General features: G+C 57.5%; 78 protein-coding genes, 7 tRNA genes, 1 rRNA gene, 1 other RNA gene and 1 pseudogene. 63 read left to right on the forward strand and 25 right to left on the reverse strand.

The window, feature by feature from the left end; genetic code table 11:
• Window positions 1-3: 3 nt before the first annotated feature.
• From rrf to ACA373_RS20940, 3 genes are all read left to right on the forward strand, one after another.
• Window positions 4-119 (forward strand): 5S ribosomal RNA (gene rrf / locus ACA373_RS20930).
• 100 nt (window positions 120-219) lie between these two features.
• Window positions 220-296 (forward strand) — tRNA-Asp (locus ACA373_RS20935).
• Window positions 297-303: 7 nt separating this feature from the next.
• Window positions 304-379: transfer RNA gene (locus tag ACA373_RS20940), tRNA-Trp, on the forward strand.
• A 366-nt stretch (window positions 380-745) separates the two neighbouring features.
• Here the strand turns inward: ACA373_RS20940 and hdfR are convergent.
• Entirely contained in the window at window positions 746-1,570 is an 825-nt protein-coding gene (gene hdfR, locus ACA373_RS20945) for an HTH-type transcriptional regulator HdfR (RefSeq protein WP_253457158.1), read from the reverse strand.
• A 121-nt stretch (window positions 1,571-1,691) separates the two neighbouring features.
• On the opposite strand from hdfR, the gene ACA373_RS20950 reads away from it, so the two are divergent.
• A complete protein-coding gene (locus tag ACA373_RS20950; protein WP_125290748.1) occupies window positions 1,692-2,030 on the forward strand; it encodes a DUF413 domain-containing protein in 339 nt (112 codons plus the stop codon).
• Between the two features lie 61 nt (window positions 2,031-2,091).
• On the opposite strand, the gene ACA373_RS20955 is transcribed toward ACA373_RS20950, so the two are convergent.
• Window positions 2,092-3,609 (reverse strand): YifB family Mg chelatase-like AAA ATPase, encoded by a 1,518-nt coding sequence (locus ACA373_RS20955; RefSeq protein ID WP_253457161.1) that lies wholly within the window; start codon window positions 3,607-3,609, stop codon window positions 2,092-2,094.
• A gap of 325 nt (window positions 3,610-3,934) precedes the next feature.
• Between ACA373_RS20955 and ACA373_RS20960 the strand changes: the two genes are divergently transcribed.
• The 6 genes from ACA373_RS20960 to ilvA all read left to right on the forward strand — a co-directional run bounded on the left by ACA373_RS20960 (window position 3,935) and on the right by ilvA (window position 10,488).
• A complete protein-coding gene (locus ACA373_RS20960) occupies window positions 3,935-4,033 on the forward strand; it encodes an IlvGEDA operon leader peptide (protein WP_125290746.1) in 99 nt (32 codons plus the stop codon).
• 149 nt (window positions 4,034-4,182) lie between these two features.
• The gene (gene ilvG / locus ACA373_RS20965; RefSeq protein ID WP_301731006.1) at window positions 4,183-5,829 is read left to right on the forward strand and encodes an acetolactate synthase 2 catalytic subunit; all 1,647 of its coding nucleotides are present in this window, start codon (window positions 4,183-4,185) and stop codon (window positions 5,827-5,829) included.
• Entirely contained in the window at window positions 5,826-6,083 is a 258-nt protein-coding gene (gene ilvM / locus ACA373_RS20970; RefSeq protein WP_125290744.1) for an acetolactate synthase 2 small subunit, read from the forward strand. Before ilvG ends, ilvM begins: the two co-directional genes overlap by 4 nt.
• Window positions 6,084-6,102: 19 nt before the next feature.
• Window positions 6,103-7,035: a branched-chain amino acid transaminase gene (locus tag ACA373_RS20975; RefSeq protein ID WP_253457167.1), complete on the forward strand. Its 933-nt coding sequence runs from the start codon at window positions 6,103-6,105 to the stop codon at window positions 7,033-7,035.
• A gap of 54 nt (window positions 7,036-7,089) precedes the next feature.
• The gene (gene ilvD / locus ACA373_RS20980; RefSeq protein WP_253457170.1) at window positions 7,090-8,940 is read left to right on the forward strand and encodes a dihydroxy-acid dehydratase; all 1,851 of its coding nucleotides are present in this window, start codon (window positions 7,090-7,092) and stop codon (window positions 8,938-8,940) included.
• 3 nt (window positions 8,941-8,943) lie between these two features.
• On the forward strand, window positions 8,944-10,488 hold the full coding sequence (ilvA, locus tag ACA373_RS20985) for a threonine ammonia-lyase, biosynthetic (RefSeq protein WP_253457172.1): 1,545 nt from the start codon (window positions 8,944-8,946) through the stop codon (window positions 10,486-10,488).
• Here the strand turns inward: ilvA and ilvY are convergent.
• Complete coding sequence (gene ilvY, locus ACA373_RS20990; protein WP_369896698.1) at window positions 10,485-11,366, reverse strand: HTH-type transcriptional activator IlvY; 882 nt, start codon at window positions 11,364-11,366, stop codon at window positions 10,485-10,487. The two genes, ilvA and ilvY, sit on opposite strands and share 4 nt — an antisense overlap.
• Window positions 11,367-11,521: 155 nt before the next feature.
• On the opposite strand from ilvY, the gene ilvC reads away from it, so the two are divergent.
• A complete protein-coding gene (gene ilvC, locus ACA373_RS20995; RefSeq protein ID WP_253457175.1) occupies window positions 11,522-13,000 on the forward strand; it encodes a ketol-acid reductoisomerase in 1,479 nt (492 codons plus the stop codon).
• 91 nt (window positions 13,001-13,091) lie between these two features.
• Here ilvC and ACA373_RS21000 read toward each other — a convergent pair whose 3' ends face one another.
• Together ACA373_RS21000 and ppiC are read right to left on the reverse strand one after the other, a co-directional pair.
• Window positions 13,092-14,252: a M20 aminoacylase family protein gene (locus tag ACA373_RS21000; RefSeq protein ID WP_370735038.1), complete on the reverse strand. Its 1,161-nt coding sequence runs from the start codon at window positions 14,250-14,252 to the stop codon at window positions 13,092-13,094.
• A gap of 212 nt (window positions 14,253-14,464) precedes the next feature.
• Window positions 14,465-14,746 carry a peptidylprolyl isomerase PpiC gene (ppiC, locus tag ACA373_RS21005; protein ID WP_125290737.1) on the reverse strand — a complete coding sequence of 94 codons (282 nt, stop codon included), beginning with the start codon at window positions 14,744-14,746 and terminating at the stop codon, window positions 14,465-14,467.
• Between the two features lie 87 nt (window positions 14,747-14,833).
• On the opposite strand from ppiC, the gene rep reads away from it, so the two are divergent.
• Window positions 14,834-16,858 carry a DNA helicase Rep gene (gene rep / locus ACA373_RS21010; protein ID WP_253457181.1) on the forward strand — a complete coding sequence of 675 codons (2,025 nt, stop codon included), beginning with the start codon at window positions 14,834-14,836 and terminating at the stop codon, window positions 16,856-16,858.
• 46 nt (window positions 16,859-16,904) lie between these two features.
• On the opposite strand, the gene gppA is transcribed toward rep, so the two are convergent.
• Both gppA and rhlB read right to left on the reverse strand, forming a co-directional pair.
• Window positions 16,905-18,389 carry a guanosine-5'-triphosphate,3'-diphosphate diphosphatase gene (gene gppA / locus ACA373_RS21015; RefSeq protein WP_301731010.1) on the reverse strand — a complete coding sequence of 495 codons (1,485 nt, stop codon included), beginning with the start codon at window positions 18,387-18,389 and terminating at the stop codon, window positions 16,905-16,907.
• A 4-nt stretch (window positions 18,390-18,393) separates the two neighbouring features.
• Window positions 18,394-19,683, reverse strand: coding sequence for an ATP-dependent RNA helicase RhlB (gene rhlB, locus ACA373_RS21020; RefSeq protein ID WP_253457186.1), 1,290 nt, complete (start codon window positions 19,681-19,683; stop codon window positions 18,394-18,396).
• A 117-nt stretch (window positions 19,684-19,800) separates the two neighbouring features.
• Between rhlB and trxA the strand changes: the two genes are divergently transcribed.
• From trxA to ACA373_RS21110, 18 genes are all read left to right on the forward strand, one after another.
• Window positions 19,801-20,133: a thioredoxin TrxA gene (gene trxA / locus ACA373_RS21025; RefSeq protein WP_125290733.1), complete on the forward strand. Its 333-nt coding sequence runs from the start codon at window positions 19,801-19,803 to the stop codon at window positions 20,131-20,133.
• Window positions 20,134-20,543: 410 nt separating this feature from the next.
• Window positions 20,544-21,803: a transcription termination factor Rho gene (gene rho, locus ACA373_RS21030; protein WP_125290732.1), complete on the forward strand. Its 1,260-nt coding sequence runs from the start codon at window positions 20,544-20,546 to the stop codon at window positions 21,801-21,803.
• 312 nt (window positions 21,804-22,115) lie between these two features.
• Window positions 22,116-23,195, forward strand: coding sequence for a UDP-N-acetylglucosamine--undecaprenyl-phosphate N-acetylglucosaminephosphotransferase (gene wecA, locus ACA373_RS21035; protein WP_253457189.1), 1,080 nt, complete (start codon window positions 22,116-22,118; stop codon window positions 23,193-23,195).
• Window positions 23,196-23,236: 41 nt separating this feature from the next.
• Window positions 23,237-24,265, forward strand: a complete 1,029-nt coding sequence (gene wzzE / locus ACA373_RS21040) for an ECA polysaccharide chain length modulation protein (RefSeq protein ID WP_253457192.1) — start codon at window positions 23,237-23,239, stop codon at window positions 24,263-24,265.
• A 45-nt stretch (window positions 24,266-24,310) separates the two neighbouring features.
• Window positions 24,311-25,441 carry a non-hydrolyzing UDP-N-acetylglucosamine 2-epimerase gene (gene wecB, locus ACA373_RS21045; RefSeq protein ID WP_253457195.1) on the forward strand — a complete coding sequence of 377 codons (1,131 nt, stop codon included), beginning with the start codon at window positions 24,311-24,313 and terminating at the stop codon, window positions 25,439-25,441.
• Window positions 25,438-26,700 carry a UDP-N-acetyl-D-mannosamine dehydrogenase gene (gene wecC, locus ACA373_RS21050; RefSeq protein WP_253461189.1) on the forward strand — a complete coding sequence of 421 codons (1,263 nt, stop codon included), beginning with the start codon at window positions 25,438-25,440 and terminating at the stop codon, window positions 26,698-26,700. Before wecB ends, wecC begins: the two co-directional genes overlap by 4 nt.
• Window positions 26,697-27,401 (forward strand): dTDP-4-amino-4,6-dideoxy-D-galactose acyltransferase, encoded by a 705-nt coding sequence (gene rffC, locus ACA373_RS21055; RefSeq protein ID WP_301731012.1) that lies wholly within the window; start codon window positions 26,697-26,699, stop codon window positions 27,399-27,401. The genes wecC and rffC overlap by 4 nt, the downstream gene beginning before the upstream one ends.
• A 4-nt stretch (window positions 27,402-27,405) precedes the next feature.
• Window positions 27,406-28,533 carry a dTDP-4-amino-4,6-dideoxygalactose transaminase gene (gene rffA / locus ACA373_RS21060; RefSeq protein ID WP_301731013.1) on the forward strand — a complete coding sequence of 376 codons (1,128 nt, stop codon included), beginning with the start codon at window positions 27,406-27,408 and terminating at the stop codon, window positions 28,531-28,533.
• Window position 28,534: 1 nt separating this feature from the next.
• A complete protein-coding gene (wzxE, locus tag ACA373_RS21065) occupies window positions 28,535-29,785 on the forward strand; it encodes a lipid III flippase WzxE (protein ID WP_370735039.1) in 1,251 nt (416 codons plus the stop codon).
• A complete protein-coding gene (locus ACA373_RS21070; protein ID WP_370735040.1) occupies window positions 29,782-30,846 on the forward strand; it encodes a TDP-N-acetylfucosamine:lipid II N-acetylfucosaminyltransferase in 1,065 nt (354 codons plus the stop codon). Before wzxE ends, ACA373_RS21070 begins: the two co-directional genes overlap by 4 nt.
• The gene (gene wzyE / locus ACA373_RS21075; protein WP_253457209.1) at window positions 30,843-32,201 is read left to right on the forward strand and encodes an ECA oligosaccharide polymerase; all 1,359 of its coding nucleotides are present in this window, start codon (window positions 30,843-30,845) and stop codon (window positions 32,199-32,201) included. The genes ACA373_RS21070 and wzyE overlap by 4 nt, the downstream gene beginning before the upstream one ends.
• A 15-nt stretch (window positions 32,202-32,216) precedes the next feature.
• The gene (wecG, locus tag ACA373_RS21080) at window positions 32,217-32,957 is read left to right on the forward strand and encodes a lipopolysaccharide N-acetylmannosaminouronosyltransferase (protein ID WP_253457211.1); all 741 of its coding nucleotides are present in this window, start codon (window positions 32,217-32,219) and stop codon (window positions 32,955-32,957) included.
• A gap of 168 nt (window positions 32,958-33,125) precedes the next feature.
• Window positions 33,126-33,202 (forward strand) — tRNA-Arg (locus ACA373_RS21085).
• A gap of 74 nt (window positions 33,203-33,276) precedes the next feature.
• Window positions 33,277-33,352, forward strand: a tRNA-His gene (locus ACA373_RS21090).
• 10 nt (window positions 33,353-33,362) lie between these two features.
• Window positions 33,363-33,449, forward strand: a tRNA-Leu gene (locus ACA373_RS21095).
• Window positions 33,450-33,475: 26 nt separating this feature from the next.
• Window positions 33,476-33,552: transfer RNA gene (locus tag ACA373_RS21100), tRNA-Pro, on the forward strand.
• Window positions 33,553-33,620: 68 nt separating this feature from the next.
• A tRNA-Pro gene (locus ACA373_RS21105) sits at window positions 33,621-33,697 on the forward strand.
• 35 nt (window positions 33,698-33,732) lie between these two features.
• Window positions 33,733-33,846, forward strand: a non-coding RNA gene (locus tag ACA373_RS21110) — RtT sRNA.
• Between the two features lie 919 nt (window positions 33,847-34,765).
• Here ACA373_RS21110 and hemY read toward each other — a convergent pair.
• The 4 genes from hemY to hemC are packed head-to-tail and all read right to left on the reverse strand — an operon-like array spanning window position 34,766 to window position 38,788.
• Complete coding sequence (gene hemY, locus ACA373_RS21115; protein WP_253457214.1) at window positions 34,766-35,956, reverse strand: protoheme IX biogenesis protein HemY; 1,191 nt, start codon at window positions 35,954-35,956, stop codon at window positions 34,766-34,768.
• Between the two features lie 2 nt (window positions 35,957-35,958).
• Window positions 35,959-37,086, reverse strand: coding sequence for a uroporphyrinogen-III C-methyltransferase (hemX, locus tag ACA373_RS21120; protein WP_369896711.1), 1,128 nt, complete (start codon window positions 37,084-37,086; stop codon window positions 35,959-35,961).
• A gap of 23 nt (window positions 37,087-37,109) precedes the next feature.
• On the reverse strand, window positions 37,110-37,850 hold the full coding sequence (hemD, locus tag ACA373_RS21125; protein WP_253457220.1) for a uroporphyrinogen-III synthase: 741 nt from the start codon (window positions 37,848-37,850) through the stop codon (window positions 37,110-37,112).
• On the reverse strand, window positions 37,847-38,788 hold the full coding sequence (gene hemC, locus ACA373_RS21130; protein WP_125290718.1) for a hydroxymethylbilane synthase: 942 nt from the start codon (window positions 38,786-38,788) through the stop codon (window positions 37,847-37,849). Before hemC ends, hemD begins: the two co-directional genes overlap by 4 nt.
• A gap of 287 nt (window positions 38,789-39,075) precedes the next feature.
• Here hemC and ACA373_RS21135 point away from each other — a divergent pair, with 287 nt between their 5' ends.
• The 3 genes from ACA373_RS21135 (at window position 39,076) to ACA373_RS21145 (ending at window position 44,358) form a co-directional block, all read left to right on the forward strand.
• On the forward strand, window positions 39,076-41,625 hold the full coding sequence (locus ACA373_RS21135) for a class I adenylate cyclase (RefSeq protein ID WP_253457223.1): 2,550 nt from the start codon (window positions 39,076-39,078) through the stop codon (window positions 41,623-41,625).
• Window positions 41,626-41,793: 168 nt separating this feature from the next.
• A complete protein-coding gene (locus ACA373_RS21140) occupies window positions 41,794-43,056 on the forward strand; it encodes an MFS transporter (RefSeq protein WP_253457226.1) in 1,263 nt (420 codons plus the stop codon).
• 3 nt (window positions 43,057-43,059) lie between these two features.
• Window positions 43,060-44,358 (forward strand): BNR repeat-containing protein, encoded by a 1,299-nt coding sequence (locus ACA373_RS21145; protein ID WP_370735041.1) that lies wholly within the window; start codon window positions 43,060-43,062, stop codon window positions 44,356-44,358.
• A gap of 11 nt (window positions 44,359-44,369) precedes the next feature.
• Here ACA373_RS21145 and ACA373_RS21150 read toward each other — a convergent pair whose 3' ends face one another.
• Window positions 44,370-45,182 (reverse strand): helix-turn-helix domain-containing protein, encoded by an 813-nt coding sequence (locus tag ACA373_RS21150; protein WP_253457230.1) that lies wholly within the window; start codon window positions 45,180-45,182, stop codon window positions 44,370-44,372.
• Between the two features lie 264 nt (window positions 45,183-45,446).
• Between ACA373_RS21150 and ACA373_RS21155 the strand changes: the two genes are divergently transcribed.
• From ACA373_RS21155 to corA, 9 genes are all read left to right on the forward strand, one after another.
• Window positions 45,447-45,767 (forward strand): cupin domain-containing protein, encoded by a 321-nt coding sequence (locus tag ACA373_RS21155; RefSeq protein ID WP_369896716.1) that lies wholly within the window; start codon window positions 45,447-45,449, stop codon window positions 45,765-45,767.
• A 156-nt stretch (window positions 45,768-45,923) separates the two neighbouring features.
• Window positions 45,924-46,133 (forward strand): lipoprotein, encoded by a 210-nt coding sequence (locus tag ACA373_RS21160; protein ID WP_253461191.1) that lies wholly within the window; start codon window positions 45,924-45,926, stop codon window positions 46,131-46,133.
• 27 nt (window positions 46,134-46,160) lie between these two features.
• On the forward strand, window positions 46,161-46,985 hold the full coding sequence (dapF, locus tag ACA373_RS21165) for a diaminopimelate epimerase (RefSeq protein WP_253457236.1): 825 nt from the start codon (window positions 46,161-46,163) through the stop codon (window positions 46,983-46,985).
• Window positions 46,982-47,683, forward strand: coding sequence for a DUF484 domain-containing protein (locus ACA373_RS21170; RefSeq protein ID WP_253457239.1), 702 nt, complete (start codon window positions 46,982-46,984; stop codon window positions 47,681-47,683). The genes dapF and ACA373_RS21170 overlap by 4 nt, the downstream gene beginning before the upstream one ends.
• A complete protein-coding gene (gene xerC / locus ACA373_RS21175; protein WP_253457242.1) occupies window positions 47,680-48,585 on the forward strand; it encodes a tyrosine recombinase XerC in 906 nt (301 codons plus the stop codon). The genes ACA373_RS21170 and xerC overlap by 4 nt, the downstream gene beginning before the upstream one ends.
• The gene (yigB, locus tag ACA373_RS21180) at window positions 48,585-49,301 is read left to right on the forward strand and encodes a 5-amino-6-(5-phospho-D-ribitylamino)uracil phosphatase YigB (protein ID WP_301731021.1); all 717 of its coding nucleotides are present in this window, start codon (window positions 48,585-48,587) and stop codon (window positions 49,299-49,301) included. Before xerC ends, yigB begins: the two co-directional genes overlap by 1 nt.
• A 54-nt stretch (window positions 49,302-49,355) precedes the next feature.
• Window positions 49,356-51,518, forward strand: coding sequence for a DNA helicase II (gene uvrD, locus ACA373_RS21185; protein WP_253457248.1), 2,163 nt, complete (start codon window positions 49,356-49,358; stop codon window positions 51,516-51,518).
• A gap of 194 nt (window positions 51,519-51,712) precedes the next feature.
• Window positions 51,713-51,769, forward strand: coding sequence for a YsgD/CorL family protein (ysgD, locus tag ACA373_RS21190; RefSeq protein WP_367317867.1), 57 nt, complete (start codon window positions 51,713-51,715; stop codon window positions 51,767-51,769).
• Window positions 51,770-51,888: 119 nt separating this feature from the next.
• Entirely contained in the window at window positions 51,889-52,842 is a 954-nt protein-coding gene (gene corA, locus ACA373_RS21195; RefSeq protein ID WP_253457251.1) for a magnesium/cobalt transporter CorA, read from the forward strand.
• Between the two features lie 37 nt (window positions 52,843-52,879).
• Here corA and mdtI read toward each other — a convergent pair whose 3' ends face one another.
• The 4 genes from mdtI to ACA373_RS21215 form a co-directional block, all read right to left on the reverse strand.
• Window positions 52,880-53,209 (reverse strand): multidrug/spermidine efflux SMR transporter subunit MdtI, encoded by a 330-nt coding sequence (gene mdtI, locus ACA373_RS21200; RefSeq protein ID WP_301731022.1) that lies wholly within the window; start codon window positions 53,207-53,209, stop codon window positions 52,880-52,882.
• Window positions 53,196-53,546 (reverse strand): multidrug/spermidine efflux SMR transporter subunit MdtJ, encoded by a 351-nt coding sequence (mdtJ, locus tag ACA373_RS21205; RefSeq protein WP_370735042.1) that lies wholly within the window; start codon window positions 53,544-53,546, stop codon window positions 53,196-53,198. The genes mdtI and mdtJ overlap by 14 nt, the downstream gene beginning before the upstream one ends.
• 372 nt (window positions 53,547-53,918) lie before the next feature.
• A complete protein-coding gene (gene rarD / locus ACA373_RS21210) occupies window positions 53,919-54,818 on the reverse strand; it encodes an EamA family transporter RarD (protein WP_253457257.1) in 900 nt (299 codons plus the stop codon).
• Window positions 54,819-54,846: 28 nt separating this feature from the next.
• Window positions 54,847-55,320: a thioesterase family protein gene (locus ACA373_RS21215; RefSeq protein ID WP_125290702.1), complete on the reverse strand. Its 474-nt coding sequence runs from the start codon at window positions 55,318-55,320 to the stop codon at window positions 54,847-54,849.
• Window positions 55,321-55,481: 161 nt separating this feature from the next.
• Here ACA373_RS21215 and pldA point away from each other — a divergent pair, with 161 nt between their 5' ends.
• Window positions 55,482-56,360 (forward strand): phospholipase A, encoded by an 879-nt coding sequence (pldA, locus tag ACA373_RS21220; protein WP_253457259.1) that lies wholly within the window; start codon window positions 55,482-55,484, stop codon window positions 56,358-56,360.
• Between the two features lie 50 nt (window positions 56,361-56,410).
• The gene (gene recQ, locus ACA373_RS21225; protein ID WP_253457261.1) at window positions 56,411-58,237 is read left to right on the forward strand and encodes an ATP-dependent DNA helicase RecQ; all 1,827 of its coding nucleotides are present in this window, start codon (window positions 56,411-56,413) and stop codon (window positions 58,235-58,237) included.
• A 77-nt stretch (window positions 58,238-58,314) separates the two neighbouring features.
• Here the strand turns inward: recQ and rhtB are convergent, their stop codons facing one another.
• A complete protein-coding gene (rhtB, locus tag ACA373_RS21230) occupies window positions 58,315-58,938 on the reverse strand; it encodes a homoserine/homoserine lactone efflux protein (RefSeq protein ID WP_125290699.1) in 624 nt (207 codons plus the stop codon).
• 103 nt (window positions 58,939-59,041) lie between these two features.
• On the opposite strand from rhtB, the gene pldB reads away from it, so the two are divergent.
• Window positions 59,042-60,022: a lysophospholipase L2 gene (gene pldB, locus ACA373_RS21235; protein WP_369896721.1), complete on the forward strand. Its 981-nt coding sequence runs from the start codon at window positions 59,042-59,044 to the stop codon at window positions 60,020-60,022.
• Window positions 60,023-60,071: 49 nt separating this feature from the next.
• Complete coding sequence (yigL, locus tag ACA373_RS21240) at window positions 60,072-60,872, forward strand: sugar/pyridoxal phosphate phosphatase YigL (RefSeq protein WP_253457265.1); 801 nt, start codon at window positions 60,072-60,074, stop codon at window positions 60,870-60,872.
• A gap of 40 nt (window positions 60,873-60,912) precedes the next feature.
• On the opposite strand, the gene glpQ is transcribed toward yigL, so the two are convergent.
• A complete protein-coding gene (glpQ, locus tag ACA373_RS21245) occupies window positions 60,913-61,941 on the reverse strand; it encodes a glycerophosphodiester phosphodiesterase (protein ID WP_370735045.1) in 1,029 nt (342 codons plus the stop codon).
• A gap of 14 nt (window positions 61,942-61,955) precedes the next feature.
• A complete protein-coding gene (gene glpT / locus ACA373_RS21250) occupies window positions 61,956-63,299 on the reverse strand; it encodes a glycerol-3-phosphate transporter (protein ID WP_301731028.1) in 1,344 nt (447 codons plus the stop codon).
• Window positions 63,300-63,628: 329 nt separating this feature from the next.
• Between glpT and ACA373_RS21255 the strand changes: the two genes are divergently transcribed.
• Complete coding sequence (locus ACA373_RS21255; protein WP_125290694.1) at window positions 63,629-64,480, forward strand: carboxylate/amino acid/amine transporter; 852 nt, start codon at window positions 63,629-63,631, stop codon at window positions 64,478-64,480.
• 441 nt (window positions 64,481-64,921) lie between these two features.
• Here ACA373_RS21255 and ACA373_RS21260 read toward each other — a convergent pair whose 3' ends face one another.
• Window positions 64,922-65,401 (reverse strand): DUF1456 family protein, encoded by a 480-nt coding sequence (locus tag ACA373_RS21260; RefSeq protein ID WP_301253051.1) that lies wholly within the window; start codon window positions 65,399-65,401, stop codon window positions 64,922-64,924.
• Between the two features lie 158 nt (window positions 65,402-65,559).
• Window positions 65,560-66,501, reverse strand: coding sequence for an HTH-type transcriptional regulator MetR (metR, locus tag ACA373_RS21265; RefSeq protein ID WP_253457277.1), 942 nt, complete (start codon window positions 66,499-66,501; stop codon window positions 65,560-65,562).
• Window positions 66,502-66,636: 135 nt separating this feature from the next.
• Here metR and metE point away from each other — a divergent pair, with 135 nt between their 5' ends.
• Complete coding sequence (gene metE, locus ACA373_RS21270) at window positions 66,637-68,907, forward strand: 5-methyltetrahydropteroyltriglutamate--homocysteine S-methyltransferase (protein ID WP_370735043.1); 2,271 nt, start codon at window positions 66,637-66,639, stop codon at window positions 68,905-68,907.
• A 382-nt stretch (window positions 68,908-69,289) separates the two neighbouring features.
• Here metE and ACA373_RS21275 read toward each other — a convergent pair whose 3' ends face one another.
• A complete protein-coding gene (locus tag ACA373_RS21275) occupies window positions 69,290-70,117 on the reverse strand; it encodes a dienelactone hydrolase family protein (protein ID WP_253457283.1) in 828 nt (275 codons plus the stop codon).
• A 268-nt stretch (window positions 70,118-70,385) separates the two neighbouring features.
• Between ACA373_RS21275 and udp the strand changes: the two genes are divergently transcribed.
• The 9 genes and pseudogenes from udp (at window position 70,386) to tatD (ending at window position 78,877) form a co-directional block, all read left to right on the forward strand.
• Window positions 70,386-71,147 (forward strand): uridine phosphorylase, encoded by a 762-nt coding sequence (udp, locus tag ACA373_RS21280; RefSeq protein ID WP_253457286.1) that lies wholly within the window; start codon window positions 70,386-70,388, stop codon window positions 71,145-71,147.
• Window positions 71,148-71,399: 252 nt separating this feature from the next.
• Window positions 71,400-72,932: a DNA recombination protein RmuC gene (gene rmuC, locus ACA373_RS21285; RefSeq protein ID WP_301253054.1), complete on the forward strand. Its 1,533-nt coding sequence runs from the start codon at window positions 71,400-71,402 to the stop codon at window positions 72,930-72,932.
• Between the two features lie 74 nt (window positions 72,933-73,006).
• On the forward strand, window positions 73,007-73,762 hold the full coding sequence (ubiE, locus tag ACA373_RS21290) for a bifunctional demethylmenaquinone methyltransferase/2-methoxy-6-polyprenyl-1,4-benzoquinol methylase UbiE (RefSeq protein ID WP_125290686.1): 756 nt from the start codon (window positions 73,007-73,009) through the stop codon (window positions 73,760-73,762).
• A 12-nt stretch (window positions 73,763-73,774) separates the two neighbouring features.
• On the forward strand, window positions 73,775-74,380 hold the full coding sequence (locus tag ACA373_RS21295; protein ID WP_125290685.1) for an SCP2 domain-containing protein: 606 nt from the start codon (window positions 73,775-73,777) through the stop codon (window positions 74,378-74,380).
• Complete coding sequence (gene ubiB / locus ACA373_RS21300; RefSeq protein ID WP_253457296.1) at window positions 74,377-76,014, forward strand: ubiquinone biosynthesis regulatory protein kinase UbiB; 1,638 nt, start codon at window positions 74,377-74,379, stop codon at window positions 76,012-76,014. Before ACA373_RS21295 ends, ubiB begins: the two co-directional genes overlap by 4 nt.
• A 99-nt stretch (window positions 76,015-76,113) precedes the next feature.
• Window positions 76,114-76,359, forward strand: a complete 246-nt coding sequence (tatA, locus tag ACA373_RS21305; RefSeq protein WP_125290683.1) for a Sec-independent protein translocase subunit TatA — start codon at window positions 76,114-76,116, stop codon at window positions 76,357-76,359.
• A gap of 3 nt (window positions 76,360-76,362) precedes the next feature.
• Window positions 76,363-76,872, forward strand: a pseudogene (gene tatB / locus ACA373_RS21310) (Sec-independent protein translocase protein TatB); the annotation flags it as partial.
• Window positions 76,873-77,273: 401 nt separating this feature from the next.
• Complete coding sequence (tatC, locus tag ACA373_RS21315; protein WP_253457299.1) at window positions 77,274-78,023, forward strand: Sec-independent protein translocase subunit TatC; 750 nt, start codon at window positions 77,274-77,276, stop codon at window positions 78,021-78,023.
• Window positions 78,024-78,088: 65 nt separating this feature from the next.
• Entirely contained in the window at window positions 78,089-78,877 is a 789-nt protein-coding gene (tatD, locus tag ACA373_RS21320; protein WP_253457301.1) for a 3'-5' ssDNA/RNA exonuclease TatD, read from the forward strand.
• Between the two features lie 2 nt (window positions 78,878-78,879).
• On the opposite strand, the gene rfaH is transcribed toward tatD, so the two are convergent.
• Window positions 78,880-79,368, reverse strand: a complete 489-nt coding sequence (gene rfaH, locus ACA373_RS21325) for a transcription/translation regulatory transformer protein RfaH (protein WP_253457303.1) — start codon at window positions 79,366-79,368, stop codon at window positions 78,880-78,882.
• A 290-nt stretch (window positions 79,369-79,658) separates the two neighbouring features.
• On the opposite strand from rfaH, the gene ubiD reads away from it, so the two are divergent.
• Window positions 79,659-81,161, forward strand: a complete 1,503-nt coding sequence (gene ubiD / locus ACA373_RS21330) for a 4-hydroxy-3-polyprenylbenzoate decarboxylase (RefSeq protein WP_253457306.1) — start codon at window positions 79,659-79,661, stop codon at window positions 81,159-81,161.
• A 21-nt stretch (window positions 81,162-81,182) separates the two neighbouring features.
• On the forward strand, window positions 81,183-81,884 hold the full coding sequence (fre, locus tag ACA373_RS21335) for an NAD(P)H-flavin reductase (RefSeq protein ID WP_253457309.1): 702 nt from the start codon (window positions 81,183-81,185) through the stop codon (window positions 81,882-81,884).
• A 45-nt stretch (window positions 81,885-81,929) separates the two neighbouring features.
• Here the strand turns inward: fre and fadA are convergent, their stop codons facing one another.
• Together fadA and fadB are read right to left on the reverse strand one after the other, a co-directional pair.
• A complete protein-coding gene (fadA, locus tag ACA373_RS21340) occupies window positions 81,930-83,093 on the reverse strand; it encodes an acetyl-CoA C-acyltransferase FadA (protein WP_301253060.1) in 1,164 nt (387 codons plus the stop codon).
• 10 nt (window positions 83,094-83,103) lie between these two features.
• Window positions 83,104-85,287, reverse strand: coding sequence for a fatty acid oxidation complex subunit alpha FadB (fadB, locus tag ACA373_RS21345; protein ID WP_370735044.1), 2,184 nt, complete (start codon window positions 85,285-85,287; stop codon window positions 83,104-83,106).
• Between the two features lie 179 nt (window positions 85,288-85,466).
• On the opposite strand from fadB, the gene pepQ reads away from it, so the two are divergent.
• The 4 genes from pepQ to hemG are packed head-to-tail and all read left to right on the forward strand — an operon-like array spanning window position 85,467 to window position 89,439.
• Entirely contained in the window at window positions 85,467-86,798 is a 1,332-nt protein-coding gene (gene pepQ / locus ACA373_RS21350; protein WP_370735046.1) for a Xaa-Pro dipeptidase, read from the forward strand.
• Window positions 86,798-87,409 carry an IMPACT family protein gene (locus ACA373_RS21355; RefSeq protein ID WP_253457317.1) on the forward strand — a complete coding sequence of 204 codons (612 nt, stop codon included), beginning with the start codon at window positions 86,798-86,800 and terminating at the stop codon, window positions 87,407-87,409. Before pepQ ends, ACA373_RS21355 begins: the two co-directional genes overlap by 1 nt.
• Window positions 87,410-87,435: 26 nt before the next feature.
• Window positions 87,436-88,887, forward strand: coding sequence for a Trk system potassium transporter TrkH (gene trkH, locus ACA373_RS21360; protein WP_125290673.1), 1,452 nt, complete (start codon window positions 87,436-87,438; stop codon window positions 88,885-88,887).
• 15 nt (window positions 88,888-88,902) lie between these two features.
• Window positions 88,903-89,439 carry a menaquinone-dependent protoporphyrinogen IX dehydrogenase gene (gene hemG / locus ACA373_RS21365; RefSeq protein WP_253457320.1) on the forward strand — a complete coding sequence of 179 codons (537 nt, stop codon included), beginning with the start codon at window positions 88,903-88,905 and terminating at the stop codon, window positions 89,437-89,439.
• Window positions 89,440-89,638 lie beyond the last annotated feature (199 nt).

An 89,638-nucleotide genomic window follows, 5' to 3' on the forward strand; every position in this document is an offset into this window, starting at 1 on the left:
TTGCCTGGCGGCTTTAGCGCGGTGGTCCCACCTGACCCCATGCCGAACTCAGAAGTGAAACGCCGTAGCGCCGATGGTAGTGTGGGGCCTCCCCATGCGAGAGTAGGGAACTGCCAGGCATCAAATTAGACCATTTATGGTCATGACTTTTCCCGTGACGCGGAAAAGGCGAAATACCTGATATCAGAGGCAACATTCTGAGTTCAGTACAGAATCGGTGGAGCGGTAGTTCAGTTGGTTAGAATACCTGCCTGTCACGCAGGGGGTCGCGGGTTCGAGCCCCGTCCGTTCCGCCACCCTTTTAGGGGCGTAGTTCAATTGGTAGAGCACCGGTCTCCAAAACCGGGTGTTGGGAGTTCGAGTCTCTCCGCCCCTGCCATTTAAAAATAATCCTTTGCTCCGGCAAAGGATTTTTTTTGTCTGAAAAACGGCTATTCTGTTCTGCTTGTTCTGCTTGTTCTGCTTGTTCTGCCTGTTCTGCCTGTTCTGCCTGTTCTGCCTGTTCTGCCTGTTCTGCCTGTTCTGCCTGTTCTGCCTGTCCTGCCTGTCCTGCCTGTCCTGCTTGTCCTGCTTGTCTGTACTGTTTCTCACCGGATTCTAACCTTTATCCCTGCATATCAAACGACCTTACCTCTTGATATTAAAGTCAGGAAATGGCCAGCAGCTGACCATTCTGTCCTGAAGGCCCTGAAACAAGGGCATATGACCGGAAACTTAAATCAGGGCGTATGACCGGAAACTTAAACTAAGGCGTATTAACCGGAAACTTGAGCAACTGTCTGATGTGTGACTGCTGATCGCTGTTTTGCAGCCAGACGGCGTAAAGCGGGCGTACAGCGACGGGCGTATCCGGGATAACGGATAAATCGGGATACTCGCTGTGCCAGATATCCGGTAAGAAAGCACAGGCACCGGTGGTATGCAGTAGCTGACGTGTCAGATGGGCTGACGTTGTTGTCAGCACGGGGACATCGTCCGCGCCCGCCAGATAGCTTTCATGCTGATGAAAATCAGCGCCCCATTCCAGCTTGATGTAATCATACTTTTCACGCTTCTCCGATTGCCGCGATCGATAAAGCGTTAGCGAAATATGACCGATCTGCTGGCTGGTCAGTTCGTCCATTTTAGGCGCTTCCGTAGTGATTAGCAGATCCAACTGGCGCTCATGCAGCTGTTTAACCAGCAAATGACGCTGAGCCACTCTTGCCTCCAGGTGCAAATCTTCCCGATTTTCATACAGCGTTTGTAGCCAGGGCGTCAGATAAGCTTCCCAAAGAGAAGCGCTGGCACCGATAGAAAGTTCATGATGCTGCTGGGTATGCGCGACCTCTTTTTTGGCCATCATCCAGGTGCTCATCAGGCTTTCGGCATAAGGAAGCAGCCTTTCGCCCGCTGACGTCAGACGGATATTGTTACGGTGACGCGTAAAAAGGTTAACGCCCAGCTGATTTTCCAGCTGCCTGATGCGAAAACTTACGGCAGATTGCGTGAGATAGAGCGCTTCAGCGGCACGCCCAAAGTGGCGGGTTCTGCTCACTTCAAGAAAGGTCTTTAATAATTCCGTATCCACATCCGTCTCCTGAAAATCATTTGTCGTCATGATTTAAATGTTTTGTTTTACACTCTGTCAAGCGTATCTAATACTCCGCGCCATAAATAGCACGGCCATAAAAGAGTTAGGAGCGTGTAAAATGGCGGAAAGCTTCGCAACAACGAATCGTTTTTTCGATAACAAACATTACCCACGCGGTTTCTCGCGCCACGGTGATTTCACTATCAAAGAAGCTCAACTTCTTGAGCGTTATGGTTACGCTTTTAACGAGCTGGATTTGGCAAAGCGTGAACCCGCAACGGAAGAAGAGCGTCTGTTTATTGAGGTATGCCGTGGTGTACGCGAACCTCAGTCCGAAGCAGAACGGGTATGGTCAAAGTATATGACGCGTATCAAACGTCCAAAGCGTTTTCATACGCTTTCCGGCGGCAAGCCGCAGATGGAAGGCGTGGAAGACTATTCGGACAGCGATGATTAATGATAAAGGGGCTTCGGCCCCTTTATTGTCAGCGATAAACGCTTTTTTGCAAGATAAAAACCTATTCCAGACTGTTAAGCAGATGAACCAGCAATCTGTCCATTGCCCGATAGCTTAATGCTTCAAGTAAATGCTCCCGTTTAATACTCTCTTTTTCCGCCAAATCAGCAATGGTTCGGGCTACTTTCAAAATGCGCTGCCAGGCGCGAACGGAAAGTCCCAGCTGATTAAGCACCTCTTCCAGCCAGCTCGCATCCTCTTTGCTTATTTCACAAAATCGCCGTATATCGCCTGGCGTTAACTTCCCGTTAATCGCTCTGGCCCGCGTTAGCTGAACGTTTCTGGCGGCCAGAACCCGCTGACGCACCGTTGCGCTGGATTCGCTGACGGAAGCCTGGCTTAATGTGCCGGGCGGCAGGAGGGGGACTTCCAGCGAGAGGTCGAAACGATCGAGGAACGGACCGGAAAGACGGCTGAGATAGCGCAGCGTCTGTTGAGGGGTGCTGCGGTTGTGCTTTACGCCATGCTGACCGGTAGGGCTGGGATTCATGGCAGCCACCAGCTGAAATCGCGCCGGATAGATGACCTTTGCTTTAGCGCGCGACAGGGAAATACTTCCCGACTCGACAGGCTCTCGCAGGGCATCCAGCGTCCTGCGTTCAAACTCCGGCAGTTCATCAAGAAACAGTACGCCGTTATGCGCCAGGGAGATCTCACCGGGTTTAGGCAAGGTGCCGCCGCCAACCAGCGCATAGCGCGAAGAGGTATGATGCGGCGCCCGGAAAGGTCGCTGACGCCATGGGTGGTCAGCCAGCGACGAACCCGCCACGCTGGCGATAGCGGCGCTCTCCAGCGCTTCCCGATCGCTCAGCGGCGGCAGCAAACCTGCAAGACGGGTCGCCAGCATCGTCTTGCCCGTGCCGGGCGGGCCAATCAGCAGCAGGTTATGACCACCGGCAGCGGCGATCTCCAGCGCTCTTTTAGCCTGCTGCTGGCCGATGACCTCGCTTAAATCCTCGGCGGGCATAATGATGTCGGTGGGAGCATAGCTGGCCTGCTGGAGATCCGCCTGTCCATTTAAATAAGCGCATACGTCAAGCAGGCTATTCGCAAGACGGCTATGCGCATGTTTTACAAGGCTGGCCTCATGACCGTTGTCCGTGGAGAGGATCAGCGTCCGCTTCGCCTCTGCCGCCGCCATGGCAGCAGGAATAGCAGCCTGTACGCCTCGCAGAGCACCCGTCAATGCTAATTCTCCCAGTAACTCATACTGCCCCAGTTTTTCTCCGCAAATTTGCTCTGAGGCCGCCAAAATCGCTATGGCGATAGGGAGATCGTATCGGCCGCCTTCTTTGGGCAGATCGGCTGGCGCAAGATTCACGGTAATGCGTCGCGCGGGAAAGGTGAAGCCGCAGTTTATCAGCGCGCTCCGGACACGTTCACGCGCTTCCTTAACCGTGGTTTCCGGCAGGCCGACCAGCGTCAGAGCAGGCAGGCCATTACTTAAATGCACTTCAACGGTTACCAGAGGCGCTTCCACGCCGATAGCCGCACGCGTATAGGTAACAGATAGCGACATAAAAACTCCTTATGGTCGTATTCTGTCCTGCTTCCTGACGGGTGACGAGAGCCGATATTCCGCTTATCGAAGCGGCTCGCAAAAAATATCGCTTCCCGGAGCCTTTATAAAAATTCGACGCGACCCATAAAAACAGGGCAAAGCCATTGCGTCTGGTACGTAATGAATAATTTTCAGGATTTAGCTTATTCCTTGATTAACGGTTGGTTTTTTATTAATCGCGGCGGCCATCATAAAATAAAGTGATGAAAAAAGTTGAATGCATCGCACTAACTGTGATAACTCTGTAGGCATTACTTCGAACAAGTGAATTTATCGAATCTAAATGAAAGCCCTTCTACGAGTCCTAAGCCTTGTCATTATCAACGTCGTCGTGATTATTATCACGCCGTGCGGGGCTACGCTCGGAGGAAGAAAGGCTTAAAAATCAAGCCTGAATTCAGAAGAACCCCCGCACCGAAAGGTCCGGGGGTTTTTTTTTGGCAGGGCTGACAGGCTATCAACGACAGAGGAACAGAAGATGAACAGTAGAATAAAATGCTGTTGTTCCCAGCGAGAGGCGGGGAAATAACTATGAATGGTGCTCAGTGGGTGGTTCAGGCGTTGCGTGGGCAGGGAGTCGAGACTGTTTTCGGCTATCCGGGTGGTGCGATTATGCCCGTCTATGATGCGCTCTATGATGGCGGCGTCGAACATCTACTGTGCCGACATGAGCAGGGTGCTGCCATGGCCGCCATCGGTTATGCCCGTTCTACCGGAAAAGTCGGCGTTTGCATCGCCACGTCCGGCCCCGGCGCGACCAACCTTATCACCGGGCTGGCTGATGCAATGATGGATTCCGTGCCGGTGGTGGCGATTACCGGCCAGGTTGCCGGCGGCCTGATCGGCACCGACGCTTTTCAGGAAATTGACGTGCTCGGCCTGTCGTTGGCCTGTACCAAACACAGCTTCCTGGTCGGCTCGCTGGAAGAGCTGCCGGAAATCATGGCCGAAGCTTTCGCCATCGCCCGCTCCGGTCGCCCCGGCCCTGTGCTGATCGATATCCCTAAAGATATCCAGTTAGCCAGCGGCGAGCTGACAGCCCATCTGGCGGCGGTTGAAGACGAAGCGGCGCATCCTCATCAGGCGTTGGCGCAGGCGCGCGCCATGCTGGCTCAGGCTAAGAAACCGGTTTTGTACGTGGGCGGCGGTGTTGGCATGGCCGGTGCCGTAGAGGCCCTGCGTGCGTTCGCTCACGAAACGGGCATTCCTACCGTCGCCACGCTGAAAGGTCTGGGCGCGCCGGATCCTCAGGATGCCTGTTATCTGGGGATGTTGGGTATGCACGGCACCAAGGCCGCCAACTTTGCCGTCCAGCAATGTGACCTGCTGATTGCCGTCGGCGCCCGTTTTGACGATCGCGTAACCGGCAAGCTGGATACGTTTGCTCCTCATGCCAGCGTTATCCATATGGATATCGATCCCGCCGAGCTGAACAAATTGCGCCAGGCGCATGTGGGATTGCGAGGCGACCTCAATAAGCTGCTGCCGGACTTATATCATCCGACGGAAATCAGCGCATGGCGCGAGCACGTGCAGGCGCTGAAGGCCGATCACGGCTGGCGTTACGATCATCCGGGCCAGGCTATCTATGCGCCGCTGTTTCTGAAACAGCTCTCCGATCGTAAACCGGCAAGCGCGATTGTTACCACCGATGTCGGCCAGCACCAGATGTGGACAGCGCAGCATATGAGCTTTAACCAGCCGGAAGATTTTATTACTTCCAGCGGTCTCGGCACGATGGGCTTCGGACTGCCGGCCGCCGTGGGCGCGCAGGTCGCCCGACCGGAAGATACCGTGATCTGCGTGTCGGGCGACGGCTCTTTTATGATGAATGTACAGGAGCTGGGCACCATCAAGCGCAAGCAGCTGCCGGTAAAAATCGTTTTGCTGGATAACCAGCGTCTGGGCATGGTGCGCCAGTGGCAGCAGCTGTTTTTCTCGGAGCGCTACAGCGAAACCAATCTCTCCGACAACCCCGATTTCCTGATGCTGGCCCGCGCTTTCGACATTCCCGGCCAGCGCATTACCCGTAAAGACCAGGTGGCTGCCGCGGTAGACGCTTTGCTGAACAGCGAAGGGCCTTACATGCTGCATGTCGCCATTGATGAACTTGAAAACGTCTGGCCGCTGGTGCCGCCGGGTGCCAGCAACGAAAATATGATGGAGAAAACCTCATGATGCAGCATCAGTTATCCATAGAGGCGCGCCTGCGCCCTGAAATCCTGGAACGCATCCTGCGCGTTGTTCGCCATCGCGGCTTTCAGGTTTGCGCAATGAATATGTCTTCCGGCGAAAATAGCGACAGCATAAATATTGCCATGACCGTTGCCAGCCAGCGCCCGGTCGATTTACTGTCAACACAGTTAAGCAAGTTGATGGATGTTGCCACCGTTCACATCCAACACCAGACAACACAACAAATCCGCGCCTGAGCGCGAAAAGGAAAGAAGAATGACGAAGAAAGCTGACTTTATCTGGTTCAATGGCGAGATGGTGAAGTGGGAAGAGGCGAAAGTTAGCGTCATGTCCCACGCGCTGCACTACGGCACCTCCGTATTTGAAGGCGTCCGCTGCTATGACTCGCACAAAGGCCCGGTAGTCTTCCGCCATCGTGAACATATGCAGCGTCTGCACGACTCTGCAAAGATCTATCGCTTTCCGGTCAGCCAGAGCGTTGATGAGCTCATGGAAGCCTGCCGCGAAGTGCTGCGCGTCAACAAGCTGACCAGCGCTTATATTCGCCCGCTGGTTTTCGTCGGCGACGTGGGCCTGGGCGTGAACCCGCCGGACGGCTACAGCACCGATGTGATCATTGCCGCCTTCCCGTGGGGCGCTTACCTGGGCCCGGAAGCGCTGGAGCAGGGTATTGATGCGATGGTTTCCTCCTGGAACCGCGTGGCGCCAAACACGCTGCCAACCGCAGCGAAAGCGGGCGGCAACTACCTTTCCTCTCTGCTGGTGGGCAGTGAAGCGCGCCGTCACGGCTATCAGGAAGGCATCGCGCTGGATACCCAGGGCTATATCTCTGAAGGCGCCGGCGAGAACCTGTTTGAAGTGAAAGACGGCATCCTGTTTACGCCGCCGTTTACCTCCTCCGCGCTGCCGGGCATTACGCGCGACGCCATCATCAAACTGGCGAAAGAGATGGGCATTGAGGTACGCGAGCAGGTGCTTTCCCGCGAATCGCTCTATCTGGCCGACGAAATCTTTATGTCCGGTACGGCGGCGGAAATCACCCCGGTACGCAGCGTGGACGGCATTCAGGTTGGCGAAGGCAAACGCGGCCCGATCACGACCCGCATCCAGTCCGCTTTCTTTGGGCTGTTTACCGGCGAAACCGAAGACAAGTGGGGCTGGCTGGATCCGGTCAACCCACAACAATGACATTTTACGGGCGTCGTTTGACGCCCGTGTATCATCTGATTCTGGAGTATGAGCATGCCTAAGTACCGTTCCGCCACCACCACTCATGGCCGTAATATGGCCGGTGCCCGCGCGCTGTGGCGCGCCACGGGTATGACCGACGACGATTTTGGCAAGCCTATCATTGCCGTGGTCAACTCCTTTACGCAGTTCGTACCGGGGCACGTACATTTACGCGACCTGGGCAAACTGGTTGCCGAACAGATTGAAGCTTCCGGCGGCGTCGCCAAAGAGTTCAACACTATCGCTGTCGATGATGGCATCGCGATGGGGCACGGCGGTATGCTTTACTCTCTGCCTTCGCGCGAGCTGATCGCCGACTCGGTCGAATACATGGTCAACGCCCACTGCGCGGACGCCATGGTCTGTATCTCTAACTGCGACAAAATCACGCCGGGAATGCTGATGGCTTCCCTGCGCCTGAATATTCCGGTGATCTTTGTTTCCGGCGGCCCGATGGAAGCCGGGAAAACCAAACTTTCCGATAAGATCATCAAGCTGGATCTGGTTGATGCGATGATCCAGGGCGCTAACCCGAACGTCAGCGACGAAGACAGCGATAAAATCGAACGGTCAGCCTGTCCGACCTGCGGTTCCTGCTCCGGCATGTTTACCGCTAACTCAATGAACTGTCTGACGGAGGCGCTGGGCCTGTCGCAGCCGGGCAACGGCTCGCTGCTGGCAACCCATGCCGATCGTAAGGCGCTGTTCCTGAAGGCAGGCGAACGCATCGTTGGCCTGGCGAAACGCTACTACGAGCAGGATGACGAAAGCGTGCTGCCGCGTAATATCGCCAGTAAGGCCGCCTTTGAAAACGCGATGACGCTGGATATCGCGATGGGCGGCTCGACCAATACCGTTCTGCATCTGCTGGCCGCCGCGCAGGAAGGCGAAATCGATTTTAATATCTCCGATATCGATCGGCTTTCCCGCAAGGTGCCGCATCTCTGTAAGGTTGCGCCAAGCACCCCGAAATACCATATGGAAGACGTACACCGCGCTGGTGGCGTCATCGGCATTCTGGGCGAGCTGGATCGGGCGGGCCTGATGGATAACAGCGTGCGCAACGTGCTGGGCCTGAGCCTGCAGGAAACGCTGCAACAGTACGACATCATGCTGACCAAAGACGAGGCGGTGAAAAAAATGTTCCGCGCCGGCCCGGCCGGGATCCGCACCACCCAGGCGTTCTCACAGGATACGCGCTGGGAAACGCTGGACGATGACCGTCAGGAAGGCTGCATCCGCTCCCGTGAACATGCCTTCAGCCAGGACGGCGGCCTTGCCGTGCTGTATGGCAATCTGGCAGAAGATGGCTGTATCGTGAAAACCGCTGGCGTAGAAAAAGAGAGCCACACCTTCCGCGGCCCGGCCAAAGTCTACGAAAGTCAGGACGATGCGGTAGCGGCCATCCTCGGCGGCAAAGTCGTGGCGGGCGACGTGGTGGTGATCCGCTACGAAGGGCCGAAAGGCGGGCCGGGAATGCAGGAAATGCTTTATCCGACCACCTACCTGAAATCGATGGGGCTGGGCAAAAGCTGCGCGCTGATCACCGATGGCCGTTTCTCTGGCGGCACCTCAGGGCTTTCTATCGGTCACGCTTCGCCGGAAGCAGCCAGCGGCGGCACCATCGCGCTGGTGAAAGACGGCGACATGATTGATATCGATATTCCGAATCGCGGCATCAAACTGGATGTGCCGGACAACGAACTGCACGCGCGTCGTGAAGAGGAAGAGGCGCGCGGTGACGCGGCCTATACGCCTCATAACCGCGAACGTCAGGTTTCCTTTGCTCTGCGCGCCTACGCTTTACTGGCGACCAGTGCGGACAAAGGCGCAGTACGCGACAAAAGCAAGCTGGGAGGCTAAAACATGGCTGAGTCTCAACCGTTATCCGCCGAGCCTTGCGGCGCGGAGTATCTGCGAGCGGTACTCCGTGCGCCGGTTTACGAAGTTGCGCAGGTCACGCCCCTACAAAAGATGGAGAAAATCTCCTCTCGTCTTGGTAATACGGTACTGGTTAAACGCGAAGATCGTCAGCCGGTGCACAGCTTCAAAGTGCGCGGCGCCTACGCGATGATCGCTTCGCTTAACGAGGAGCAAAAGGCCAGCGGCGTGGTGACCGCTTCGGCGGGCAATCATGCCCAGGGCGTAGCGCTGTCGGCGACCCGGTTGGGGATTAAATCTCTGATCGTCATGCCGGTAGCGACGGCTGATATCAAAGTAGAGGCCGTGCGGGCGTTTGGCGGTGAGGCTTACCTGTTTGGCGCCAATTTTGACGAAGCGAAAGCGAAGGCGCTGGAGCTGGCGGCACAGAAGGGCTACACCTTTGTGCCGCCGTTCGACCATCCGATGGTGATTGCCGGACAGGGCACGCTGGCGATGGAGCTGCTGCAACAGGATGCGCATCTCGACCGTATTTTTGTGCCCGTTGGCGGCGGCGGCCTGGCGGCTGGGGTGGCGGTGCTGATCAAACAGTTGATGCCGCAGATCAAGGTCATTGCGGTGGAAGCGGAAGACTCCGCCTGTCTGAAAGCGGCGCTGGAAGCGGGCGAGCCGGTCGATCTGCCGCGCGTCGGGCTGTTTGCCGAAGGCGTGGCGGTGAAGCGGATCGGCAGCGAAACCTTCCGGCTGTGCCAGGAATATCTTGACGACATTATCACCGTGGACAGCGATGCTATCTGCGCGGCGATGAAGGATCTGTTTGAAGACGTGCGTGCCGTCGCGGAGCCTTCCGGCGCGCTGGCGCTGGCGGGCATGAAAAAATATATCCAGCAGCATCAGATCAAAGGCGAGCGGCTGGCGCATGTTCTTTCCGGCGCCAACGTCAATTTTCACGGCCTGCGCTACGTTTCCGAACGCTGCGAGCTGGGGGAACAGCGTGAGGCGCTGCTGGCGGTTACGATCCCCGAGCAAAAGGGCAGTTTTTTGAAGTTCTGCCAGCTGCTGGGCGGACGCGCCGTTACCGAGTTTAACTACCGCTTCGCGGACCCGGACAACGCCTGCATTTTTGTCGGCGTGCGGCTGACGCGCGGTCTGGAAGAGCGACATGAAATCCTGCAGCTGCTGAACGAAGGCGGTTATAAGGTGGTGGATCTCTCCGACGATGAAATGGCGAAGCTGCACGTGCGCTATATGGTCGGCGGTCGCCCGTCAAAGCCGCTTAAAGAACGGCTTTACAGCTTTGAGTTCCCGGAAGCGCCCGGCGCGCTGCTGCGCTTTTTGCAGACCCTGGGCACCCACTGGAATATTTCGCTGTTTCACTATCGCAGCCACGGTACGGACTATGGACGCGTGCTGGCGGGATTCGAGCTGGGCGAGAACGAACCGCAGTTTGAAGAACATCTGGCGGCTCTGGGCTATGATTGTCATGACGAAACCCATAACCCGGCCTTCAGCTTCTTCCTGGCGGGCTAAAGCAGGCTCCAGAACGCATCAATCAGCGGCTCGTTGAGCCGCTTTTTCTGTACGCAGACGCCCAGCTCCAGCGGCGCGACAATATCAATATTTTCCAGTTCCAGAATACGGTTACGGATCGGCTCCGGGCTGTTCTCCAGCACCACGTCCGGGATCAGCGCCACGCCGCAGCCCAGCGCCACCATCGAGACGATAGCCTCATGCCCCGCCACGGTGGCGTAAATCAACGGACTGGCGATGCGGCGGCGACGGAACCAGAGATCGATACGCTGTCGGGTTGGCCCCTGGTCGGGCAGGATAAACGGGATCTGCGGCCAGTCCGGTTCCGGCTGGCTGGCCTGGCTACGAACCGGACAAGGCAGCGCGGGCGCGATCAGCACCAGCGGGATCGGGCCTAAGGTCGTAAAGCCAATGCTGGCGGGCAGCGTTTCCGGCCGTCCGGCGATGGCGATATCGGCTTCGGCGCTCTGCACCTTATCCACTGCGTCGGCAGGATCGCCGGTGGTCAGTTTGATCTCCACCAGCGGGTGTTCAGCGCGAAAGCGATCGAGGATCGGCGGCAGATGGCTATAGGCCGCCGTTACCGAGCAAAACAGACGCAGCTCGCCGCTCAGCGACGGGCCGTGCTGGCCAATGGCGTGACGCAGCTGCTGATATTGCAACAGCGTTTGCTGGGCAAACTGGCGCAGCTGTTCTCCGGCGTCGGTCAGCGTAACGGTGCGGTTGTCGCGCAGAAACAGCGTCTGGCCCAGGTCTTCCTCCAGCCGCTGGATCTGGCGGGAAAGCGTAGAAGGGCTAACGTGCATCGCCCGCGCGCTGCGGCCAAAATGACGGCTTTCGGCCAGATGCAGGAAGAGTTTCAGATCGCGTAAATCCATGCGCTTGCGGCCTCATTTTAGCGTTGCAGTATTTGCAATATGACGTTGTTAATATATCAATTTAAGCAATACATTTCCTGTCATATGATGGGGATTAAGAGGGTGATACGGCATCACCGATAAAATAAAAGACGAACACAACCTCAGGAGTTCCCATGGCTAACTATTTCAACACGTTGAACCTGCGCAATCAGCTGGCGCAATTAGGTAAATGCCGCTTTATGGCGCGCGATGAATTTGCGGACGAAGCAAGCTACCTGAAAGGCAAAAAGGTCGTGATTGTTGGCTGTGGTGCTCAGGGTCTGAACCAGGGCCTGAATATGCGTGATTCCGGGCTGGATATCGCCTATGCGCTGCGCGCGGAAGCCATCGCGGAGAAACGCGCTTCCTGGCGTAAAGCGACGGAAAACGGTTTTAAAGTCGGCACCTATGAAGAGCTGATCCCACAGGCGGATCTGGTGGTAAACCTGACGCCGGACAAACAGCATACCTCGGTAGTGCGTGCCGTACAGCCGCTGATGAAAGACGGCGCGGCGCTGGGCTACTCGCACGGTTTTAATATCGTAGAAGTCGGCGAGCAGATCCGTAAAGACATTACCGTCGTGATGGTTGCGCCAAAATGTCCGGGTACGGAAGTGCGTGAAGAGTATAAGCGTGGCTTCGGCGTGCCTACGCTCATCGCCGTTCACCCGGAAAACGATCCAAAAGGCGAAGGCATGGCGATTGCCAAAGCCTGGGCAGCCGCAACCGGCGGCCATCGCGCGGGCGTGCTGGAATCGTCCTTCGTGGCGGAAGTGAAGTCCGACCTGATGGGCGAGCAGACCATCCTGTGCGGCATGTTACAGGCTGGTTCGCTGCTGTGCTTCGACAAGCTGGTGGCGGAAGGCACCGATCCGGCCTACGCGGAAAAATTAATCCAGTTCGGCTGGGAAACCGTGACCGAAGCGCTGAAGCAGGGCGGCATCACGCTGATGATGGATCGCCTCTCTAACCCGGCTAAACTGCGCGCTTTCGAGCTGTCTGAACAGCTGAAAACCATCATGGCGCCGCTGTTCCAGAAGCACATGGACGACATCATCTCCGGCGAATTCTCTTCCGGCATGATGGCCGACTGGGCCAACGACGACAAAAAACTGCTGGGCTGGCGTGAAGAGACCGGTAAAACCGCTTTTGAAACCGCGCCGCAGTTTGAAGGTAAAATCGCCGAGCAGGATTATTTTGACGAAGGCGTGGTGATGATTGCGATGGTGAAAGCGGGCGTTGAGCTGGCGTTTGAAACCATGGTCGCTTCCGGCATTATCGAAGAGTCTGCCTACTACGAATCGCTGCACGAGCTGCCGCTGATCGCCAACACTATCGCTCGTAAGCGTCTGTACGAGATGAACGTGGTGATCTCCGACACTGCCGAATACGGTAACTATCTGTTCTCTTACGCGGCTGTTCCGTTGCTGAAAGAGTTTATGAGCACGTTACAAACGGGCGATCTGGGCAAGGCGACGGCAACCACGACTACGGTGGATAACGCGCAGCTGCGTGACGTTAACGAAGCTATCCGCAACCATCCTATCGAATCCGTTGGCCGCAAGCTGCGTGGCTATATGACCGATATGAAACGTATCGCGGTAGCGGGCTAACCGCGCTGCTGATAACCAAAGGCGTGGTAATTTGCCGCGCCTTTGGCGTTTTTACCGCCTTATCTTATCCTCCCGCCGGTGGCTGCTGCCGTTATTGCAGATAGCGCTGCGTCAGCAAACACCAGAATGCGGCGGCAGTCACGATAATGTCGTCATTAAAATCGTAGCCGGGGTTATGCACCATCGGGCCATCGCCAGCGCCCACCATCAGGTAAGCGCCGTGGGGATGGGCCTCCAGCAGAAAAGCAAAATCTTCGCTGCCCATTAGCGGCGGCATATCGGTACAAATCAGCGACTCGTCGACCAGCTCACGCGCCACGCCGATAGCAAAATCGGTTTCCTGTTCGCTGTTAATCAATACCGGGCTGCCGCTGACGTGCACCACCTCCGCGCTGGCGTTAAAACTTTCCGCCTGCAAACGGGCAATATCCTGAATACGTTGCAGCAATAGCTGGCGCACCTGAGGATCGAGCGCTCTGACGCTCAGCTTCAGCACCGCCTTTTCATTGATGATATTGAACGCTTCGCCGGACTGGATACTGCCGATAGTGACCACCGCCTGGGCGAAAGGCGACACGTTCCGGGAAACTATTGTCTGGAGGGCTATAGCGATATGGCAGGCGACCAGAGTGGCATCCACGCCTTTTTCCGGCATAGCGGCATGGGCGCCTGCGCCAGAAACGATAATATCCAGCCTGTCGGAAGAGGCCATCACGGCATGTTTTTTAAAGTAGAAGGATCCGCAGGGCAGACCAGGCATATTATGCAGGCCAAACAGCGCATCGCAGGGGAATTTTTCCAGCAGGCCGTCGCGAAGCATCGCTTTTCCCCCGCCGGACAACTCCTCCGCAGGCTGAAAAATCAGCCGGAGTGTACCGTTAAAGTTTCGGTGACGGGCCAGATATTCCGCCGCGCAGAGCAGAATAGCGGTATGGCCGTCATGACCGCAGCCGTGAAACTTTCCGGCGGTTTTGCTGCACCAGCTTTTGCCGCTGATTTCCTGCATCGGCAGGGCATCCATATCGGCGCGCAGCCCCAGCGTTTTTGTGCCGCTGCCTGCTTTTAACGTGGCGACCACGCCGGTTTTTGCCATTCCCTGATGCACGCTGTAGCCAAACTCCCGCAGCTTTGCCGCCACCCGCTCGCTGGTGCGCAGCTCTTCGAAACCCGTTTCCGGGTGCTGGTGCAAATCGCGACGGAACTGCGTCCAGAAAGCTTCCCTTGTCTTTAAAGCCTGCAATAACGAATGCATATCTCTCTCCATGAGTTAATTATCCGGCTTATCCTGCCATGACTGGCGCAACGGAGTCTGTGAGTCCGGCCTGGTTTATCGTGAGCTGGCCGCTATTAGTGCCGCGAGAGTAAGCAAGCGCGGGAAAGAAGGGGAACGCGGAAAGAAGAGGAAGCAAAAACAGCTTCCGCAAGCACGACGGCCAGCGGAAGCTGTTGCACAGGCAGGGCCGCTTAGTTGCGGTACAGCACCTTGATGATGTGATAGCCGAACTGCGTGTGCAGCGGGCCGTAAGGCGTGATAAGCGGGCAGGAGAACACTACTTTATCGAAAGCCGGCACCATCGCGCCCTGTTTGAACTCGCCTAAGTGGCCGCCTTTTTTGCCTGACGGACAGATAGAGTGCTTTTTCGCCAGTTTTTCAAAATCTGCGCCCTGTTCCAGCTGTGCCAGAAGGTCCTGAGCCAGTTTCTCTTCCTTTACAAGGATATGGAGTGCTGCTGCGGTTTTTGCCATGATCGTACCTTGAGTCGTATGGATGCTGCTGGCTATACTACCACGCTGTGATTTCTTTCCCTCTGTCATTTCATCGAGTAAACCCCTATGCGTCTTAATCCTGGTCAGCAACACGCCGTCGAATTCGTCACCGGGCCCTGTCTGGTGCTGGCCGGCGCCGGCTCGGGCAAAACGCGCGTGATCACCAACAAAATTGCCCATCTGATCCGCGAATGCGGCTATCAGGCTCGCCATATTGCGGCGGTGACCTTTACCAATAAAGCCTCGCGCGAGATGAAAGAACGCGTGGCGCAAACGCTGGGCCGCAAAGAGGCGCGTGGCCTGATGATTTCCACTTTCCATACGCTGGGTCTGGAAATTATCAAACGCGAATACGCCGCATTGGGCATGAAGTCCAACTTCTCGCTGTTTGACGATCAGGATCAGCTGGCGCTGCTGAAAGAGCTGACCGAAGAGTGGCTGGAAAACGATAAAAATCTGCTGCAACAGCTGATCTCTACGATCTCGAACTGGAAAAACGATCTGCTGGATCCTGCGCGCGCGGCGGCGGCGGCGCAATCCGAGCGCGACAAAATTTTCGCTCACTGTTACAGCCTTTACGATCGGCATCTGAAAGCCTGCAACGTGCTGGATTTTGATGACCTGATCCTGCTGCCGACGCTGTTGTTCCAGCGCAATCTGGAAGTGCGCGAGCGCTGGCAGCAGCGTATCCGCTACCTGCTGGTGGATGAGTATCAGGATACCAACACCAGCCAGTACGAGCTGGTGAAGCTGTTGGTCGGTGCGCGCGCGCGTTTCACGGTGGTAGGCGACGACGATCAATCAATCTACTCCTGGCGAGGCGCAAGACCGCAGAACCTGGTGCTGCTGAAAGAGGATTTTCCGGCGTTACAGGTTATCAAGCTGGAGCAGAACTACCGTTCTTCCGAACGTATCCTGAAAGCGGCCAATATTTTGATCGCCAATAACCCGCACGTGTTTGAAAAACGCCTGTTCTCAGAGCTGGGCTACGGCGCGGAGCTGAAAGTGGTGACGGCCAATCACGAGGATCACGAGGCGGAGCGCGTGACGGGCGAGCTGATAGCGCACCATTTTATCAACAGGACGCAGTACAAAGATTACGCCATTCTCTATCGCGGCAATCATCAGTCGCGCGTCTTTGAAAAAATGCTGATGCAGAACCGCATTCCTTATCGCATCTCCGGCGGCACCTCGTTCTTTTCGCGGCCGGAAATCAAAGATCTGCTCGCCTATCTGCGCGTGTTGACCAATCCTGACGACGACAGCGCCTTTATGCGCATCGTTAATACGCCACGGCGTGAAATTGGCCCCACCACGCTGCGCAAGCTGGGCGAATGGGCGATGCAGCGTAATAAAAGCCTGTTCACCGCCAGTTTTGATATGGGGCTGGGCCAGACGCTGGCCGGGCGCGGGCTGGAATCGCTACAGCGCTTCACTTTCTGGCTGCAGGAAGTCGCGCAGCTGGCGGAGCGGGAGCCGGTGGCCGCCGTGCGGGATTTGATCCGCGGCATTGATTATGAAAGCTGGCTGTTTGAAACCTCCGCCAGTCCAAAAGCCGCCGAAATGCGCATGAAAAACGTCAATACGCTGTTCCAGTGGATGACCGAAATGCTGGAAGGCAGCGATATCGACGAGCCGATGACGCTGACGCAGGTGGTGACCCGCTTTACGTTACGCGACATGATGGAGCGCGGCGAAAGCGAAGAAGAGGCGGACCAGGTACAGCTGATGACGCTGCACGCTTCCAAAGGGCTGGAGTTTCCCTATGTTTATCTGGTCGGCATGGAGGAAGGGCTGTTGCCCCATCAGAGCAGCATTGATGAAAACAATGTGGAAGAGGAGCGTCGGCTGGCCTACGTCGGCATCACGCGTGCGCAAAAAGAGCTGACCTTTACGCTGTGTCGCGAGCGCCGTCAGTATGGCGAAGTGATCCGTCCGGAGCCAAGCCGCTTTCTGCTGGAGCTGCCGCAGGACGATCTCAACTGGGAAACGGAACGCAAGGTGGTCAGCCCGGAACAGCGGATGCAGACCGGGCAAAGCCGCGTAGCGGGACTGCGGGCGATGCTGGATAAGGCAAAAAACACCGGATAGGCTTTTGGCGGGTGAAGCAAGGGGACGCAAGCTGTCCCCTTATTCTTTAACTGACGGTCAGCGGCCAGTGCACATAGCTCTGCCAGCGGCTTTCCTGCTCCAGCAGTTCTGCCCGCAGCGGATGCGCTTCCAGCCAGCCGTTCGGCAACGTCAGCTGTAGCGCGTCGTCATCGGCATGGAGCCGCACGGCAGGCAGCGTATCGTCACGGCGACGGCTGGCGAAAATAATCGCCAGCCGCAGCAGCCGGCACATTCTTTCCGCCATGCGCGGCGGTACGGCGTTTTGCTGGCTGAGCAGCGCCAGGTCGATTCCGTTGACCTGGTTTTGCAGCAGCGTGGCCAGCAGCTTTTTCTGCGCCGGAGTAAAGCCCGGCAGATCGAGATGGCGAACCAGATAGGCAGCGTGCTGCGGCGCCTGTTTAAAATCGACGCTGAGGCCGATTTCATGGATCAGGCAGGCGCTGTTGAGCAGCTCCCGACAGCGTTCATCCAGCTTCCAGCTGTGGCTGACCTGACGGCCAAAGCTCTCCGCCAGGGCGCGCACGCGTTCCGCCTGTTCGGCATCAATCACGAAACGACGCTGAATGTTATGCAGGGTACGGCTACGGATATCCCGATCGACCGGCAGCCCGAGCATTCCGTATACCAGCCCTTCGCGCAGCGCGCCACCGGCCAGCGTCATGCTGCTGATGTTCAGCTCGGTAAAGATGGCGATCAGAATAGAGAGGCCGCTGGGAAAAACCAGCGCGCGCTCCAGCGTCAGTCCTTCGATTTCCAGCTCTTCCAGCTTGCCGCACTGAATGGCGCGCTGTTTCAGCTGCTGGAGCTTGGCAAGCGTAATGCGTTCGTCCATGCCCTGCGCCATCATGATTTCCTGTAGCGCCTGCACGGTGCCGGAGGCGCCGACGCAAATTTCCCAGCCCTGCTCGCGCAGTTTTGAGACAACCGGTCGGATCATGTCGCTTGCTGCCTGTTCCGCCGCGGCAAAATTATCTTTACCGAGGTGGCGGTCGCCGAAATAACGCTCCAGCCAGGTGACGCAGCCCATCGACAGGCTGAACAGAGCGCCGGGCTGTGCACCGCTGCCGGTAACCAGCTCGGTGCTGCCGCCGCCAATATCGACCACCAGCCGCTTATCGGAGCCGCCGGTGGTGTGCGCCACGCCCTGATAGATCAGACAGGCTTCTTCCTCGCCGCTGATCACATTGATGGCGCAGCCCAGAATGTTCTGCGCCCTGGAAAGAAAAGCCTCTGCGTTGGCGGCCAGCCGCAGCGTCGCCGTAGCGACCACGCGGATTTGGTCCGTGGGAATATCCTGTAGCTGTTCCGAAAACAGCGCCAGGCACTGCCAGCCGCGCGCCATTGCCTCGTCAGAGAGGCGGCTGTCGCTGTCCAGACCGGCCGCCAGGCGGACTTTGCGTTTGATACGCGCAACGGTCTGGATACTGCCCGCCACCTCGCGCACCACCAGCATATGAAAGCTGTTAGATCCTAAATCTATTGCAGCATAAAGCGATGAGGCGCTGGGCATGGCGTTAACCTGAACGTTTGCGGTTATTATTGCGCGGCGGGCCGCTGCGGCGCGGGCCGCTACTGCGACGCGGGCCGGTACCGGAACGGCTGCGTGTCAGGCGCTTCGGCGGCGGCAGATCGGTCATCAGCGCATCGCTGTTGTAGCGGCTTACGGTGATGCTGTGGCCGATATATTCTTCAATCGCCGGCAGGTTCAGCGCATATTCTTCACAGGCCAGGCTGATTGAGTGCCCGTTGGCACCCGCGCGGCCGGTACGGCCGATGCGATGCACATAGTCTTCGCGATCGTCAGGCAAATCGTAGTTAAAGACGTGCGTCACCGCAGGAATATGCAGGCCGCGCGCCGCCACGTCAGTGGCCACCAGGATATCCACGTCGCCTTTGGTAAAGTCGTCCAGGATACGCAGGCGTTTTTTCTGCGCCACGTCGCCGGTCAGCAGGCCAACGCGATGGCCGTCCGCGGCCAGGTGACCCCAGATATCTTCACAACGGTGTTTGGTGTTGGCAAAGATAATGGCGCGATCCGGCCACTCTTCTTCCAGCAGGGTTTGCAGAAGACGCATTTTTTCTTCATTAGAAGGATAAAAAAGTTCTTCCTTAATGCGATGCCCGGTTTTCTGCTCCGGCTCGACTTCCACATATTCGGCATTGTTCATGTTTTCGAACGCCAGCTCGCGCACGCGGAAGGAAAGGGTAGCGGAGAAGAGCATATTCAGACGCTGGTTCGCCGCAGGCATCCGACGGAACAGCCAGCGGATATCTTTGATAAAGCCCAGATCGAACATCCGGTCGGCTTCATCCAGCACCACGACCTGGATCGCGCCCAGATTCACGTGGTTCTGTTTAGCGTAATCGATCAGCCTGCCGGTGGTGCCGATCAGAATATCGACGCCGCTCTCCAGCACTTTCAGCTGCTTATCGTAGCCGTCGCCGCCGTAGGCCAGCCCCAGCTTCAGGCCGGTCACCTGCGCCAGCGGTTCCGCATCGGCGTGGATTTGCACGGCCAGTTCGCGGGTTGGCGCCAGGATCAGCGCGCGCGGCTGATTGACCTGACGGCCTTCCGGCGCGGGGTGAGAAAGAAGATGATGGAACGTTGACGTTAAAAACGCCATCGTTTTCCCGGTACCGGTTTGCGCCTGTCCCGCTACATCACGCCCGTTAAGGGTGAAAGGCAATGCCAGCGCCTGAATAGGCGTGCAGTTATGAAAGCCTTTATTTTCAAGGGCTTCAATGACCTGAGGGTGCAGGGCGAAGTCGGAAAACTTCTGTTCGGTTAAGTGTGTTTTGCTCATAGTGTGGTAGAATATCAGCTTACTATTGCTTTACGAAAGCGTATCCGGTGAAATAAAGTCAACCTAAGTTGGCAGATTTTACGCCAGGCAGCCAGGCATAATCTTTTGGAGTAAGACATGAGCAGCGATAAAATTGTCCACCTGACCGATGACAGCTTTGAAACCGACGTCCTGAAAGCAGAAGGCTTGACGCTGGTCGACTTCTGGGCAGAATGGTGCGGTCCGTGCAAAATGATCGCCCCGATCCTTGACGAAGTCGCCGAAGAATACGACGGCAAACTGACTATCGCCAAACTGAATATCGACGAAAACCCAGGCACCGCGCCAAAATACGGGATCCGCGGTATTCCTACTTTGCTGCTGTTTAAAGACGGCGAAGTCGCGGCAACGAAAGTGGGCGCACTTTCTAAAGGACAGCTGAAAGAGTTCCTGAACGCGAACCTGGGCTAACCAGCTCTGCTGCTGCGGTGGGCCATATGCGCTCACCGCAGGCGCGAGTCTGCTTCCCGCTTCGGTTTTCTTTTTGCCTCGTTCATATTTTTAGCTCATCGCTAGACGTTTGCCATAGAGCGTGCTAACTTACTTTTACTGCATTACGCACTTACCTGTAGTTTGAATCTAATATTTACTCCTTGTTGAACACTGTTTTCCTCTGAATGTAACAAATGTTCAGCAATCTGACGGTTAGTATCCAGAATTTCCGGCACCTTGTCCTTACCGTCTCCCCGTATCGGATCCGCGTATTCCTGCACGCGATGATCGGGAGTCTGACAAGACAGCCATTAACAGGCATGGATTTTTCGCCATACCATTGACGACAAACATTTCGAGATTTACCCCGAGTTTAAGAACCCACCATTATGAATCTTACCGAATTAAAAAATACGCCGGTTTCTGACCTGATAACACTCGGCGAAAATATGGGGCTGGAAAACCTGGCGCGCATGCGCAAACAGGACATTATCTTCGCCATCCTTAAACAACACGCGAAAAGCGGCGAAGATATCTTCGGCGACGGCGTACTGGAGATATTGCAGGATGGATTTGGTTTCCTCCGCTCTGGAGACAGCTCCTACCTCGCCGGCCCTGACGACATCTACGTATCCCCCAGCCAAATTCGCCGCTTTAACCTCCGCACTGGTGACACCATCTCCGGCAAGATCCGTCCGCCGAAAGAAGGCGAGCGCTATTTTGCCCTGCTGAAGGTTAATGAAGTTAACTTTGACAAGCCGGAAAATGCCCGTAACAAAATCCTGTTTGAAAACTTAACGCCGCTGCACGCTAATTCGCGTCTGCGCATGGAGCGCGGCAACGGGTCTACCGAAGACTTAACCGCACGCGTACTGGATTTGGCTTCGCCAATTGGTCGTGGCCAGCGTGGTCTGATCGTGGCGCCGCCAAAAGCGGGTAAAACCATGCTGCTGCAGAACATCGCGCAGAGCATCGCCTATAACCATCCTGACTGCGTGCTGATGGTGCTGCTGATTGACGAACGTCCGGAAGAAGTAACCGAGATGCAGCGTCTGGTGAAGGGCGAAGTGATCGCCTCTACCTTCGATGAGCCAGCTTCCCGCCACGTGCAGGTCGCTGAAATGGTTATCGAGAAGGCCAAGCGTCTGGTCGAGCATAAAAAGGACGTTATCATCCTGCTCGACTCCATCACGCGTCTGGCTCGCGCCTACAACACCGTGGTGCCGGCTTCCGGTAAAGTGCTGACCGGTGGTGTGGATGCCAACGCCCTGCACCGTCCAAAACGCTTCTTCGGCGCCGCGCGTAACGTGGAAGAGGGCGGCAGCCTGACCATCATCGCTACCGCGCTGGTCGATACCGGTTCGAAGATGGATGAAGTCATCTACGAAGAATTTAAGGGTACGGGCAACATGGAACTGCATCTGGCGCGTAAAATCGCCGAGAAGCGCGTGTTCCCTGCTATCGACTACAATCGTTCCGGTACGCGTAAAGAAGAGCTGCTTACCAGCTCTGAAGAGCTGCAGAAGATGTGGATCCTGCGCAAAATCATCCATCCAATGGGTGAGATCGATGCGATGGAATTCCTCATCAACAAGCTGGCGATGACCAAAACCAACGACGAATTCTTTGACATGATGAAGCGTTCGTAAGTCGGCTGGTCTGCTGGAAAAAAAGAGGGTTGAGCGATCAACCCTCTCTTTTTTTGGCCTGTTTTTGTGCGAATTCACCGCAGAAGCCGGAAAAAGAAGAAAACTCGGGGAACGCCGCGCTCAGACGTGGCGTTTTTCGTTTATGGGCTATACGATGTTGCCACTGGAGAATTAAATTAAAGGTGCGGCGGGCAGGAAATCGGGCGGTGAGGCTGGATTTTTCCCGTGGCACAATGGACATCAGAATCAGACAGCGGTTTGTGGCACAGAAATTGCTATAACACTGGGATTCTTAGCAGAGAGCTGGTTAATGTGAATTTACTCAATATGAGTACTGAGCTTGCTTTAATATTTTTGTTTTCGCTGGTGTTTCTCTTTTTCGCCCGTAAAGCAGCCAAGAAAGTGGGTCTTGTGGACAAGCCCAACTATCGCAAACGTCACCAGGGCGTTATTCCTCTGGTTGGCGGCATCTCTGTTTTCGCCGGCATCTGTTTTAGCTTCGCGGTGACCGATTACTACATTCCCCATAGTCTGCTTTACCTGAGCTGCGCTGGCGTGCTGGTGCTGGTCGGAGCGCTTGATGACCGCTTTGATATCAGCGTAAAGATACGCGCCTGCGTTCAGGCAGGCATCGCCGTGGTGATGATGACCATGGCCAAACTCTATCTGCTCAGCCTGGGCTTTATTTTTGGCCCCTGGGAGCTGATCGTCGGGCCTTTCGGCTACGTGCTGACGCTGTTTGCGGTCTGGGCGGCCATCAACGCTTTTAATATGGTGGACGGTATCGACGGTCTGCTGGGCGGCCTGTCCTGCGTCACCTTCCTGGCGATGGGCATTATTCTGTTCGTGGACGGGCAGCAAAGCCTGGCGATGTGGTGTTTTGCGATGATCGCCGCCATTATCCCCTATATCCTGCTTAATCTTGGCGTTTTCGGCCGTCGCTACAAGGTTTTTATGGGCGATGCGGGCAGCACGCTGATTGGCTTTACCATTATCTGGATCCTGCTGGAGGCGACCCAGGGACAAAGCCATCCCGTCACGCCCGTCACGGCGCTGTGGCTGATCGCCATTCCGCTGATGGATATGATCGCCATTATGTATCGCCGCCTCAGCAAGGGCATGAGCCCGTTTTCCGCCGATCGCCAGCACATTCACCATTTGATTATGCGCGCCGGGTTTACCTCGCGGCAGGCCTGCTTTCTGATCACGCTGGCGGCCGCGCTGCTGGCCGGCGTCGGCGTGCTGGGAGAATCGCTGAGCTTTGTGCCGGAGTGGCTGATGCTGGTGCTGTTTTTACTGGCTTTTATGCTCTACGGCTACTGTATTAAACGCGCCTGGCGCGTGGCGCGAATGCTGAAAAGAGTCAAAAGAAGGCTGCGCAAAGCCCGCTAGACCGTTTCGGACCTCTTTACCCTGGACAAGGAATATCATGTATGACGCATCCTGACGTTGCAGAGAACGAGCTGGATATTCGCGGGCTGTGCTGCGCGCTATGGCGAGGAAAGCGGTGGATTATCGGCAGCGCGCTGCTTTTTGCCCTGCTGGCCTGGCTCTGCTCGCTGCTGATCACGCCAAAATGGAGCACCACGGCGGTCACCGATCGTCCCACCGTCAATATGTTGGGCAATTACTACTCGCAGCAGCTGTTTCTGAACAATCTGGACAGCCGCAGCAGCAGCACGCCCATCGTTGCGCCCGCCATTGCGGACGAAGCCTATCAGGAGTTCGTGATGCAGCTGGCGTCTTATGACACCCGCCGCGAGTTCTGGCTGCAAAGCGACTACTACAAACAGCGGCAGAGCGGGCAGGCTCGCGACGATGCCGCGCTGCTCGACGAGCTGATCGCCAATATTCAGTATCAGCCCGGCGATGCGGCAAAAAGCCTGAATGACAGCGTCAAGCTGATCGCGGAAACCGCGCCGGCGGCCAACACGCTGCTGCGCCAGTATGTTGCTTTTGCCGGCCAGCGCGCCGCGCAGCATCTTAACGCCGAGCTGGCAGGCGGCTGGGCCGCCCGCGCTCAGCAGCTGAAGGCGCAGGTGCAGCGGCAGGAAGCGGTAGCGAAAGCCATCTATGACCGCCAGATCAACAGCGTGCAGCAGGCGCTGAAAATCGCGCAGCAGCAGGGCTTCGAGCAGGCGAAAACCAGCACGCCTTCAGAACAGCTGCCCGATTCCGAGCTGTTTCTGCTGGGCCGCTCGCTGTTGCAGGCCCGCCTGGAAAACCTGCAGGCCAGCGGGCCGACCTACGATCTGGACTATGATCAAAACAGAGCCATGCTGAGCACGCTGAATGCCGGGCCGAAGCCGGATAACGCTTTCCAGACCTGGCGCTATCTGCGCACGCCGGAAGAGCCGGTGAAGCGCGACAGCCCACGTCGCCTGTTTATGATGATCATGTGGGGTGCCGTAGGCGCGCTGGTTGGCGCGGGTACCGCTTTGCTACGCCGACGTCGCGGTTAAGCGCCGATTTATAGTTACCTGACAGACGAAGGAAAGAGAACAACAGTGAAAGTATTAACTGTTTTTGGCACGCGCCCGGAAGCGATAAAAATGGCTCCGCTGGTTCATGCACTTGCCCAGGATGGCGAGATAGACGCGCGTCTGTGCGTTACCGCGCAGCATCGTGAGATGCTGGATCAGGTGCTGCAGCTGTTTGCTATCGTCCCCGATTACGATTTGAATATTATGCGGCCAGGCCAGGGGCTGACGGAGATCACCAGCCGTATTCTGGAAGGGCTGAAAGGCGTGTTTACGGAGTTCAGGCCGGATGTCGTGCTGGTGCACGGCGATACCACCACGACGTTCGCAGCCAGCCTGGCGGCTTTTTATCACCGCATTCCGGTGGGGCATGTGGAGGCCGGACTGCGTACGGGCGATCTGTATTCGCCGTGGCCGGAAGAGGCCAACCGCACGCTGACCGGGCATCTGGCGACCTGGCACTTCCCGCCGACGGAAACGGCGCGGCAAAATCTGCTGCGCGAAAATCTGCCCGCCGCGCGCATGTTTGTTACCGGCAACACGGTGATCGACGCGCTGTTTTGGGTACGCGATCGCGTGTTAAGCGACGAGCAGCTGCGTAACGGCCTGGCGACTCGCTATCCCTTCCTTGAGGCTGATAAGAAGCTGATCCTGGTAACGGGACACCGTCGGGAAAGCTTCGGCGACGGCTTTGAGCGCATTTGCAGCGCGCTGGCCGATATCGCCCGCCGCCATCCCGAGGCGCAGATCGTTTATCCGGTGCACCTGAATCCTAACGTCAGCGAGCCGGTCAATCGTATTCTCAGCGATATCGACAACGTAGTGCTGATCGAGCCGCAGGAATACCTGCCGTTTGTCTGGCTGATGGATCGTGCCTGGCTGATCCTGACCGATTCCGGCGGCATCCAGGAAGAAGCGCCTTCGCTGGGCAAGCCGGTGCTGGTGATGCGTGATACCACCGAACGCCCGGAAGCGGTAGACGCAGGCACCGTCAGGCTGGTAGGCACTGACACACAAAAAATCGTTCGCGAGGTTACGCGCCTGCTGACGGACGAAGAGGCTTACCAATCCATGAGCCGCGCCCATAATCCCTATGGCGACGGCCTGGCCTGCGAACGTATTGTGCAGGCCCTTAAAAACAATCGGATTTCTTTATAATGTTCAATACCATTTCTGTTATCGGGCTGGGCTATATTGGCCTGCCTACCGCTGCGGCTTTCGCCTCCCGCCAGAAAAAAGTGATCGGCGTGGATATCAACACGCGGGCGGTCGAGACGATTAATCGCGGCGATATTCATATCGTGGAGCCGGACCTGGACGTGGTGGTGAAAACGGCCGTGGAGCAGGGCTATCTGCGGGCGACCACCCGGCCAGAGCCGGCGGACGCCTTTCTGATTGCGGTGCCGACGCCGTTCAAAGACGGACACCAGCCGGATCTCGCCTGGGTCAAAGCGGCGGCCGAGTCCATCGCGCCGGTGCTGAAAAAAGGCGATCTGGTTATCCTGGAATCGACCTCGCCCGTGGGCGCGACGGAGCAGATGGCCGAGTGGCTGGCGATGGCGCGCAGCGATCTGGCTTTTCCTCAGCACGCGGGCGAAAAAGCCGACGTGCAGATCGCCTATTGCCCGGAGCGCGTACTGCCCGGCCAGGTGATGGTCGAGCTGATTAAAAACGACCGCGTGATCGGCGGCATGACGTCGCTTTGCTCGCAGAGAGCGTGCGATCTCTACAAAATATTCCTTGAGGGCGAGTGTGTGGTCACTAACTCGCGCACCGCTGAGATGTGCAAGCTGACGGAAAACAGCTTCCGCGACGTCAATATCGCCTTCGCCAACGAGCTGTCGCTGATCTGTGCCGATCAGGGCATCAGCGTCTGGGAGCTGATCGCGCTGGCCAACCGCCATCCCCGCGTCAATATTTTACAGCCCGGCCCTGGCGTCGGCGGCCACTGCATCGCCGTGGATCCGTGGTTTATCGTGGCGCAGAATCCGGTACAGGCTCGCCTGATCCGCACCGCGCGCGAAGTTAACGACAGCAAGCCGCACTGGGTGCTGGAGCAGGTGAAGAAAAAGCTGGCCGAGTGCCTGGTCGCCAGCGACAAACGCCCCAGCGAGCTGACCATCGCCTGCTTTGGCCTGGCCTTTAAGCCCAATATCGACGACCTGCGGGAAAGTCCGGCAATGGAAGTGGCGCAGATGATCGCCGACTGGCATCAGGGCGTCACTCAGCTGGTGGAGCCGAATATTCACGAGCTGCCGAAGGGGATGCCGGAGAGAAGCGTGCTGGTTACGCAGGAAGAGGCGTTACGCCAGGCGGACGTGCTGGTTATGCTGGTGGATCATCAGCAGTTCAAAACCATCGACGTCGAAGGCCTGCGCTCGCGCTGGCTGGTGGATACCAAAGGCCTCTGGCGATGAACGCCACCGCTTTGCCGGGACGCGTCGAACCGCTGACGTGGGAAAACGCGTTCTTCGATATCAATAGCGCCCTGCTGACCGTCGATCTGCACGAGGCGCCGATCGATGAAGCGTCGCTTCGGCAATATGACCTCGTCCAGGCGAAAATCCTGTCGCAGCAGACGGCGGAGCTGGATGCGTTAAGCGCGCTGGGGTTTCGCTTTGTGGAAGGCGAAGCGGATTTCGTGCTGGGTATCGGCGTGGGCGGCAGGCCGGAAGGCATTCGCATTGCCCGTAAGGAACATATTCCGGCGCTGCGCGAGGTAGCCAGCAGCGCTTTTGCCTTCAGCCGCTTTCGCGCGCCCTGGTATAAAGCGGAAGACAGCGGGCGATTCTATGCGCAGTGGGTGGAAAACGCCGTACTGGGGACTTTCGACCATCAGTGCCTGATTGCCGTCAACGACCAGGGCGAACTACAGGGTTTCGTCTCACTGCGCGAGCTGGCCGACGGCAGCGGCAGGATCGGCCTGCTGGCGACGCTGCCTGAGGCGCAGGGACTGGGCGTCGGTCAGCGCATGATCGAGGCCGCCATTGACTGGTGTCGCGCGCGACGCCTGACGCGTCTGCATGTTGCCACTCAGCTTGGCAATCTGCCGGCACTCCGACTTTATCATCGCTGCGGCGGCGTAATTGAACGCACCGCCTGGTGGCTCTACAGGTAATTTTATGATCCCGTTTAATGCCCCACCGGTGGTGGGAACCGAACTTGAGTATATGCAGTCCGCGATGGGCAGCGGCAAGCTGTGCGGCGACGGCGGCTTTACCCGTCGCTGCCAGCAGTGGATGGAAAACCGGTTCGGCAGTCGTAAAGTGCTGCTGACGCCGTCCTGCACCGCCTCGCTGGAGATGGCCGCCATCCTGATCGACATTCAGCCCGGCGATGAAGTGATTATGCCGAGCTACACCTTCGTCTCTACCGCCAACGCCTTTGTGCTGCGCGGCGCGACTATCGTGTTTGTCGATATCCGTCCCGATACGCTCAACATCGACGAAAAGCTGATCGAAGCGGCCATCACCGAGAAAACTCGCGCGATCGTTCCTGTGCATTACGCGGGCGTCGCCTGTGAGATGGATACGATCATGGCGCTGGCGGAAAAGCATAAACTCTACGTGATTGAAGACGCGGCGCAGGGCGTAATGGCTACCTACAAAGGCAAAGCGCTGGGCACGATTGGCCATATCGGCTGCTTCAGCTTTCACGAAACCAAGAACTATACAGCGGGCGGCGAGGGCGGCGCGACGCTGATCAACGATTCGGCGCTGGTGGAAAGAGCAGAAATCATCCGTGAAAAAGGCACCAACCGCAGCCAGTTCTTTCGCGGCCAGGTGGATAAATACACCTGGCGGGATATCGGCTCCAGCTACCTGATGGCCGATTTGCAGGCCGCTTATCTCTGGGCGCAGCTGGAAGAGGCCAAACGCATCAACGAGCAGCGCCTGCGCCTGTGGCAGAACTACTACGACGCGCTGCTGCCCGTCGCCGCCAGCGGACGAATTACGTTGCCGACCCTTGCGGCAGATTGCCAGCACAACGCGCATATGTTCTATATCAAGCTGCGCGATAACGACGACCGCAACGCGCTGATTAACTGGTTAAAAGAAGCGGAAATCCTGGCCGTATTCCACTATATCCCGCTGCATTCGTCACCGGCCGGGCAGCGTTTTGGCCGTTTTCACGGGACGGACCGCTACACCACGGCGGAAAGCGAACGCCTGCTGCGGCTGCCGCTGTTTTACAACCTTTCCGACAATAACCAGAAAACGGTTATCAACTCGCTGCTGAGCTGGTTCTGATATGTCGCTGGCTAAAGCTTCGGTGTGGACGGCAGCGTCCACGCTGGTAAAAATCGCTGCCGGTCTGCTGGTGGTCAAGATGCTGGCCGTGTCCTTTGGCCCGGCGGGCGTGGGGCAGGCGGGCAACTTTCGCCAGCTAATCACCGTGCTGGGCGTGCTGGCTGGCGCAGGCATCTTCAACGGCGTCACCAAATACGTGGCGGAATATCAGCAGCAGCCTGCCCGGCTGCGCGCCGTAACCGGCACGGCGTCGGCAATGGTGCTGGGCTTCTCTACGCTGCTGGCGGTGGTTTTCCTGCTGTTTGCCGAACCGGTCAGCGTCGGCCTGTTTGGTCACGGCGGCTATGCGAACGTGGTGCGGATGCTGGCTTTTGTGCAGGTCGGCATCGCCTGGGCCAACCTGGCGCTGGCGGTGATCAAAGGCTTTCGCGATGCGATGGGCAACGCGCTGTCGCTGATCGCAGGCAGCCTGATCGGCGTGGCGGCGTGGTTTGTCTGCTACTGGCTGGGCGGCTACAGCGGCGCGCTGATCGGCATGGCGCTGGTTCCGGCGCTGGTAGTGGTGCCGGCGGCGCTGCTGCTGGCAAAGCGCGACCATCTGCCGCTGCATTTCCTTAAGCCGCAGTGGCACGGCGACATCGCGCGTAATCTGGGTAAATTCACGCTGATGGCGCTGATGACCGCCGTAACGCTGCCGGTCGCCTGGGTGATGATGCGTAATCTGCTGGCGGCGCACGACGGCTGGGAGCAGGTCGGTCTGTGGCAGGGCGTAACCAGCATCTCGGACGCTTATCTGCAATTTATCACCGCCTCTTTCAGCGTCTATCTGCTGCCGACGCTGGCAAAGCTGACCGATAAAAAAGCGATCTCGCGCGAGATCCGGCGGTCGCTGAGCTTTGTGCTGCCTGCGGTGATGGCGGTCAGCCTTACCGTCTGGCTGCTGCGCGACGTGGCGATCTGGCTGCTGTTTTCCAGCAAGTTCACCGGGATGCGCGACCTCTTTATCTGGCAGCTGACCGGCGACGTTTTTAAGGTAGGCGCTTATGTGTTCGGCTATCTGGTGATTGCCAAAGCCTCGCTGCGTTTTTACCTGCTGACGGAAGTCAGCCAGTTTCTGCTGCTGACGCTGTTTGCCTGGTGGCTGATCCCACTGCACGGCGCTGTCGGCGCGGCGCAGGCCTATATGGCAACCTACATCGTCTATTTTGCGCTTTGCGCTGGCGTATTTTTTCTTTATCAAAGACAAGTATGACAACACTGATCCACGTTCTTGGCTCGCCGATTGAGCACCACAACCAGACCGTTCTGCGGTTTTTTAATGACGTCATGACCCAGGCCGCGCCGTGCAATGAACAGCGCCAGTTTTGGGTCGTGGGCGAACCTGCGACGGCGTTTTCCTCACTGGCTATTCGCTGGTTTAAGGATAAAAAAAGCATTGCTGAGGCAGTAACTGCCCGCGCACAGGCCGATCGACAGACGCGCTTTTTCTTTCATGGCCAGTTCAATCCGACGCTGTGGCTGGCGCTGCTGCTACGCAAAATCCGGCCTGACCAGGCGTACTGGCATATCTGGGGCGCCGATCTCTACGAGCAGGCTGGCGGCCTGAAGTTCCGTCTGTTTTACGCCATGCGTTGCCTGGCGCAAAAGCGCATCGGTCATGTCTTCGCCACGCGCGGCGATATCGCCTTTTTCCAGCAGCGTCAGCCTGCCGTGCCCGCTTCGCTGCTCTATTTCCCGACGCGCATGGCGCAGATCGCGCTGCCTGACGCGCCAGAAAACAGCGAGCTGACCATTCTGGTCGGCAACTCCGGCGATGCCAGCAACCGTCACCTTCAGGCGTTGCAGGAAATCCATCAGCAGTTCGGCGAGCGGGTGAACGTCATTGTGCCCATGGGCTACCCGGCAAATAACGACGCTTATATCCAGCGCGTGCGGGAAGCCGGCGCGGCGCTGTTTGGCGCCAGGCTGAACGTGCTGACCGAAAAGCTTGATTTTACGGCTTACCTGGCGCTACTTGCCCGTTGCGATTTGGGCTACTTTATCTTCGAGCGCCAGCAGGGCATTGGCACGCTGTGTCTGCTGATCCAGGCCAACATTCCGTTTGTTATCAACCGTAAAAATCCTTTCTGGCAGGATCTGACCGGGCAGCAGGTGCCGGTGCTTTTTGCCGGTGATAAACTAACACCGGAGCTGATCGCCGAAACAAAGCGGCAGATGGCCGGCATGGATAAAGCCGCCATCGCCTTTTTCGACCCGGCCTTTGTGGCGGGCTGGCAGCAGGCGCTGGCGCTGGCGGAAGGAGCAACGGCATGATGTTTTCACAGTTTGCAGGCCTGCTGTCGGTCTGGCTGCTGTCGCTGGGGCTGATTTTGACGCTGACCTGGCGAGAGTTTCGGCGCGTGCGGTTTAACTTCAACGTCTTCTTCTCGCTGCTTTTTCTGCTGACCTTTTACTTTGGCTTCCCGCTGACCTGCGTGCTGGTGTTTGGCTTCAATGTGCAGGTGGTGCCTGCGGAGTATTTGCTGCAGGCGATGCTTGCCGCAACCTGCTTCTACGCTATCTATTATGTCAGCTATAAAACCCGGCTCAGGCAGGCGACGGAAAGGCCCGCTCGCCAGGTGTTCACCATCAACCGCGTTGAGGCGCACCTGACGTGGAGCATCCTGGCGCTGATTGCGCTGGGCACGGTGCTGGTGTTCTTTCTGCATAACGGTTTTCTGCTGTTTAAGCTGCACAGCTACAGCCAGATTTTCTCGGCAGAAGTGTCGGGCGTGGCGCTGAAGCGCTTCTTCTACTTCTTTATCCCGGCGATGCTGGTGGTCTACTTCCTGCGTCCCGGCCTGAAAAGCTGGCTGCTGTTCCTGGTGGCTACCGTCGCTTTTGGGCTGCTGACCTATGCGATTGTCGGCGGCACGCGCGCCAACATCATCATCGCCTTTGCGCTGTTTCTTTTTATCGGCATCATCCAGGGCTGGATCACGCTGTGGATGCTGGCCGCCGCTGGCGTTGCGGGCATCGTTGGCATGTTCTGGCTGGCGCTGCGCCGTTATAACCTCGACGTCAGCGGCAGCGAGGCGTTTTACACCTTCCTTTACCTGACGCGCGATACCTTTTCGCCCTGGGAAAATTTGGGTCTTCTGCTGCAAAATTACGACAAAATCGAATTCCAGGGGCTGGCGCCCATCGTCCGGGATTTCTACGTCTTTATTCCGGGCTGGCTGTGGCCGGACAGGCCTTCGGTGGTACTGAACAGCGCCAACTACTTTACCTGGGAAGTGCTGAACAACCATTCCGGGCTGGCGATCTCGCCGACGCTGTTAGGCTCGCTGGTGGTAATGGGCGGCGTCTGGTTTATTCCGCTGGGCGCGGTGGCGGTAGGCATGATTATCAAATGGTTCGACTGGCTGTATGCCAAAGGACGTCATGAGGATAATCGCTACAAGGCCGCCATTCTGCAAAGCTTCTGCTTCGGCGCGGTTTTTAATATGATCGTGCTCGCCAGAGAAGGGCTGGACGCCTTCGCCTCCCGCGTGGTGTTCTTCTGCCTGATTTTTGCGGCGGCGGTGGTGGCAGCCAAGCTGCTCTACTGGTTGTTCGACAGCGCGGGCGTAATCCGTGCGCGGCCGGTGCGCCATCCGGGCGCAAAAACAAAACCTGTTAGCCAGTAACTTTAAGGACCTGTCATGGACTCCGCTTTTACGCCGCCGCACTACCCGATCCGCGGCATTACGCTGTTGGGCTTTCGCGATATGGCCGAATTCCTTGATTATCTCTGGCTGGGGGAACGCCTGAAAAGCGGCACGCTGGTGGCTATCAATGCGGAAAAGGTGCTGACGGCGGAAAGCCGCCCGGAAATTCATCGTCTGATCGACGAGGCGGAATATAAGTACGCCGACGGCATCAGTATCGTCCGCTCCATCCGCAAAAAGTATCCGCAGGCTAAGGTTGCGCGTATTGCCGGAGCCGATCTGTGGGAAGGACTGATGGAGCGTGCCGGCCGCGAAGGCACGCCGGTTTTCCTGGTCGGCGGCAAGCCGGGCATTTTGTCCCAGACCGAAGAGAAGCTGAAGCGCCAGTGGAACGTCAATATCGTTGGCTCGCAGGACGGCTATTTCGCGCCTGCCGATCGGGAAGCGCTGTTTGCCCGCATCGCCGCCAGCGGCGCAAAGATTGTCACCGTGGCGATGGGATCGCCGCGTCAGGAGATCCTGATGCGCGACTGCAAGGCTCTCTACCCTGATGCGCTCTATATGGGCGTAGGCGGCACCTACGATGTTTTCACGGGCAACGTGAAGCGCGCGCCGAAAATATGGCAGAGAACGGGCTTTGAGTGGCTTTATCGGCTGATCGTGCAGCCTTCGCGGATTGGAAGGCAGCTCAGCCTGCTAAAATACCTGCGTTATCACCTGCGCGGCGATCTTTAATTAACGGCTTTTAAACGGCCTCATCGGTTAAAAGACAAGCATTAACGCGCTAAAACGCCTGTAGTTTAGACAGAACGCACAAAGCGTAAGCAAACGGAATTTTTTGTGCAAAAAGCACTGGACAGGATCGGCTCGAATCCGTAGTATGCCCATCCGCAACGGCGCTACGCGCCCGTAGCTCAGCTGGATAGAGCGCTGCCCTCCGGAGGCAGAGGTCTCAGGTTCGAATCCTGTCGGGCGCGCCATTAAGTTTGTGCGCAAGAGCTGCGGTGGTAGTATTACCGCGTTAGGTAGTAAAGCAGTACGAGTAACAGGTGTGGTGGCTATAGCTCAGTTGGTAGAGCCCTGGATTGTGATTCCAGTTGTCGTGGGTTCGAGTCCCATTAGCCACCCCAGATTTTGTATGCGAAGGTGGCGGAATTGGTAGACGCGCTAGCTTCAGGTGTTAGTGTTCTTACGGACGTGAGGGTTCAAGTCCCTCTCTTCGCACCACAAAATCTTTAGCAGTACGCAGTTTTCGGCGAGTAGCGCAGCTTGGTAGCGCAACTGGTTTGGGACCAGTGGGTCGGAGGTTCGAATCCTCTCTCGCCGACCATATTCCTGAAACCTTGCCGAGGCAGGGTTTTCGCTTAAAGCGATTTAAGCCGCAGTAAAAGCAGTATTCGGCGAGTAGCGCAGCTTGGTAGCGCAACTGGTTTGGGACCAGTGGGTCGGAGGTTCGAATCCTCTCTCGCCGACCACTTTAAGAAAAAGCCAGCTCTCGAGCTGGCTTTTTTGTCTCTGTAGCTTCCAGAGGATGAGAAGCTCCGAAGGAGGTTTGCGCCGAGCGCAGCGAGACAACGTTGCTACAGCAACGGCCCGCAGGGGAATAATCCTCTCTCGCCGACCACTTTAAGAAAAGGCCAGCTCTCGAGCTGGCCTTTTTGTCTCTGTAGTTTCCAGAGGATGAGAACCTCCGAAGGAGGTTTGAGGTTGCTGACAAACCCATCCTCTGTCATCAAGTCGCGTTCGGGCTGGCGAAAAGCAGCAGAGGCAGATCGGAACACGGACACGCCGTGGATCCGTCCATGGAGGCTCGTTTCGCGCGTCCATGCGCGAAAACGGTCCGTTTATCCGCTCAGCCTCTGCTGCTGCGAAGCTGCCGTTTCGCTGCAAAAAAATCCTGTTCACACGAACTCTCTACAACTTTGTCAGCGGTCTGGAACCTCCGAAGGAGGTTTGCGCCGAGCGCAGCGAGACAACGTTGCTTCCCGCCTTCATAACGTCCCGGCTTTCGTGCGTTTTACAGTAAACAGCGCTTCCGGCGAGGGCTTCTCTGCTTTGTCTCTGAAAGACGACATTCATCTCATTGTTATGCAAAAGGTTTACCCGCCTGTACATAAGCTGTCGCTGACTGACGACGCTGTAAACGGCCTCTGTTGCTTTTTAGCGACGGCCCCTGAAAAGTAATATAAGAATATTTTCAGGATAACAGGCTGAATTTAATAGAAATAAGCATTGTTCACAGGCGTAGCTGAAGACCTGGCACGGTATATGCTACAATCCCCCTGTAGAATGCTCATTCCACCTCTTATGTTCGCGTAAGCTTCATAAACCCGGGAATGATGCAGAGCCATTAGGGTACCTGTTGTCCATCTGCCGCTATCGCCGTCAGGCCTTAACGGAGGTTCAGGGCAAAACGTTGAGTCAGGTACCAGCCGGTCTTTCGGCCTGTTTATTTACACCCGCCAAATCGGCGGGTGTTTTTTTATCTGGCGACGGGCAAAAAAAAGCCGGGCAGGGCGCCCGGCTCGTTAATCCAGATTGCATCAGGGATTATTTTTCAGCGTCAGCAGCAAACCGTCGCGACGCATTTGCGCGGCTTCTTCCGGCTTGTGCTGGCGATCCAGCGTGTCGGCCAGCCAGGCGTAGTCAAACGCGTCAGGACGCTGCTTCAGCGCCTCACGGAAAGCTTCGCTCGCCTGCTCCCACTCGCCGTGCTTCATCAACAGCTGACCCAGCGTACTGTGCAGCAGCGGCGTAGCGCCGTGCTGCTTGATCTGCTGGCGGAGCGCTTTTTCAAGCTGTTCAGGATTGCCGGTTTTCAGGCGCGGCATCAGCAGCACCAGTCGCTCATCGTAACCGCGCTTCAGGCCGTCCAGCACGATGGTCTGCGCGCTGTCATGATCGTCACAAACGATCAGATGATCCGCCATCGCCACCTGCAATGCCGTTTCCTGACGCGTTTTACGACTCTGGTCATGCCACCAGCGCTTCAGGCCTTCGCTGCCCTGATCGGCCATCGCCTGATTCATCAGGCCCAGCCAGGCCTGCTGCTGTAGCGCCAGACGGTGCGTTTCATCGGCAACGTGCGCTTTTTCCATAGCGGGCAGGATATCCAGCAAGGCGCTCCATGCGCCGGTGCGAACGTAGGCCTGCTCGGCCAGACGCAGCACTTCCGGATGGCGAGGCGCGACCTCCAGCAGGCGATCAACGCCGTTACGCGCAGCATGATCTTCATTACGCGCCAGCTGTAAACGCACGCGCGTAATTTCCACCGGCAGCTGATCGTTGCCGGCCAGCTCGGTAGCGCGTTCCAGATGCTGATTAGCGCGCGCCTCATCGTTACGCTGCTGAGCGGCTTCCGCCGCCAGCAAATAGTTAACCATCGGCTGTTCAGCGTGATCCGCATTGCGCGACAGCAGCTTTTCAACCTGACGATGATCGCCTTCCGCCAGTTTGATCAGCGCGGCGTTAGTCTGCTTACGCGCCCGGCTGCGCTTGCGTCCCTTAAACCAGCCGCGGGTTTTGGCGCCGGTGCGGAATAAACGGCGCAGGATCCACTCGACGAACAGGATCACCAGCAGCGAAAGGATCAGCACGATCGCCAGCCCTGTGACGCTGGTTTCAATATTCCAGTTGTCGGTCTGGATCAGCACGTAACCCTGATGGCCCGCCAGCATCGGGCCAAGCACGACGCCGACCATCAGCAAGACAAAAATAATCAGTACTTTAAGCATGCTCATTCTCCCTGCTGCTGTTGGACACCCGGCTGGGCCAGCAGGTTGCGCACGCGCGTTTGCATCAGCTTATCCAGCATCGGCTGGCTTTGCAGCGTATCCGGCACGTCCATCGACACGCTCTGCTGGCTCAGCTCGTCCAGCTGGCTCAGGAAGGCTTTGGTGGCCGCATCGTTAGTGTCGAACCAGGCGCGTACCCAGGCAGAGACCGTATCAATAGACTGCTTATAAACCTGATCCTGATGACGCGGTACGGCCTGAGCGGCAATCAGCAGGCGCGAACGGATGTTTTCCCGCAGGTAAATATCCTGATTAGGGGCCAGCAGCGGCTCAGCGGTGGTGTCGCGGCGGCGGATGGTGATGAAATCATCCATAAAGTTATGCCAGCTTTTCACCAGGTTCTGTCGCCACTCGCGCAGCGAAGAGGAAAGCTCACCGCTGTCGGCGTCCATCGGCGCGTCGTCGCTGTCGTTATCGGCCAGGCGCAGATTATCCACGCCGTTGGAGAGCTGGTTCAGCTTGAGGATAATGCCGTCGTAGTCGACCTGACTGACGGCGGAGAGCGAACTGATATCCTGGGTTAACGCGCGACGCGCGTCGATCAGGCTGGGATCGTTCATATCGGCCAGGCTGGCATCGGCGCTTTTCAGCAGCGCGGCGGCCGTGGTCACATCCTGATCGCTCCACAGTTTGCGCCCGGCCAGCTTGACCAGGTAATCCGCCTGCGCCAGCAGCCAGGTGTGCGCGTCATTGCCGGAGATAGTCGCCACTTTCTCTTTCAGCTCTTCCAGCTGCTTGCTCGTGGCCGCCTGCTGAGCGCGTGCGGTATCCAGCGCGCTGCTCTGCGTGGCCAGCTGACGCACCAGATTCTGTTTTTCGCCAGCGGCGTCCTGCTGCAAACTGGCAAGCTGGTCAGCCAGCGCCTTGTTGGTCGCGGCCTGCTGCTGAGCCTGAGTGCGGGCGTGGAAATAGAGGCCTGCGCCCGTAGCCAGCGCAATCGCAATCGCCAGCACGGCCAGCGCCGTAGCGGCATTGCGCGGCTTACGGTCGGGCTGTTGCTTTGGCGTTAAGGTCGCTTCCTCCGGGGTGGTTGCTTCAACCATGGCAGAGGACTCTTTTTGTTCCGTCATTGTGGCACATCCCATATTTAAGTTTATTGTAACGCGCGCAGTAAGGCGTCGTTATCGGCACCCTCGGCCACCCTGATATCGCGCCAGCCCAGTTCTGCGGCACGGGTAGCCAGGCGTTCACTGACGACAATCAGCCGACAGTGCAGAAGCCATTCCTCGCGATCGATCTCCGGGAACAGCGAATAAAGCTGCTGTAGCATTTCGCCGCTGGTAACCACCAGCGTATCCACCTGCCGGTCACGCCAGCGGCGGCCTTCAATGGCGCCCTGATAAATTTTCGCACAGCGTTGATAGCATTCAACAAACTGTACATCAGCGCCGCGCTGTTGCAAGGTTTCCGCCAGTAATTCCCGCCCGCCGTTGCCGCGCAGGATCAGCGCGCGTTTGCCGGCTACCTGCTGTAAGGCAGGAAGCTGGATTAAGATCTCACTGGTTTCGCGCTCGTGCGGCCAGACGACATCGTGTCCGCTGACGGTATGCAAGGCGAGCGCGGTAGTGCGGCCTATAGCATAGTAGTGCAGTGAAGCGGGCCACGACACGCCGGCTCGCACTAAGGCGGGATGAGCGTAATGGATCGCATGCTGCGACAGAAGAAAAACCAGATCGCCGCTTTGCAACGACGTCAGCTGGTTCGGGAGATCGTCCAGACCGGTGCCCGGCGTAAATTCAATCAGCGGCATCGCCCAGGCAACCCGGCCAGCGGTACGTAAACGGCTGACCAACTCTTCGGCCGCCGGTGTCGGACGGGTTACCAGGATGCTCATCTGGGCGGATTTCCTTTATACACTTCCGCCAGAATTTCGCGCGCGCCATTATTCAGCAGCTCTTCCGCCAGCGAGATGCCCATCTTTTCGGCGTCTTCGCGCGGGCCACGGCGCTCGCCACGGATCATAGCGCGCCCGTCCGGCGAGCCGACCAGGCCGCGCAGCCACAGCTCGTCGCCTTCCAGCTCGGCAAAGCTGCCGATCGGCACCTGACAGCCGCCTTCCAGCCGGGTATTCATCGCCCGCTCGGCCTTGACGCGCACCGCGGTGTCTTCATCATTCAGCGCGGCGAGCAGCGTAATGGTCTGCGCGTCGTCAAGACGGCATTCGATCCCGACCGCGCCCTGGCCGACCGCAGGCAGCGACTCTTCCGCAGGCATGGCATGGCGAATACGATCGCCCATGCCCAGACGCTTCAGTCCGGCGACAGCAAGGATAATGGCGTCGTATTCGCCCGCATCCAGCTTGCTTAAGCGGGTGCCGACGTTCCCGCGCAGCGAGCGGATAACCAGATCCGGACGGCGCGCGCTCAGCTGACACTGGCGGCGCAGGCTGCTGGTGCCGACCACCGCGCCCTGAGGCAGCGCGTCCACGGAATCAAAGCGATGGGAAACAAAGGCGTCCAGCGGATCTTCGCGCTCGCAAATCGTGACCAGCCCCAGGCCCTGGGGAAACTCGACCGGCACATCCTTCATGGAGTGAACGGCGATATCCGCACGGCCGTCCAGCAGCGCCTGTTCCAGCTCTTTCACGAACAGGCCCTTGCCGCCGACCTTGGCCAGCGGCGTATCTAAAATGATGTCGCCTTTGGTGACCATGGGCACCAGCTCAACGCTCAGCCCCGGATGACAGGCCATCAGGCGCTGCTGAACATAGTGCGCCTGCCACAGCGCAAGTGGACTCTGGCGGGTAGCTATTCTTAAAATTTTGTCTGACATGCTGGTTACCGTTTTTATCGTTCACTGATTATCCTATCATTGATACGGGAAGGCTGACAGTTTCCGCCGCCTGAAACGGCAGGCGCGGGCGGTATGCGGGCTTTTTCGGTCGGGGTGATGGTAAAACGTGCTAAACTGTTTGGTAGCGCAACTTTCTTTACGGTCAACCGACCAGGTGTTAGATTGATCACGTTTCCAGCAATTATTCGCACGACTATTTTTAAAGCAAGCGGCGGATGTCGGGAACGGGGTTTTTTGCAGGCACTGGGATAATCAGGCGAGACGTCTTGTACCTCTACATTGAGACACTGAAACAGAGACTGGATGCCATCAACCAGCTACGCGTCGATCGCGCGCTGGCGGCCATGGGACCTGCTTTTCAACAGGTTTACAGTCTGCTGCCGACCTTATTACATTATCATCATCCGTTGATGCCGGGTTACCTTGCAGGTAACGTTCCACATGGCATCAGCTTCTACACGCCTGATGAAAGCCAAAAAAATTATCTTTATGATTTAGAAGGCAAATCTGGATCCCTCGCCGCGCTGACGCCGCAGGGCGAGATGCCGATCACCGGCGTTTACTCCATGGGCAGCACTTCTTCCGTCGGCCAGAACGCCACTTCCGACCTGGATATCTGGGTCTGCCATCAATCCTGGCTGGATAACGAAGAGCGTCTGGCGCTGCAAAAGAAATGTACGCTGCTGCAAAAATGGTGCGCCGGTATGGGCGTCGATGCCAGCTTCTTTCTGATCGATGAAAACCGCTTCCGTCATAACGAAAGCGGCAGCCTGGGCGGCGAAGACTGCGGTTCCACGCAGCATATCCTGCTGCTGGACGAATTCTATCGCACTGCGGTACGCATGGCCGGCAAACGCATTCTGTGGAATATGGTGCCGGGCGAAGAAGAAGAGCATTACGACGACTACGTGATGTCGCTGTATCAAAAAGGCGTGCTGACCCCGAACGAGTGGCTTGATTTGGGCGGTCTGAGCACGCTTTCCGCCGAGGAGTATTTCGGCGCGAGCCTGTGGCAGCTCTATAAAAGCATCGACTCGCCCTATAAGGCGGTGCTGAAGACGCTGCTGCTGGAAGCCTACTCCTGGGAGTATCCGGGCACCCGGCTGCTGGCGATGGATATCAAACAGCGCCTGCACGATGGCGAAATCGTCTCTTATGGTCTGGATCCCTACTGCATGATGCTGGAACGCGTCACGCACTATCTCACCAGCATTGACGATCATGCGCGTCTGGATTTGGTACGCCGCTGCTTCTATCTGAAGGTGCGCGAAAAACTTTCCGTCGACAGCGATCCGGGCTGGCGGCGCGAAATTCTCAGCCAGCTGGTCAGTGAATGGGGCTGGGACAAAGAGCGGCTCACAATGCTGGACAGCCGCGCCGAGTGGAAAATCGGCCGCGTGCGTGAAGCGCACAACGAGCTGCTGGACGCGATGATGCAGAGCTACCGCAACCTGATCCGCTTTGCCCGCCGCAATAATCTGAGCGTCAGCGCCAGTCCGCAGGATATCGGCGTGCTGACGCGCAAACTCTACGCCGCTTTCGAGGCGCTGCCGGGCAAGGTGACGCTGGTCAATCCACAGATTTCGCCCGATCTTTCCGAGCCGCATCTGACCTTTATTCACGTGCCGCACGGCCGCGCCAACCGCGCCGGCTGGTATCTTTATAATCAGTCGCCGGATATGCAGTCCATCATCAGCCATCAGCCGCTGGAATATAACCGCTACCTGAACAAGCTGGTGGCGTGGGCGTGGTTCAACGGCCTGCTGACCAGCAAAACGCGACTGCATATTAAAGGCAATGAGATTTGCGATCTGGCCAGGTTACAGGAGCTGGTGACGGACGTGTCGCACCATTTCCCGCTGCGGCTGCCCGCGCCGACGGCAAAGGCGCTTTACAGCCCGTGCGAGATCCGCCATCTGGCAATCATCGTTAACCTGGAACACGATCCTACGGCGGCCTTCCGCAATCAGGTGGTGCATTTTGACTTCCGCAAGCTGGACGTGTTCAGCTTTGGGCAGCAGCAGCAGTGCCTGATCGGCAGCATCGATCTGCTTTACCGCAACTCGTGGAATGAAGTCCGTACGCTGCATTTCAACGGCGAGCAGGCGATGATCGAGGCGCTGAAAACCATCCTGGGTAAAATGCATCAGGATGCGGCGCCGCCGGATAACGTCGAGGTCTTTTGTTACAGCCAGCATCTGCGCGGCCTGATCCGCACTCGCGTGCAGCAGCTGGTGTCGGAGTGTATCGAGCTGCGCCTCTCCAGCACGCGCCAGGAACCCGGTCGGTTTAAAGCCGTGCGCGTGGCCGGACAAACCTGGGGACTGTTCTTTGAGCGGCTGAGCGTCTCGGTGCAAAAGCTGGAAAACGCCGTGGAGTTTTATGGCGCCATCTCCAACAACAAGCTGCACGGCCTGTCGATCAAGGTGGAAACCGATCAGACGCGGCTGCCGTCGGTAGTCAACGGCTACGCCAGCGAAGGCATCATCCAGTTTTTCTTTGAGGATACGAAAGACGATCGCGGCTTTAATATCTACATCCTGGATGAGACCAATCGGGTGGAGATCTATCATCACTGCGAGGGCAGCAAAGAGGAGCTGGTACGCGACGTCAGCCGCTTCTACTCCTCCTCGCACGATCGCTTTACCTACGGCTCCAGCTTTATCAACTTTAACCTGCCGCAGTTCTATCAGATTGTGCAGGTGGACGATCGTTTTCAGGTTATCCCTTTCCGCAGCCAGACGCTGACGCAGCTGTGCGCGACCGATTCAGACAACGATCCCAGCGACTACACGCCGCGTTATCAGATGCATTGATACTGCCCGCCATCTGCGGGCAAATGCCATTTCTTCCGCCGTTCTGGCGCTGAAGTACAAATCGCCATGATGCTATTCACAGAGTAAATCATCCCGCGCTCTTGCCCGATATCATCCATTTTATACTCGCGCCGTATTCTCATTTAAAGGCATTACCGCGAGGGATATATGGAAAAAGGACAGGCATTACTCACCAGGGAAGGAAATAAGTTCGGCCTTTTTATTTCTCTGCTTCTGCTCTTGCTCGGCTGCATTCTGTTTTTCTTCTCTTTTGATCGGCAAATCGTTTCCATTCTTAAAACCACGCTGATGCATGAAATGGGCGTGGGCAATAAAGAGTATTCGCTGCTGATTACCGCTTTTATGCTGCCCTATATCGTGATGTATTTTTTCTCGGGCGCGCTGGTGGATAAATTCGGCAGCCGCTGCGTGCTGACCTTTTTAATGCTGCTAATGTCGATAGCCACGCTGATCACCGGCCTGGCGCATTCGCTGACCGGGATGCTGATTGGCCGCTTTATTCTTGGCATAGCGGAGTCCGGCGTCGTGCCCGCCTTGACGCTGGCGATATTTACCTGGTTTAGAGCGGAGCAGCGCGCTTTCGCTTTTCAGCTGACCAATATTATTCAGTCGCTGGGCCTGATCGTTGCGCCGCCTTTTATTGCCTGGGTCACGCTGGCGGGCGGCTGGCGCTGGGCGTTCTTTATTCCGGCCGCGGCGGGCATCGTGGTCGGCCTGCTGTGGTTTCTGGCCAGCCGTCGCCAGCCGACGTCGGCGGAGCCGCTGCCGGAAAAAGAGGACGACCGCGTCTCCACGCTGCAACGCTATAAATTGGTGCTGGCTTCCGCGCCCGTCTGGACGCTGATTATCGCGCGGCTGCTGACCGATCCTTTCTGGTTCTTTTATCAATACTGGCAGATCGGCTTTATGCAGGAAAAGCTGGGGCTGAGCCTGGCACGCGTCGGCGAGCTGATGTGGTTTCCGCCGCTGGCGGCGGTGTTTGGCGTGCTGCTGGTGTGCCGGATCTCCGATCGGCTGGTGGCGCGCGGCGTCGAGCCAACCCGGGCGCGGCTGAATCTGATCTGGACGGTAACCTGTCTGGCGCCGCTGATTTTTTTACTGCCCACGGTACAAAACATCTGGCTGGCGGTAGGCATTATGACCGTGATTAATTTTATGTGCACCGCCTGGCTGAGCATGGTGACCATCATGATGGGCGGGCTGGTGCCGCGCGCGGCCATCGCTACCGCTATCGGTATCATGAGCGCGCTCGGCGGCATCAGCGCCATTCTCTTCAACGGCTTTGTCGGCACCATTATTGATGCCTTTGGCTATGCCGTACCGATCTATATCGGCGCGATGCTTCATCCCGCCGGTGCCATCGTGCTGGCCGTTTATTTCCTGCGCCGTAAAAATAATCAAGGAGAATGAAAGATGAGTACAGAGGTTCATGTCTCTGCCGTGGGTGAGGCCTGCGCAGATTTTAACGTGCTCTATTGCCTGCTGCATCATGAGGGGACGCTATTTGCCGCCTGGTACGACGCCGCGCATCGCATCACCGTGGGATGCCGTCGTGCAGGCGTAGCGACATGGGAAACTTTTCAGCCGGAAGGCTTCTGGCTGGCGTCACGCAACCGTGACGCCAACGTCACCGATTACGATTCACATAACTACCTGACGATGGCCGTAGACAGCGAAGGCTACCTGCACCTTTCCGGCAATATGCATGTCGATCCGCTGATCTATTTTCGCTCCGAACGCCCGCTGGATATTTATTCGCTGCGCGTGGTCAGAGCGATGACCGGCGCACGTGAAGCGCGCACGACTTATCCGCTGTTTTTTAAAGACGCGCAGGGACGTTTACTGTTCCGCTATCGCGACGGCTGTAGCGGCAACGGCGACGATATCTATAACGTATATAATACGGCGCGGCGGCAGTGGTCGCGCCTGTTGGACACGCCGCTGCTGGACGGCGAAGGCTTACGCAACGGCTACGCGCGGCCGCCGGTAGCCGGGCCGGATGGCTGGTGGCATCTGGTCTGGATGTGGCGCGAAACCCCGCACTGTGAAACCAACAACAATTTATCCTATGCGCGAAGCCGCGACCTGCAACGCTGGGAAACCTCTGCCGGACAGCACCTGACGCTGCCCATCTCGCGGGAACGAGGCGAAATTGTTGACAGCGCCGGGGTTGGCGAAGGGCTGATTAATATGGTGCAGGAAATCGGTTTTGACAGTCAGGGAAGGCCGCTGCTGATTTATCACCGCTACGACCAGAACGGCTGCTCGCAGGCTTATCTCGCCAGGCCGGACGGCACGGGAAACTGGCAGAGAAGCCAGCTCAGCCAGTGGCGTTTTCGCTGGGACTTCAACGGGCCTGGTTCTATTCCGCCGGATCTGGTTTTGCAGCCGCCGCGCGTGACCGCCGAAGGCCAGCTGGAAGTGGCGTGGCGTTCGCTATGGAGCGGCGCAGGGCGCTGGCGGATTGATGAAGCATCCTTAACCGTGACGGCAACGCTCCCCGCCCGCGTAACGCTGCCGGAAACGCTGTTGCGGCCGCGCCAGCAGCTGCATCCGCAGGCCGAGGTGCAGCTGCTGGCGGCGCAAAACAGCGACTATAGCCCGCAGCATCGCTACTGGCTGCGCTGGGAGGCGCTGCCGATCTGCCGCGACGAACCTTATCCGGCGACGGTGGCGCCGGGCAGGCTGGAACTGGTCGAAGCGCAGGGCTAACTGCTTTGGGCTTAACGGCACTGGCCGGGCGACAGGCCAAACTGCTTGCGAAACAGACGGGAAAAATAGCTGACCTCGTTAAAGCCGACCCGCTTTCCCGCTTCGGAGATGGTCATATCACTGTATTGCAGGTGATATCTTGCCTGGAGCAGCCTGGTGGTGGTCAGATATTGCTGCGGCGAGACGCCCGTATAGTCGACAAACCCCCGTTGCAGCGTGCGGCGGGAAATCGCAAACGTCTGGCAGAGGCGCTCCATATCCAGCGGCTCGGCCAGATGACTATTCAGCCAGATAATAATCTGGCTGATGCGATCGTCGCTGGAGGCGAAATCCTGGGTTTTATAGCGCCACTGGTTCAGCGTATGCAGCGTTTCCAGAAAAATAGCTTCCTTATGGCTTTCGCCAAGCAGCTTGTTTTCGTACTTTGTGGCCGAATGCGCCATTAATCTGGCCATGATCTGCTTTATTACCCGTATATTTATCTGCCAGACGCGGCTTTCACCCGGCTGAATCAATAAGTGCTCAATATTTTTTAGCACGTTAAAACGATCGGGCGCCAGATAAAGTAAATTCACCTGCCTGATATTTTTCATCTCTTCGAAAAGGTGATAATCGTGACGGTTGAGATAACACAATGTGCCTGCGGTTAATAAGTAGGGTTTTTCATTAATAACGTGGATGCCGCTGCCTTTTTCCACCAGAAACAGTTCGCAATACTCATGCCGGTGCTCCTGACACAGGCTCTTTTCCGGCCGCCAGAAATGAAAAATAACTTTTTCATCGGGATGGCGGAAATGCGTCTCGCGTGGAAGCGTAATCGTCATGGCTTTATATCCTTATCGCGGGCGTCGTTTGCAAATAAATAGTCATCTTCAGCCAGGCTGCCCGCCCTGTAATTGCCGCCCATCACAAAATGGTAAAAAATTAACCCGCCTCGCGGCGGGAATAACTATCACGCCATCCCAACTCATCCGTTTGCGCTTTTGTACAAATCGGCATGATAGCCGTCACAGTTGGTTTTGCGTTGCCTGGAAAATTGCCGCTGCCGGAGCAGAATAGCGGCCAAATTTATTGTAAGGAGAACACGCATGTTTTTCTTTTATAAAGATTCACGGCAGGAAAGAGCGGGTGAAGGCGTCGCCCGTCGCGTGCTGGCGCACGGCGGCAAGCTGATGTGCGTGCAGGTCAGTTTTGAGCAGGGCGCGATTGGCCCGATGCACAGCCATCCTCATGAACAGCTAACCTGGGTGCGTTCCGGCGTCTTTCTGTTCACTATCGGTAAGGAACAGCGCGAGGTGAGAGCGGGCGACAGCTTATATAAGCAGCCGAATATACCGCATGGATGCGTCTGCCTGGAAAGCGGCGTGCTGATCGATCTCTTTACGCCACAGCGCGAAGACTTTTTGTAGCCCATCGCCGCCGCTGCTTTTTGCCCGGCACGGCAAACAGGATGCCGTGCCTTTTACCGCTTTCCTTTCTGCAACCTTCGCCTTTTTCCTGTTGCTTTTAGCACTTCACCTGCGATGATAGTCTACCAACAGGCAGCAATGATGAGCAGAACAAGCATGAAGAAGATGATTTGCCGGATGGCGCTGGCGCTGGCCGTGGTCAGCCTGGCGGGATGCGGACTGAAAGGCCCTCTCTATTTTCCAAAGCAGGAGCAGCCGCCAAAAAACGCTGGCGCGACGACACCGCCAAAAACCGCCAGCGGTACGGCGTCCGGCGCGCAGCAGCAGTCAACGACTACCGATGCGGAACAGCAATCGGCTCAGTAACTCATGACGCACTCGCTGGAGCCAAACATGCAGTTCTCCAAAATGCACGGTCTGGGCAATGACTTTATGGTGGTCGATGCCGTGACGCAAAACGTCTATTTTTCTCCTGAACTGATCCGGCGACTGGCGGATCGGCATCTGGGGATCGGCTTCGATCAGCTGCTGATCGTGGAACCGCCTTACGATCCCGACCTGGATTTTCACTACCGCATTTTCAACGCCGACGGCAGTGAAGTGGCACAGTGCGGCAACGGCGCGCGCTGCTTCGCCCGCTTTGTGCGTCTGAAAGGGCTGACCAATAAAAGCGAGATCCGCGTCAGCACGCAGACCGGGCGCATGGTGCTGAGCGTCACGCCGGATGAGCTGGTGTGCGTCAACATGGGCGAGCCCAATTTTGAGCCGCAGCAGGTGCCTTTTCGCGCGAACAAGGCGGAAAGCCTCTATCTGATGCGCGCGGCGGAGCAAACGGTGATGTGCGGCGTGGTATCGATGGGCAACCCGCATTGCGTATTACAGGTCGACAGCGTAAAAACGGCGCGAGTGGAAAGCTTAGGGCCGGTGCTGGAAAGCCACGAGCGTTTTCCCGAACGCGTTAACGTCGGCTTTATGGAAGTGGTCAGCCGCGAGCATATCCGCCTGCGCGTCTACGAGCGCGGCGCGGGCGAAACGCAGGCGTGCGGCAGCGGCGCCTGTGCGGCGGTAGCGGTCGGCATTCAGCAAACCCTGCTGGCGGAAAAGGTTCGCGTCGATCTGCCCGGCGGCAGCCTGCATATCGCCTGGAAAGGGCCGGGACATCCGCTCTATATGACCGGCCCGGCCACTCACGTTTACGACGGATTTATTCATCTATGAAACATGTCAGCGAGGCCGCCAGCGATATCCTGTTGGACGATCGCGCGGTGAGCGATTACCTGCTGCAAAACCCGGATTTCTTTATCCGCAACGCTCGCCAGGTCGAGCAAATGATTGTGCCGCATCCGGTACGCGGCACGGTTTCGCTGGTGGAGTGGCAGCTCAGCCGCCAGCGTCACCAGATTGCGCAGCTGGAAGAGGAAATAACGCTGCTGATGGAGCAGGCCAGCGCCAATCATCGGCTGTTCGAACAGCTGCTGACCTTGCAAACGCGGCTGGCGGCGGCCGACAGCCTGCACGAGATGCTGAACCGCCTGCATCGCTGGGCGCGCGAGCTGGGGCTGGCGGGCGCCAACGTGCGGCTGTTCAGCGAAAAGTGGCGGATTGGCGCACCGTCCGACTTTACGCAGCTGGCGCTGTCGCGGCAGGCGTTCGAGCCGGTACGTATTCAGCGGCTGGGCAAGCAGCAGCACTATCTGGGCAGCCTTAACGGCCCGGAACTGCTGCTGCTGCTGCCGCAGGCCAAAGCGGTCGGCTCGGTGGCGATGTCGCTGCTGGGCGAGCGCGGCGAGCTGGGCGTGCTGATCTTCAGCAGCCGCGACAGCCAGCACTATCAGTCCGGCATGGGCACGGTGCTGTTGCAGCACCTCTCGCATATGCTGCCGGAACTGCTGCAGCGCTGGGTGGAAAGGGCATGAACGCGTCTCCTCTACAGCCAGCCGTAGAGGGCTTCCTGCGCTACCTGAAAGTCGAGCGCCAGCTCAGCCCGCTCACGCAGATTAGCTACGAGCGGCAGCTGAGCGCCTGTATTATCCTGCTGGATGAGATGAAGCTTGCCGCCTGGGAGAAGCTGGACGCCGCCCAGGTACGCGCGCTGGCCGCACGCAGCCGCCGTGGCGGCCTTAAGCCCGCGAGCCTGGCGCTACGCCTTTCCGCGCTGCGCAGCTTTCTGGACTGGCAAATCAGCCAGGGCAAGCTGAAAGCCAACCCGGCCAAGGGCGTCGCCACGCCGCGCGCTTCCCGGCATCTGCCGAAAAATATCGATGTGGACGAGGTTAACCGCCTGCTGGATATCGATCTGAACGATCCGCTGGCGGTGCGCGATCGTGCCATGCTGGAAGTCATGTACGGCGCCGGGCTGCGCCTTTCTGAACTGGTCGGCATCGATATTTCCCATCTCGATCTGGCTTCCGGCGAAGTATGGGTTTCCGGCAAGGGCAGCAAAGAGCGCCGTCTGCCGATTGGCCGCATGGCGGTGGAATGGACGGAGCGCTGGCTGGCGCTGCGCGAGCTGTTCGCGCCATCCGATAACGCGCTGTTTCTGTCAAAACAGGGCAAGCGCATTTCCACCCGCAATGTGCAAAAGCGTTTTGCGGAGTGGGGCGTGAAGCAGGGGCTGTCCAGCCATATTCATCCGCACAAGCTGCGTCACTCCTTTGCGACGCATATGCTGGAGTCGAGCGGCGATTTGCGCGCGGTACAGGAGCTGCTGGGCCACGCCAATCTCACCACGACCCAAATCTATACCCACCTTGATTTTCAACATCTGGCCTCGGTTTACGATGCCGCGCATCCCCGTGCCAAACGAGGAAAAACCTGATGCATTTTTACCGTTCGCTGCGGCCGATCGCGGCCATGACCTTCGATCTGGACGATACGCTGTACGACAATCGGCCGGTAATCAGCCGCACCGCTAAAGAAACCCACGCGTTTTTGCAGGCCTATCATCCGGCGCTGAACGAGTTCAGTCCCTTACAGTATCAGCAGCTGCGTGACAGCCTGCTTGAGCAGGAGCCGGACATTTATCACGACGTCAGCGAATGGCGTCGCCGCGCGGTGGAGCTGGCAATGCTGAATAGCGGCCTTAGCGCGTCGGAAGCGGAAAAAGGCTCGCGCGCGGTGATGGCGCATTTCGCCCACTGGCGCAGCCAGATCGAGGTGCCGGCCGAAACGCACAGCACGCTGGCCGCACTGGCGGCGAAAATCCCGCTGGTGGCGATCACCAACGGCAACGCCGAGCCGCACCTGTTCGGGCTGGATAAATACTTTAAATTTATTCTGCGAGCCGGGCCGCACGGCCGCGCCAAGCCTTATCACGATATGTATCACCTGGCGGCAGAAAAGCTTAACCTGCCTTTACACAGCATTCTGCACGTGGGCGACGATCTCACGACGGACGTGGCTGGCGCGGTGCGCTGCGGGATGCAGGCGTGCTGGATCAACCTGCATCATCACAACCTGATGCAGGCCAGCGACAGCCGCCTGCTGCCCACGCTGGAAATTTCGCAGTTGGCATCCCTGACCGCGTTGTTATAATACGCTGGTTAAATATCCAGTGGAGCAACAGCTTCCCCTAACCTGACGGTGCTTATGGACGTTTCTGACCTTCTCGACGGCTTGAATGACAAACAACGCGAGGCCGTAGCCGCGCCGCGCAGCAATTTGCTGGTGCTTGCGGGGGCGGGCAGCGGCAAGACTCGCGTGCTGGTTCACCGCATCGCCTGGCTGCTGGGGGTTGAAAACTGTTCGCCTTACTCCATCATGGCCGTGACCTTTACCAACAAGGCCGCCGCCGAGATGCGCCACCGCATTGAGCAGCTGATCGGCACCAGCCAGGGCGGCATGTGGATCGGCACCTTCCACGGCCTGGCGCACCGCCTGCTGCGCGCGCACCACCTGGACGCCAACCTGCCGCAGGATTTTCAAATCCTCGACAGCGAAGATCAGATGCGCTTATTAAAACGCCTGATCAAAGCGATGAATCTGGATGAGAAGCAGTGGCCCGCCCGCCAGGCCATGTGGTACATCAACGGCAAAAAAGATGAAGGGCTGCGGCCAAAGCATATTGAGAGCTACGGCAATCCCGTTGAGCAGACGTGGCTGCGCATCTATCAGGCCTACCAGGAAGCCTGCGACCGCGCCGGGCTGGTGGATTTCGCCGAGCTGCTGCTGCGCGCGCACGAGTTGTGGCTGAATAAACCGCATATCCTTAACCACTACCGCGAGCGCTTCACCAATATCCTGGTGGACGAATTTCAGGATACCAACAATATCCAGTATGCCTGGATCCGGATGCTGGCGGGCGACAGCGGAAAAGTGATCATCGTAGGCGACGACGATCAGTCGATCTACGGCTGGCGCGGCGCGCAGGTTGAGAACATCCAGCGCTTCCTTAACGATTTTCACGGCGCGCAGACCATCCGTCTGGAGCAGAACTACCGCTCCACCAACAATATTCTGAAGGCGGCCAACGCCCTGATCGCCAACAATAACGGTCGTCTGGGGAAAGAGCTGTGGACGGACGGCAGCGACGGCGAGCCGATCTCTATCTACTGCGCGTTCAACGAGCTGGACGAAGCCCGCTTCGTGGTGAACCGCATCAAGGTGTGGATGGAAAACGGCGGCGCGCTGAACGACTGCGCCATTCTCTATCGCAGCAACGCCCAGTCGCGCGTGCTGGAAGAAGCACTGCTGCAAACCAGTATGCCTTACCGCATCTACGGCGGAATGCGCTTCTTCGAGCGTCAGGAAATCAAAGACTCGCTGGCCTATCTGCGGCTGATCGCCAACCGTAACGACGACGCCGCTTTCGAGCGCGTGGTCAATACGCCGACTCGCGGCATTGGCGACCGCACGCTGGACGTGGTGCGGCAAACGGCGCGTGAGCGCCAGCTGACGCTGTGGCAGACCGCCCGCGTTCTGCTTCAGGAGAAAGCGCTGGCCGGTCGTGCCGCCTCGGCGCTGCAACGCTTTACCGAACTGGTGGACTCGCTGGCGCAGGAAACCAGCGAAATGCCGCTGCACGTGCAGACCGACCGGGTGATCAAAGATTCCGGCCTGTGGCTGATGTACGAGCAGGAAAAAGGCGAAAAGGGCCAGGCGCGTATCGAAAACCTTGAGGAACTGGTCAACGCCACGCGGCAGTACAGCTATCAGGATGAAGACGAAGACCTGATGCCGCTACAGGCTTTTCTTTCCCACGCGGCGCTGGAAGCGGGCGAAGGTCAGGCGGATAAATGGCAGGATGCGGTGCAGCTGATGACCATGCACGCGGCCAAAGGCCTGGAGTTCCGTCAGGTCTTTATCGTGGGGATGGAAGAAGGCATGTTCCCAAGCCAGATGTCGCTGGAAGAGGGCGGCAGGCTGGAGGAAGAGCGTCGCCTGGCCTATGTGGGCGTCACGCGCGCCATGCAGAAGCTGACGCTGACCTATGCGGAAACGCGTCGGCTGTATGGCAAAGAGGTGTATCACCGGCCATCGCGTTTTGTCGGCGAGCTGCCGGAAGAGTGCGTGGAGGAAGTGCGCCTGCGCGCCAGCGTCAGCCGTCCGGTCAACCATCAGCGAATGGGCACGCCAGTTACGCAAAACGACAGCGGCTTTGCGCTCGGCCAGCGCGTGCGCCACGCTAAATTCGGCGAGGGGACCATCGTCAATCTGGAAGGCAGCGGCGATCACAGCCGGTTACAGGTTGCTTTCCAGGGCCAGGGCATCAAATGGCTGGTGGCCGCCTACGCGAAGTTAGAAACGGTTTGATCCCGCTGCGGCGCGCCTAACCCCGCGCCGCCTTTACGTTTTTCCCCTTCACTGCTTCAACGTCGCCCGCGCGCTTTCTCAGGCAGTCGGCGGGGATGCCCGTGCCTGCCGCTTCGTTTCTCCCGGCTGGCTGTTGACGCCATTTTCAGCACAGCGTAACATGCGCGCACTATCACCCTCAGAGGACATTCGCCTTGGACACACCCAGTAGATACTGGCTCATTGACCTGGAAAACAGGTACAACTCCTAAGGCTATCCTCCTCTGCCGATAGCCTTCGTGGTTGTTGGCGACCCGCATCCCGCTTCGCTCTGAGTCAGATTCCCCGTGTTCAGGCGCGTCCCACGCTATGACGAATTGGGAGTACAGCTATGCTGAGCGCATTTAAACTTGATCAAAGCCGCCTTGCCCGCCTGGAGCTGGAAGAAACCACGGACGAACTGTCCAGTTCGGTCTGGGTCGATCTGATCGAACCAGAAGAAAATGAGCGCGATCGCGTGCAGAACGAGCTGGGCCAAAGCCTGGCGACCCGTCCCGAGCTGGAAGATATCGAGGCCTCCGCACGCTTTTTTGAAGATGAAGACGGTCTGCATATTCACTCCTTTTTCTTCTACGAAGATGCAGAAGATCACGCGGGCAACTCCACCGTAGCCTTTACCATCCGCGACGGTCGCCTCTATACGCTGCGCGAGCGCGAACTGCCCGCGTTCCGTCTTTATCGTATGCGCGCGCGTAACCAGGTTCTGACCGATGGCAACGCGTATGAGCTGCTGCTGGATCTGTTTGAAACCAAAATCGAACAGCTGGCGGACGAAATCGAAAACATTTACAGCGATCTGGAAAAGCTCAGCCGCGTGATTATGGAAGGCCAGCAGGGCGATGAGTTCGATGCCGCGCTCTCCACGCTGGCCGAGCTGGAAGATATTGGCTGGAAGGTGCGCCTGTGCCTGATGGATACCCAGCGCGCGTTAAACTTCCTGGTGCGCAAGGCGCGTCTGCCGGGCAATCAGCTGGAGCAGGCGCGCGAGATCCTGCGCGATATCGAATCGCTGCTGCCGCATAACGAATCGCTGTTCCAGAAGGTCAACTTCCTGATGCAGGCGGCGATGGGCTTTATCAATATCGAGCAGAACCGCATTATCAAAATCTTCTCGGTGGTCTCGGTCGTGTTTCTGCCGCCAACGCTGGTGGCTTCCAGCTACGGCATGAACTTTGAGTTTATGCCGGAGCTGAAGTGGAGCTTCGGCTATCCGGGCGCTATCTGCCTGATGATCCTGGCAGGCCTGGCGCCTTACGCCTATTTCAAGCGTAAAAACTGGCTGTAGCAGACGATAAGAGAGCGTTCGAGGACGCTCTCCACTCTCAGGCAAGCTTGATCAACACCATGCCGACCAGCAGTACGAGCAGGCCGAACCAGCCGCGACGGTTCAGACGCTGACCGAACAGTATCCAGCCCGCCGTCGCCGTGGCGACGATGCCGAAGCCTCCCCACAGCGCATAGGCTACCGACAGATCGATACCTTTAACCGCCTGCGCCAGCGCGCTAAAGGCCGCCAGCACGGCAACAATCGACGACAGGCCATACAGCGGGCGGCGAAAGCCGTTCGAATATTTAAGAAAAATATTGGCTAAGATTTCCAGCACCACGGCGAGCGCCAGCCAGGCAATATGCGTCCCGTTAAGCGGCAGCATGGCTGGTCTCCTTGCGGCTTATCGTCCCCGACTTCACCAGGGCAATACCGGTCACCAGCGTCGCCAGTCCGGCCACTTTCATCAGGGGCAGCGCCTCGTCAAACAGCATGACGCTGAACAGCGTAATACACAGCACGCCGACGCCTTCCCAAATAGCATAGGCCACGCCCAGCGCAATTTTTTTAACGGCGAAACACAAAGTAATATAAGAAAGGGCGATCATTGCCAGCATAAAAAAATAACCGGCAGCGTGGCCGTTAAGGCTGGCCCATTTCATGGCCAGCGTGCCAACAATTTCAAAAACGATGGCAAGCGCCAATAATAACCAATAAAACATTTTCTCTCTCCGGAAACAGAAATAATTAGCGCAATCGATGCGCGGCAGAAAATCCGTAGAGAGTGCGCTACAGCGCGAAACGCCAGTGCTGGTCAGCGACGGGACGGCAGGCAAGCCGGAGGGGGGAAAATGCAGGAAGTATCAGGGAAATGAACAAACTGTCCATAGATTTACAACTCATCCACGCTATTGCTTCTCATCCTGGTGGAGTGAATATTGTCCTCAGTAGTTAAACACGCGTCTATTCTGGCATTATCCTGACGTACTGTGCCAAAAGATTTGCACTGATTTACGATGGGTACGTCAGGTTATAAATTTTTTACTTAAGTGTTACTTTCCCCGGCCAGGCAAACCGGGGAAAGCAATTAACGGTCAGACCTCGGCGGGCCGCCTGCGTTTTAACGTTATAAGCGCATCGAAAATAAATAAGGCCAGCGCCGCCCAGATAAAGCTGAACGTCACCACTTTATCCGGCGTCATTTTCTCACCGTAAAAGATCACCGCCAGCAGGAACATCAGCGTTGGGCCAAGATACTGGAAAAACCCAACGGTAGAGAGGCGCAGGCGCGTGCAGGCGGCGGTAAACAGCATCAGCGGCACGGTGGTTATCACGCCAGCAGCGATCAGCAGCAGGTTTAACGACGAGGGATTCTGCGTCAGATGGCTGGTGCTGCTGTCCGCAATGCCGAAAAGATAAATAGCGGCGAAGGGCAACAGCCAGCTGGTTTCAATCATCATACCGGTCTGCGCGTCGACGGCGATTTTTTTGCGCATCAGGCCGTACAGCGAAAAGGTCACCGCCAGACCCAGCGCAATGACCGGCACCGACCCAAATTTCCAGAGTTGGATAATCACGCCGCAGACGGCCAGCGCCACCGCCAGCCATTGCAGACGCCGGAAGCGTTCGCCCAGAAACAGCATCCCTACCAGCACGTTTAACAGCGGGTTGATAAAATAGCCCAGGCTGGCTTCGAGAATATGCTGGTTATTCACCGCCCAGATAAAGATCAGCCAGTTGCTGCACACCAGCGTGGCGGAAACCGCCAGCAGCAGCACCTTCTTCGGCGTTTTAAAAATCGCTTTTACGTTGCCCCAGCTGCGGCTGACGCTCAGCAACAGCAGCATAAAAAAGAACGACCAGATCACCCGATGGGTGATGATTTCGCCCGGTGCGACCTGCTGAAGAAGCTTGAAATAGGCAGGTGCTATGCCCCAGATAAAATAAGCGCCGAGGGCATAAAAAATGCCCTGACGAGTTTGCTGCGCATCCATGTAACATCACTCCGTTAATGTTGGGAAATCAACCTACAAGATAGGTTGCCGTAGTGCTGGCAATATAAAGACCAGCGTCATTATGCAGCTCAACCCGTGCCACCGCGACCTTATTGCCGCCGCGCAGCAGGCTACTGGTCGCGATAAAGCGTTCGCCCCGGCCGGGCCGCAGGTAGTCGACCCGCAGATCGATAGTGCCCATGCGCGACAGGCGCTGCCGCAGCTCTTCTTCCGTAATGGTTTCCTGGCGGGTCAGCGAGCTGCTGACGCAGACCAGACCGGCCGCCACGTCCAGTACGGCCGCAATCACGCCGCCGTGCAGAATCTTTTGTGCGATGTTGCCCACCAGCTGCGGCTGGTTTGCGAAGCTCAGCTCCGCATAATCCGGCTCCAGCCGATCCAGCGTGAGGCCAAGCGTGCGGTTAAACGGCATATCATAAACAAAGATGTCGCCAATCAGGCGGCGAGCGGCCTGCCGATCGAGCGGCGCAGATGAAGTCATAGCAAAATTCCTTTACAACGTAAGTCGCTTATCAGATTGACTATTTTTATCCGTTGTTAACGGGTCGTTTACTTTACAAAAACAGCACTAATGCCGACCAGCAATTCTGTGTAGAATGGCGTGCTTTTTATCCATCACCCTTATCAGTTCTGGAGAATCTTATGTCGATGCTGAAAGGCCCGCTGGCTGCAGCGCTCCTTTTTCCCTGTCTGACCCTGGCGCAAGAGGCTCAGGTCACAGAGGTGCATGACCAGCCCGCGGTGCGTGGCAGTATTATTGCTAATCTTCTGGAAAAGCATGACAACCCTTTTGTGCTTTTTCCTTATGAAAGCAACTATCTGCTGTACACCGATACCAGCAACATCAACAAAGAGGCGATTGATTCCTATAACTGGTCGAATAAGGCGAAGCACGATGAGGTAAAATTCCAGCTGAGCCTGGCCTTTCCTCTCTGGCGGGGCATTTTAGGTGACAACTCGGTGCTTGCCGCCTCTTATACTCAGTCCTCCTGGTGGCAGCTCTCTAACCGTGGCGCCTCGTCGCCGTTCCGTGAAACGGACTATCAGCCGCAGATTTTCCTGGGCTGGGCCACCGACTACAGCTTCGCCGGCTGGACGTTGCGCGACGTGGAGCTGGGCCTGAATCACCAGTCCAATGGCCGATCGGAGCCGACCTCCCGCAGCTGGAACCGCGTTTACGCTCGTCTGATGGCGCAGAACGGCAACTGGATGGTGGAAGCCAAACCCTGGTATCGCCTTCCGGAAGGTGAAAATGATGACGATAACCCTGATATCACTAAGTACATGGGGTATTATCGCATGACGGTCGGCTATCAGCTGGGCGAAAGCGTCTTCAGCCTCCAGGGCAACTACAACTGGAACAGCGGTTTCGGCGGCGCGCAGGCAGGCTGGAGCTACCCGATTACCGAACATGTCCGTTTCTATACGCAAGTCTTTAGCGGCTATGGTGAATCATTGATTGACTATAACCATCGTCAGACCAGGGTCGGCGTCGGCGTCATTCTGAACGACCTGTTTTAATGCTTTCCGGGCGGCCATCACGCGTCGCCCGCCATCAAGTTGGAGTACACGTGTCTACGGCTGCAGTGATCAATCAGGAGATGCTGACGCAACAGGTTTTGCAGGAAACCTTCGGCTATCAGCAATTTCGTCCGGGGCAGCAAACTATTATTCAGGCGTCGCTGAAAGGGCGCGACTGTCTGGTGGTCATGCCGACCGGCGGCGGCAAATCGCTTTGCTATCAGATCCCGGCGCTGGTGCGCGAAGGGCTGACGCTGGTGGTGTCGCCGCTGATCTCGTTGATGAAGGATCAGGTCGACCAGCTGCTGGCTAACGGCGTGGCCGCCGCCTGTCTGAACTCAACGCAGACGCGGGAAGAGCAGCAGGAGGTCTTCGCCGGCTGCCGCACGGGCCGGATCAAGCTGCTTTATATCGCGCCTGAACGCCTGATGATGGATAACTTCCTGGATAATCTGGCGCACTGGAATCCGGCGATGCTGGCCGTAGACGAGGCCCACTGTATTTCGCAATGGGGCCACGATTTCCGTCCGGAATACGGCGCGCTGGGCCAGCTGCGTCAGCGGCTGCCGGACGTGCCGGTGATGGCGCTGACCGCCACCGCCGACGAAACCACCCGTAACGATATCGCGCGCCTGCTCCAGCTTGACGATCCGCTGATCCAGGTCAGCAGCTTCGACCGTCCCAATATCCGCTATACGCTGGTGGAAAAATTCAAGCCGACGGATCAGCTGATCCGCTACGTGCAGGATCAGCGCGGCAAATGCGGCATCATCTACTGCAACAGCCGGGCGAAGGTGGAAGACACCGCCGCGCGTTTGCAAAGCCGTGGCCTGAGCGTCGGCGCCTATCATGCCGGAATGGATAACGTGCATCGCGCCCGCGTGCAGGAAGCCTTCCAGCGTGACGATCTCCAGATCGTCGTCGCCACGGTCGCCTTCGGCATGGGTATCAACAAGCCCAACGTGCGCTTTGTGGTGCACTTTGATATCCCGCGCAATATCGAATCCTACTATCAGGAAACGGGCCGTGCCGGTCGTGATGGCCTGCCGGCGGAAGCGCTGATGCTGTACGATCCGGCCGATATGGCCTGGCTGCGCCGCTGTCTGGAAGAGAAAGCGCCGGGGCCGTTGCAGGATATTGAACGCCACAAGCTGAACGCGATGGGCGCTTTTGCGGAAGCGCAGACCTGCCGCCGTCTGGTGCTGCTGAACTACTTTGGCGAAGGGCGGCAGCAGCCCTGCGACAACTGCGATATCTGTCTCGATCCGCCGCGTCGTTACGACGGCACGGTAGAGGCGCAAAAGGCGCTTTCCTGCATTTATCGTGTCGGCCAGCGGTTTGGCATGGGCTACGTGGTGGAGGTGCTGCGCGGTGCCAACAATCAGCGTATTCGCGATATGCAGCACGACAAGCTGCCGGTTTACGGCATTGGCCGCGATCAGAGCCACGAGCACTGGATAAGCGTGATCCGTCAACTTATTCATCTGGGCTTTGCGACACAAAATATTGCGATGCATTCCGCGCTTCAGTTAACGGAAGCGGCGCGTCCCCTGCTGCGTGGCGAAGTGCCGTTGCTGCTGGCGGTGCCGCGCATGGTCAGCGTCAAGCCGCGCAACAGCAATCAGAAATCGTTTGGCGGCAACTACGATCGCAAGCTGTTCGCCAAGCTGCGTAAGCTGCGTAAAGCCATTGCCGATGAAGAGAACATTCCGCCTTACGTGGTGTTTAACGACGCCACGCTGATAGAAATGGCCGAGCAGATGCCGCTGACCGCCTCAGAAATGCTGAGCGTCAACGGCGTCGGTCAGCGCAAGCTGGAGCGCTTCGGCAAGCCGTTTATGGTGATGATCCGCGAGCACGTCGACGGCGAAGAGTAGGCCGGGCGTGCGGCCGGAGAACGGGGAAGACGCGGGCTGGCATGGACGGCGCGTCCTCCATGCCAGCATTTAATGCATCAGGCAATACGCCGGGCGGAAGCCAGCAGCGCGCCGACCGCCATAAACATGCCGCCAAACAGGCGGTTTAACAGCTTCATCTGTTTTGGCCCTTTAATCCAGGCCGCAATCCGCTGCGCCAGCGTGGCGTAGCCGATCATCACGATGATATCGACCACCACCGTCGTCACGCCCAGCACCAGATACTGCATCGCCTGCGGCTGGTGCGGGATGATAAACTGCGGAAAGAGCGCCGCCAGAAAAACAATGCTTTTTGGGTTGGTCAGGTTCACCAGCACCGCACGCTTAAACAGCCTGCGGCGCGGCATCGCTTTGGCGACCGCCTGAAGATCTATCGCGCCTGCCGAGCGCCACTGCTGGATGCCCAGCCAGATCAGGTAAGCCGCGCCCGCCCATTTCAGCACTTCAAAAGCCAGCACGGATTGGGAAAACAGCGCGCCCAGGCCGATGCCAACCAGCAGAATATGCACCGCCAGCCCAACCTGCAGGCCGGAAATAGAGGCCGCCGCGCCGCGATAGCCGTGGCTGATGCCGGTACTCATGGTATTGATTGCGCCGGAACCCGGCGAAAGGCTTAAGATGCTGGTCGTTAACAGATAGGCCAGCCACCACTGCATGGTCATTGGGTCAGACTCCCTGATAGCACAGAAGTATGACACAATACGCCATTGCGGCTGCGCAGGCTACGGCGCCGGGCGGAATGTGAAAAAAGCGGAGGTCGGGTCAATGAAAAAGCATGGCTGGCGAAATCGTGAAAAAGCTTTTGCCGCTTTCGCCACCGGCCCGCTGCTGGATTTCTGGCGGCGGCGGGAAGAAGACGAGTTTATCGGCGTGGAAAACGTGCCCATTCGCTACGTTCGCTTCACGTCATCGCAACACAACCGCGTTATCCTGATTTGCCCCGGACGTATCGAAAGCTACGTAAAATATCCGGAGCTGGCCTACGACCTGTTTCACTGCGGCTATGATGTGATTATTGTCGATCATCGCGGGCAGGGCCGTTCCGGCAGGCTGCTGCAGGATAGCCATCGCGGCCATGTGGAGCTGTTCGACCACTATGTTGAAGATCTGGAGACGCTCTATCTGAAAGCGATCCTCAGCCGTCACTATCAGCATCGCTATGCGCTGGCGCACTCAATGGGCGGCGCGATCCTGACGCTGATGCTGGCCAGGCAGCCGCAGGCCTTTAACGCCGTGGCGCTGGCCGCGCCGATGTTCGGGATCTTCCTGCCGATGCCGCTGTGGATGACGCACTGTATTCTGAACTGGGCGGAAAAGCGTCCCGTGGTGCGCGACGGTTACGCGATCGGCACCGGCCAGTGGCAGCCCAGGCCGTTCGGGATGAACCAGCTGACCCACAGCCGCGAGCGCTACCGGCGCAACCTGCGCTTTTACGCCGACGATCCGGCGCTGCGCGTCGGCGGGCCGACTTATCACTGGGTCAGAGAAGGCATTCTGGCCGGCAAAAACATTCTGGCTCAGGCAAAAGAGATAAAGACGCCGCTGCTGCTGTTACAGGCCAGCGCGGATAAGGTGGTGGATAACCGCGCTCAGGATCTCTTTTGCCAGGCCATGAAAGCGGCGGGAAACCCCTGCGAGGGCCCGCTGATTATCGCAGGCGCGCGTCATGAGATCTTGTTTGAAAAAGACAGCATGCGCGCCGAGGCGCTGGAGGCCATTACGGCGTTTTTTGCCCGGCATCCCTGATTTTACTGCTCAGATATAGCAACCGTAGCTCACCATTAACAGAGGTTTTATGTACCCGATTGTTGCTTCCGATCTCGACGGCACGCTGCTGTCGCCGGATCACCGTTTATCCGCTTTCGCCCGTGAAACGCTCCAGCTGCTGACGCAAAAGGGCGTCCATTTTGTGTTCGCCACCGGTCGCCATCACATTGATGTCGGGCAGATGCGTGACAGCCTGGGTATTGATGCCTATATGATCACCTCGAACGGCGCGCGCGTGCACAATACCGCAGGCGAGCTGATCTTCAGCCATAACCTGGAAGAAGACATTGCCCGTGAGCTTTTTGCTTTGCATCACAGCCACCAGGATATCTATACCAACGTCTACCGCGATGAAGAGTGGTTCCTTAACCGCCACCGCCCGGAAGAGATGGATTTTTTCCGCGAGTCCAATTTTAACTACCAGACCTATCAGCCGGATTCGCTGCCAACCGACGGCATCAGCAAAGTGTTCTTTACCTGCGCTAAGCCGGAACTGCTGATCCCGCTGGAAGAGGCGCTGATGGCGCGCTGGGGCGATCGGGTTAACGTCAGCTTCTCGCTGCCGACCTGTCTGGAAGTGATGGCGGGCGGCGTTTCCAAAGGCCACGCGCTGGACGCGGTTTCCCGACTGCTGGGCTTTACGCTGGCGGACTGCATCTCTTTTGGTGACGGCATGAACGACAAAGAGATGCTGAACATGGCGGGCAAAGGCTGCATCATGAGCAACTCGCATCAGCGCCTGAAGGATCTGCTGCCGGAACTGGAAGTGATTGGCAGCAATGCGGATAACGCGGTGCCGAACTATCTGCGCAAGCTCTACAACGTCTGAAGCCGGTAAAAGCCGCCTCTGGTTACAGAGGCGGCAACGCTTACCGCTTCAGGAAGCGCACGGCCTTATCCGGGAAGTCGGTAAACAGACCGTCCACGCCCGCCTGGTTATAGAGCGCGTCGTACAGCTCGTCCACGTTATCCACCCAGCCGGGCAGCTGGTCGGCCCGCACGGTATAGGGATGCACGACCAGGCCATTCTGATGAGCCTCCTTCACCATCGGCGTAAAGTGAACCGCGCCTTTGGTCGAGCCGTTGGCAATCAGCATATGATAATCAGGGCCGATGCCGTCGACGTGACGGGCCAGCGTTTTCATCGCGCCCGGTTGCAGCATCCAGTCATAGCTGTAGTTCACCCATTTCCCGTCTTGCTGCTCCTGCGTCTCTTTTGAGTCCGTTTCGGTGATCAGCTGCACCAGTTTGACGTCCATGCCTCTTTGCGGCTCCAGCTCCGTTTTAATGCGTTTGAGTTCGTTATGGTCAAAGCATTGCAGGTAGACGTTGTCGCTTTTCGAGCTATAGCCGTACTGCTTAAGCACATCCAGTACCCTGGCGGAGATATCTTTGCCTTCCTGGCGGTGAAACCACGGCGCTTTAATTTCGGTGTAGATGCCGATATTTTTGCCCGTCGAGTGGTTCAGGCCCTGAATAAATTCAATCTCTTCGGCAAAGGTATGCACGTGGAAGTCCGATTTGCCCATCGGGAAACGCTGCGGATAAGTCTGCACTTTCTTACCGTCTTTTAGCGTAAAGCCTTCCGTAAACTTCAGCCCCTTGATTTCGGCCAGCGTAAAGTCGATGGCATAGTAACGCCCATCCTTTCTGGCGCGGTCGGGATAGCGTTCCGCCACGTCCGTTACGCGATCCAGATAGTGATCGTGCAGCACCACCAGCCGATCGTCGCGGGTCATCACCAGATCCTGCTCAAGGAAGTCGGATCCCTGCGCGTAAGCCATCGCTTTGGCGGGCAGCGAGTGTTCCGGGAGGTAGCCGCTCGCGCCACGATGGGCAATTACAATCTTGTGTGTTTCCGCGGCCACTGTACCGAACGAAGCGCCCAGCAGCAGCATAGCTATAAGCTTTTTCATTGCGTTGCCCCTTTTTTGTGCCTGTGTTCGTTCAGCATGGTGATAACCAGCAGGATAACGGCCAGCACGCCGCCGCCGATCATCACGATAAAGCCGCCGTCCCAGCCGAAGTAATCTACGGTGTAGCCGACAATAGCGCTGGCGGCCACCGAGCCGCCAAGATAGCCGAACAGCCCGGTGAAGCCCGCCGCCGTTCCCGCGGCTTTCTTCGGCGCCAGCTCCAGGGCGTGCAGCCCAATCAGCATTACTGGCCCATAAATCAGAAAGCCGATCACGATCATGCAGGTAATATCCACGCCCGGATTGCCGGGAGGATTCAGCCAGTAAACCACGGTGGCGATCGTCACCAGCACCATAAAAAAGACGCCGGTCGCGCCACGATTGCCTCTGAACACCTTATCGGACATCCAGCCGCACAGCAGCGTGCCGGGAATGCCGGCGTACTCATAAAGAAAGTAGGCCCAGGAGGATTTATCCAGCGTAAAGTGCTTCACCTCTTTTAAATAGGTCGGTGACCAGTCGAGAATGCCGTAGCGCAGCAGATAGACAAACACGTTGGCCAGCGCGATATACCAGAGCAGCCGGTTGGGCAGTACGTACTGCATAAAAATTTGCCTGGCGGTCAGCTCCTCTTCCTGGCTTTTATCATAGTCGGGCGGATAGTCGTTTTTATACTCTTCAATCGGCGGCAGACCGCAGGATTGCGGCGTGTCGCGCATTAACGCAAAGGCGATGACGGCCACCAGAATGGCGGCGAAAGCGGGCATATAAAGCGACGCTTTCCAGTCGTTAAACCAGTACATGCCCAGCAGAAACAGCAGCGGAGGCAGGCCGCCGCCGACGTTGTGCGCGCAGTTCCAGACGGAAACGATGCCGCCGCGCTCCTTGTGCGACCACCAGTGCACCATAGTGCGTCCACAGGGCGGCCAGCCCATGCCCTGGAACCAGCCGCATAAAAACAGCAGCACGAACATCACGGTAATGCTGGAGGTGGCCCAGGGAACGAATCCCATAAACAACATGACCGCCGCCGCCAGAATTAAACCGGCGGGCAAAAAGTAGCGTGGATTCGAGCGATCGGAAACGGATCCCATAATAAATTTAGAAAATCCGTAGGCGATGGAAATACCTGAAAGGGCAAAGCCTAAATCCCCTCGAGAAAAACCCTGCTCGATCAGCGAAGGCATCGCCAGCGCAAAATTTTTCCGCACCAGATAATAGGCCGCATAGCCGAAGAAAATACCAAAAAATATCTGCCAGCGTAATTTACGATAAAGCGGATCGATTTCGCTGGTGTCAACGCGCGTTCGATGCGACGCAGGTTTAAAAACAGATAACATAACAGCCTCCAATGGCAATTTATATTCGTTTTTTTCGTCGTGCAGCAACAGATAAACGCGATCCGTAGCGGAAGGAGCCTAAAAGAAAACGCGCGGCCCCGCTGTGAAGAAGAACCCAAAGGTTACATTTTTATGACAATCAAACGAATTATGCGGCACGCTTCTCTGAATGCTTTTAGCCATGCCGGCAAGGAGTGTGAGCAGGCTCACTCAAACAGCAGGATAAAAACAGGTGAGTACATTTTGCAATCAGATGTCAACCAGATATTTCCCCGCGTCCACGCCGATTTCGCTACACTGTGCGCACTTTTCACCAGCGAGTTTTTATCGTGATCTTACTGATAATCACCACTATCCTGTGGGCCTTTTCGTTCAGCCTGATCGGCGAATATCTGGCAGGCCAGGTCGACAGCGTCTTTTCCGTGCTGATCCGTCTGCTGCTGGCCGCCGTGGTTTTCCTGCCGTTTCTGCGCTGGCGCGGTTATCGGCCGTCAACGCTGCTGCTCTATATGGGCGTAGGCGCGCTGCAGCTGGGTATTATGTATCTGTTCAGCTTTGAGGCTTACCTCTACCTCAGCGTTTCCGAGCTGCTGCTGTTTACGGTGATGACGCCGCTCTATATCACCCTGATTTATGACCTGATGAGCGGAAGAGGCGTGCGCCCCGGCTATGCACTGAGCGCGCTGCTGGCGGTGGCGGGCGCGGCGATTATTCGCTACGACAAGGTCAGCGACCACTTCTGGTTTGGCCTGCTGCTGGTGCAGCTTGCCAACCTTTGCTTTGCCGTTGGCATGGTGGGCTACAAGCGCCTGCAGGAAACGCGTCCGATGCCGCAGCACGCCGCCTTTTCCTGGTTTTATATGGGCGCGGCGCTCGTCGCGGTTATCGCCTGGTGCCTGTGGGGCAATCCGCAGAAGCTGCCGACCACCACGCTACAGTGGAGCATCCTGATCTGGCTGGGCGTGGCGGCTTCCGGGCTGGGTTACTTTATGTGGAACTACGGCGCGACGCAGGTTGATGCCGGCACGCTGGGCATTATGAATAATATGCACGTGCCCGCCGGATTGCTGGTTAACCTTGCAATCTGGCAGCAGCAGCCGCACTGGCCGAGCTTTATCGTTGGCGCAGCGGTAATTTTCGCCTCGCTATGGGTACACCGCCACTGGGTGATTAAAAAATAGCACGACGATAAAAAGCGGGGCGCGACACGCCCTGCTTAACGCCTTTGCCTGGCTCGTTAGTGAACCAGGTGCGGCCGTGATTTACTGACCAGCAGATTCACATTCGTTTTACTGGTTTTGCCAATACGGCTACCGCTATCTTCCCCCGCTGTCGTTACCTGCCCGGTGCTATAACTCAGCGCTGACGGGGAAAGCAGCCTATAAATTTTAGAAAATAGCGTGCCGAAAATAGTTTTGGTAGTGTCGTGGTTTTTACCTGCGCTGCTGATAGTTGCGCTCTCATAATATATCTTCTTTCATGGTTCGCTATATTTACAATGTGTAAATATCAGGCGGATATTATGAGGAGTGACTTGCCCTGTAAAGGCAGGAAGGGAATATAAATAATGCATTTTTTGATAGCGTTTTAAATAGCAGGCAGCCCGAAGGCTGCACTAATATTTAAGCTTTTTTAACAGGGGCAGGGCGTAATTTCATTGTCATTCCCTTCAGGAAATTCCTTAAAATCTGATCGCCGCATTCACGGTAATTTTTATGCCCTGGCTTTCGGAAAATAGCGCCAATTTCAGACTGGCCCACGGCGAAGTCCGCCAGCTTAAGCACGTCAATAATATCCGTAGTTTTTAAATCGAAAGCGATGCGCAGTTTTTTAATAATAATATTATTCGTCATCTTGCGTTCGACAGAAGGCTCAGGCGCATCTTCGCTTTTGCCACGGCGCTGAAAAATCAGCCCGTTCAGGAAATAGCCCATTACCACGTCAGGACAGGCGCGAAAGCCCGCTTCGTCTTCTTTTTTCAGGAAGCTTTGCATTTCCGCTTCGCTGACTTCACTTTCCGCCAGCGCCAGGATGCCAACCATCTGAGCATCGCTCAGGCTCAGCATGTAGCGCACGCTGCGCAAAACGTCATTATTGGTCATAAAAATCTCATTGGTTCAGGATCGTTGGCCGCATTATAGAGACAAATGGCGCTGGATAAAGGAATACCGTCAGCAAAAAGGCAGGCGGCCAGCGCGTTATAAGGGCGCGGCTGCGCTAAAAGGGCCACCGCGCAAAAGCGATCGCCCGTACTGGCCGCTCAGGAATGATGCAAAGAGGTCGGCAGCGGCGTGCCCGGCGCGGAAGCGTCCCTGACCAGCGGCAGATGCTCGCAGGCGTGCTGGCGGGCGGAGCGGATAAAAGCTTCGACTACTGCCTGACGCTGCTCGCCGTCGCGCACGGCGGCATATAAACGGCTCCATAAACCCTGGCCGAGCGTTTTGGTCACTACCAGCCCCTGATGCTCAAAGCTTTCCACCACCCAGTGCGGCAGGGCGGCGATGCCCATGCCTGCGGACACCATCTGGATCAGCAGCAGCGTATTATCCACGCTTTTTAACGCCGGGCTGACGCCTGCGGGCTGCAAGAAATGCCGCCAGATATCCAGGCGCTGCCGCTGCACCGGATAAATCATCAGCACTTCGCTGGCCAGATCTTCCGGTGAAATATGATCAACCTGCGCCAGCGGATGGTCGGGCGCCAGCACCAGGCGAACTTCAAAATCAAACATTGGCGAATAGAACAGCCCGCTGCGCGGCAAAATATCGGAGGTGAGCACCACGTCCAGCTCCCCCTGTTGAAGCGCGGGCTGGGGATCGAAAGTCACCCCGGATTTAAAATCCATCACCACCTGCGGCCAGCTCTGACGGAAGTTGCTCAACGCTGGCGTCAGCCATTGAATACAGCTGTGGCACTCGATAGCGATACGCAGCGTGGCCTGATGCGGTTCGTGGCAGGCCTGTAAAGCGTGCTGGATCTGCGGCAGCACCTGCTCGGCAAGCTGCAGCAAGATTTCGCCCTGCGGCGTAAAGCGCAGCGGCTGGCTTTTACGCACAAACAGGCGGAAGCCCAGGCGCTGCTCCAGATCGCTGAACTGATGGGACAGGGCCGACTGCGTCTGATGAAGCTGAGCGGCGGCGGCGGCCAGCGAACCGCTGTTGCGCAGCGCTTGCAGCGTCCGCAGGTGTTTGAGTTCGATCATGAGAGTCCTTCACATCGACAATGAACAATTTGCGCTTGTGGTGAATACAGTACCTGCGGATTATAGATGTGTAAACATCTGGACGTCTAAAAGCCCGATTGCCACGACAGCGGGCGGTAACTGAGGAACGCATTGATGACTATTCTGAACCATACGCTCGGCTTCCCCCGCGTTGGCCTGCGTCGCGAACTGAAAAAAGCACAGGAAAGCTACTGGGCGGGCAACAGCACGCAGGAAGCGCTGCTGGCGGTAGGCCGCGAACTGCGCGCCCGCCACTGGGAACAGCAGAAACAGGCTGGGGTAGACTATGTACCGGTCGGCGATTTCGCCTGGTACGATCATGTGCTGACTACCAGCCTGCTGCTGGGCAACGTGCCTGCCCGTCATCAAAATAAAGATGGCTCTGTCGATCTGGATACGTTGTTCCGTCTGGGCCGTGGCCGTGCGCCGACCGGCGAACCTGCGGCGGCGGCTGAAATGACCAAATGGTTTAACACTAACTATCACTATATGGTGCCGGAATTTACCCGGGGGCAGCAGTTTAAGCTTAGCTGGACGCAGATCCTGGACGAAGTGGACGAAGCGCTGGCGCTGGGCCATAAAGTGAAGCCCGTGCTGCTTGGCCCGGTGACCTATCTGTGGCTGGGTAAAGTCAAGGGCGAGCCGTTCGACCGTCTGAGCCTGTTAACCGAAATTCTGCCGGTTTACCAGCAGGTGCTGAGCGAGCTGGCGAAGCGCGATATCGAATGGGTGCAGCTCGACGAGCCTGCGCTGGTGCTGGAGCTGCCGCAGGCGTGGCTCAACGCCTTTAAACCGGCTTACCAGGCGCTGCAAGGGCAAACCAAACTGCTGCTGACCACCTACTTTGACAGCGTCGGCACCAACCTGGACGCTATCGTTAAGCTGCCGGTTCAGGGTCTGCATGTTGATTTGGTACACGGCAAGGACGATATCGCCGCGCTGAACGCTAAAGTGCCGGCCGACTGGTTGCTTTCCGTCGGCGTAATCAACGGCCGTAACGTGTGGCGCGCCGATCTCAGCAGCTGGTTTGAGCGTTTACAGCCGCTGGTCGGCAAGCGTCAGCGGCTATGGATCGGCTCTTCCTGCTCGTTGCTGCACAGCCCCATCGATTTAAGTACCGAAACCCGCCTGGATGAAGAAGTAAAAAGCTGGTTCGCCTTTGCGCTACAGAAATGCCAGGAGCTGGCGCTGTTGAGCCATGCGTTAAACCACAATGACGCGCGGTCGCTGGAAGCCTGGAGCGCGCCCATCCGCGCCCGCCGGGACTCTGCGCGCGTGCATAACGAGGCCGTCAGCAAACGGCTGGCCGCTATCACCGCGAAAGACAGCGAGCGCCACAGCAGCTATAAGGCGCGTGCCGAAGCCCAGCGCCAGCGCTTTCAGCTGCCGGCCTGGCCGACCACCACTATCGGCTCTTTCCCGCAGACCACCGAAATCCGTGGCCTGCGCCTGGATTTCAAACAGGGGCGTCTGGACGGAAAGAGCTACCGCACCGGCATTGCTGAACATATCAAACAGGCGATCGTGGAGCAGGAGCGGCTGGGGCTGGACGTGCTGGTTCACGGCGAGGCGGAGCGCAACGACATGGTGGAATACTTCGGCGAAAACCTGGACGGTTTTGCCTTTACGCAAAACGGCTGGGTACAGAGCTACGGCTCCCGCTGCGTGAAGCCGCCGGTGATTATCGGTGACGTCAGTCGGCCGGAAGCGATCACCGTCGAGTGGGCGAAATACGCGCAGTCGCTGACCGACAAGCCGGTAAAAGGGATGCTGACCGGCCCGGTAACCATTCTTTGCTGGTCTTTCCCTCGTGAAGACGTGTCGCGTGAAACCATCGCTAAGCAGATCGCGCTGGCGCTGCGGGACGAAGTGGCCGATCTGGAAAAAGCCGGTATCGGCATTATCCAGATTGATGAGCCGGCGCTGCGTGAAGGCCTGCCGCTGCGGCGGTCAGAGTGGGCTGCCTATCTGGAGTGGGCCGTAGATGCGTTCCGCCTGAACGCCGCCGTGGCGCAGGATGCTACCCAAATCCACACCCATATGTGCTATTGCGAATTCAACGACATCATGGATTCTATCGCCGCGCTGGATGCGGATGTGATCACCATCGAAACCTCACGTTCTGATATGGAACTGCTGGAATCGTTCGAGGAATTTGACTATCCGAACGAAATCGGCCCGGGCGTTTACGACATTCACTCGCCAAACGTGCCAAGCGTGGCATGGATAGAGGCGCTGCTGCTGAAAGCGGCGAAGCGTATTCCGGTGGAGCGTTTGTGGGTGAACCCGGACTGCGGCCTGAAAACGCGCGGCTGGCCGGAAACCCGTCAGGCGCTGGCTAATATGGTGGAGGCGGCCCGCAATCTTCGCAAAGCCGCTGTCTGATGGTGGTGTTGCCCGTGGGCCTCTCTTTTATTAATGACATTTAGCGGCGTTTGGAATGTACGAGCGATGAAGCTGGCGCTGTGCCCGCAGCGAGGGTGGCATAAAAAAAGCCCGCCGATTGAGGCGGGCTCAGACTGCTGACAAACCTAAATAGCGGATGCATCCTGGTGTTTCTTACAGCAACCCAGCTGTTTCACAGTGGCAGAGGCTGAGCGGATAAGCGGACCGTTTTCGCGCATGGACGCGCGAAACGAGCCTACATGGACGTATCTACGGCGTGTCCGTGTTCCGATCTGCCTCTGCCGCTTTTCATCAATCTGCAAGCGGCCTAAGTTTGAGTTTGTCAGCAACCTCAGCCCGCCGATTGAGGCGGGCCTGAGCGTTAGCTGACGCCGTGCTGCCTGAACCAGGCCAGCATTCGCTGCCAGCCGTCTTTGGCCGACTCTTCGTGATAGCTGGGACGATAATCGGCGTTAAACGCGTGCCCGGCCTCGGGATAAACCACGATTTCCGATTTGGCGTTCGCCGCCCGCAGCGCCTGACGCATGGTTTCCACGCTCGCCAACGGAATGCCGTCATCCTGCGCGCCGTACAGCCCCAATACCGGCGCGTTCAGGTCAACTGCGACGTCAACCGGGTGCTTCTGCTGCTGCAAGGTTTTATCGCCTGTCAGCTTGCCATACCAGGCAACGCCCGCTTTCAGCTGAGGATTGTGCGCGGCGTAGAGCCAGGTTATCCGGCCGCCCCAGCAAAAGCCGGTAATGGCCATATTGCGCATATCGCCGCCGTGGCGCGATGCCCAGTTGGCTACGTGATCCAGATCCGCCAGCACCTGGCTATCCGGCACCTTGCTGACCAGCTCTTTAAACAGCGTGGGAATATCATCGTACTCGGCGGGATCGCCCTCGCGAAAATAGAGTTCGGGCGCGACGGCCAGATAGCCTTCGGTCGCCAGGCGACGGCAGATATCGCGAATATGCTCGTGCACGCCAAAAATTTCCTGCACGACCAGCACCACCGGTAGCGGGCCATCGGCCTGACGCGGTCTGGCGTGGAAAGCAGGCATATTCTCGCCCTGCGTTGGAATTGACGTTTCGCCGGAAACGATGTCGGCGCTGTCGGTAATGATGGTGGTCGATGCGGCAGGTGAAACCGCAGGAGCGAATCCCTTATTGCTCAATGTTTGAGTCGGATTATCGTCGCTTTTCATTGTCCTCTCCATACATGCAGTAGCGCAATCAGCTAACTATAGCCAGGATTACGTTTCGATCGGGTGAAGGTCAGCCTGTCATCTTCGACGGCGTTATCGGTTTCCGACAGCGCGATTCGTGCGGGAAGGCTTTTTTGTGTGATTACCGTCACGATTCAATAGACTCCAAATGTAACTTTCATTACTCAGAGTGAATTTACTCACATAAATTCACCCAGCTTTGCGCTACTGTAAGCGCTTCATCGCCTTTTCATTACAGGATCTTGTCATGGCACAGTCAGACGTTTTTCACCTGGGTTTAACCAAAGCCGATCTTCAGGGCGCCACCCTTGCCATTGTGCCAGGCGACCCCGAGCGCGTTAAAAAGATTGCCGCGCTGATGGATAATCCGGTTCATCTGGCGTCGCACCGCGAATTCACCACCTGGCGCGCCGACATTGACGGCAAGGCCGTTATCGTCTGTTCAACCGGTATCGGCGGCCCTTCCACCTCCATCGCGGTAGAAGAGCTGGCGCAGCTGGGCATCCGTACTTTTCTGCGCGTAGGTACAACTGGCGCTATCCAGCCTGACATCAGCGTGGGTGACGTGCTGGTAACCACCGGCTCCGTGCGTCTGGACGGCGCGAGTCTGCACTTTGCGCCGCTGGAATTCCCGGCCGTGGCCGATTTTACCTGCACCACCGCGCTGGTCGAAGCGGCGAAAGCGCTTGGCGCGACCACGCATATCGGCGTCACCGCGTCTTCCGACACTTTTTATCCGGGACAGGAGCGTTACGACACCTTTTCTGGCCGCGTAGTGAGCCGTTTCCAGAACTCCATGAAAGAGTGGCAGCAAATGGGCGTGCTGAACTACGAAATGGAATCCGCCACGCTGCTGACCATGTGCGCCAGCCAGGGCCTGCGTGCCGGCATGGTGGCGGGCGTGATTGTGAACCGCACCCAGCAGGAAATTCCCGATGCGGAAACCATGAAGAAAACCGAAAGCGATGCGGTGCGTATCGTAGTTGAGGCGGCGCGCCGTCTGATCTAGACGTTGAGATCGGCCTCGCTAACCTCTGGCCTGGCCGTTGAGACCAGTTTCGCTAACTTCTTCAGCCTTCATTAAGGGAGCGCGGCTCCCTTAATGGCTTCGCCCTAGCGCTACCCACGGTAAATTTTTCGAGCCGTCTCTGACATCCTGATGAAAACCTCCTCGATCCCGTTACATCGCGCTTTTTAACTCGACATTGCCACGGCCTGCCCTTACCTTTTCTGCCAGAGAAGCCTGGACGGGAGAAGGCGCGTGGATGCAATAATCGGTTACGGCATTGGCTCAGGCCTGGCGGGCGCGCTGGTCGGCTGGCTTATCGCCTGGTATCACAGCCAGCAGCGCGCGGCGCACCAGGAAACGGAGCGCAGGCTGCTGCAACAGGCCAGCGAGCAGCTGAAGCAGGAGCGCGATCGCCTGACGCAGCAACAGAGCCAGCAGCAGCAGGCGCAAAAACAGCAGGAGCTGGAGCTGCGTCAGCTGCACGGCACGCTCGCCGCTACCCAGGAGAAACTCACCCAGCTTGACCACTGGCGCGGCGAGGCCGAACAGCTGGCGCGCGAACTGCGCACCCAGCTGGAGATCAACAGCGCCCAGGAGGCGGAACTGCGCGAGGTCACCATTCGGCTTGAAGAGAGCAGAATGGCGGCGGAAGAGAAGCAGCGCCTGCTGGTCAACAGCGAACAGCGGCTGAACGCGCAGTTTGAACACCTTGCCAACCGTATTTTCGAACACAGCAACCGCCGCGTCGATGAGCAGAACCGCCAGAGCCTGGACGGGCTGCTCTCGCCGCTGCGCGAACAGCTGGAAGGGTTTCGTCGCCAGGTTCAGGAAGGCTTCGGCCAGGAGGCGCGCGAGCGCCATACGCTTTCTCATGAAATCCGCAATCTGCAACAGCTCAATGCCCAAATGGCGCAGGAAGCGATTAACCTGACCAAGGCCCTGAAGGGCGACAATAAAATGCAGGGAAACTGGGGCGAAGTCGTGCTCAGCCGCGTGCTGGAAGCCTCCGGCCTGCGGGAAGGGCACGAATATGAAACCCAGGTCAATATTCAGCTGGAGCATAACGCCCGTATGCAGCCGGACGTGATTGTGCGTCTGCCGCAGGGCAAAGACGTGGTGATCGACGCGAAGATGACGCTGGTGGCTTACGAACGCTATTTCAACGGCGAAGATGAAGCCACGCGCGAAACGGCCATCGGCGAGCACGTTGCGGCCATTCGCAGCCATATCCGCCTGCTGAGCCGCAAAGATTATCAGCAGCTGCCCGGCCTGCGATCGCTGGACTACGTGCTGATGTTTATTCCGGTCGAACCCGCTTTTCTGGTCGCTATTGATCGTCAGCCGGAACTGATCAACGAGGCGCTGGGTCAAAACATCATGCTGGTCAGCCCCACCACGCTGCTGGTGGCGCTACGCACCATCAATAACCTGTGGCGCTACGAGCACCAAAGCCGTCATGCCCAGCGCATCGCCGACAGAGCGGCTAAGCTCTATGACAAAATGCGCCTGTTTGTCGACGACATGTCGGCAATGGGGCAAAGCCTCGATAAGGCCAGCGAAAGCTATCGTCAGGCCATGAAGAAGCTGGCGGAAGGGCGGGGCAACCTGATCGCGCAGACGGAAAGTTTTCGGCAGCTGGGCGTGGCCATCAAGCGGCCTATTAATCCCCGCCTGGTCGCGCAGGCGATGCCGGATGAGGCTGACGAGCAAGAGAACGAAGATGAGGAAGATGTCGCGTATCTGGCGACGCAAACCGGGCCAGGCGCGGCCCGAGTTAATGAATAACCCGCAAGGCTGTGCCTGGCCTGCGGGACTCTGATACACTTGGCAGATAACTGATTGCAGAGCAGGCAAAACAAATGGCAGATGAATCAAAGGATACCACGCACTTCGGCTTTCGCACGGTAGCGAAAAGCGACAAAGCTGAAATGGTGGCTGATGTTTTCCATTCCGTTGCGGCCAAATATGACCTGATGAACGATCTGATGTCGTTCGGCATCCACCGTGTCTGGAAACGTTTTACTATCGATTGCAGCGGCGTGCGTCGCGGACAGCGCGTCCTGGATCTGGCCGGCGGTACCGGCGATCTGACCGCTAAATTCTCTCGCCTGGTGGGTGAAACGGGTGAAGTGGTGCTGGCGGATATCAACAGCTCCATGCTGAAAGTAGGCCGTGAGAAACTGCGTAACAACGGGATTATCGGCAACGTGAACTACGTGCAGGCTAACGCCGAAGCGCTGCCGTTCCCGGACAATCATTTCGACTGCATCACTATCGCTTTCGGCCTGCGTAACGTCACCGAAAAAGAGAAGGCGCTGGCCTCGATGTTCCGCGTGCTGAAGCCGGGCGGACGCCTGCTGGTGCTGGAGTTTTCCAAACCGCTGCTGGAGCCGCTAAGCAAGGCGTATGACGCCTACTCATTCCACGTGCTGCCGCGTATCGGCGAGCTGGTGGCGAAAGATTCCGAAAGCTACCGCTATCTGGCCGAATCTATCCGAATGCATCCGGATCAGGATACGTTAAAGCAGATGATGGATGATGTCGGCTTCGAGAATACTACCTATCACAATCTTACCGGTGGCATCGTTGCGCTGCACCGCGGATTCAAGTTCTGAACAGGATAGCGAATGACCTTAACGCCGCTGTTAACCGCAGGGCTGGAAACGGCGCTCAATCAGATCCTTTATCGCGATCGCGGCCTGAAAGCCGCGCGTCAGCGTCTTAACGGCCGCAGCCTGGCCATTGAGCTGGCCGAGCTGAAGCAGCCGCTGATCTTTATCTTCAGCGACCAACAGGTCGATGTGCTGGGCGACTGGTGCGACACGCCGGACTGCAAGGTGAAAACCCGTCTGGCGACGCTGCGCAAGCTGCGCGATCGTCAGCAGTTAACCAGCCTGATCCGCAGCGGCGAGCTGGAGGTTGAGGGCGATCTACAGGTCGTCCAGCAGTTCTCCGCGCTGATCGATCTGGCCGAGCTTGACCCTGCCGAATATCTCGCGCCCTGGATTGGCGATATTGCCGCTCAGGGCATCAGCCAGGCCGCCCGTCGCGGGTTGCAGCTGGTGCGCGGCAATCTTGATCGTAAACAGAGCTATCTGGGTCAGGCGCTGACGGAAGAGTGGCGCCTGGCGCCGGGCGGCCTGGAGCTTGCCTGGTTTGCTGAAGAAGTCGACGCCGCCGCTCGCGAGCTGGCTGCGCTGGAAACCCGCCTTAAACAACTGGAGGGCAAATGACCCTCGGAGAAATACGTCGTCTCTATTTTATTATCCGTATCTTTTTGAGCTACGGACTGGATGAGCTAATCCCAAAAACCCGGCTGGCGCTGCCGCTGCGCCTGTGGCGCCGGACGCTGTTCTGGATGCCTAATTTGCACAAAGAGCGTCAGCTTGGCGAGCGTATCAGGTTAGCCATGGAGCAGCTTGGCCCGGTGTGGATCAAATTTGGTCAGATGATGTCCACGCGACGCGATCTTTTTCCGCCGCATATCGCCGATCAGCTGGCGATGCTGCAGGACAAGGTCGCGCCTTTCGATGGCGTACAGGCGAAAAAACAGATTGAGATGTCGCTTGGCTGCAAGGTGGAAACCCTGTTTGATGACTTTGTGATCACGCCGCTTGCTTCCGCTTCCATCGCGCAGGTACACACCGCCACGCTGAAGGAAAACGGCAGGGAAGTGGTCATTAAGGTTATTCGTCCGGATATCCTGCCGGTGATCAAAGCCGATATGAAGCTGATCAACCGCATGGCGGCCTGGGTGCCTCGCCTGTTACCGGACGGGCGCCGCCTGCGTCCGCAGGAAGTGGTGGCCGATTACGAAAAAACGCTGATAGACGAACTGAACCTGCTGCGCGAAGCGGCTAACGCCATTCAGCTGCGCCGTAATTTCGAAGGCAGCAACATGCTTTACGTGCCGGAAATCTATTCCGACTACTGTAGCGAAACCATGCTGGTGATGGAGCGCATTTACGGCATTCCAATCTCCGATGTGGTGCAGCTCGAACAGCGCGGCGTCAACATGAAGCTGCTGGCCGAGCGCGGCGTGCAGGTCTTCTTTACCCAGGTGTTCCGCGACAGCTTTTTCCACGCCGATATGCATCCGGGCAACATTTTTGTCAGCTATGAGCATCCTGAAGATCCGCAATATATCGGTATCGACTGCGGTATCGTTGGCTCGCTGAATAAAGAAGATAAGCGGTATCTGGCGGAGAACTTTATCGCCTTCTTCAACCGCGATTACCGCAAGGTTGCCGAGCTGCACGTTGATTCCGGCTGGGTGCCGGCGGATACCAACGTAGAGGATTTCGAGTTCGCTATTCGTACCGTTTGCGAACCGATTTTTGAAAAGCCGCTGGCGGAAATCTCCTTCGGTCACGTGCTGCTGAACCTCTTTAATACGGCGCGCCGCTTCAACATGGAAGTGCAGCCTCAGCTGGTGCTGTTACAGAAAACTCTACTGTATGTGGAAGGCGTCGGACGACAGCTTTATCCGCAGCTAGACCTGTGGAAAACCGCCAAGCCGTTCCTGGAAGACTGGATCAAAGATCAGATTGGCATTCCGGCTATCGTGCGCGCGCTGAAAGAAAAAGCGCCGTTCTGGGCGGAAAAACTGCCGGAGCTGCCGGAGCTGGTTTACGAAAGCCTGAAGCGGCACAAGCATCTGCAGCACAGCGTCGATAAGCTTTCTTACGATCTGCGCAACGACCGGGTGCGGCATCATCAGTCGCGCTATCTGTTCGGTATTGGCGCCACGCTGCTGCTGAGCGGCACGGCTATTCTGCTGACCAGACCGCAGTGGGATTTGCTGTCGGCGGTTATGGTCGCTGGCGGTCTGGTAAGCTGGCTGGTCGGCTGGCGTAAAACCGACTGACTGTCATGAAAGGTAAAGAGGGGCTGGCAGCGCTTTGCGCGCGGTCAGCCCGGCTTATATACTGCGAAACCTGCATTAACTGACATCTGAGGCAAAATTATGGGCGGTATTAGTATCTGGCAATTGTTAATTATTGCCGTAATCGTTGTGCTGCTCTTCGGCACGAAGAAACTGCGCGGGCTGGGTTCCGATCTCGGTTCATCAATCAAAGGCTTTAAAAAAGCCATGAGCGACGATGACGAAAAGCCAAAAACACATGCCGACGATGCTGATTTTAAAGCCACTCTGGCCGACAAACAGCACGCAGAAGCGAAGAAAGAAGACGTTAAGAACGACAAGGTGTAAGCCGTGTTCGACATAGGTTTTAGTGAACTGATTCTGGTGTTTATTATCGGGCTGGTAGTGCTGGGTCCGCAGCGTTTGCCGGTTGCGGTAAAAACCGTGGTCGGCTGGATCCGCGCGCTGCGCTCGCTGGCGGCTAATGTGCAAAACGAACTGGCGCAGGAGCTGAAACTCCAGGAGCTGCAGGACAGCCTGAAGAAGGTGGAAGAGGCCAGTAAAAACAGCCTGTCGCCGGAGCTGAAAGCCTCGATGGAAGAGCTGAAGCAGTCGGCGGAATCCATGAAGCGTACCTATCTGGGCGAGAACGAAAAAGCGGACGACGAAGCTAACACTATCCACAATCCGCTGGTGAAAAACGCCGAGGATTCTCATGAAGGCGTGACGCCTGCTGCGGCCGATCATCAGGCCAGCGCCCCGGCGCAGGCGCCAGAGGCAGCAACCAGTGCAGCGCCACAGCCTGCGGTGCAGCAGGAACAGCATACGCCAGTCGTACATGTTTCGCCTGCGGCGAGCGATATGGCAGCAGCGCACTCTGCTACGGTTCGCGTTGCTGAACCTGCCGCAAGCGGTGTAGCCCAGGTTGCTGAAACTGTTTCGCCTGTCGCAAGCGATGCGGCTGTAGCACCGTCCGCTGCGGTTCACGTTGCCGAACCTGCCGCAAGCGGGGTAGCCCAGGTCGCTGAACCTGCTTCGTCTGCTGCAAGCGATGCGGCCGTAGCAAAATCCGCGACGGCCAGGGCTGCTGAAGCGCCTGCCGCCGCCAGCGCGCCTTATGAAACCGCCGCCGGAAAGCCGGACGCCGCGTCGAATACGGCGCCTGCCGCCGCGCCTGAAAAGCCAAAGGCCGTTAAAGACGAAGCGCCGACGCTTTCCAGCCGTGCGCCTGTTTCCACCACCCAACCGGATGAACGCTAAACATGGCTGTTGAAGATACCCAACCGCTTATCAGCCATCTGATTGAGCTGCGTAAGCGCCTGCTGAACTGCATTATCGCCGTGGTGGCGATTTTCCTTTGCCTGGCGTACTTTTCCAACGATATTTATCAGCTGGTTTCCGCGCCGCTGATCGAGCAGATGCCAGCGGGCGCCAGCATGATCGCGACCGACGTGGCTTCGCCTTTTTTCGCGCCGGTCAAGCTGACCATGATCGTTTCCGTCTTCCTTGCGGTACCGGTGATCCTTTACCAAATCTGGGCCTTTATCGCGCCCGCGCTTTACCGCCACGAACGCAGGCTGGTGGTGCCGCTGTTGATTTCCAGTTCATTCCTATTCTATATAGGGATGGCTTTCGCCTACTTTGTTGTCTTCCCGTTGGCCTTTGGGTTCTTCGCTAAAACCGCGCCGCACGGCGTGCAGATCGCTACCGATATCAATAACTATCTCGATTTCGTAATGGCGTTGTTTATGGCGTTTGGCGTCTCTTTCGAGGTGCCGATTGCTATCGTGCTGCTGTGCTGGACCGGTGTGACCACGCCGGAGGAACTGAAGGCGAAGCGGCCTTATGTTCTGGTCGGCGCTTTTATCGTAGGTATGCTGTTGACGCCGCCGGATGTGCTTTCCCAGACGCTGCTGGCCATTCCGATGTACTGCCTGTTTGAGGTCGGCGTGTTCTTCTCCCGTTTCTATACCGGATTACGGCGGGAAGAGAGTGACCAGGAGACGGAGTAGCCGCGAAGGCCTGCCCACATTAAAAAATAACCGCCCGTAAGGGCGGTTACTGTTTGGAACACGCTATGTTTGATATTGGGGTCAATCTGACCAGCACGCAGTTCGCCAAAGATCGCGACAAGGTTGTAAAACGCGCCGTTGATGCGGGCGTCACCGGCATTCTGATTACCGGCACCAACGCGCTGGAGAGCCAGCAGGCGCAGAGCCTGGCGAAACGTCGTTCCGGCTACTGCTGGTCTACGGCAGGCGTTCATCCGCATCACGCCAGCGAATGGTCGGCGGAAACGGCCGCCACCTTAAGAAGGCTGGCGGAAAGCCCGGAAGTGGCGGCGATTGGCGAGTGCGGGCTGGATTTCAACCGCAACATCTGCGGGCCGGAACAGCAGGCTTACGCCTTCAATGCTCAGCTTGAGCTGGCGGCCGATCTGCAGCTGCCCGTTTTTCTGCACTGCCGCGAAGCGCACGATCGCTTTCTCGCTATCCTGACGCCCTGGCTGCCAAAGCTGCCCGGCGCGGTCGTACACTGTTTTACCGGCACGAAAGCGGAGCTGGAAGCCTGTCTGGCTGCCGGGCTTTATATCGGCATTACGGGATGGGTGTGCGATGAACGTCGCGGACTTGAGCTGCGCGAGCTGATGCCGCTTATTCCTGCTGACAGGCTGCTGCTGGAAACGGACGCGCCTTATTTGCTGCCGCGCGACATGCGTCCCCGCCCTGCATCGCGACGTAACGAGCCGTGCTTTCTGCCACATATCGTGGAACAGGTCGCGCTACTGCGCGGCGAAGAGGCGGCTACGCTGGGGCAGCAGTGCGACAGCAATGCGCGAGCGCTTTTCCGTCTGAACGCGCAGTAGCCTCAGAGTTTCTGGAACTGCCGATTGTCCAGGCTGCGGACGATCTGCTTATTCAGTAGGTTAAGCAGCAGCATAGAACGCGCCTCGCCGTCCGGCTCGGTAAAAATTGCCTTCAGGCCTTCGAAAGCGCCAGCGGTAATCAATACTCTGTCGCCGGGCTGCGGTAGCGTCGGTGCGGGCAGCGTTACCGTCGCCTGCGTTTGCAGCGCTTCGATCACGTCCTGCGGCACGGTCGCGGGCAGATTGCCGAAGCGAACGAAATGGCTGACGCCGCGCGTGGCGCTGATGGTCGTGGTATGAATCGCTTCCGGATCGAACTCAATAAAAAGGTAGTTCGGGAACAGCGGCTCATTTACCTGAGTACGCTTGCCGCGCACCAGTTTCTCTAAGGCAATCATGGGGCTGAGACAATGCACCGCCTGGCGCTCAAGATGTTCTTTCGCGCGGGTAAGCTGGCCACGTTTGCAATAAAGTAAATACCAGGATTCCATAACGTCACTTTGCAATTACAGGGTCGCTAAGAATAACAAAAATAGCGTGATAGTTATAGCAACATGCAGGCCAGAAGGCGCCTGAAATCGCGATGAATGAACGGACAGCGTTAAGCATAAAGCTTATTAACTGTAGTTATCAGCGGATCGGTTGATGAGTCGGGATGCCGGAAGAAAAAATTTTTGGCGGTCGCAGCGTGAGCGCGCCGACCTCCTGCCGCGAAAAACTAAGCACGAGAGCTTAATCCTCCCTATAATGGCCGATTCACTGACCGTATTGATGAGAAGTCATGAAATACCACGACCTACGCGACTTCCTTTCCCTGCTGGAGCAGCGCGGGGAATTAAAACGCATTAAGCAAGAGATCGATCCCGATCTTGAAATGACCGAAATTGCCGATCGCACCCTGCGAGCTGGCGGGCCGGCGCTGCTGTTTGAAAACCCCAAAGGCTATAATATGCCGGTGCTGTGCAACCTTTTCGGCACGCCGGATCGCGTTGCGCTGGGCATGGGCCAGGAAGACGTGAAGGCGCTGCGTGAAGTGGGCCGCCTGCTCGCCTTTTTGAAAGAGCCGGAACCGCCGCGCGGTTTTCGCGACTTTTTCGACAAAATGCCGCAGTGGAAGCAGGTGCTGAATATGCCGACGAAGCGCCTGCGCGACGCGCCGTGCCAGCAGCAAATCTGGCAGGGCGATGAAGTCGATCTGAGCCGCATTCCGGTGATGAAGTGCTGGCCGGAAGATGCCGCGCCGCTGATCACCTGGGGCCTGACGGTTACGCGCGGCCCGCACAAAGAGCGGCAGAACCTGGGCATCTATCGCCAGCAGGTTATTGGTAAGAACAAACTCATTATGCGCTGGCTGTCGCATCGCGGCGGCGCGCTGGATTTCCAGGAGTGGACGCAGCAGCATCCCGGCGAGCGCTTCCCGGTCTCCGTCGCGCTGGGCGCCGATCCCGCCACCATTTTGGGCGCGGTCACGCCGGTTCCCGATACGCTTTCTGAATATGCTTTTGCGGGACTGCTGCGCGGCACCAAAACCGAAGTCGTGAAGTGCGTCTCCAACGATCTGGAAGTGCCGGCCAGCGCGGAAATCGTGCTGGAAGGCTATATCGAGGCGGGCGAAGTGGCGCCGGAAGGGCCGTATGGCGACCATACCGGCTACTATAATGAAGTCGATAACTTCCCGGTGTTTACCGTCACCCACATTACGCAACGCCGCGACGCCATCTATCACTCCACCTATACCGGGCGTCCGCCGGATGAGCCAGCCGTGCTGGGCGTGGCGCTGAATGAAGTCTTCGTGCCGATCCTGCAAAAGCAGTTCCCGGAGATCGTCGATTTTTATCTGCCGCCGGAAGGCTGTTCCTATCGTCTGGCGATCGTTACGATGAAAAAGCAGTACGCAGGCCATGCCAAGCGGGTGATGATGGGCGTTTGGTCATTTTTGCGCCAGTTTATGTACACTAAGTTTGTTATCGTATGTGACGACGATGTGAACGCGCGCGACTGGAACGACGTTATCTGGGCCATTACCACCCGGATGGATCCGGCCAGGGATACGGTGCTGGTAGAGAACACGCCTATCGACTACCTGGATTTCGCTTCGCCGGTTTCCGGGTTAGGCTCGAAAATGGGCCTGGACGCCACCAACAAGTGGCCCGGAGAAACCCAGCGCGAATGGGGCCGCCCTATTCGCAAAGATCCCGCCGTCACCGCGCGCATTGATGCCATATGGGACGAGTTAGGCATCTTCAGTGAGTCGCCCACGCGCAAAAACGCGCCCGGCAAATAATCGACCCGACAGAGGGAACGCATGACAACGTTAAGCTGTAAAGTGATCTCGGTAGAGGCGATAACCGATACCGTTTACCGAGTCCGTATGGTGCCGGAAGCCGATTTCAGCTTCCGGGCCGGTCAGTATCTGATGGTAGTGATGGACGAGCGCGACAAACGCCCGTTCTCGCTGGCTTCCACGCCGATGGAAAAAGAGATTATTGAGCTGCATATTGGCGCTTCGGAACTCAATCTCTACGCGATGGCGGTGATGGAACGGATCCAGGAGCAGCGCAGCATTACCGTGGATATTCCGCACGGCGACGCGTGGCTGCGTGAAGAGAGCGACCGTCCGCTGATCCTGATTGCGGGCGGCACGGGCTTCTCCTACGCCCGTTCGATCCTGCTGACCGCGCTGGCGCAGCGGCCGGAGCGTCATATCGAAATTTACTGGGGCGGCCGTGAACTGAAGCACCTCTACGATATGGACGAACTGGAAGCGCTGGCGGTGAAGCACCCGAACCTGAAGGTGATCCCGGTGGTGGAACAGCCTGAGCCGGGCTGGGAAGGGCGTAGCGGCACCGTGCTGACGGCGGTTATGAACGACCACCGCAGCCTGGCCGAGTACGAGATCTATATCGCGGGCCGTTTTGAAATGGCGAAAATCGCGCGCGAACGCTTCTGTGCCGAGCGCGAGGCGAAAGCGGAACAGATGTTTGGCGACGCCTTCGCCTTTATCTAAGCCGGAACGATTGCGTAAAAAAGCCGCCCGTCACGGGCGGCTGCATCAAACCCTTTCCAGTACGGTAGCGATGCCCTGTCCCAAACCGATACACATGGTCGCCAGACCAAACTGTGCGTCGCGTCGCTCCATCAGGTTCAACAACGTCGTGGCGATCCGCGCGCCGGAACAGCCCAGCGGATGACCCAGCGCGATAGCGCCGCCGTTCAGATTGATTTTGTTATCCAGCTCCTCCATCAATCCCAGCTCCTTAATACACGGCAGCACCTGCGCGGCGAACGCTTCGTTCATCTCAAACAGATCGATATCGCTGACGTTCAGTCCTGCTTTCTTCAGCGCCAGCCGGGAGGCGGGCACCGGGCCAAAGCCCATAATCGACGGATCGCAGCCGACAACCGCCATCGAGCGGATCCGCGCCCGCGCTTTCAGGCCCAGCTCACGAGCGCGTGATTCGCTCATCAGCAGCATCGCCGCCGCGCCGTCGGAGAGCGCCGAGGAGCTGCCCGCCGTTACCGTGCCGTTAACCGGATCGAAGGCGGGCTTCAGCGCGGCCAGACCCGCTGTGGTGGTATCGGGACGGATCACTTCATCAAAATCATAGCGCTTGAGCACGCCGTCGCCGTCATGGCCGCTGGTCGCGACGATCTCCGCAGCAAAGTGGCCCGCCTGCGTGGCGGCCCAGGCGCGCTGGTGCGAGCGGGCGGCAAATTCATCCTGCCTTTCCCGACCGATCTGGTGCATACGCGCCAGCATTTCCGCCGTCAGGCCCATCATCCCGGCGGCTTTCGCCACGGTTTTGCCCAGGCCGGGATGAAAATCGACGCCGTGGCTCATCGGCACGTGGCCCATATGCTCCACGCCGCCCACCAGGCAGGCGCTGGCGTCGCCAACCATGATGGCGCGCGCGGCATCGTGCATCGCCTGCATCGAGGAGCCGCAAAGGCGGTTGACGGTGGTAGCGGGCACCCGATGCGGGATTTCCGCCAGCAGGGCGGCATTACGGGCGATGTTAAAACCCTGCTCCAGCGTTTGCTGCACGCAGCCCCAGTAAATATCATCCAGGCTTGCCGCCGCCAGCGCCGGGTTGCGGCTCAGCAGCGAGCGCATCAGATGCGCCGAGAGATCTTCCGCCCGGACATGGCGAAAAGCGCCGCCTTTGGAGCGGCCCATCGGCGTGCGGATGGCATCAACAATTACGACTTTTTCCATTTCTCTTTCCTTACGCCGTTTTCAGGACGTCATCGGCCGGTTGAACCTGCGGATACCATTGCGTTTTATGCTGCGCTTTTTCCTGCAGGCTGGCCGGCAGCTGATAAAGCGGGCCGAGCGCGGCAAAGAAGGCCGCCTGGCTGGCAAAGCGGGCGCTGCCCTGCGTATCCAGATAGCGGAAAACGCCGCCGCGAAACGGCGGGAAGCCCAGCCCGTAAACCAGCGCCATATCCGCTTCGGCCGGCGTGGCAATAATGTTTTCTTCCAGGCAGAGCACCACTTCGTTAACCATCGGGATCATCATTCGGGCCACAATTTCTTCATCGCTGAAAACGCGCTGCGGCTGGCTGACGCTTTGCAGCAGTTTATCGACTTCGGGATCGACAATTTTCTTTTGTTTACCTTTGCTGTCCTTCTCCCAGCGATAAAACCCGGCCTGACTTTTTTGTCCGAACCGTTTCGCCTCGAACAGCACGTCGATGGCATCACGGTAATCCTTTTTCATACGGTTCGGGAAACCGTCAGCCATTACGCTCTGCGCGTGATGCGCGGTATCAATGCCAACCACGTCCAGCAGCCAGGCAGGCCCCATCGGCCAGCCGAAATGCTTTTCCATGACTTTATCTATCTGACGATAATCCGCACCGTCGCGCAGCAGCAGGCTGAAGCCGGCAAAATAGGGGAACAGCACGCGGTTGACGAAAAAACCGGGACAGTCGTTCACCACGATGGGCGTCTTGCCCATTTGGTCGGCCCAGGCCACCACTTTCGCCAGCGTGGCGTCCGAGGTTTTTGCACCCCGGATCACTTCAACCAGCGGCATGCGGTGCACCGGATTAAAAAAGTGCATTCCGCAGAAGTTTTCCGGGCGCTGCAGCGCATCAGCAAGCTGGCTGATGGGAATAGTCGAGGTATTGGAAGCCAGAACGGCATCCTGATGAAGATGCTGTTCCGTCTCCGCCAGCACCGCCGCCTTAACGCGCGGGTTTTCCACCACGGCCTCGACGACCATATCGGCACGTTCAAATCCTTCATAGCTCAGGGTTGGATGGATAGCGCCGATGATGCCCGCCAGCTGCATCGCGTCAATTTTCCCTCGCGTCAGCTGCTTATTCAGCAGCCCGGCCGCTTCGGTCATACCGAGTTCCAGCGAGGCCGGATTGATATCCTTCATTAATACCGGTACGCCTTTGCTGGCCGCCTGATAAGCGATGCCGCCGCCCATAATGCCCGCGCCCAATACGGCAGCCTGCTTCGGTAGCGCGCTATTCTGCGCCAGCTTTTTCGCTTTCGCCTTCAGCGCGCGATCGTTAAGGAACAGGCCGACCAGCGCACGCGCCTCGTCGGAACGGGCCAGCGGGACAAAAGCCTGCGTTTCCAGCAGCAAAGCTTCATCACGGCCCAGCGCAGCAGCGGCCTCAATCGTTTTTACCGCCGTCAGCGGAGCAGGGTAGTGTTTGCCCGCGGTTTGCAGCACCACGCCTTTGGCAGTAGTGAAGCTCATCATCGCCTCAATTTTACTGAGCTTCAGCGGTTGCAGCTTCGGCTCGCGACGTTCGCGCCACGGCTGTTTGCCGCTAATGGCCTCGCGCAGGATGGCGATGCCCGCATCGCGCAGCTTATCAGCCGCCACAACGGCATCCACCAGGCCCAGCGCCAGCGCTTTTTGCGCATCGACATCTTTTCCGGCGGCGATAATTTCCAGCGCGCTGTCGGCGCCCAGCAGACGCGGCAGGCGCACCGAGCCGCCAAAGCCGGGCATGATCCCCAGCTTCGTTTCCGGCAGGCCAATACGCGCGTCCGGCGTGGCGATACGGAAATCCGTTGCCAGGATACATTCACAGCCGCCGCCCAGCGCATAGCCCTGTACGGCCGACAAGGTCGGCACCGGCAGATCCTCAAGCCGATTAAAGATAGCGTTGGCGTAATGCAGCCATTGCGTCAGCTGTTCCTCCGGGGCGGCGAACAGCGATAAAAATTCGGTAATATCCGCGCCGACGATAAACGCCGGTTTGCGCGAACTGAGCAGAACCGCCTGCAGATCCGGCTGCCGCTCCAGCACGGCTATCGCCTCGCCCAGGCTGGCGACGGTTTGCGTATCCAGTTTGTTAACTGAACCGGGCGCATCAAAAACCAGTTCAGCAATACCATTTTCCAGCCAGTTCAGGGTCAGGGTGTCGCCTTGGTAAAGCATTCTTCTCTCCTGCTGCCGCGCTAAAGGGATCTGGTCATACCAGATGATCGAGAGTGTGGAGTTGATGTTAATTATTTGCAAACGAGAGTTTGCTTATTTGCAAACAAGATCACAGGCGCGGCAAAACGATCTCGCCGTGCTAAGATGCGCCTGATTACGTGATTAACGGAGGTAAAGTGATGGACTCGTTGAGCGCCCTTTATCATGAGCATCTGAAGACGCTACAGGCGCGCGCGCAGCAGGTGCTGGCCCGCTTTAAGCTGGATGCCATGCTGATCCATTCCGGCGAACTGCTGACGGTTTTTCTGGATGACCACGACTACCCTTTCAAAGTAAACCCGCAGTTTAAAGCCTGGCTGCCGGTGACCACCGTGCCCAACTGCTGGCTGTGGGTCGACGGCGTCAACAAGCCGAAGCTCTGGTTTTATTCGCCGGTGGATTACTGGCACAACGTCGAGCCGCTGCCGCAAAGCTTCTGGACGGACGGCATGGAGATTACGGCGCTGAAAAAAGCGGATGAAATCGGCCAGCTGTTGCCGACAAACCGTGAAAACGTTGCCTATATCGGCCCGGTGCCGCAGCGTGCCGCTCAGCTTGGCATCAACGCCGCCGCGATCAACCCAAAAGGGGTGATCGACTTTCTGCATTATCATCGCTCTTATAAAACCGATTACGAACTTTACTGCCTGCGCGAAGCGCAAAAGACGGCGGTGATCGGTCATCGCGCAGCGAAGGAAGCCTTTCTTTCCGGCATGAGCGAGTTCGATATTAATATTGCTTACCTCAGCGCTACCGGCCATCGCGATATCGACGTGCCTTACGGCAATATCGTCGCGCTGAACGAACATGCCGCCGTGCTGCACTACACTAAGCTTGATCAATTGCCGCCGGAACAGCCGCGCAGCTTTCTGCTGGATGCAGGCACGGAATATAACGGTTATGCAGCGGATCTGACGCGCAGCTACGCTTACGATCCCGCCAGCGACTATGCGACGCTTATTCAGGATATGAATGAAGAAGAGCTGGCGCTGATTGCCACGCTGAAGGCGGGCGTGCGCTATACCGACTACCATCAGCAGATGCATCAGCGGCTGGCGAAACTGCTGCTGAAACATCAGCTGGTCAAAGGGCTGAGCGAAGAGGCGATGGTGGCGGAAAACCTTACCGGGCCGTTTATGCCGCACGGCGTGGGTCATCCGCTTGGCCTACAGGTGCATGACGTCGCCGGTTTTATGCAGGATGACAGCTGCACCCATCTGGCCGCGCCGCAGCAGTATCCCTTTTTACGCTGCACGCGCATCCTTGAACCGCGCATGGTACTGACGATTGAACCCGGCATCTACTTTATCGAGTCGCTGCTCGCGCCATGGCGCGAAGGCAAATTCAGCCAGCACTTCGACTGGGCGCGCATTGAGGCGCTGAAGCCTTATGGCGGTATCCGAATCGAAGATAACGTGGTGATCCATGAACAGGGCGTGGAAAACATGACCCGGGATCTGAAGCTGGATTAATGGACGCCTGGGAGATCCCCGCTGAAACCTTCAGCTTCAGCGAGGAAATAAAAAAAAGCCGCTTTATCACGCTGCTGGCGCATACCGAAGGCGTGGAGGCGGCGCGCGCTTTTGTGCAGCAGGTGAAAGGCGAGCATCCTGCCGCCCGGCATCACTGCTGGGCCTGGGTAGCGGGCGCGCCTGACGATTCGCAGCAGCTGGGTTTCTCGGATGACGGCGAGCCTTCCGGCACGGCGGGCAAACCGATGCTGGCCCAGCTGATGGGCAGCGGCGTGGGCGAGATAACGGCGGTAGTGGTGCGCTATTACGGCGGCATACAGCTGGGCACCGGCGGGCTGGTTAAGGCCTACGGCGGCGGCGTGCAGCAGGCATTAAAATTGCTGCCTCGTGCGCGGAAGGTGCCCATGCTGACCTTTACGCTGGTTTGCGACTATGCGCAGCTGGCGGAAATAGAAAGGATGGTCGCCCGTTTTAACGGTCAGCTGCTGCACAGCGAGTTTTTACAGCGTGTCTCGCTGACGCTGGCGCTGCCCCATGCGCAGGTCGCAGGCTTCACGCGCAATCTCACCGATTTCAGCAGAGGGGCGCTCCATCTGGCCCCGACCGACTAACACCTTGTCAGGAAAGGAAAGGCTACATGCATTTTCGTGCCATCACCCGCATCGTGGGTTTACTGGTCATTTTGTTTTCGGGCACCATGATCGTGCCGGGCCTGGTGGCGCTAATCTACCGTGACGGCGCCGGACGAGCCTTTACGCAAACCTTCTTTATGGCGTTACTGATCGGCTCGCTGCTGTGGTGGCCGAACCGCAAGCAGAAAAGCGAGCTGAAGCCGCGAGAAGGCTTTTTGATCGTCGTGCTGTTCTGGACGGTGCTGGGCAGCGTCGGGGCGATGCCCTTTATCTTTGCCGAACATCCTAACCTGTCGTTAACCGACGCGTTCTTTGAATCTTTCTCCGGCCTGACCACCACGGGCGCCACGACGCTGGTGGGGCTGGATTCCCTGCCCAAAGCCATTCTGTTCTACCGGCAAATGCTGCAATGGCTGGGCGGGATGGGGATCATCGTGCTGGCAGTGGCTATCCTGCCTATACTGGGCGTCGGCGGGATGCAGCTTTACCGTGCGGAGATGCCAGGCCCGCTGAAAGATAACAAGATGCGGCCCAGAATTGCCGAAACGGCAAAAACGCTCTGGCTGATCTACGTGCTGTTAACCGTCATTTGCGCACTAGCGCTCTGGCTGGCCGGGATGCCGCTGTTTGACGCCATCGGCCACAGCTTTTCTACTATAGCTATCGGCGGCTTTTCCACACATGACGCCAGTATCGGCTATTTTCACAGCCCAACCATTAACAGCATTATTGCCATTTTCCTGCTGATTTCCGGCTGTAACTACGGCCTGCACTTCACGCTGCTCAGCGGACGTAATCTGCGTGTTTACTGGCGCGACCCGGAATTCCGTATGTTTATCGGGGTGCAGTTCACGCTGGTTATCATCTGCACGCTGGTGCTTTGGGCGCACAATGTCTATCAAAGCGGGCTGCAGACGCTGAACCAGGCGTTTTTCCAGGTGGTTTCCATGGCGACGACGGCAGGCTTCACTACCGACAGCATCGCCCGTTGGCCGCTCTTCTTACCGGTACTGCTGCTTTGCTCTGCTTTTATCGGCGGCTGTGCGGGATCGACCGGCGGCGGCCTGAAGGTGATCCGCATCCTGCTGCTGTTCAAACAAGGGTCGCGCGAACTGAAGCGGCTGGTGCATCCCAATGCCGTTTACACTATTAAGCTGGGGCAGCGGGCGCTGCCGGAAAGAATACTGGAAGCGGTATGGGGATTCTTCTCCGCCTACGCGCTGGTGTTCCTGCTGAGCATGCTGGCCATTATCGCCACGGGCGTGGACGATTTTTCAGCCTTTGCCGCCGTCGCCGCAACGCTGAACAATCTGGGGCCGGGCTTAGGGGTAGTAGCGGATAACTTCACTACTATGAATGATACGGCGAAATGGATTTTGATTCTGACAATGCTGTTTGGTCGTCTTGAAGTCTTCACGCTGTTGGTTCTGTTTACGCCAACCTTCTGGCGCGAATAACAAAAGTTGGATCTTATGAAAGCACTTATTCTTTATTCCAGCCGTGACGGGCAGACTCGTGAAATCGCGGCTTATATAGCTAACCAGCTCAAAGCGCATCAGGAATGCGATACGATCAATATCCTTCAGGCGGATAACATCGAATGGGCCAGGTACGACAGGGTACTTATCGGCGCTTCTATTCGCTATGGCCACTTCCATCCTAAGGTCGACAAGTTTGTTAAGCAGCATCTGAACGAGCTTACCAAAAGGCCTTCGGGATTCTTCTCGGTTAACCTGACCGCGCGCAAGCCGGAGAAGCGTACGCCGCAGACAAACGCCTACACGCGTAAGTTCCTGCTGAACTCGCCGTGGCAGCCAGACTGCTGCGCCGTGTTCGCGGGCGCGCTGCGCTATCCGCGTTACGGCTTCTTCGACCGCTTTATGATTCAGCTGATTATGCGGATGACCGGCGGCGAAACGGATGCCAGTAAAGAAGTGGAGTATACCGACTGGGAGCAGGTGACGCGTTTTGCCCATGAATTTGCCGCTTTATCAGGCAATGTGAAGTAAAAACGGACGCTTTGTTGAAAAATACGGCTGTCGTTCATTTATTTGTAATAAACGCTTGTCAGCCGTCAAGAACTCCCTATAATGCGCAACCACTGAGACGGCACAACGGCTTACAGGCCAGCGGCTCAGGAGGTTCAGGAAGCTGAATCGCCGGAGAAAACTTCTGAAAAAGAGGTTGACTCTGAAGGAGGAAAGCGTA

This window comes from Erwinia sp. STN24, assembly GCF_041320675.1.
GTDB classification, from domain to species: domain Bacteria; phylum Pseudomonadota; class Gammaproteobacteria; order Enterobacterales; family Enterobacteriaceae; genus Erwinia; species Erwinia aeris.

Bases quoted from the DNA above. Each gene is read 5' to 3' on its own strand.
- ubiD (WP_253457306.1), top strand. From the start codon at position 79,659: ATGAAATACCACGACCTACGCGACTTCCTTTCCCTGCTGGAGCAGCGC.
- ubiB (WP_253457296.1), top strand. From the start codon at position 74,377: ATGACCCTCGGAGAAATACGTCGTCTCTATTTTATTATCCGTATCTTT.
- ilvA (WP_253457172.1), top strand. From the start codon at position 8,944: ATGGCTGAGTCTCAACCGTTATCCGCCGAGCCTTGCGGCGCGGAGTAT.
- ACA373_RS21140 (WP_253457226.1), top strand. From the start codon at position 41,794: ATGGAAAAAGGACAGGCATTACTCACCAGGGAAGGAAATAAGTTCGGC.
- ACA373_RS21145 (WP_370735041.1), top strand. From the start codon at position 43,060: ATGAGTACAGAGGTTCATGTCTCTGCCGTGGGTGAGGCCTGCGCAGAT.
- hemG (WP_253457320.1), top strand. From the start codon at position 88,903: ATGAAAGCACTTATTCTTTATTCCAGCCGTGACGGGCAGACTCGTGAA.
- pepQ (WP_370735046.1), top strand. From the start codon at position 85,467: ATGGACTCGTTGAGCGCCCTTTATCATGAGCATCTGAAGACGCTACAG.
- pldB (WP_369896721.1), top strand. From the start codon at position 59,042: ATGAAAAAGCATGGCTGGCGAAATCGTGAAAAAGCTTTTGCCGCTTTC.
- rho (WP_125290732.1), top strand. From the start codon at position 20,544: ATGAATCTTACCGAATTAAAAAATACGCCGGTTTCTGACCTGATAACA.
- tatA (WP_125290683.1), top strand. From the start codon at position 76,114: ATGGGCGGTATTAGTATCTGGCAATTGTTAATTATTGCCGTAATCGTT.
- ilvM (WP_125290744.1), top strand. From the start codon at position 5,826: ATGATGCAGCATCAGTTATCCATAGAGGCGCGCCTGCGCCCTGAAATC.
- ACA373_RS21160 (WP_253461191.1), top strand. From the start codon at position 45,924: ATGAAGAAGATGATTTGCCGGATGGCGCTGGCGCTGGCCGTGGTCAGC.
- hemD (WP_253457220.1), bottom strand. From the start codon at position 37,850: ATGAGCATCCTGGTAACCCGTCCGACACCGGCGGCCGAAGAGTTGGTC.
- ACA373_RS21215 (WP_125290702.1), bottom strand. From the start codon at position 55,320: ATGACTTCATCTGCGCCGCTCGATCGGCAGGCCGCTCGCCGCCTGATT.
- hemX (WP_369896711.1), bottom strand. From the start codon at position 37,086: ATGACGGAACAAAAAGAGTCCTCTGCCATGGTTGAAGCAACCACCCCG.
- ACA373_RS20955 (WP_253457161.1), bottom strand. From the start codon at position 3,609: ATGTCGCTATCTGTTACCTATACGCGTGCGGCTATCGGCGTGGAAGCG.
- rfaH (WP_253457303.1), bottom strand. From the start codon at position 79,368: ATGGAATCCTGGTATTTACTTTATTGCAAACGTGGCCAGCTTACCCGC.
- gppA (WP_301731010.1), bottom strand. From the start codon at position 18,389: ATGCCCAGCGCCTCATCGCTTTATGCTGCAATAGATTTAGGATCTAAC.
- ACA373_RS21295 (WP_125290685.1), top strand. From the start codon at position 73,775: ATGACCTTAACGCCGCTGTTAACCGCAGGGCTGGAAACGGCGCTCAAT.
- pldA (WP_253457259.1), top strand. From the start codon at position 55,482: ATGTCGATGCTGAAAGGCCCGCTGGCTGCAGCGCTCCTTTTTCCCTGT.
- ACA373_RS21150 (WP_253457230.1), bottom strand. From the start codon at position 45,182: ATGACGATTACGCTTCCACGCGAGACGCATTTCCGCCATCCCGATGAA.
- mdtI (WP_301731022.1), bottom strand. From the start codon at position 53,209: ATGCTGCCGCTTAACGGGACGCATATTGCCTGGCTGGCGCTCGCCGTG.
- ACA373_RS21000 (WP_370735038.1), bottom strand. From the start codon at position 14,252: ATGCATTCGTTATTGCAGGCTTTAAAGACAAGGGAAGCTTTCTGGACG.
- metR (WP_253457277.1), bottom strand. From the start codon at position 66,501: ATGATCGAACTCAAACACCTGCGGACGCTGCAAGCGCTGCGCAACAGC.
- ACA373_RS21070 (WP_370735040.1), top strand. From the start codon at position 29,782: ATGACAACACTGATCCACGTTCTTGGCTCGCCGATTGAGCACCACAAC.
- ilvG (WP_301731006.1), top strand. From the start codon at position 4,183: ATGAATGGTGCTCAGTGGGTGGTTCAGGCGTTGCGTGGGCAGGGAGTC.
- ilvY (WP_369896698.1), bottom strand. From the start codon at position 11,366: ATGGATTTACGCGATCTGAAACTCTTCCTGCATCTGGCCGAAAGCCGT.
- ACA373_RS20960 (WP_125290746.1), top strand. From the start codon at position 3,935: ATGAAAGCCCTTCTACGAGTCCTAAGCCTTGTCATTATCAACGTCGTC.
- rffA (WP_301731013.1), top strand. From the start codon at position 27,406: ATGATCCCGTTTAATGCCCCACCGGTGGTGGGAACCGAACTTGAGTAT.
- ACA373_RS20950 (WP_125290748.1), top strand. From the start codon at position 1,692: ATGGCGGAAAGCTTCGCAACAACGAATCGTTTTTTCGATAACAAACAT.
- trxA (WP_125290733.1), top strand. From the start codon at position 19,801: ATGAGCAGCGATAAAATTGTCCACCTGACCGATGACAGCTTTGAAACC.
- hemC (WP_125290718.1), bottom strand. From the start codon at position 38,788: ATGTCAGACAAAATTTTAAGAATAGCTACCCGCCAGAGTCCACTTGCG.
- tatC (WP_253457299.1), top strand. From the start codon at position 77,274: ATGGCTGTTGAAGATACCCAACCGCTTATCAGCCATCTGATTGAGCTG.
- wzxE (WP_370735039.1), top strand. From the start codon at position 28,535: ATGTCGCTGGCTAAAGCTTCGGTGTGGACGGCAGCGTCCACGCTGGTA.
- ACA373_RS20975 (WP_253457167.1), top strand. From the start codon at position 6,103: ATGACGAAGAAAGCTGACTTTATCTGGTTCAATGGCGAGATGGTGAAG.
- rep (WP_253457181.1), top strand. From the start codon at position 14,834: ATGCGTCTTAATCCTGGTCAGCAACACGCCGTCGAATTCGTCACCGGG.
- fadB (WP_370735044.1), bottom strand. From the start codon at position 85,287: ATGCTTTACCAAGGCGACACCCTGACCCTGAACTGGCTGGAAAATGGT.
- udp (WP_253457286.1), top strand. From the start codon at position 70,386: ATGGCACAGTCAGACGTTTTTCACCTGGGTTTAACCAAAGCCGATCTT.
- ubiE (WP_125290686.1), top strand. From the start codon at position 73,007: ATGGCAGATGAATCAAAGGATACCACGCACTTCGGCTTTCGCACGGTA.
- ilvD (WP_253457170.1), top strand. From the start codon at position 7,090: ATGCCTAAGTACCGTTCCGCCACCACCACTCATGGCCGTAATATGGCC.
- ACA373_RS21355 (WP_253457317.1), top strand. From the start codon at position 86,798: ATGGACGCCTGGGAGATCCCCGCTGAAACCTTCAGCTTCAGCGAGGAA.
- trkH (WP_125290673.1), top strand. From the start codon at position 87,436: ATGCATTTTCGTGCCATCACCCGCATCGTGGGTTTACTGGTCATTTTG.
- glpT (WP_301731028.1), bottom strand. From the start codon at position 63,299: ATGTTATCTGTTTTTAAACCTGCGTCGCATCGAACGCGCGTTGACACC.
- rffC (WP_301731012.1), top strand. From the start codon at position 26,697: ATGAACGCCACCGCTTTGCCGGGACGCGTCGAACCGCTGACGTGGGAA.
- corA (WP_253457251.1), top strand. From the start codon at position 51,889: ATGCTGAGCGCATTTAAACTTGATCAAAGCCGCCTTGCCCGCCTGGAG.
- tatD (WP_253457301.1), top strand. From the start codon at position 78,089: ATGTTTGATATTGGGGTCAATCTGACCAGCACGCAGTTCGCCAAAGAT.
- xerC (WP_253457242.1), top strand. From the start codon at position 47,680: ATGAACGCGTCTCCTCTACAGCCAGCCGTAGAGGGCTTCCTGCGCTAC.
- mdtJ (WP_370735042.1), bottom strand. From the start codon at position 53,546: ATGTTTTATTGGTTATTATTGGCGCTTGCCATCGTTTTTGAAATTGTT.
- rarD (WP_253457257.1), bottom strand. From the start codon at position 54,818: ATGGATGCGCAGCAAACTCGTCAGGGCATTTTTTATGCCCTCGGCGCT.
- yigB (WP_301731021.1), top strand. From the start codon at position 48,585: ATGCATTTTTACCGTTCGCTGCGGCCGATCGCGGCCATGACCTTCGAT.
- dapF (WP_253457236.1), top strand. From the start codon at position 46,161: ATGCAGTTCTCCAAAATGCACGGTCTGGGCAATGACTTTATGGTGGTC.
- wzzE (WP_253457192.1), top strand. From the start codon at position 23,237: ATGACGCATCCTGACGTTGCAGAGAACGAGCTGGATATTCGCGGGCTG.
- ACA373_RS21170 (WP_253457239.1), top strand. From the start codon at position 46,982: ATGAAACATGTCAGCGAGGCCGCCAGCGATATCCTGTTGGACGATCGC.
- ACA373_RS21155 (WP_369896716.1), top strand. From the start codon at position 45,447: ATGTTTTTCTTTTATAAAGATTCACGGCAGGAAAGAGCGGGTGAAGGC.
- ppiC (WP_125290737.1), bottom strand. From the start codon at position 14,746: ATGGCAAAAACCGCAGCAGCACTCCATATCCTTGTAAAGGAAGAGAAA.
- rhtB (WP_125290699.1), bottom strand. From the start codon at position 58,938: ATGACCATGCAGTGGTGGCTGGCCTATCTGTTAACGACCAGCATCTTA.
- uvrD (WP_253457248.1), top strand. From the start codon at position 49,356: ATGGACGTTTCTGACCTTCTCGACGGCTTGAATGACAAACAACGCGAG.
- rhlB (WP_253457186.1), bottom strand. From the start codon at position 19,683: ATGAGCAAAACACACTTAACCGAACAGAAGTTTTCCGACTTCGCCCTG.
- ACA373_RS21260 (WP_301253051.1), bottom strand. From the start codon at position 65,401: ATGACCAATAATGACGTTTTGCGCAGCGTGCGCTACATGCTGAGCCTG.
- ACA373_RS21275 (WP_253457283.1), bottom strand. From the start codon at position 70,117: ATGAAAAGCGACGATAATCCGACTCAAACATTGAGCAATAAGGGATTC.
- fre (WP_253457309.1), top strand. From the start codon at position 81,183: ATGACAACGTTAAGCTGTAAAGTGATCTCGGTAGAGGCGATAACCGAT.
- wecG (WP_253457211.1), top strand. From the start codon at position 32,217: ATGGACTCCGCTTTTACGCCGCCGCACTACCCGATCCGCGGCATTACG.
- wzyE (WP_253457209.1), top strand. From the start codon at position 30,843: ATGATGTTTTCACAGTTTGCAGGCCTGCTGTCGGTCTGGCTGCTGTCG.
- metE (WP_370735043.1), top strand. From the start codon at position 66,637: ATGACTATTCTGAACCATACGCTCGGCTTCCCCCGCGTTGGCCTGCGT.
- hemY (WP_253457214.1), bottom strand. From the start codon at position 35,956: ATGCTTAAAGTACTGATTATTTTTGTCTTGCTGATGGTCGGCGTCGTG.
- fadA (WP_301253060.1), bottom strand. From the start codon at position 83,093: ATGGAAAAAGTCGTAATTGTTGATGCCATCCGCACGCCGATGGGCCGC.
- ilvC (WP_253457175.1), top strand. From the start codon at position 11,522: ATGGCTAACTATTTCAACACGTTGAACCTGCGCAATCAGCTGGCGCAA.
- yigL (WP_253457265.1), top strand. From the start codon at position 60,072: ATGTACCCGATTGTTGCTTCCGATCTCGACGGCACGCTGCTGTCGCCG.
- glpQ (WP_370735045.1), bottom strand. From the start codon at position 61,941: ATGCTGCTGCTGGGCGCTTCGTTCGGTACAGTGGCCGCGGAAACACAC.